Below are 104,324 nucleotides of genomic sequence, written 5' to 3'. Positions count from 1 at the left end.
ACGATGGGCGTGCTGACCGTCGCGACTGAAAGCCCGCTCGTCGGCTCGCCCATCGGCGCCATCGACGCGGCCATCGTCGCGGTGCGAGACGCCGAGGGACTGGTGCCTCTCCCGTCCCGCGACCGGGTTGTGGCCCCGGGCGATACGTTGTATGTCATCGCGACGCCGAGCAGGCTCCGCCGGCTGGACGCCGGCATTGGGCGAGCCGACAGCGACTAATCCCGTCAGCGCTACTTTCTCGTATGACCGACGATCCCGTCGACCCGAGCGAGATCGGCGAGCGCGACGCCCCGCCTGTTGAGGAGGCGCCGTACAAGATAATCTTCGAGGCGAACAAGTGCATCGCGGCCGGCAAGTGCGCCGAGGTGTCGGATAACTGGGAGATGGATATTAGAACCGGTATCGCTGAGCCGCAGGCCTACTTTTTCGACGAGGCCGACCTCGCCCACAATGTCCGGGCTGCGGAGGTGTGTCCCGCCAAGAAAGATCGGGGTGTTATTCATGTTGTCGACCGGCGGACGAACGAGGAGATCGCCCCTGATCCGGAGGGAGACGGCACACTGTCGGTCGACTGGGAGACGTAGCCTCTGGTCGGTGTGTACTCGTCCGACCGTAACGGCTTTTCTCCGGGGCGTCTGACTCCTGTCTGTGCGGGGATGGCCGAGTCTGGCCAAAGGCGGCGGACTTAAGATCCGCTCTCGTAGGAGTTCGTGGGTTCGAATCCCTCTCCCCGCACTCTCCGCTATCGGCGCCCGAGCCGCTTTTCCCCGCCCATCTCCTCTCCATTCGTGATGACAATTCCCGACAGCGCCGAGCGGGCTTTCGGCACACACGAGGCCTTTGAGCGCGATGAGGAGGGTGACGGCTACCTGCTGACAACCACTGTCTTCGAGACACGGGTGATTGCCGCCGAAACGGACGGGTGGGCGAACCGCTATACGCTGACAGTCCGGACACCGATGCTATCGACGGCAGTCGACGGCGAGGTCGGGCCGGACTTAGAGTCGGGGTGGTTCGATACCCTCCGCCGCCGTCTCGAAGACGCTCCGGGCGCGGTCCGCGAAGACGTCGAACTCTCGGCGTTCGAGCTGCGACAGGAGGGCCCCGACGCTGTGGCGGAGTTCAGCTTCGAATGGGGGAACGCTGACCGGGCGCCCCACATCGCCAAAGCGTTCGCCGAGTACGCCGAAGGCACCTACGTTGAGGGGATTATTCCCGGGTTCGACTACGGGGAGCCTGTCGACAGTCTCCTTTCGACGGCAAGTCAAGGTGATGAGCGCTCCGGGACCCCGCTGTAGTGTGGCGGTCTAATCCATCGCGATATACGTGTGTGTGTCCTCGACCCCCTCTAGAGTTCGGACCTTCGAGGCGGCGATGTCGCGGACATCGTCCGGTCCCTCGACGGCCACTTTTGCGATGAAGTCGACATCGCCAGCGACGATATCGACGTCGACGACCCCCTCGATGCCGGCGATTGCCTCTCGGAGCCGGTCAGCGTCGCCGGTGTGGGCCTTCACCGTGACGTAGGCGGTGACAGTCACGTGGCTCCCCCCGCGACAGCTGCCGGCTCGTCGCCGCCGACGATAATCTGCCGCACCTCTGAGAGATGCTCATAGTCCGCGAGCACGACCACCCGGTCGCCGGCTGCGAGCGAGTAGTCCTCGTCGGGGAGGCCGAAGGAGCCGTCCGCCTTCCCGAAGGCGAGCACTTGTGAGTCAGCCGGCAGTTCCAGTTCATCAAGGCTATAACCGCGCATCGGCGACGACTCCGTCACTGTCAACTCCGTAATCTGGAGATTCTGTGCGATGTCAGCGATAGCGCGAATCGACCCACCCAGCAGCGCATTCTTGGCAACGACAGCGCCCAGCCGCTCGGGATAGACAACCTCGTCAATGTCGCTGGCGTACTGCCGGACAGTATCTTCGTGGTACTCACGGGTGACCCGGAGGACGGTTCGGCAGCCGTGACCCTTTCCGATTGTACACGCGAGGATATTCGTCTCGAAGTCGCCAGTGAGTGCACCGACCGCATCGGCGCCCTCGACACCCGCCGCCACGAGTGTCGCCTTCTCGGCGCCGTCGCCCTCAATGACGTCGAACCCCTCGGAACGGAGTCGGTCGGCTTTCGTTGCGTCCGACTCGACGACGGTGACCTCGTGGCCCTCCTCGCGGAGCACACGTGCAGTCCGCAGCCCGACGCGGCCCGCACCCACGATAACAAATCGCATGCAGGTCCGTAAGACGAGGGGGAACAAATCAGTTACCCCCACAGGGGAAGGCTTTTTTCTCGACCCGGCGAACCGGCGTGTATGGTGAGAGCATATGTCATGATTGACGCAGGCGCCGGCGACGCGGCCGCGCTGCTGGACGGGGTACTCGCCGTCGATCGCGTCGAGGAGGCCCATGTCGTCGCCGGCGACTACGACATTATCGCCGAGGTGACTGCCGAAGAGGTGGGCGATGTAATGTCGACTGTTGCGACCACCATCCGCAACATCGAGGGAGTCACCGATACTCGCACCTACGTTTGTCTGGCGTAGCTACCGGTCGACGCCATCGATATCGTGTCGCTTGACGTGGTCGTGCAGCCACGCCCGCTGTTCCCGGGCGCGCGGCGTCGGCTCCGCGAACGTGTGCTCGAACACGGTGTTAGGGCCAGGATCAGGCGTCGACTCCGCGCGCTCGACAGCCGCCTCAAGTTCGCTGTCGGCCTCCGCCCGCAGCTCCGACCGCGCTGCGCCGTCTATTACCTTCTCGCGGACAAGGAACTCTTCGAATCGATCGAGCGGATCTCGGGTCCGCCAGTCAGGAAAGGAGGCCCGCTCCTCGTAGGCCTCTGGATCGTCGGCGGTCGTGTGCGGCCCTAGCCGGTAAGTGAGCGCCTCCACGAGGACAGGCTCGCCTGCCCGAACAGACGCGAGCGCCTCTTCAATTACTTCGTAGACTGCGAGCGGGTCCATCCCGTCGACTTGGACACCGTCGAACCCGTACGCGTCGGCCTTGACCGCGATGGAATCGGCGGCGGTCTGTCGCTCGCGGGGCAGCGAGATGGCCCAGCCGTTATTCTCACACAGGAACAGACAGGGAGCCTCGAAGACGCCGGCGAAGTTGCACGCTTCGTGGAAGTCTCCTTCGGAGGTAGCGCCGTCGCCAAAGTAAGCGACCGCCGCGCGGTCGCCGGACTCGCGGTCCAGCGCCATCGCTGCGCCTACTGCATGGGGGAGTTGGGTGGCGATTGGCACTGCTTGCGGGAAGTTCTCGACGTCGTGTCCGGAGACGTACTCGTGGTGGCCCCGCCGGAACCGTAGTATGTCTGCGGGGGGAACACCTCGGGTCAACTGCATCGCATTCGATCGATAGGTGGGAAAGAGTACGTCATCGTCGGCCATCACGGCGGCGGCGGCCACCTGCGTCGCTTCGCCGCCACGGAACGGCGGATACCCGGACATCCAGCCGCGTCGCTGGAGTGCGAGCGCCCGATCGTCGAACGCGCGGGCGCGGACCATCGCCGCGAACAGCTCGCGAGCGGTTGCCTCGTCGACAGATGACGCCGCCAGCGACACTTCGCCGATGACCCGGTGCATACGCGGCCGTCGCCCGGCAGGCAAAAGGCGGTTTCGCTCCGTACTACTCGACGACGACGGCCGCCGATCCACAGAAGAGACACGCGTCGCCGTGTCTGATGGCGACCAACTGGCGGCCACAGTCGAGGCAGTGACACAGCCGACGGTCGCCGGCCGCGAGCGCGGCAGCGATTGCGTCGGTCTGTGGCGGCACCGCCCGCACCGGCTGTCGGAGGTTTGGGACCTCGCTATCGTCCACACGTTGGCCTCGGCCGCCCTCATAAAGAGTGCACCGCCCGCGGCGACCGGAAGAGCCACCGTACCCCGTGGCGACCGCCCGGTATGTTCGCCGACCAGTTTGTTTCGCTCGTCGGGCCCGACCCGGTGGTACAGGCGCTCGTGGCCGGGCTCGTCATCGCGGGGCTCAACACATTGGGCGCGCTGGTCGTACTCGTCTGGCGGGCGCCAACCGAACGCGGGCTTGACACCGCGCTCGGCTTCGCGGCCGGCGTCATGCTGTCGGCGTCGTTCACCAGTCTCCTCCTGCCGGGTATCGACATCGCCTCAGCGCCTGACTACCCTGCGCTCGCTGTCGGCGAGTTCGCCCTTGTCGGCATCCTCCCGGTCTTGATCGGTTTCACCCTCGGCGTGGTCGCGCTCGACCTCGCAGATGCTTGGATGCCTGGCGTCCAGCAGGTCATCACCGGCCGCAAACTTGAGGACGAGGACGCTGGTATCTCCGCGGTACTGCTGTTTATCGTCGCTATCACGCTCCACAACATGCCAGAGGGACTCGCGGTTGGCGTCGGGTTCGGAAGTGGCGACGTTGGTGCGGGCCTCGCGCTGATGGTCGCCATCGGTCTCCAGAACGTGCCCGAAGGGCTGGCTGTCTCCGTCGCCGCTGTGAACGCTGGCCTTGGGTCACGATTCTATGCTGGCGTTGCGGGCATCCGCGCTGGCCTCGTTGAGATACCGCTCACCGTCTTCGGAGCAGCCGTCGTCGGAGTCGCTGCGCCTGTTGTGCCGTACGCGATGGGGTTCGCCGCCGGCGGCATGCTGTTCGTCATCTTTCACGAAATTGTCCCACAGACCCACAGCCGCGGACACGAACACGAGGCGACAGTCGGGCTGATGGTTGGATTGGTGGTGATGCTGACGCTCGATGTAGTGTTAGCGGCCTGAACCGGCGGGCGTGGCCGCGACCGGAAGCCGGCCAACCGCCCACCCCCAATGGTCACTGTGACCGAGGACGCCGACCACGCTGACCGTGCCGTGCGACTGCTCGGCTCTGAGCGCCACCGCGAGGTGGCTGACGCGTACACGCTGGCTGCCTATGGTACGTTTGCCGGGTCTGAGCGGTTCGGACGGACTCTGACCGACGACCGGACGAGTGCGGGCGACGGCCTGCGGTACCTTCTGCTCGCGGGAGTGTGTCTCCGGTTAGCCGGCGACCAGGCGGGCGCACGCAATCGTGCGCTCCAGGGAGTGCTCGTCGCCACGGACTACCGGCGCCGCGTGGATGGCATTGACGCCGCCGCCTGCCACGAGTGGGTCGGCCACCTCCGCGCACTCGTCGACGATGAAGAGGCCAGCGACGCCTACGACCGTGCGCTGGCCGGCTACGAGGCGGCTAACCCAGCGGATCCGGCAGGCGCGACGACCCGGCCGCTCTTGCAGGCGGGGACAGATCTGCTGACACAGCTGTCACGGCCAGACGATGCCGCGTGGGATGACATCCACGGCGACGGTTCGTCGGCGTTGACCCGGCGGGTTCGGTTCGCGCGAGCGCGGCTCCCTGAGTACGTTGCGGCCCGCGAGCGGGAAGGACACCTGCACGCGCCCCGCGGCTCAACGGAGTACAGCAACGACGGCTACCGGTGTCCGGAGTGTGGGGCGAGCGATATCAACCACGTTGCAGACACGGTACTGTGCCTACGGTGTGACGCAGCGACCAAGCGGGTCTAAGTGACCGGCCGCATACGCCCGGGTATGCCCACGCCGACGAGCACATACATCGAGAACCGCGACCAGATACAGCCTGGGATGACGAACAACTACGACACGGCCCACGGGGGCATTGTGATGAAGCTCATGGACGAGGTGGGGGCGCTGTCGGCAATGCGGTTCGCTGAGGAGACGTGCGTTACTGCCCGGGTCGACGGGCTTGACTTCACCCGCCCCGTCCCACGCGGCGAGACAGCCGTCGTTGAGGCGTGGGTGTACGATGCTGGCCGCACGAGCGTCCGTGTCAGAGTGACCGTCGACCGCGAGGATCCCCGGACGGGCGCTCGCGAGCAGACCTGCGAGTCGCGGTTTGTCTTCGTTGCGGTTGACGCTGACGGTGACCCCGTTCCGGTCCCAGATGTCGAGGTGGAGACAGACCAGGACCGTGAGCTCCGCGCTGCGGGGTTAGACGCGCCCGCAGAAAACTGAGCTAATCGACTCGCGTGGCGAACGCGAGATCGCCGCTAGTCCCATCGACGCGTGCGCGGACCGTCTGGCCCTCGCTTGCGCCAGTGACGAACACAGTGTACCGACCCCGGTTGGCAACACCGTCGCCCTTCCGGCCCGTTCCCGTTATTTCAAGCTCATAAGTGCCCCCCTCCTCGACGTCGGGCTGACGGCGCGTGGTGTTTGCCGTCCGCTTCTGGATGGGCCGAACTGCGCCACAGGCCGTACACCGGAGCTGTTCGATGCCATCTTCACTGCGAATGCGGGTATCCGGCAGGCCACACTCCGAGCAGGTGACGTACTCAGCGGTGTAGGCATCGATGGCCGATTCAAAATCAGCAAGCGAGAAGCTGCCCGAGTAGCGCCCGCGCCCGTTCTCGTACTCACCGTTCGTACCGAATTCTCGCTGAATGAACCGGTGGAGACTCTCTGGTTTCCGAGAGAGTGCATCAGCGATGCGCTCAAGATTAGTCAGCCGGGTGAACGAACCGTCTGTCTCTCCCTCGGGATCAGGGACGGTCAGCCGGGCGGCGGCATCGGTCGGGCCGTCGGGCATCGCCGACTGTGCCCGGTCGAGAAGTGCGTCGTAGTCCATACGGTGCTGAGGCGACCGGCGCGTAAACCTTCTCCGGCCTGGAGCCGTCAGCCGGCCTCTGCTCGGTCGGCGAGCTCCGACACTGTCTCCGCTGTGCGGATGTCCTCAAGCGTGCAGTACCACGCGCCGCGGACGCCGTTTTTGTCGTTTGCCACCGGCTGGTCGAGCGGAACGAGCTTGCCAAGTTCGAAGACGACCACTACCGACTCCTCGGAGAACGGGTCGATGAGCCGTTCCCAATCCTGCTCATCGAGCGGCCCTGGCTGGCTGCGCGTCTGTTCGATTCGGTCGGTCACGGGCGCGTAGTGAGTCACCGCCGAGACGGGTGCGGTCCGGTAGAAGGCCATATAGTCGAACGCGCGGCGGGTTCGCTCGTACGAGCGCGGTGCGGGATACACCCCGTCGCGACACCGCATGAACGTTTCCGACTGGGTCGCGACAACACAGACGCGAGCTCCGTCTGGGGCGTCGTCAGCGGGGGCGTCCGCAGCGAACCGATCGAGGTCCACATCCTCTGTTCAGGGTGGGGCGTCAATACGTTTCGCGGCCGCGGCAGTCTGGCGCAGCCGCTCCGGAGCGTTGCTTCGAAAGAATTGGAAAAGTTCGTGCCGCCGAAGGCGACAGAGTGTCGGTTTACGCGCGGACGAGGTTCGTCGCGCGCGGGCCCTTGTCGGCCTGCTCGATCTCGAACTCGACCTCAGTCCCCTCTTCGAGGTCCGGGCCGCCGACGTCCTCCATGTGGAAGAACACGTCCTCGTCAGAGTCGTCCGTCTCGATGAAACCGTAACCGCCAGTGTCGTTGAAGAAGTCAACCGTACCGTTTGCCATTGCAAATAGAGAGAGGCCGGAACAACGGATAAGGGTTGGCATTCGTTTGTCAAAGCCGGCTGTAGGTGGACGAATGCCCGGAGAAGGCCGGAAACGCCCGTGTGTCCGGGCTCTGGGCCCCGCCAGCCTTTTCGCCAAGCCGGGGCGATATCCACTAATGGCGACGCACCACGTCCCCAAGGGCGTCAGCCTCGACACCCTCCAAGAGATAATCGCCGGCTGGGCGACCGCAGGCGCTGCCGCAGAGCCGATATACACCACCGCCGTTGCCGACGAGACAGGTATCAGCGACGCAGTCGGTCGCCAGACGCGGTTTCTTGAGGATATCGGTGTCCTCGCTCCCGAAGGTCAGCGGCACCGGCTCACGGACGATGGCGAGTGCCTCGCGAGCGCGCTCGCGGCCGGCAACGAAGAGCGTGCACAGGCGCAGGCCCGTGAACTGTTATCTTCGTGGTCAGTCACGGAGACGGTGCGAGGTGTTGTCCGTGAGAACCCCACCGCCGAGGCACCGCTGGCCGCGATGGTTGCTGCGCTCGCAGGCCAAGACCCCGATGCGGACCGTGTGTGGCACGGCGTCACCACGCTCCTCGAACTGTATGAGTGGGCCGGTCTACTCGCGCGTGACGAAGAGGGTCACTATCGGCTGCCCGAAGCCGCCCGCGAGCGACGGGATATCGGCGCGGAGACCTCTGATTCTCCGACCGTCCCCCGCGATGAGCGTACCGACGGCTACCCCCCAACTGTCGAGGTGGAACTCGACGACGGTACCGCGCTCCGGGTCGACGCCGCGGGCGACGGCGTCGATATCTCGCTGGAGGGCGACGTCGAACTCGCGGACCTCGCGGTGCGCGGTTCCGACCCCGAGCAGCCAGACCGCCCGGCCGACATCCGCCCCGACGGCGGTGTCGACGCTCCGACTGACGATATCGAGGTTCGCGAGGAGGACGAGGCGCTGACCGTCGAAATCGGTGGTGAGCCGGAAATAACCATCTCCGTCGGCGACGGCAACTCGGTGGAGGAGCAGTCCACGGAGGAGGTTGCTATGGACGAATCAGCCGACGAAGCGCCGACCGATGAAGCGGCAGGCGACGAGCCGGAGCCCCCCGAAGCAGCGACCGAGGCGGAATCCACGGTCGAGGAAGAAACTGAAGCCGCCAAGGACATTGAGGAAGCCGGCGAGCCGCCCGAGACGGCCGCCGACGAAGGGACCGAAGCCGCCGAGGAGACGGCTACCGAGGAGACGGCTGCCGAGGAGATGCCGGTAGAAGAGACCGGCGACGAGGTCGATGTCGAGGCCGAATCGGAGCCAGACACGGATGCAGCGCCCGACGAGGAAGTGGCCGCGGACACCGACGAGCAGGCCGCAGGGGACGTTGAGGAGAAATCCCCGGCCTTGGACGAGCCGGGGTCTGAAGAATCCGAGGTGGCAGGAGACGACCAGCCGGCGGCAGGGGTCGCGGCTGCCGGCAACGCTGCGCCGCTCATCGAGGAGCTGTCGGCCGTCGTTGAGGACGCGCTGGTCGACACGGGTGCCTCGGACAAATCGGCGGCAGGCGGCCAAGAACATGCGGTATCGCTCGGCGTGGACATCGATGTCGACCCAGCAGAATTGGAGCGTATCGTCCGGGGCCTCCGGGCGGGGATAGCGAAGCAGGAGGGCGAGTGACTCGGAGCTGTCACGCCGGATGTCGGCCTCGGCACTCACAACTCGCGACTTATCCATAGTACATGGTTTCAGCGGTTTTGCAGGCGGTACGAGGCGAATGCCACGGGGCTTGACCCCGAGGCGGTTCACCAATGTTCGCGCTCTAAATGAGTTCATCCCGGAAATGCTGACGGCAGCCGTTCAGACGGGTCGCGTCACCGACGAGTCGGTTGCCGAGAGCTTAGGCCGTGTGTTCTCTGATCGCGAGCGTCGTAGGCTTTGGTAGCGACTCCTAATGAGAATAAGATCTGGTGGCCAGCCAGGAATCGGCCGGCTCCCGACTGGTTACAATAATATGGGTGACGTCAGTGCTGGACCGCCAAGACAGGTGTATCGCCGCCCTGGATGACTTGCTCTGTGACGCTGCCGAAGACGACTCGCTCGGCACTACCCCGGGCACGGGTACTCATGACCGCAAGGTCTGCCCCAATCTCCGTCGCGTACTCGGTGATGACCCGAGCAGGACTTCCGAACTTGACGGTGACAGTCGCATCGACGCCATCCGGGGCATGTTCCTCGACGAGCTGTTTGGCTGTTACCGTCTGCTCACGCTTCCGGCGACTGAGTTTCTCCTCGTCGCGCCCCGCGGTTCCGAGACCGCTGGAGATTTCAACGACTGAGAGGACGTGTATCGTGGCGTCGTACCGCTCGGCATGGCTAAACGCGTGGGCTGCGGCGTCGGTCGTCGCCTCGCTGCCGTCCGTCGGGAGTAGAATGGTGTCGTACATTGGTATCTTTATAGGTCAGTGAGACTGAATATTCTTCTTCGGTTGCTTCTGTAATCACTACTGTTGGCGGGCGATGAGCACTGCGTCAGCGACCACGTCATGTCCAATTGGGACGAGTTGAAGCATCCCGCCGAGCACGAAGATGTTGGCAGTCACGACCCCCGTCAGTGGTCCCAGGCTCGCAGCCAGCACCCCCAGTGTCACCAGTCCGGTGCCGGCATAGACGAGTCGCTCCTGCTGGCGTATCTGTGGACTCTCCCAGTTATACAGCCCTGTCACGAGGTAGCCCATTCCCATTACCGCCAACCACGGGTGCCAGTATGCGTATGCGAGGAATTCCGAGGGAAGCGTTCCGGTGAGGGCAGCCACGTTGACCATGGTCGCGGCGACGTTGAGTCCACCCCACACTACCCAGACCCGGTTGCGCCGGACGGTCGGCGCGGTGTAGGTCACGCCGACGAAGATGATTCCGCTGGTCAGGACGACCCACGTGAGGACGATTGACGGGATCAGCCCGATTGGGGCCAGGCCGGGGTTCTGGCCGAACACCCAGGATAGTCCCCAACCGAGCACCCCTTCGAGGAAGCCGAACAACAGCAACCCGTCACCCGGGAGCGGCGGGGTCAACAGCCGTCTAAAGTACAGTGATAGCGCGACGCCCGATCGGTGAGCGCGGTCGACAGCGTTGACAACCCTACCGCACATGGTTACCCCGCTTGGGTGACGGCCCGCTGCGGATGTCTTCAGCTCTTCGACGACGAGGCACGTGTTTCATTATCAAATACAGGGGCTAATCAGTCAAAACTCCCTGGATTTCACACCCAAATCATACTATCGACCGCCGCGACGTGCAGGAATCACGACGTCGGAACGACGAGCGGAAGTTGCTACTCGAGTTGGTGGTAGTCCAGTTCGTACCCCTCATCGAGCGCGTCCTGAACGGCCTCGCTGGGGGTTCCGACGGCTTCTGTGTGCGTGGACATGCCACCCACGTCGGCCCGTTCGAAGTAGATGTTCCGCCGCCAGTCGGAATCGATGTCGGGGTAATCGGTCCGATGGTGTGCGCCCCGGGATTCGGTCCGTTGGATGGCACCTCGTAGGACTGCTCTCGCGGCTGTCAACATGAATCCGATGTCGATAGCGAACTCGAAGGAGTCGCTCGTAATCGGGCCGACGTCCATATCCGAGGCCTTCTCCCGCAGCGCATCGAGTTCGTCGAGTCCAGCACGCAGGGAGTCCTCGTCGCGGAGGATTCCCGCGTGTTCCCACATTAGGTCCTGCAGGTCGGTGAACACGCTCATCACTCCGTAGGTGCCGTCACGCCCTGCCAGTGTTGTAAGGTCACGCATCTGCGGCTTCGCGATATCATCGACAATCTGTCCCGGTATGCGACCCGGACCGTCGACTTGCTCGGCGATTCGTTTACCGGTGACGGCACCGAAAGCGACGGTTTCGGCCAGCGAGTTCCCGCCCAGTCGGTTTGCACCGTGGACTCCCGCCATTGTCTCTCCGATGGCAAACAGACTACTGACACTCGTTTCGCCGTACTCGTCAACAGCAACCCCACCCATGCCGTAGTGAGCCGTCGGCGCGACTTCGACCGGCTCGGACGCCATCTCGACTCCGAGGCTGTCGAACCGCTCGTGCATTCGCGGCAGGCGTTCACGGATGAATGACTCGCTTTTGTGGGAGAGATCGAGATAGACACCACCGTTTTCGGTGCCCCGACCTTCGGCGATTTCCTGTGCAATCGCACGGGCAACGATGTCGCGAGCATCGAGTTCCATCTGGTCCGGCGAATACCGCTTCATGAACCGTTCACCCTCTGCATTATAGAGGCGTCCCCCTTCGCCGCGAACTGCCTCGGTGACGAGGCGGCCGCTCCAGGGCTCCCACTCGGGATCGCTCTCATTAACGGCCATCCCTGTCGGGTGGAACTGGACGAACTCCATGTCCATCAGTTCGGCGCCAGCGTTGTAAGCCAGCGCTGGACCGTCGCCATTGTTCTCGTCCTCCCTGGAAGTATGGCGGTTGTAGACTGCCGCGTACCCACCGGTCGCGAGGACAACCGTCCCCGCATTAAATACCAGGTAGTCGCCAGTGTCCATATCGAATCCAACGGCGCCGTATGCTCGATCGCCGTCCGAGAGCACGGACGTGATCATCACGTTCTCGCGGTAGGGAACCGACAACTCCTGTGCTCGGTCGATGAGCGCGTTCAGCATCGACTCACCGGTGTGGTCACCGGCAAACGCGGTCCGCCGGAACGACTGGGCGCCAAAGAAGCGCTGGTCGATGCTGCCATCTTCGGTTCGGGAGAAGTCCATCTCCCACTCGTCGAGTTCGCGGAGCCGGTCGGGCATCTGCTTCGTGACTGTCTCGACCTTGCCAGGGTCGTTGAGGAAGTGGCCCTCGTTGAGCGTGTCGGCAGCGTGGACTGCCCACGAGTCTTCCGGGTCGTGGGTCCCGAGTGCGCCGTTGATACCACCACGGGCCCAAGTCGTGTGAGCGTCCCCGTGGCTCCGTTTACCGAGCACCAGCACGTCGTTGATGCCGCGTTCGGCGAGTTCGATTGCAGTGCGAGCGCCTGCGGCGCCGGCCCCAATCACGAGGACCGATACGTCAACGGTGTCGTACCCAGGGTCGCCGGAACTGCCGGTCTCGGTTGTCTCTGGAGCGTTCACGTTAACAAAAAAGGGGCGAGGACGGTTAGGGGTTGCGCGTGCGCGTGCGCGCGGGGCATTTACGGCTCTTGACTGTTTGCAGAGGTCCCTCTCAGGATTGTTGCGGACGAGATTGGATTCGACATAGCCGAGAGCGACGTTCGCTACACACAGATACCGCTCAGAGTGGACTCTACCCAAGATGGATTGGCGACTGTCTGCTTTTTGACGTCAGCGACGATGATATTCGTTTACCTTTACTTGAGGCCATATAAATAGAAAGCCGGCCTCGGCACTCATAGGGCTCGTCACGGCCGGGTGTCCACGCCGGCTTGGCCCGTTGACTCGTCATCGGCCGACCGGGGGTATGCTCGCGAGCGGATTGTCGTTTCCGGTGAGTGAGGCGTGGTAACACGACAGTTATGTGCGGTCGGTTGCTGAATCCGGGTATGAGCGAGCCATCCGTCTCGGACGCGATGACGACGCCCGTCCTGACGCTGGACGCGGAGACGCCGGTACCAGAGGCGGCAGCCGCGATGGTCGACCGCGGTATCGAGTCGGTCCTCGTCATCGATGAGTCGTGCCGCCCGCAAGGGATCTTCACCTCGACGGACGCCCTCCGGGTAGTCGCGGACGACCCCGAAGAGGCAGCCGTCGCCGACTACATGACTGAAGATGTCGTGACAGTCTCTTCCTCAGAGCCACTGACAGCTGTCGCGCCGTTGATGATCGAGAAGCAGCTCGGCCACCTCCCGGTTACGGGCCCTGACGGACAGGTGACCGGAATCCTCACCCGAACGGACCTCACTGCTCACCATCCCGGCGTGGATGCCGAGCCGCCGGCGCCCCACTCGGACTGAGTGAATGGCTGACCGCACGCTCCTCGAGCGGGCGCCCGGCGACCGAATCGGCCTGCTAGCTCCCGATGGAACACTTGCGGACGGCTACGAGCCCTCGCTCTCGGACGACCGGCTCGTCTCGCTATATGCGGATATGAAACTTGGACGGCACTTTGACGAGCGGATGGTGAGCCTCCAGCGGCAGGGCCGGCTGGGAACGTACGCACCGATGGCTGGTCAAGAGGGGTCAGGATTTGGCTCGATGTACGCGCTTGAAACGGACGACTGGGTGAGCTACCAGTATCGCGAACACGCCGTTCCCATCGTCCGCGGATTTCCCGCGGAGTATCTCCACTACTGGGCGGGCCACGAGTCGGGCCACGAGCCGCTGGCCGACGAGCGCATCTTCCCACTCAATATCTGTATCGGCGACCACCTCCCGCACGCGACGGGGCTGGGAATGGCGGCGACCCTTCGCGACGACGCGGATGTTGTCGTCTGTCATCTCGGGGATGGGGCCACCTCGGAGGGGGACTTCCACGAGGCGTGCAACTTCGCCGGTGTGTACGACACCCCCACGGTGTTCGTCTGTCACAACAATGGATGGGCAATCTCTGTCCCCCGCGAAGAGCAGACCCGCTCGGAGACGCTCGCCCAGAAAGCAACCGCTTACGGGTTTGAGGGCGTCCAAGTCGACGGGATGGACCCGCTCGCCGTCTACGAGACGATGCGGGCCGCCCGCGAGAAGGCGCTTGCTCCGCGTGAGAGCGAGGCCGCACCCACGCTCATCGAGACGGTCGAGTACCGCTATGGTGCCCACACCACAGCGGATGACCCGTCCGAGTATCGCGACGAGACAGACGTCGAGCAGTGGCGTCGGGTCGATCCAATCGACCGACTGGAGAGGTTCCTGCGTAAACGAGGGCTGCTCGATGACGACCGCGTGGCAGATATCGAGGCGGACAACGAGTCACGAGTCGCCGCGGCTGTTGACCAGCTTTCCGAGGCGACCGCCGATCCGGATGACATGTTCGCGGACGCATTCGCAGAGCTGCCCCAGCGGCTGGCCGACCAGCGCGAGTATCTGCGCGACCTCCGGGCACGCCACGGCGACGAGACGCTCACCAGAGAGGAGTGACGCCACTCGAGGGTCGGTTGGGTGTGTCCCACCGAAGCTTCTTCAGACGGCCGGCATACGAGGAGCCGTGAACTGGCTCGCGGGCCCGGAGGGTGCCGATGACGGCTGACCCGGATGCTGACGGGACTTGGCTCGGGTTCGAGGTGGAGTTGTTGCGCCACGACCCCATCGAGTGGGTCCTGTTGACAGGTGACCGCGTGCTGGTCGCGGCGCTTGGGCTACTCCTGCTGTCAGGGGTGCTCGCGGCTATCATCATCCTCGGGGGTGTGCCGTTTCGCAAGGAGACGCCCGTTCTGTTCCTGCTGTTCGCGCTCATCGCGGCGAACTTCACCCTCATCGCCATCGTCACCTCGCTGAGTCAACTCGTGTTGGGTCGGCGGCTGGAGTCGCCAGGAGAAATTCGTCGAAAGATAGATGAAACCATCGACTACCGCGAAGAGGTGGGTGCGGCCGTCGGCCGAAGCGTGGTTCCAGTCCGCCCCGACGCGTTCCTGCTTGCGCTCTACCGCGACGTCGACCGGTTGTTGGAAACGCTCGAGACACAACAGTCGGAGGGGCGGACCCGGCTGGCCCGTGAGGAACTCGCTGAATTGACGGTTAATCTGCGGAGCCACTGTTCGTACGTCACCGACGTGCTGCGGCGGCCGGCCAGCGGAGTAAAACACGCACTGTTTGTCTCGCTTGACGCCGACTTCGAGACCGCCGTCTACCGGGCCTGGCACCTCCAGTGGGAACATGCCGACGAATTCGCGGAGGGGGCCGCCGAGCCGCTAGCCCGGCTGGCCGAGACGCTTCAGCACATTGAGGTCGCTGGTCGGCTGTTCAAGACTGTGTTCATCGAGTCGGAGATAGCAGAGCTATCGCGTTTCCTCTTATATGTCGGTATCCCGGTCCAGCTCGCGGCCGTTGGGCTGACGCTCGCCTACACTGCCCCCGGGGCGGGCCCGCCGCTCGCGCCCAGCACCCTCAGAGTCGTCGTACCCATGGTCATTGTGGCTGGCTTCGCGCCGTTTGTCCTGCTGAGCTCCTACGTCGTTCGGCTCACTGTGGTTGCGGGCCGCACCGCCGACAGCTTCCCCTTCAGTTCACAGCTGTCGACTGGTGTTGCCCTTCGCGACGGCTCCGGCCCAGATCACTGAGTCCTACTCAGCAAGCCGCTCGCGGACGGCCGCGACCAGTAGCGGCAGATGGACGGTGGCATCGCCGACGACAGTGGCGTTGCGCGCGTCTGGCTCCAGCTTCCCCCACGAGCGGGCCTCGTCAAGCGTCGCTCCCGAGAGCCCTCCGGTATGGTCTGGGTCGGTCGTAATCTGGACCGCGTAGTCGTAAGCGTTCGGCGTAACGAGCATTGTCTGGAGGGTGAAATTCTTGGGGACTCCGCCGCCGATGAGCAGGCAGCCAGCCCTGTCGGCGTCGTACGCGAGGTCGGTCAGCGGTGTCATGTCCGAGAGTGCGTCAAGCGCGAAGTCGGAGGTCTGTGCGTACATCCACGCCTGCAGGCCGAGCACTGAATCCGCGACGGCCGGACAGTAGATGGGGACGTCTGATTCGTAAGCGGCGGCCGCTAGCCCCGGTCGTTCCTCGACATCTTCGCGGCCGTTGACGGCGGCATTTGCACGCCCAAGCTCTCGCGTGAGGTCGGCGATACCAACGGTTCCTTGCGCCTCGAGTGGCGGAAACACCTCCTCTCGGAGGTGTGTCTCGAAACGGCTGAAGTGCTCCTGGGGGAGATAGACGTTGTAGACACGATCGACTTCTTCCTCCCGGAGTCGCTCGTCGTGTTCGCGGGCACTGCGGTCGGGTGACTCTGCCGACCCATGGTGGTGTTTTCCGCCGATAGCCTCAATGGCGTCATGGGTGAGGTTCGCGCCCGTCGTGACGAGCGCGTCGACGTAGCCATCGCGGACGAGGTCTGCGACAATCCGGCGCATTCCGGTCGGCACCATCGCCCCCGCCAGCGAGACGAAGACGGTACACGCCTCGTCGGCCAGCATCTCTGCATAGATGTCCGCTGCCTCGTGGACGGCGGCGGCGCCGATGCCGGCTTCGCCGTACTCCTCCACGAGTTCACCGACGCTCATCCCGCCTCTGACGTGGGCGTGGCCCAATGGGTCATGGCTGAATTCCTCACGGTCGGGCATCGCCCGCTCGTCGCTACCGTCGTCGGTCATTGCGGTCGCTTGGCGGGTCGCGGCTTTCAAGGTCGTGGTCTGGCGGCCGAAGGACACCCTTTTGCCTTCCTCGCTCGTCGGTCCGGAAGCCATGGACGAACGGACACGCGAGTACCTCCGGGGCCGGTTCGGCGACTACTACCGCCGGAGCGGCATCAAGGGGCCGCCTGGCGCTAGCGAGCGCGAGTGGGGTCACATTCCCTTCACGCCTGGTGAGGGGACGACGATGGTCCGTCACCAGTCGTGGCTCGATATCGCTGGCGGTGGCTCGCTGGCAGACTTTCTTGCGCGCGAGCAGCCGCGACACGTCTACTTTTCTGCGGGTCGGTACACCCATCCTGGTGCCGACCGCATGAGCGAGAAGGGGTGGCAGAGCGCCGACCTTGTCTTCGACTTGGACGCCGATCATCTCCCAGATATCGACCCGGCGGAGACCTCGTATGCCGACATGCTCCAGGCGTGTAAGGGAGCGCTGTTCGATCTATTGGACTTTCTGGAGAATGACTTCGGCTTCGCCGACGAGGACGCGACTATCGTCTTTTCAGGTGGGCGCGGCTACCACGTCCATGTCCGGGCCGACGGCATCCAAGACCTCGGCCGCGACCAGCGGGCCGAGATTGCCGAGTATGTCCGCGGTCCCGATGTCGAGTTCGAGGATGTCGTCCGGACGGAGTCGGTCGAGGGAATCGGGCTGAAGAACCCGGCCCCGAAACGCACTCTTCCTACCGATGGGGGCTGGGGCGCCCGTATCCACCGACACCTGATGGCGCTCGTCGACGAAGTGCGCGAATTGCCTGAGGCAGAGGCGGTTGCCCGTCTTCAAGAGTTTTCGGGCGTCGGCGAGGGGAAGGCTACAGCGGTGCGGCAAGCCGCCCTCGACAGTTACGATGAACTCGCCGCGGGTAACATAGACGTCCACCCGGCGTTGGTTTCGCTCGCGAAGGTGCTCTTCGAGCGTACTCTCGCGGCAGACGGCGCCCCGATCGACGAGCCGGTGACGACGGACATCAACCGGCTCATCCGGCTGCCCGAGAGCCTCCACGGTGGAACTGGGCTGGTCGTCACGCCAATCGACCGGGCTGCTCTCGACGAATTCGAACCGCTCGTCGACGCTGTCCCAGAGCACTTCCGCAACCATGAGGTGGCTGTCGAGGTGACTGATTCCGGGCCGGTTGAGTTCGGCGGCGAAGCGTTTACTATCCAGGAGGGAGAGTGTCGGCTCGAAGAAGCCCTCGGCGTGTTCCTTATGACACGCGGCCGGGCAGAGAAGGTGACCGAGTGATGGACCTCGACGAACTACAGAGCATCCAGAGCCGGGAACGACAGGCTTCGAGCCTGCAGAACCTCCGAGCGACATTCTATCAGGATGCCGGCGAGTTCATCCAAGAGCTGGTCCGCGAACGCGATTGCGCGGCCGAGCGCGCTGACGACCCGTTCTCCTCTGACGAGGTCCGGCGGCTCTCCGACGACATCGAGACGGCGAAGTCGACTGTCGAGGCCATCTACGAGCGGCGCGTCGGGAAGGTAGTCAAGACCGCCTCTATCGCCGCGGCAGGGATGCCCGCCGACGACGCCGGTCTCACGGAGGAAGAACAGGAACTATTCGAGACACTCGTGGACCGCATCGAGCGCAACCGTGAGCGCGTCCTCGATGGCGTTATCGAGAACGGCGGCTCCGGCATCTCCTGCTCGCGGGACCCTCAAGAGACGTCGGCCGGGTCAGCGTCGGCCGACTCGGCAGCGGTAGAGACGACTGTCGACGCCGAACCGGGTGCGGCAGCCGAACTCGGCTTGGACACTGACGCCGAATCAGAACTGGCGCCGAAGTCGGTGCCAGAGACGGACGCGACGGGAGACGAAACCGAGCTGGTGGACCATGCGGACGAATCTGACGTGGCCGCCGCATCCAGTGGTGAAGAGCCATCTGACAACGGGCCAGCAGTCGAACGCACTACTGTCCGCATCACCAGCGACATTGGGGAGGTATTTGGCGTCGACGAGCGCTCATATGACCTCTCCGCAGAGGATGTGGTGACGCTGCCGGCGGAGAACGCGGGACCGCTGGTAGAGCGGGACGCCGCTGAGCGGCTGGATTAGAGGCCTCTCTGTTTGGGTTCCGCTTGAATCCAGTAGTGTCGAACGAGGCAGGCGGCCCTCAGTGGCCCTGCCGGCCGCTCGAGTTAGACCTCTGGATACTACCTCTGACTCACTCGAAGCGCTTCCGGATGCTCTCTGCGTGGGCCTCCAATCCCTCGGCCTCGGCGAGCGCCGTCACCGTCTCGGCGATATCGTTGAGCCTCTCCCGGTCGAGCCGTTGAACAGTTTGTGAGACGAGGAAGTGGTCGACCGAGAGGCCACCAGTTGTCTTCGCAAGGCCACCGGTAGGAAGGACGTGATTGGGGCCGGCGGCGTAATCGCCGGCGGCCACCGGCGAGTAGGGCCCGAGAAAGACGCTACCGCCTGCCTCTACACGGTCAAGCAGTGTCTCGTCATCTTCGGCCTGTATCGAGAGGTGCTCAGCCGCGTATTCGCCGGCGAACAAGGCGGCCTCCGACATCGATCGCGCGGTAAACACGCCGGAGGCGTCGTTATCGAGCGCCGACTCAATGACCTCGCGTCGTTCGCGCGCGGCCGCCTGTCGTTCGCAGGCGTCGGCGACGGCCTCTGCAAGGGCCGTGTCTGGCGTTACTGCGACCACGGCGGCATTAGGGTCGTGCTCGGCCTGCGCGACGAGGTCGGCGGCCACCACTTCCGGGTCGGCCGTTTCGTCGGCAAGCACGAGTATCTCGGAGGGGCCAGCGAGAAAGTCTATCTCACAGTCCGGCCGGACTTCGGCCTTGGCGGCGGTGACGAACCTGTTGCCTGGGCCAACGATTTTCTGGACGCGGTCGACTGTCTCTGTCCCGTAGGCAAGTGCGGCGACGGCCTGTGCGCCACCGGCCTGGTACACTGCGTCGGCACCTGCGACGTGGATGGCCGCCAGCGTCGCGTCGTTCAATTGCTCGGCTGGCGGCGTCGCAACGGCGACGTGGTCGACCCCTGCTACCGTCGCGGGGATTACGGTCATCAGCGCCGACGAAGGATAGGCGGCGGTGCCACCAGGAACGTATGCGCCGACCCGCTCGAGCGGCCGGTATCGGCGACCGAGCTCCCTGCCGTCGAATTCTCGACGCCAGTCGTCTGGCAACTGCGCCTCGTGAAACACGCGGATGTTCTCCGCGGCCCGTTCGATGTGTGCTAACAGTTCGTCATCGAGTCGCTTGGCGGCTCGCTCGGCCTCGTCGGTCACGTCGACATTGCCGACTGAGACATCGTCGAACTTCTCGGCGTACTCGCGGAGTGCGACATCACCTGCCTCGCGCACGTGGTCGATGATTTCACGTGCCGCATCGCGGGCGGCGGCGACACCGGCATCCCGGTCGAACAGCGCCGCCCGCTCGTCGGGCGACAGGTCTGCGACGGCTCGGACGTTCATACCGCGGTTCCGGGCCGCCGGCGAAAAACCGTTTCCATGCGAGCGGGTGTAAAGAACTAACCCGGCGGCCACGGTAGCTCAGGTAGGATGCTCAGCGCCGTGATGGAGGACTACATCAAGGCGATTCATGCTATCGAGGAGGACACCGGCGAGCGTGTGTCCACCTCGGAGATCGCCGAGTACCTCGATGTCACCTCTCCGACGGTGTCGAGCATGGTGAAGAAGCTGGGCGAACGCGGGCTAGTCGACCGCGAGGAGTACAAGGGCGTACGGCTCACCGAGGAGGGAGAGCTCGTCGCGCTGGAAATACTGCGACATCACCGGTTGTTGGAGGCATTCCTCACGGAGGCGCTCGACTACGACTGGGCGGATGTCCACGAGGAGGCGGACCGGCTGGAACATCACGTCTCTGAAGAATTCACTGACCGAGTCGCGGAGGCACTGGGCAACCCGAACGCTGACCCACACGGCGACCCGATTCCGACGAGCGAACTTGAGCTGCCGGAAGCCGAAGAGACGGTAACACTGGCGGCCGCCGACGAGGGCGACCGAGTGGTCGTCCGGCGCATCCGCCACCAAGGGGACGAGGAACTGCGCTACCTCGCGGATGCCGGCGTCGCGCCCGACGAGCCGCTGGAGGTGCTCGATGTTGCGCCGTTCGGGATGGTAACCGTCGCAACCGCGGCAGGCAAGCAGTCTCTGCCGGAGGATATCGCACGGCGCATTGAGGCAGTGCCGGCCGATGAGGTTGATGCGAGCGATGCAGGCGCCGGCGCGGCCTGACGTTCCAGTGCTGCCGCTGGTCGCTGTAGTGTCGCCCCGAACACTAACGACCGGCATCATCCCATGGCGGCTGACCGTGTCTGCCGGCTAACCCTCGTGCGGGGCGGGCTCGCAAGGCGGAGCCAAGCCTGTTGCACACCCGGGTTCGCCGCCGGTCATCGCGCGCTAGTGCGGTCTCGGGCGGGGACTGAAGGTGTGCACTCGAACTGAGATAGCGCCGCAGTTACCAGTTTCGCCGCGGCTGTCTAAACAGCGTACTCGCTCTCGCGTATCTGTGCATAGCGGCGTCCTCGGAGACTGAACTTCGCACGCTTGTACGCGTATAACAGACGGATACCGTCGACGCCACGGGTGACTAGGTCACGGTTGCGGTAGAAGCCGCCATCCGGCATGATGGCATCAACGGTGTCGAATACGCGGTCCCAGTCGGCTGGCCCGTAATCGCGGACGATGTCGGCCATCGCGACGTTACGGCGGAATTCCTCGGCAAGCGCGCGGTGCCATTCGGCGTTGTACGCCCGCAGGTTCCCCTGTGCAGCTAACCGGCCGGCCAGTTTTCCCGTCCGGACTGCGACGTGGTCACCTCCCTCATGGAAGGCGCTCGTCGCGCCCATCGCGCCGCCGGCGACGGCGACGTTGGCAGCAGTTGGCGACTCGATAGGCCGAGTCGAGGAAATAGGGTATGTCTCGGTCCCCTCGTGTTTCCCGCGGTCGCGCTGGAGCGGGAAGTCATCAAGATCGTAGTCGGGATAGGCGGTCTCGAGTAGCCGCTCGATGTACTCGCCGCCTTGGGGTACCTGCTCGTCATCCGGGCGGAGCAGCTGGTAACCGTCACGGTCTTCGACGTCCGCCAGATCGAGGTCGATGGGCATCGTGAGCCCGACGCGCGCGACAGTCCCATCGTTCGGGAATACCCACGGGTAGGCTGTGTGACCGGGCATATACCCCCACCAGAACTTGAGCCGGTCCGGCTCCAGCAGTTCCTCCGGTATCGACCGATACTCTTGGTAGGCGATGTGGTTAGCTCGCGGCGCGGCCAGCCGGTCGAACTCGCCGTTCGGGAGCAGTGGCTCCAGTACCCGGCCGGTGACTGTCCGCTGTGGTCCATCCGCGAGAACGAGATACGGGGCCGACAGCTCCGTCCCGTCGCTGAGAACGGCCGTGTGCTCGGGCTGGCCCGTCAGCGTCGTCTCTACCGTCCGGACACCAGTGCCGACGCGGTATTCAGCCCCGGCCTGCTCGGCCCGTTCGCGGAGCCAGTCGTCGAACCGAGCGCGGTGCATCGTAAATCCGAAGTTCGGGTAGGAGGCGTCCATCCCCGTTGAGTCGAGCGAGACCGCGCTGTTCGGGCCGATGAAGTCCGCTCCCGACAGTTCCCGGTGTTTGACGCGGTCAGGAATCGGCTCGCCGAGATCCATCAGATCGACCCAGTAGTCAAGAATACCGGCTGCGTCAGTCGAGTCCGGGCCAAGCCCCCCGCGGTCGGTCCGTGGCACCCCCTTCTCGATGACGACCACATCCGCACCCTCTGCCGCGGCCGCGTGGCCCGCCGCGGCGCCCGCCGGCCCCCCGCCGACCACGACGACGTCATACTCCATACCCGAACGGGAGTGCCGCGCGGCTTAAATCGCTTGACATGGGCGACGTGCGAGCAGCCAGTCATCTGCGCATAGTGCACGCAGAGTAGCATCAACGGCGAGCGACGACCGACGCGACCGCTATGGGTGCCTCGGTCCCAACGAGCCGCACAATTATGACGCCCGGGAGCGAGCCACCGGCTATGACAGACAGTGTCCGCACGGAACGGGACGGCAGCGTCGGTCGGGTCGTTCTCGACCGCCCCGAGGCCAACAACGCGATGGACCACGAGGCGGCCGCGGAGCTGCGGGACGCAGCCGCCAATCTAGCCAGCGACGACGATGTCCGATGTCTCGTCTATACCGGTGTTGGCGACCTGTTCAATACCGGCGCGGACCTGACGACGCTCGCGGGTGATGAACGCGACGAGTCACGGCTCCGGTCGCTCGCGGGTACTCTCCACGAGTTCGTTGGGACACTGGCGCGGGCGCCGAAGCCAGTCGTCTGCGGTGTCAACGGCGTCGCCGCGGGCGGCGGCATCGGTCCGGCACTCGCCGGCGACATCGTTATCGCGGCGGAATCTGCTCGCTTCCAGTTTGCGTACCCGGCTATCGGGCTTTCGGCCGACGGCGGCTCCTCGTATTTTCTGCCGCGGCTGGTCGGGCTCCGCGAAGCACAGCGCATTGCAATGCGTGACGAGCCGGTCAGTGCTGCCGAGGCCGTGGACCTCGGCTTGGTGACGGAAAGTGTCGCAGACGAGGCGTTCGACGAGCGGCTCACGGCCGAGGCGGAGCGGTTGGCCGCCGGCCCGACGGCGGCGTACGCGGAGACGCGCGCGCTCCTTCGAACATCGTTCGACCACGGGCTCGGCGAGCAGTTGGCCCGCGAGGCCGATCGCATCGCCAGACTGACCGACACGGACGACTACGCGGCCGGCCACGCGGCGTTCCTTGCGGGCGAAGAGCCGGAATTCACCGGCCGGTAGGGGCTACCGTTATGTCGGACGCGGGTAACCCCCGGCCATGAAGCTGCTCGTCCGCCGGCAGGGCGTCCACGGCTACGACGCCAGCGAGTACGCCGAGGTGCTGCGCGACCGACTTCCCAACCACGAGGTGGTCCACGCGCCGACCCGCGAGACGGAGGAACGCGAGGTGGGCGACGCCGACGTGCTCACGGGCTTCGACGTTGACCGTGAGTTACTCGCGGCCGGCGAGCGCCTGCGGCTGTTCGCCTGCGCGTTCGCCGGCACCGATCATCTCCCACTGTCTGCCTTTGAGGAGCGGGGAATCGGCGTTACGAACGCCGCGGGCGTCCACGCGCCCAACGTCAGCGAGTACGTCCTCGGCGCGCTCCTCGGGCACGCCAGACAGTTCCGCGAGGGGTACCGTCGACAGGAGCGGTGCGAATGGCGCCCGTGGACGGTGAGAGAACTTGCGGGCTCGACGGCGACGGTCGTTGGTCTCGGCCATATCGGGCGGGCGGTCACGGAGCGGCTTGCGGCCTTCGACGTGGAGACGGTTGGAATCCGCGCCTCCCCACAGAAGGGCGGCCCCGCCGACGAGGTGATCGGCCCTGACCAGCTCCACGACGCGCTTTCCCGTTCGACGGCAGTCATACTGGCGTGTCCGCTCACCGACGAGACGCGTGGGCTTGTCGGCCAGCCCGAGTTCACGACGATGCCAGCCGACGCCATCCTCATTAATGTCGCCCGGGGACCAGTCGTCGACACCGAGGCGCTGGTGGCTGCGCTCCGGGCCGACCGAATCGGTGGGGCTACGCTTGACGTGACCGATCCCGAGCCGCTCCCGCCGGACCACCCGCTCTGGACGTTCGAGAATGTGCAGGTGACACCGCACAACGCCGGCAACACTCCGGTCTACTACAAGCGGTTGGCAGATATCGTCGCAGAGAATATTAAGCGAGTCGACGAGTCGGGATGGGACACCACCCTGCGGAACGTCGTCCTCTCGCCGGCTTGAGGGTCACTCCTCAGGCGGCTCTGGGGGACCAGGACGGCCGAGCAAGCGGCGCTCGATGGGACGGCCGCCAAAGTACAGCAGGTAGCCGTATACGACCAGGGTAAGCCCGAACATCGCAGAGAGTGTGTAGGCGCCGGCGAGAGCATACTGGACCGCCAGTAACACGGCGGCGACCAGGATGAGTCGGGTCAGAGCGTAGCCAGGGAGGTCCACAATTTTCACTTGGGTGGTCGCGCCTAAAACGCCGTTGCCCAACAGTCTTGACCGGAGATGCTTGCAATTACGATAACTATTATATAATATCCTGATAAATCAATCTCTACTCCTTCGGGGGATGATACCACACATGCCAGACGAGAGTGATGGCACGGCCGAGCCAGACGGAGGCGTCATCACAGAAGATGATGACGTCTACACGACGGCAGAGGTCGGCGAGAAGTACCGCGATACGGTGTACCGCGAGACGGACTACGACTCACTGGAGGACGCACCACAGACGGCGGAGTACCCCTCAGCCGGCAAAAAGGAGGGGTACAAGCTGTTCGAGATGCCGAAGGTGCCGAAGGTGAGCCACATCGTCGGGCCGAGCGCTATCATGCTCGGGGCGTCGCTGGGAAGCGGCGAGACGATGTTCTGGCCGACGCTGGTCGCCGAGTACGGCTGGTTCCTCTACTGGGCGTTCTGGGTTGGCGTCATCACACAATTCTTCATCAACACGGAACTGCAGCGGTGGACGATGGCAACCGGGGAGAGTATTTTCCGCGCGTACGACCGCATCCACCGGTTCTGGCCGTACTTTTTCCTCGTCGCCGGGTTGTTCCATCTGGGCTGGCCTGGGTGGGCCTCCGGCGCGAGCGAGGTGTTCGCCTCGTGGACGGGGATCGTCCCACGGGGCGAGTGGTGGATAATCGCCGTCGTCTCGATGGCGCTCATCTGGCTCTCGTATCAGGCGGGTCCTGTCGTCTACAACATTATCGAGAAGGCTCAGATTGGCCTGATGATACTCGCGGTCGGCTTCGCCGTCCTGCTGGCGTTCGTAGTCGGGTCGGCCGGCCAGCTGGCGAACGTGCCGGCCGGCGCCGTCAGCTTCGGCGCGCTTCCGCCACAGAGCGAACTCGACATCGCCACGTTCCTCGGCGGGCTGGCGTACGCCGGGGCGGGCGGCTACATCAACCTCTCGCAGGGCGTCTGGTCCCGCGAGAAAGGGTACGGGATGGGTACCTACCAGGGCCGCGTAAAGAACCCCCTCCGAGGCGCCGAGCCCGAGGAGGTGCAGGGCGGTTTCGCGTTCGAGCCCACCGAGATCAACCTGAAGCGGTGGCGTGGCTGGTGGAAGGTGACCCAGCAGGAGCACTTCCTCACGTTCGTCGTGGGGCTGCTTGTCGTCGCCACCATCGCGATGACTATCTCCGTCGAGTACGCCGCCGGCAACGTCGGTGAGGGTGCCATCGACATGTGGATCGGCATCATCATCCCACAGCTCAACGGGCTGTCAGCGACGCTGCTGTATGCGGTCATCTTCATCGCGCTGTTCTCGACGCAGTACGCCATTGTCGAGTCGTTTGTCCGCAACAGCGTCGACATCGTCTACCAGGTGTACGGCCGCTCGCACGGCGTCGACGAGTCGCGGCTGTTCCTGGGCGTGCTGACGCTGTTCACGCTGTGGGGCATCGGCATCATCCTGCTGTCGAACGCGGTCGCGGCTATCAGCCAGCCGTGGATCCTGCTAGTCATCGGCGCGGCCATCGCGGGTGTGATGATGTGGCCGTACAACGCGCTGACCATCATCCTGAACACGACGAAACTGCCGGAGCACGCCCAGCCTGGCTGGGCCCGCGTGGTCGCGATGTGGTGGGCCACCGGCTTCTTCGGCTTCTTCAGCGTGCTGCTCATCGGCGGGCAGCTGTCGGGCCCGGTCGCCGATGCGGCGGCTAACTTCGGGCTCGGCGGCCTCTTTGAGTCCTTCGCCGTCCAGATGACCGTCGTCGGGAGCCAGCCCGGCGGCTACCTGCTGTGGGTGGCTGCACTCGCCGTGCAGGTGTACACGATGTACAGGTCGGCCCGCGCGAAGCTTGACGCGAGCGGCACTGTCGACGGGGCGGACGAGGCGTCCGGCCTACTGGCCTGACGCCGACCGTTTTTATCAGCTCCCGTCGAGATGCGCGTATGAACCTCGTTCGGACGCTCGCCGTCAACCGGTATGCGGTGTACGTCGGCGGGCTCGCGGTCATCATCGCACCGGCCGTGCTCGCGAGTGCTGGCGTCCCGGTGCCGCGACCCGTCCGGCTGGCCGTCGTCGCCGTCGCGCTGTCGGTGATGACGGTGACGTACCTCGGCGAGCGACGGCTGCGGCGGGAACCGACCGGCCCTGCCGAGACGATGGCCGACCGACCCACGCTCGGGACGCGGCTCGCCGTCGCCGGCGCGCTAGCCGGGCTGGCCGCGGGCGGCTATCTCGCGCTCCGCGGGCGACTCTGGGTCGGAGTGCTGTTCGTGCTCGGCGCCGGCCTGTTCGGCCGCATCGCGGTCGGGCGCGCCCTCGGGGGTGAGACACGGTGAGCGAGTCCGTCGACCCCGAGGAGCTGCCGAGCTCCGATATCGAGGTGGAACTCAGGGTTGGTTTCGGGATGACCGGCTCGTTCCCGCTCCGGCTGGCAGACCTGTTCTTTACGAACAATGGGCTCCACGTCGCGGAGTACAGCTACCTCACCCCCATCTTCGGGCTGGGGGCGCGCAAGCACCGCCGCGAGGCGGCGGCGATGGAACGGGTGTACGAGGTCCACGGTGTCGACGAGGTGCTACTGCAGGCCGACACTGTCGTCTGGCACGCCTACAACGACCTCGACCGGGTGACGCTCCACGACGGCGGCCGGCTCGGCCGCCCCCGTGTCGGCGTCTATCCCGCGACGGGCGCGAGCCACGCCTATCGGCTCCACGACGTTGAGGACGTCGACGCACTGGCCGACGAGCTACGGCCCCTCCTCAACCGCCACGGCGTTACCTTCGACCACTCGGGCGGGCTCGGCTACCGGCCCCGCGAGAGTCTTGCCCGCTTCTTCGGCTGAGCCGGCCGCGACCGTGTGGACCACATGGCCCGCCAGCCCACAGGCGAGACCGACGACGTACAGCCCGACGAGCAGCATGGATAGCAGGGGCCTGAGCAAACCGGCCGCGCGGCGCCGGCGAGCCAGCCGGGCGCAGACGTCGACGAGGCCGGCGACCACGCGAGTTGTCCGTGAGTCGGGGGCGGCCACCAGCGTGCACGCCACCGGCGGACTCACCCGCTCGTAAATCCCGACAAGGGCGCGACCGGTCCGGGTCGGAGCAAGCACGTCCTCACGGAAGCCCCGGAGCGCCGACAGCGCCCGCTCGTCGCCGGCGGCGGTCGTGATGAAGCAGGTGGAATGGTGCTGGTTCAGGTCGACCCGGCGGAGGTCTGTTTTCTCGAACCGCTCCGTCTCCTCGGGCGGAAACTCGGGGTCCGGCGAGCAGACGTACGCGTCCGCGCCGTGTTTCACGAACACGTCGCCCCGCTCGATGCGCTCGCCGTCGACGGTGTGGAGGGTAAGGTGTTTCTCGCGGCCGTCGCCCACCATCGCGTCGAATCGCTCGTTGTCCGGCTCGCTGTCCTCGGACACACCGACGGCTTCCGCGTCGACTGGCATGAGTGTTGTTGTCCAACAACGCGCTTATAGTGTCGCGCACACATTCGGGCGCATGGCTGTCGAGGACCGGTTCTACGAACCGGACGGACTGGAGACGTCGGCCGAGTCGATCGGGTCGGAGCGCCCGGACGTCTCGGCGTACCGCAGGCTGGCTGCGGACCTGCGCGAGCGCGTCGACGGCGAGGTACAGTTCGACGAGTATGCCCAAGTGCTGTACGCCACCGACGGGAGTATCTACCAGGCGAAGCCTGCTGGCGTCGTCTCTCCGCGTCACCGGGACGACGTCGTCGCGGCCGTCGAAGTGGCCGCAGAGCACGGCGTCCCTGTAATGGCCCGCGGCACCGGCTCGTCGCTGGCCGGCCAGGCCGTTGGGCCGGGCTGTGTCGTAATCGACGTCTCCCGGCACATGGACGACATCCTCGAAGTGGACCCTGAGGGCCAGCGCGCGACGGTCCAGCCGGGGGTCGTTCAGGACCACCTCGACGCGCGGCTGGCCGAACACGGGCTGAAGTTCGCGCCCGACCCCGCCTCCTCGAACCGGGCGACGGTCGGCGGCGGTATCGGCAACAATTCGACGGGCGCCCACTCTGTCCGCTATGGCATCACCGACGCGTACACGGAAGAACTCGAGGTGGTGCTGTCTGACGGCTCGCTGGTCCACACCCGCGAGGTGGTACTCGACTCCGCAGAGTACAATAATATCGTGGAGAAGGACGACCTCGAGGCGCACGTCTACGAAACGGTCCGCGGGCTGGTTGAAGACCACGAGGAAGAAATCGAGACGCGGTACCCAAAGCTGAAGCGGTCGGTCTCCGGCTACAACCTCCACAAGGTCGTCTACGAGAATGACGACGGCGAACGGGTGATTAACCTCTCGAAGCTGTTCGTCGGCGCCGAGAGCACGCTTGGCGTTGTCGTGGAGGCGACCCTCTCGCTCGTCTCCGTCCCCGAAGAGACGGCGCTCGCGCTCTACTGCTTCGACGACCTGGTGGCGACGATGCAGGCGGTGCCCGAGGCGCTGGAGTTCGACGTTAGCGCCGTCGAACTGATGGACGATGAGGTGTTCCGGCTCGCCGCCGAGTCCGACGGCTACGCCGAGTACGTCGACGTGATTCCCGAGGGGACGACGGCCGCCCTGATGCTGGAGTTCGACTCCGAACTTGTCGACGACTTCGAGGCGGCCATCGGGGAGACGAACGACCACTTCGTAACTGATGGGGATGCCTTCGACGTCGTGGAGGCGTACACCGACGAGGCGCAGGCGGATATTTGGAAGCTTCGGAAGGCCGCCATCCCACTGTTGATGTCGCTGGACGGCGACCCGAAACCGTATCCGTTCATCGAGGACGCGACGGTGCCGCCCGCGGAACTCGCCGAGTACGTCACCAAGTTTGAGGACGTTCTCGAGGCACATGGCACCTCGGCGGCGTACTTCGCGCACGCTGGCTCCGGCACGCTCCACATCCGGCCCATCCTCAACCTGAAGGAGACGGATGGTATCGAGGCGATGCACTCCATCACCGAGGACGTCACCGACCTCGTCTTGGAACACCACGGCGCCTTCTCCGGCGAGCACGGCGACGGGATGGCCCGCACGGAGTTCAACCCGAAGATGTACGGCGACCAGCTGTGGACGGCGTTCAAGGAGCTGAAGACAGCCTTCGACCCCGACTGGCTGTTCCACCCCGGCAACGTCGTCTACCGCGACGGCCCCGAGGACGTCGGCCCCGACTCCGAGCGGGGCGTCGGCGCGGACATGCGCGAGAACCTCCGGTACGGTGCCGACTATCAGTCCGTCGAGCCACAGACGGAACTCGACTTCGAAGACGAGGGAAGCTTCTCGGAGCTCGTCGAGTTGTGTAACGGCTGTGGCACCTGCCGACAGACGGACTCGGACGTGATGTGTCCCACCTACCGGGCCTCCGGCGAGGAGATACAGGCGACCCGCGGGCGGGCGAACATGCTCCGGGCGGCCATCTCCGGCGAACTCGATGACGGCGAGATACACAGTGACCGATTCCAGGAAGAGGTACTCGACCTCTGTGTCGGCTGTAAGGGCTGCAAGAGCGACTGTCCGACCGGCGTCGACCTCGCGAAGCTGAAGGCAGAGGTGAAACACCAGCACCACCAGGAAGAGGGCGCGGGGCTCCGCGAGCGGCTGTTCGCTAACATCGACGCTGCCTCTCGACTGGGGAGCGCGCTCGCGCCGCTGTCGAACGCGGCCGCGAAACTGCCGGGCGCCCGAACGGTGATGGAGAAGACGCTCGGTATCGCCGCCGATCGCGAACTGCCGACGTTCCGCCGCGAGACGCTGACCGACTGGTTCCACGACCGGGGCGGTCCCGCCGTCTCTGAGGCGGAGGCCGACGACACTGTTGTTCTGTTCCCGGACACCTATACCAACTACAGCTACCCGGCGCCGGGTAAGGCGGCTGTCCGGGTGCTGGAGGCTGCGAACGTCCGCGTTGAACTCGCCGAGGAAGCGGTCGCAAGCGGCCGGGCGGCCTTTTCAATGGGCTTTCTCGATGAGGCGCGCGAGCGCGCAGCAGAGAACGTCGCAGTGCTGGAGCCGCACGTCGCCAACGGGAAATCCATCGTGTTTGTGGAGCCGTCCGACGCCGTAATGTTCCAAGATGAGTATCGCGATCTACTCGAAGGACCGGCCGCCGAGGCGGTCAGCAGCGCCGCGTTTGGCGTTATGGAGTACGCCGACATCCGCCGGCTTGACGAGACCATCGAGTGGGCAAACCCCGACGAGTCCGTCGCCTACCACGGCCACTGTAATCAGAAGGCGACAAACAAAGACCACCACGCGGTGGGGGTGCTCCGGCGGGCCGGCTACGCCGTCGACCCGCTCGACTCCTCCTGCTGTGGGATGGCCGGTTCGTTCGGCTACGAGGCGGAACACTACGAGCTGTCACAGGCCATTGGCAACATCCTATTCGAGCAGGTAGAACAGAGCGACGCACCGACGGTGACCGCGCCCGGCGCGTCCTGTCGCTCGCAACTCGGCGACCGGAAGGGGCACGACCAGCCGCCCCACCCAGTTGAGAAGCTGGCGGCGGCGCTCGCTTAGTCGAGCGGCTCAATCAACTCGACGACGTGGCCGTCGGGATCCTTAATGAAGGCGGTACGGGCACCGGCGGCAGGCTGGTCGCTTGGCGCCTCCACAACGCCGTGATGATCGACCTGCTCGAACGTCTCGTCGACGCTGTCGACCCCGATTGCGATGTGGTCCCACGCGGTGCCGGCCTCGAACTCGGTCTCGCCGGCTGTATCAGCCAGCTGAATCTCGACGCCGTCGTCGTCGGCGACGTAGCGGTGACGAGTGTCGCCGGCCTCGAAGCCCCACGACTCTTCGAAGCCGAACTGTTCGTAGAAGGCGATTGATGTCTCCGCGTCCGCGACGTTCAGGCAGGTGTGGAGGATGTTTACCACGGTCGGTCCCTCCGTGTTTCTACGTTCATCATTGGCACGACTACACCGGGACAGAGGACGCCAAAGAGCGTGACGGTTCTCTCATTCTCCTGTACCGATTTCTGACTCCAGTCGCCGGACTCGCTCGTCGATTTCCATCAGATACTCTCGGATATCCTCAACTGAGTGCCGAAGGTCAGAGATTGCCTCCTTTTGGGCTTTGATTTCGGCGCTCTGCTCAGTGAGTACCTGTCGCAGCATCTCGTTTGCCTCCTTAGTAACATCCTCGACCTGCGAGAGCCGCTTATCGATGTCGTCGAGAGAAACCGTCTCGTCGCCGTCTGTCATCCGTGCGACTACCAGCACTAGTACGGAAATATACGTTTTCGTCGGTGTCGCCGTGGCCGCCCCTGAAAACAACTGTCCGACGGAAGCGTCAGGTGTGGGGTCCGCCGCCGCCGAAATTAGAGATGTCGTCCGCCGTCGAGAACAGCGGACAGTCGTGGTTCTCCGGGAGACGGTGATCGGCACAGAACTGCTGGTCGCAGTGGTCACACTCGAACGGCTGCTTGAGGTCGGCTCCACAGTCGTTGCACCGGCGCACAGTGTGAGGTGTGATACCCCGGCACGTATAGAAGTTGCGAGCGTTCAAGCGTCCGTCACGTCCAAGAGCCGGGACCGCAAACGGCGAGTATGCCGACGGACTGGCGGGCAGTGGTATCTGGTGCGGGCGCAGCGGTGGTTTACCTCGCTGTCCTCGCGCTGTTTCCCGGACTGGAGGGGGTGCGTGTTGCGGGTGTCCCGCTCGTACTCGGGACGGGGTTGGTCGCCGGCGCCGCCGCGGGGATGGCCGCCGACGATGGACCAGCCGCCGGTGCGTGGCACGGCCTGCTATCGGGGTCACTTGGTGGTGCTATCTTCGCGGTCACGTTGGTGTACGTCTTCGCTGCCAATGAGCCGTATGGGGTCTTCCACGGACTGAACCACGTCCTTGCACTGTCGGCGGCCGATTTCACCGTCGTTGCAACCCACGGCCGCGCCGTTGTCGCGGGAGTGGCTGGGCTGGGTTGGGTGCTTATTGCGGTGCTCGGGGTATACGCCGGGTATGTCGCCCCACAGCGGCAAGGTGGGGCGCTTGTTGAAGAGTGAACTCCAGCCAGGCTATACCCAGCCTTCCTCAAGCAGCAGTTCGCCGTTGAGCACGGACGCGCCCGCGGCGCCGCGGATGGTGTTGTGTGCGAGGCAGTTGTACTGGACACCGTCGTCCGTCTCGCGGAAGCCGCCGGCGGAGACGGCCATCCCGTTGCCGAGGTTGCGGTCCAGCCGCGGCTGGGGTCGCTCTGGCTCCTCGAAGGTGTGGACGAGCGGCTCCGGCGAGGAGGGCAGCGGCGCGGAAGGATAGTCGGCCATCGCCTCGGCAGCTGCCTCTGGTGAGAGTGACTCGCGGGTGTCCGCCCAGACGTTCTCGAGGTGGCCATCGATGGTGGGGATGCGGTTGCAGGAGGCGGCGACATCCATCTCATGAAGGTGAACTTCGGCGCCGTCGAACGAGCCCAGCAGCTTCCGGGATTCGCGTTCCATCTTCTGCTCCTCGCCGCCGATGTGCGGGATAGCATTGTCTATAATCTCCATCGAGGTTACCCCGGAGTAACCGGCCCCCGACACCGCCTGCAGGGTGGCGACCCGCACCGACTCAAGGCCCCACTCGTCGAGCGCTGCGAGCGTCGGCACCATCGTTATCGTCGAGCAGTTAGGGTTCTTCAGAAGCGCGCCGTCCCAGCCCCGTTCGTCCTGCTGGACCTCAAGCACATTCACGTGGTCAGGGTTCACTTCCGGGATGATGAGCGGCACATCGGGGTCCATCCGCGCGTTCGAGGAGTTCGAGGAGACAACGTAGCCGGCTGCCGCAAGCTCAGGTTCCACCTCTGCCCCGACATCGGATGGGAGCGATGAGAACAACAAGTCGACATCATTAGGAATCGCGTCGGGGGCGGTCTCGACCACCTCGATGTCGGTGACGGACTCGGGAATAGGTGAGTCCGCGCGCCACTTGGCGGCGTCTCTGTACGACCGGCCTGCAGAGGCCGGCGAGGCGGTGAGTGTCACGATGTCGAACTCGGGATGTGGCTCGAGTAGCTGGATAAGTCGCTGTCCGACTGCTCCCGTAGCGCCAAGAATACCGATACGTACCATTGTCCGGCCTCGGGCGGGCGGCGGCAAAACGGTGTCGCCGGTGGTAGGCGTTGCCTGGGAGACTCAGTCGTCGCCTGGTGGCGTCTCTGCCTCCGTTTCGGTCTCGGCGGCGTCCGGCTCGCCCGCCGCGGTGGTAGGCTCTTCCCGCACGTCGGCGCCGCGCCAAGTGCCCCGCTTGAACCACATCACGGCGATGAGTGCGCCGGCGATGTTGGAGACGACGAACCCCCACCAGATACCGGGCGGCCCCATCGGCATCACCAGCCGCGGTAAGGTGACCGTCAGGCTGGCCAGCCGGACGGGCCCGCCAACGCCGAATGCAAGCAGGGCGGCGACAGGCAACCGGATGAACCCAAGGAAGGTGATGGCGATAGCCGCCGAGACCATCGTTTTGCCGGCACCTCGGAAAGCGCCAGTGTAGCCGCGCATAAAGCCGATGCAGCCAAACGTGAGTGCGACGTACCGGAGAAACTGCGCGCCGGTGGCGACCACGTCGGGGTCGTTGCTGAACACGCCAACGATGGGCGAGGGGAACAGAAAGATTCCAACGCCGACGGCGCCGAGGACGACGAACATGACGCGGGCGGCGAAGTCAGCCGCAGCTTCCGCGCGATCCGGCTGGCCGGCGCCGATGTTCTGCCCGGCCATCGTCTCGACCCCTCGCGCCACGGCGATAGCCGGCAGGAAGATGACTGAAAAGACACGGATTCCGATGCCGAAGCCGGCGACGACGCTCGTGGAGAAGGCACCGACAACGACGAGCAGGAGATTCACCGACAGTGACCGGCCAGTCCCCTCGATGGACGCGGGCAGCCCAATCCGGAGCATTTTCCGTGCGTAGGTGAGGTCTGGCGCCATGTCGCGAAGCCGAATCTGAACGCCCCGGACCCCGGAGAACATGATAGCCATCCCAACGGCGGTGGCGACGCCTCGCGAGAAGACGGTCGCGTAGGCGGCCCCCTCGATGCCCAGCTCCGGGAAGGTAACCGTCCCGACGACCGGAGCGTTCGCTACGAGTGTCCACCCATTGATGAGAAACGGGTCGAGCGCGACGTTGAGCACCACGGTACCAAGCATGACGAGCATTGGCGTCACGGTGTCGCCGTAGCCACGCATCAGCGACAGGAAAATGAAGAAGCCGAACATCGCGGGCAACCCCAGCGAGATGACCCGCATGTAGGCGGTCGCGGCGGCAAGTACAGCGGGGGCTGCGCCGAAGACAGCAAGCAGGTCGTCCACCAGCAGGTATCCGGCCGCGCCGAGTACGACCGACACAAGTACGGCGAAAGCGACGGTCTGTGAGGCGGCGTATTCGGCCCGGCGCGGCTCCTCAGCGCCGGTGTGCTGGGCAACGAGGACGCTCCCGGTTACGGAGACGCCGAAGCCGATAGAGATGATAAGAAACACCATCGGAAACGCAAACGAGATGGCTGCCAGCGCCGTCGTGGAGTACTGGCCGAGCCAGAACGTGTCCGCGAGGTTGTAGGCTGTCTGGAGTAGGTTAGTGATAACAATGGGCAGCGAGAGATAAAACAGCGGCCAGCCGATGTCACCGCTCGTCAGTTCTAAGTCCTCTTTCCCTTTGAACATCAGACGGGCACCTCCGGCTCGTTACCGCGGCCGAGCACATCGTCGAGGTACGCCTCAACAAGCCGACGGCCTGCTGCGGGCGATTCGTCGAGCGTCACCTCGCGGACGTGGGCACCGTCGATAGCGGTGACGACAAACCGCGCCACCGCATCAGGATCGACGGCGCGGAAGTGACCCGCTTCGATGCCATCACGGACAGCGGAGGCGACCGTTTCGCGGAGCCGCTCATCAAGGGCAGCCAGCCGATCGCGATACGGCTCTGTGTACGGCGCCTGTGCTTTCAATTCCAGCAGCGCCACGGCGAACGCGCGACTGTCGTCGTCGGCCTCCGCGGGCGCGAATACCGCGTCGACGAAGCTATCGAGGCGGACACGCGGGTCGGCCGACTCGCAGGCCAGCCGTGACTCGAAGCGATCGAGCAGGTAATCGAGAAATGCCCGAAGCAGTTCTTCCTTCGTATCGTAGTGGTAGTGGAGCGCAGCCTTTGATTTCCCCCACTCGTCGGCGATGCGCTGGGTGGTCAGTTCGGCATAACCGTGACGACACAACGCCCGATATGTCGCCGCCATCACTGCCTCGCGCGTGTCGTCGTCCATCGGTCGGTGTGCGTACTTACTGACCAGTCAGTCAAGTGGGTTTCGCGTCAATGTGGCTACGGGGTGGGAAACCAGAGGAGCCTCAGGCCGCAGGACCGCCGCGCTGCTTGTGGGTGATATAGCCGGCGATGCGGTTGCGGACACCCTTCGACTGAACGTTGGTCAGCTCGGTGACGACCTCCTTGTTGTGCTCGAAGTCGGTGGTGAACGCCTCCTCGTACCGCTCCAGCAGCGCCTTCCCGAGCTTCTTGATGTAGGCGGGCTTGATGGCCATTACCGGATATGAGTCGGCGGCTGCCTAAAAAGCGTTCGACTCGGTCTCAGTCGCGCCAGTCAATGAGGTCCTCGAAACGCGCCCAGGCAGCCTGCTCGCGGGTGCCACCGGCCGACGACACGACATCCTCAAAGAAGCGGATGCGTTCACGGAGCCGACCGTCGTCGAATCCGTCGACGCCGAGTCGCGAGGCTGCCACCGTCGCCTCGATAACGGCTGCATGGCCTCGTGAGACAGTCGGGACGACCCGCTCGTCGACTGTCGCCGATTCGACGCGAAGCCGCCAGTCGGTCCAGTCTGTGCCCGCCTCGGTTCCTGAGGCGGTTTCGCTTGCAGCTACTTTCGCCCAGGCGGCTGCCGAGTCCAGTACCGGCGTCGCTTCTTCCCGGACGGCACATGCGGCGTCCACAAAGTCGACTGGATCGGGGGTGAATTGGACGTAGCCGCCGCCCCGTTCGCGGAAATTGCGCCATGTGCGGGTGCGGCCCCAGGTTCGCGCGGTCACTGGCTCGGCAAGCGGCTCATCGGGATCGACGCCACCCTCTGGGGCGTGGAGCCCAAGGGCAGCCACGTTCCAGCGCCCGTTCGGGCCTCGCGTAGTGACGACAGATTCGGTCACACCGTCCCAGCGGGCCGGCCAGGCGCTCACATCGACACCCCCTGTTCGAGCGCGACGTACAGCGCCGCGGAGGTGATGTCGGCCGTTGTGCCCGGATTGATACCGCGGTCGACAAACGCCTCGGCCAGCTGCTCGGGATCTTCCTCGCCGTTGAGGCATGCCTGCGCCCGTTCGCTTGCCTCCCGGGCGGCCGCATCGCCGACCGTCGTCCGCACGAACCCGTCCGGCCGCTCAGCGAGCAGTCGGAGAAATGCTTGCGCCCCTCGGTCGGCGACCGGTCCGTCGTCAGCCCGAATGCGCGCAGCCTCGCGGAACGTCCGCGGGAATCCCGCCGTCCACTCGTCAGCGTTGCCGTCGTCCTCTGTGCGCGCGAGCACGTCCCACAGGCTCAGGTCGCGGGCCTCGACGGTAGCCACCGCGTCAGCACCCCGACGCACGTCGAGATCGGCCATCCCTTCGGGCGGATCTGCGACGGCCACGTCGACGTGTTCGAACGCACGGTAAAATGCCGCGGCGTCGGCGACGGTCGTCGCCTCACAGACCTCTTTTACCCCCTCTCTCGAGAGGTCGCCGACGGCCGCCGCTCGCACCAGCGGTACCAAGAGGAGGAGACACCCGAACTGCGTGTTGTCACCTGCCCGTCGACTCATCCCCGCCACTGCCGTCTCGAAGGCCGAACCAATCGGCCCCTCCGTCGCCGCCGCGAGTCCTTCGCGAGCGCCAACTGCCCCGGCGAGGAACTGCTCGAAGTGGAGGTCCGGGTGGTCACGGTGTCGGTCGACGTTGCCGGGCTTGGGTGTGCCGGCCACCTCTAGCAGGAGCGCGAATTCTGCCGTGGCCGCGTGCTCGTCGAGACGGCTCACGCGTCCACCTCGTGGAGGTCGCTAAGTGCCTCGCTCACTCGCTCGAGCACGCGTGGGTCGTCCGATGGCCGGCCGACGCTAATAGCGTCGGCGCCGTATCTGAGGTACTCGCGGACAGTCGCACGGTCGCGGACACCATTGTTGGCGACGAGAAATGCATCCGTAGCTGCTCGTATCTCGCCGATGACGGCCTCCGAATCCATCGCGTCTACGTGGAGCAGGTCGGCACCCGCCCGTTCCAGCCGCGGCGCCAGCGCCGGCAGATCGACGCCCGCCACCTCAGTCCGTAACTTCACGCTCACAGTCGCGCCTACGTTGGCTGCTGCGCGGACGTACTCACAGAGGCGGTCGCCGTCTCGGAGCAGCCGCTCGCCCGCGCCTGTCTCGCACATCTCCGCCTGCCGACAGTGCGCATTCACCTCAAGGATGGCGTCGTGACTTGCGGCGACGGCCGCCGTCTTCGACAGTGGCCCGACGCTCGTCGTCCGGACGTTGATTGCTGGTCGGAGTGGTGTCTCCGCCAGCGCCGAGAACTGTTCGTCGACGAACGCGACCGGATTCTCAGGGAGGAACTCCTCGCGATCACGCTCGCACAGCCGGCGGGCAGCCGCGCGTGTCGGTTTGTCGAGCGAAATACCGCCGAGGAATGCACAGCCAGCCCACGGTGCACCGGCTCGCGCCCATGTTGCGTCGGCCGTGCCCGACAGTGATGCCAGAGCCAGCCGTGGCTCAAACATCAGGCCACCTCCCCAAGTGCTCGCTCTACCGCCGCTGCAACTCGGCGGCTATCAGCGGGCGTGTCGAGCGTCGTGTCTGTGCGCACGGTCGGTCGGTCGAGCGTCGTTGGGTCATCGCGGTCGAGCACAAATGCATCCGCGAACTCGTAGGTCGCAGCGACGCCGGCCGTCGATGGCTTTCGGCCGGTCGCGGCCATCAGCTTTCCTGCAGGGCCCGAGAAGACGCGGTCACCAATGAACGGCGACACGGCAACCACTGGTGTTGCCGCCAACGCCTCCCGTATCCCGTCGACGGCAAGCATCGGCCCCAGCGATGTGACTGGGTTCGATGGGCCGATGACGACCGGTGCCGACAGCGCGTTCAATACGGCGTCCGTCGGTGTGGCCCGGTCGCTCCCGCGGAACTCCACTCGCTCGACTGGCGGTTCTCCGCCGTGGGCGACCCACCATGCCTGGAAGTGCTGTGGGCCATCGGGCGTGTGAATAATAGTGGCGACGGGGTCGTCGCTCATCGGATAGATAGGTCGGTCGACGCCGAGCGCCCGCCGGAGCGTCGCCGTTGCCTCCGTCAGCGTCGCCCCTTCGTCAAGCAGGCCGGTGCGGGTGAGATGGACTGCCCGGTCGCGGTCGCCGATGTGCATGAATTCGGCCACTCCAGAGAAGCGTCGCCAGCGTGCAATGTCGCGGCCGGCCGTCTGTGCGTCCGCGGGGAGGTATCGTGGCCCCGCGGGCAGATCGGCCGCCGTGGCGAACTCCTGCAACTGGGCGTGCGTCTCAGCTGTATCACCGTCGATACCCCACCACGTCTCTGTGTCGAGTTCGCCCGCATCGGCGAATAACTGTGTGTCGAGGTCCGGACAGACGAGGTGGCCGGCAATCTCGATATCGTCGCCCGTGTTCGCCACGACGGGCGTATCCGCCGGCGGGAACACCGGTGCTGCTCCATCGAGAAGCTTCGGCGTTCCCGTTCCGCCGGCGAGGAACGTGACCATACTGGGGGTACGGGGGCGGCGGCTTGTGGCTTTCGTCGCTGAACCCAAGGGCAAAGCCGTCCCTCACCGAAGTCCGCGCGTGAACGCTATCAAGGACTCCGTCCACGACTGGATACCCCTCGATCCAGTCGCGGGGGATTTAATCGATACCCCAGCCGTCCAGCGACTCCGTCACGTCAAGCAGCTCTCTACCGTCCAGCTTGTCTACCCGAGTGCCAACCACACGCGGTTCGAGCACTCACTGGGGGTCTACCACCTCGCGGACCGCGCGCTCGAGTCGCTCGGGGTCGACGAACCGCAGGCCCAGACTGTCAGAGCTGCCGCCCTCCTTCACGACATCGGCCACGGCCCTTACGGCCACCAGACGGAGGAGATTATCCGCCGAGAGACGGGCCGCGATCACGACGAGATTGGTGAGCTACTGATCGAGACAGAGCTCGCCGGCGTGCTTGAAGCTCACGACATTGCCCCCGACCAAGTGGCTGCCCTGGTCCGCGGCGAGGGGGAGTTGGGCCAGCTCGTCTCGGGGGAGTTAGACGTCGACCGGATGGACTATCTAGTGCGTGACGCCCACCACACTGGCGTCCCGTACGGCACCATCGACCACGGCCGACTGGTACACGACCTGCGGTTCGTTGACGGGCAACTGGTGCTCACCGAGGGGAACGTCCAGACAGCGGAGTCGCTGCTGCTTGCGCGGGCACTGATGGACGGTATCGTCTACCGCCACCACGTCTCGCGCATCGCAGGAAAGATGCTGGAGCGGGCCGCGGAGCGGCTGCTTGCGGCAGACATCTCCGTTGACCAGTTCCGCCGAATGGCCGACCACGATCTGCTGGTTGCGCTCTGCGAGCGGGTGTCCGACCTCGGCGAGCGCATCGAGCGGCGCGACCTCTACAAGCGGGCAACGTGGGCTGGTCTTGAGACCGTGCCCGACGCTCTCACAGAGCTATCGCGGGCCGATGAGCGGCAGGCGGCCCGCGAGATAGCCGACCGCGCAGGCGTTCCCCGTGAACACGTCCTTGTCGATGTCCCTGACCGGCCGCGGCTGAAGGAGGCGCGGACGCGGGTGGTCGTTGGCGGCGTCGTTCAGCGGCTGGAAGAAGCCTCGAAGCTGGTCGGTGCCCTTCGGGACACGCGGCGCGCGGGCTGGCGGCTGGGCGTTTACGCGCCGGCCGACAAGACGGCAGCTGTCGGCCGCGCTGCTGAGGAAATTCTCGGGCTTGCGTAGTCGGGGACGACGGTTTTTGTATCGTGACGTCGAATCCACCGGTAATGACCACGGCACCCGGGTGGTGGGCGTGAGCGCCATCAAGGATTCCGTCCACGACCACATCACTGTCGAGGGCGTTGCCGAGCCGCTACTTGATACGCCGCCAGTCCAGCGGCTCCGCCGCATCTCGCAGTTGGGCACCGCCGCACTCGTCTACCCGAGCGCGAACCACACGCGATTCGAGCACTCGCTGGGCGTGTATCACCTCGCCGACGAGGCTCTCGGCCACCTCGGCATCGAGGGCCGGCAGGCAGAGCGGGTACGCGCCGCAGCGCTGCTTCACGACGTGGGCCACACCCCTTTCTCGCACAATACAGAGCGCGTGCTGGAGCGGCACGACGGCCGCTCACACGACGATGTCCACGACCTGCTGCGCGGCGGCGAAGTCGAGCGCGTGCTCGTTGCTCACGACCTTGACCCCGATCGGGTTGCCGACCTCGTGGCCGGCGAGGGGCAATTAGGCCAGCTCGTTTCGGGGGAGTTAGACGTCGACCGGATGGACTATCTGGTGCGTGACGCCCACCATACTGGCGTCCCGTACGGTACTATCGATCACGGCCGTCTTCTCCGCGAGCTTCGATTCGTCGACGGGGAGCTTGTGCTCGCCGAGGGGAACGTTCAGACAGCGGAGTCGCTGCTGCTCGCACGGGCGCTGATGACGCCGACCGTGTACTCCCACCATGTGGCCCGCATCTCGAAGGCGATGCTCCGGCGGGCGGCGGAGGCGCTCGTCGGCGAGCACGTCTCGGCCGACGAGTTCCGCCGCTGGGACGACCACGATCTGCTGGTGGCGCTGCGCACGCATGAGACGACGGCCGGCTACGCCCGCCGGCTGGATGACCGTGATCTGTTCAAGCGGGCAGTGTGGGCCGAACACGCTGACGTGCCGGAGTCACTGACGGCAGCAGACCACGCGACGGTCCGCGAGCACGAGCGGGCTATCGCCGACCGCGCGGGCGTCGCCGAGAGTGAAGTCATCCTTGACGTGCCCCCGGAGCCGTCGATGGCCGAGTCGAGCACACGCGTCGTCGTCAACGGCGAGGTGCGTCGACTCGATTCCCAGTCCACGCTCGTGGGCGCGCTCCGGACTGCCAACCGCGAGCAGTGGCGGCTGGGCGTTTACGCGCCGGCCGACGAGACAGCAGCTGTCGGCCGCGCCGCCGAGGACGTCCTCGGACTCGATGTCGACGCGCTGGTCGTTGATGTCCGGAAAGGTATACACCAGACGCTCGACGAGTACGGCGCATGAGAGAGCGTACGCTTGAGGGCCTGGTATTCTGCGGGGCCGACTTCGAACCGGCCGAAGGCCGGGTCCTCGTCGCGGACGGCGAGATACGCGCCGTCGAGCCCACCAGCGTCGAGAGCGACGACTGGATACTGCCGGCGTTTGTCAACGCCCACACGCATATCGGGGATTCTATCGCCAAGGAGGCTGGCCGGGGGCTCTCGCTTGACGAACTGGTCGCGCCCCCGGACGGCCTGAAGCACCGGCTGCTCCGGGAGACTCCCCGCGAAGAGATGGTCGCAGCGATGCGCAACTCCATCGCATACATGCGTGAGTCAGGTACTGCGGCATTCCTTGAGTTCCGTGAGGGGGGCGTTGAGGGCGTTGAGCGTCTCCGCGAGGCCGCCGCTGACAGTCCAGTTGAGCCGGTCGTGCTTGGCCGTGAAACGGTGGATGCACTCGAACTCGCGGACGGTTTTGGCGCTAGCGGTGCCCGAGACGGCGAATTCGGCACCGAGCGGGCCGCGGCTCGCAAGGCCGACAAACTGTTTGGCGTCCACGCTGGTGAGCGGGATGCTGCCGACGTCGACGGCGCACTTGACTTGGATCCAGACTTCCTTGTCCATATGGTTCACACCCGCCCCCATCACCTCGACCGGGTCGCCGACAGTGGGGTGCCTATCGTCTGCTGTCCACGATCGAACCTCGTCACGGATGTCGGCCTCCCGGACTTCGAGACGTTGGCCGAGACGACGACGCTCGCCTTGGGGACTGACAACGTGATGTTGAATTCGCCGAGTATGTTTCGCGAGATGGCGGTGACGGCGAAACACTCCGGCCTGGACGCGGCTGCAGTGCTCCGGATGGCGACCCGCAACGGCGCCGTCATTGCTGGCCGCGACTACGGCCTTATCGAGAAGGGGCGGCCGGCGAAACTCCAAGTACTCGATGGCGGGAGCACCAATCTCGCCGGCGCGCGCGATCCCGTCAGAGCCGTTGTCAGGCGGGCTGGCACCGCGGACGTCCGCGAGACGCTGCTATGAGCCGACGGGCAACCATTATCCGGCGGCACGTGTGATGTGTTATCATGTACGACCGGATACTCGTCCCGACGGACGGGGCACCGGGAATCGAGCGGGTAATTTCGCACGCTGGCGAGCTGGCAACAGTGCACGGCGCAGTTGTCGAGTTCGTCTACGTCGTTGACTCAGGTACGGTCGCCAGTCTGCCGGTTGAGTCCTCTTGGGAGGGAGTCGCCGAGATGCTTCGTGAGGAGGGAGAGTCGTCGCTCGCGAGCGCGGCCGAGACTGTCACCGATGCCCACCCATCGCTGGAGGTGGAGCGGACGATGCTGGAGGGGACCCCCGCGGGTGAAGTCGTCCGGTACGCTGACCGGTCGGAGGCGGACCTTATCTGCATGGGGACTCACGGCCGTGGGGGGCTTAACCGGCTGTTGCTGGGCAGTGTCGCCGAGCGTGTCGTTCGCGCAAGCGAGGTGCCCGTATTGACCGTCCGCGTGAGCGAGTGACGACTACCGCGGTCTCAGATGCTCACAGTCGCCGGCTGCGACCCGGACCGGCCCTTCTGTCGTCTCCACGATGAGCGCGCCAGGAAACTCCACGTCCGTCGCCGTCCCTTCGACGACACCGCGGGGCGTCTCGACACGCACTTCCCGGCCGAGCGTAAGTGCCCGCCTGCGCCACGCCGGGAGGACGGACTCGAGGTCGCTCGTCAGCTCAAGGAACCGGTCGAGCACCCCTGCGAGGAACGCACGTCGGGAGACCGGTCCGCCCTCGCCGGCGAGGCTTGTTGCACCTGCCGGGAGTTTTGCTGGGTCAACATTGGCGTTAACCCCGATTCCGGCGATGAGCCACGACACCCGGTCTGCCTCTCCTTCCATCTCGGTCAACACGCCGGCGAGTTTCGCGCCGTCTGTCGGCGGGTCGCGCTCGCCAGTCGGCCCCGCCGCGATATCATCTGCGGTTGGCTGGGGAACAAGCACGTCATTGGGCCACTTGATGCCGGCATCGACGCCTGCTTCCGCGGCTGTCTCGGCGACGGCGATGGCCGCTGCGAGCGTGAACGCCGGCGACTCTGCGGGCGGCACATCCGGCCGGGTAACGAGCGAGGCGTAGATACCGCCCACTGGCGAGACCCACTCGCGGTCGAGTCGGCCCCGGCCGCCGGTCTGTCGCTCGGCGACGACGGCAAGGCCATCGGCGCCGTCGGCCGCCCGCTCACGAGCTGTCGCGTTCGTCGATGCTAACTCGTCGTGGAACTCTACCTCAACATTGGCCGCGAGTTCGTGTTCGATTGCGGCAGCGCCGTATTCCGGAACGGTTCGGAGTTCGTAGCCGTCAGCGGTATCCGTTATCTCGAAGCCGGCCTCTCGAAGCCGCTGGACGTGGTTCCAGATGGCTGCCCGGGAGATATCGAGCTGTGCCGCTAGCTCTGGTCCGGTCGCGGGCCCCGACTCCAGTGTCTCGAGCACGCGACGGCGCGTCTCCTGCATACCTCGGCTCTGCGCCGGTGATTCTTGAGTTCAGGGGTCCTCTGCCGGGCGGACGAACATCCACCCAAAGCCGCCCAGCACGAGCCCGGCCGCGACGCCGGCAGCGAACCCTGCCCGCGGCTCGCCGACAACGATGCCCGCGAGCGTGGCGGTAGTCAATCCGGCCGCGAAGAAGGCACCTGCCCGCACAGGGCCTGCTGCAAGGAAATTCACAGCTTACCTGCGGCCGGTGACCCGACCAGTGAGTGGTTCAATCGATAGAGCCAGAGGAATCGAGCCGCGAACGTCTCGGTCAGTGGTCGCCGCTTTTCGATTGCCACGCGTAGTCGCGCCGCTTGGCGGACTTACCGAACCCGCAGGCGGAACAGACCTTCTTCCGAGAGTGATAGGACTTCTCGCCGCAGCGTCGACACTTGACGTGCGTCGTCTTGTTCTTCTTCCCCTGCGACGGGGTGCCGGCTCCGGTCATGGTTGAATCGAAACGACGTTGTCGCCGCGGATAATCGTTGTGTTCTCGCCCTCAAGCACGAGGTTCATGTGCTGGTCGTAGCCGTCCAGCGTCCCGGCAACGGTGTCTCCTCCTTTCAGGGTCACCGTTACGTCCTCACCGAGTGTCGCCTCAAGCACGTCGAGCGGTCGGTCGGCCATGTCACTGCTCCCAGCCCGCCCGACTTAAACACACCGAGACGGCGCTTACACTTCGACGCTAAACGGGGCGAAGGATGCTGCACGGGCCGCGAACCGGCCCATCAGCTCCCCAACCTCGTCTAAATCCTCCGTGTCGATTACCTCGACTGGCGTGTGCATGTAGCGGTTGGGGATGGCGAGATTCAACGACGCAACGCCTGCACGGGAGGTGTAGAAGCTCTCGGCATCCGTGCCGGTATCGGAGCCAGCGGCCGACAACTGGACATCGACGCCAGCGTCGTCGGCGACCGTCCGGACTGCCTTGACGACGACAGGGTGGTTGGCGGAACCGCGGCCGACAACCGGTCCCTCTCCGAGTTCGATACCCGACCCTTTGTCACCAGGCGACTCGGGGGTATCTGTCGCGTGGGTGACGTCCGCGGCGATAGCCACGTCTGGGTCGAGGTCGTAGCCAACCATCTTCGCGCCGTTGCGGCCGACCTCCTCCTGAACGGTGGAGACGGCGTAGACCGTAGCGTCGGCGTCCCGCTCGACCGCACGCCGGAATCCCTCGGCGGCCGTCCAGACGCCCGTCCGGTTGTCCATCCCCCGGGCGGCGACGAGCGATCCCTCGAGATCCTGCACCGACGTGTCGAAGGTGATCGGATCGCCCACCTCGACGTGCTCACGGGCCTCCGTCTCGTCCACGGCGCCGATATCGACGTGCATCTCGGCAATGTCGCTCTGTGTATCGTCGTCGTGATCGCGCAGGTGGATAGCCGTCTGGCCGACGACGCCCGGTACCGGGCCGTCGCTGCCGTGGACGGTGACATACTGACCGCGGGTGACGGTGCGGTCGGCGCCGCCGACCCGCGTCAGCTTCAGGAAGCCGTCGTCGGTGACATCTCGGACCATCAGTCCAATCTCATCTCCATGCCCCGCGAGGACGACCGAACAGTCGACTGCCGGGTCGCCCTCATGGACGGCAACGGCGTTGCCGTACGCGTCGGTGCGAACCTCGTCTGCGTACTCCTCAAGGTAGTCGACGAACACCCGCTGGCCGGCCGTCTCGAAGCCGCTCGGGGTGGCCGTCGCGAGCAACTCGTCCAAGAAGGCTCTGTGTCGCTCCTCCATACCCGCGTGTCAGGCGCTCAGACCATAACAGACCCGGTTCCGTGCACCACGGCTAAGGGCTCACACGGTGAGGTATCCGTATGGACGTCACGCTGCTCGAACTCAACGTGGACGGAATCCAGCTATCGACAGGCGGTGACGGCGGCGTCGCCTTGACCGACGACGAGGCCGAGTCCTCCCCAGAGTCGGAGGGCCGACCGTGGCTCGCGGCGCTTATCGGCCTGCTCTTTCTCGCCGTGCTGGCGGAGCTGGCGAGACGCCGGCTCGGCGGCAAGTCGGCCTAATCTGCTCACAGCAGGAACACTACCCCTAGTCCGAGCGCGTAGACGCCAAGCTGGACGGCCGCGGTCCGGCCGGGCGACAGGTCGCCCGGTAGCGCGTCCAGCGCCAACGGCGTCGGGTGGACAAACGCCAGTAGCAGATAGAGTCCGGGAACGAGCGTCCCGAACGCCCCGAGCCCAAGGAACAGCAGCGACAGTTCCAGCCCGGCCGCAGTGAAGTACAACTGCCCGGCGGTATCCTCGCCCTCAAGAACAGCACCGGTGACGGCGAATCCGACAACGGCTGCAAGCACCCACACGTGCCAGAACGCGTACTGGACGAGGTCGGCCGGAAGGAGGCCAGCAGCTGCGGCGGCCGTGTAGCCGAACGCGGCGGCGTTCAGCCCGACCCATGTCGCCACGACCCGGTTGTACCAGACCCACCGGGGACAGAGCCCGACAGCAATTCCGGCGATGAGTGCGAAGACAGCCAACCAGCCGCCGACGGCCGTCACGATGGGATCGAAAGGTGCGACACTAGACGAGCGCAAGAGCAGCGCGGTACCGCCCCAGCCGATTGTCAGGAGCGCGGCCCCGAACCCAAGCAGGCCGCGCCGGCCCAGCTGACGGCTGGCCGACGCCGAGCGGTCGACCTCGACAGAGGACATAGACACTGTTGGGGCGACATCCCGTTAAACCTGTTCCGCGGCCGCACGGGGCCCGCAACGCCGGCTACAGGTCGGCGACGCGCTCGCGCAGGTAGTCGAGTTCGTCCTCATTGACACCGTGGCCCATTCCCTCGTAGATGCGCTCTTCGACATCGGCCCCCAGCGACTCGAAGATGTCGCGGGTTTCGTGGACCCGCTCGACAGGGATGTGCGGGTCGACGTCTGAACAGCCGAGAAAGACAGGCGTCCCGTCAAGATTCTCCTTGTACTCGCCGAGCGTCTCGCCGATGAGTCCGCCGGACAGTGCGGCGACGCCGCCGTACCGCCCGGGATGTGTGGCGGCGTATTCGGTCGTGAGACACGCACCCTGTGAGAAACCAACGAGGAGGACTCGTTCCCGCGAGACGCCCGCGTCGACGATCCCTTCCACGAGCCGGTCGATAGCCGCGAGTCCGTCTGTGCGGCCGGGCTCGTTGCGCTCGACGGGCGCGAGGAAAGAGTTGGGGTACCAGGTATTGTTTGTCGCCTGCGGCGCGGCGTAGGCCACGTCCTCCCGTGGAAACTCTTGATGTATCGCGAGGATGGATCGGGCCGTTGCCCCCCGGCCGTGGGTCAAGACGACGGCGGCGTTCGCCTCCTCAGGTGCGGCACCCGCCCGCGCGGGGTCGTTCTCGTGGGTCATCGCGAGACCTCCGCGGCCGGCGCGGTCAGGTCGGGCAACGCCGCCTCGATGCGCTCGCGATCCTCCTCTAGCCATGGCGGCAACTGGAGCGACTCGCCAAGTTCGTCAACGGACTCATCGGTGGTGAACCCCGGCCCTTCTGTCGCGAACTCGAAGAGGACGCCATTCTCCTCACGGAAGTATATTGATCGGAAGTACTGGCGGTCCTTCTGAGGGGTGACGCGGAAGCCCCGCTCGGCAAGCGCCTCCCGCCACGCAGACTGCGTCTCGTCGTCTGGGACACGGAAGGCGACATGGTGGACGGTTCCGACGCCGGGGCGGCCTTGTCGGTCGATCGTATGCAGGTCGACGACGGTCGCGGCGTCGCCGCCGGCAACCAGTCGGGTGAACTCGCCCTCGGTCGCGGTCGTCTCGTAACCCATGAACTCAAGGAGGTCCCTCGTCGGGGTGGGATTGCTCACTGCGAGCGTGACGCCGTGAAACCCGTGAATCGCGTGCCCTGCGGGGACATCGCTCCCGGTCCACGGCTCAATTGGTGTCTCCGCGGTCGTCGCGACCAGTTCGTAGCGGAGGCCATCCGGGTCACGGAAGGCGAGTATCTCGTCGTCGAATCGCTCGCCGACCGGATCGCGGTCGACGTCGTGAGCGTCGAGCCGTTCAGCCCAGTAGTCGAGGCTATCGGCGGGGACGTGGAACGCTGTGGTCTCCACCTGACCTGCACCGACCTGTCCGGGGCGGCCGCTCTCAAACGGGAAGAACGTGAGCGCGGTGCCCGGTTCGCCTGTCTCGTTGCCGTAGTAGAGATGGTACGTGGTGACGTCGTCGAAGTTGACCGTCTGCTTGACGAGCCGCAGACCAAGCACCTCGGTGAAGAAGTGGACATTCCGCTCTGGATCGCCCGCGGCGCTCGTCACATGGTGCAGCCCGTCAACTGGCACTGTCGTCATGTTACCTAGTAGTGCTCCGAAACTACTTATACGCTCCCGGACCTACATGATAGCAGGTTACACTGCTGTTACCCCTGGGTAATTTCATAGTGCTATGGAGTGACACGCAGGTATGGCGCAAGCCTCCCCCCGTGAGGAGTACGCCAAGACCCGTGAACGCCTCGATAGACACCGCGAGAACGGCAATATCTCCTCCCGCGAGCACGAGGCAATCGTGGAGTTTCTCGACGCCCACGACGAGGAGAATCTGACGGTGGCCCTCGACCCCGACCGCGAGCATCTCTCGACCAATTCTCTTGAGACGTATTGCACTCGGCTATACATCATCGCCAAGCGAACGGAGTTTGACTTGATGGACGCCACCGCTGATGATGTCAACGAGTTCTTCACGCAGATGTTGGCCGACGACGTGTGGGCGCAGAACACCGCTCGGATGCGTCAATCCAACCTGCGGATGTTCTACGAGTATCACGACATACTCGACCCAGAGGACATCTCGCTTGCCCCACCGTCCGACTCACCAGTGACCGAGGACGATGTGTTCACCAGTGACGAAATTCAGCGAATGCGAGATGCGTGCCCGAACCCCCGCGACCGATGCCTGCTTGAACTGCTCATCTTCACAGGCCAGCGAGTGCGGGCGATTCAAACGCTCCGAATCAAAGATGTCGATGTCGAGGGTGGGCTATTCCGTCTGAATCCGACCGTCGAGGGACTCAAAGGAGCGGATGGGAAGCGGTCGCTTCTCGGAGCACGCGCCTTTGTCGAGGATTGGCTTGAGTACCATCCAGCGAGTGACGACCCAGATGCGTACCTCATCTGTCCGATTCACACGAAGCACAAGGAGAACGAGGCAGGTTCGATGCTCAACGGTGGACAAATTCGTGCCCGACTTCGGAAGATTGGCGAGGCTGCCGACATCGAGAAAGACGTAAATCCGCACGCCTTCCGCCACACCTTTGTGACAATCGCCAAGCGGCAGTACGGATTAGACAATGATGACATTAAGTGGATAATCGGACACAACGCTGCCTCGCGGGTCATGGAGACGACCTACCAACATCTCACCGATGAGGACCGTATTCAATCGGTCGAAGAACAAGCGGGCTATCGAGAAGCCGAGGACGCCGTCGAGGGACTCGACGAGTGTCCCAACTGCCGGCGTGGGAACATCCCAAGCGGTGCAAACGTGTGTCCGTACTGTGGCGAGACACTCACCATCGCAGGTGAGGAGACGAAGCAGACTGTCCGTGGGGATGTCGCAGACTCACGGGAGATGGCCAAGGGACGCGGCGAGGACGAGGATCAAGAGGCAATCGAGAAACTCGAACGACTCCTATCCGAGAATCCAGAACTTCTCAACGAGTTAAGCGAGTAGTTCGGGAGTTAGGCGGCGACCGTCTCTGTGTCGCCACGTTCCCGTCTCGACTCGCGTTGTTCGAGGACCTCGCGGGCAATCCTTCGGGAGTTATACACCGACTGTGTGCCCTCTCACGCCCGTTAGACGGCACGCACGCCGTGCGGGGAACCCACAAGTGCGGGCATGACAGCGAGGGTTTGCGGTATCCCCACACAAGCGGGTATCACGACGCAACCACTATACCGTCTGACCGCATATTGTGGGATGAGATGCCCGAACTAACGCATATGGTGGCCCAGAATCGAATATCATCTATGTCCAACAAAAATCTTACAGGCAACAGCAATGTCATCTGACAGATATAGCGAGGAGGCGTGCGTGGTGATAGATTCGCTCGAACAGATTGGCTCACAGTGGCGACTCATCGTGTTGCACGACCTGCAGGATGGCGAGAAGCGGTTCAACGAGCTGAAGCGATCGACAGACGCCTCATCGCGCACGCTCTCACGTGTGCTCGATGACCTCGGCGAGATGGGGTTTGTCGACCGCCGATTGGAGGAGGACGCGCCCGTCGCCACTTACTACTCGCTCACGGAGAAAGGCAGGTCGCTCAACCCCGTCTTCGACGCCATCGAGGAGTGGGCCGCAGACTGGCTCGACCCTGAGGAGGAGACGCTGCTGGCCGACTGACTCATAGTTCGAGTATCTCTCGGGCCTCCGCGGGGGTAGCCACGGGCCGCTCTAGTGTCTCGGCCAGCTTGGCCGCCCGCTCGACCAGCTGTGCGTTGCTCGTCGCAAGTTCCCCTCGCCGGTAGTAGACGTTGTCTTCGAGGCCAACGCGGACGTGTCCCCCGAAGATGAGTCCCATCGCCGTAAAGGGAAGCTGGTGGGGGCCAAAGCCGACCGTGTTGAACAGCGTCTCCTCGGGTAGGTCGCGCACCGACGCAAGGAAGTTGCCAGGCGTTGGCCGGGTGAGTGTGCCATTCCCGAAGATGAGGGTCCCGTAGTATGGTGGCTCAAGCGGCCCCTCCTCGATGAGTCGGCGTGCCTCCGTGATGTGCCCGGAATTGAACAGTTCCATCTCCGGCTTGATGCCCCGCTCTGCCATCTCAGTAGCGAGCGAGTCGATTAGCCCACGAGTGTTCTCGCTCGTGAGCCGGTCGTAGCGGTTGAGCGGCCCCATGTCGAGACTCGCCATATCGGGCGCGGGGTCAGTGCGCAGTGGCTCGTGGCGGCTGTCGTCGGGAGCGCCGGTGCCGCCCGTGGAGTGTTGAACAACGAGATCCGTTCGCTCGCGGACAGACCTCGTCAGCGCCTGAAACCGCTCGCGGGAGAATGCTCGCTCGCCATGCTCGTCGCGGGCGTGGAGGTGGACGACGCTTGCGCCCGCCGCTTCGCAAGCCTCGGCGGCCGCGGCGATCTCCTCGGGGGCTTCCGGTATCGCCGGGTTCGCCTCCTTGCCGTGGACGCCGCCGGTCAGCGCCGCTGTGATGATGACGGGCTCGCCCGCGAGGTACGTCTCGTAACTCATCCCTCGTGGTCGCGGTATATCTCGCAGTGGTCGGCGTGCGAGGGCTCGTACCGGTCGTTGCAGATGTCCGCCCGCATCGGCTGAACGAACGACTCCGTCACGGTACAGAAGGCTCGCTCGGTCTCGAACGAGCGACCATCACCCTCCGTCCGATAGTCGAGGTGTGGACAGGTCACATCGGGACCTGGGTCGGCCACCAGCTTAGTCGTTGGCCGGCGGGGAGAAGGCCTATGCAAACTCCTCTCTTACCGACGCTATGACCTTGTACCGCGCGGTTCGAGCGGTTGCCGACACGTCCGGAGACGGCCCTATCGACTGGGGGGCGGCCGCCGAGGTGGCAAAGGCATCCGTCCCGCCGGGTGACCTCGAACTGTCCGACGCCGAGCGGGCCGGGTACGCCGCCGACGTGCGCGATGCCCGCGACCGAGTGCGCGAGGTTGCCGGCCTCGACTTCGACTTGCCCGGAACCGTCGAGATTCAGCACCGCCACCACTGGATTGACGCGAACGTCGACACGTTCCGGCGGGTGATGGACCCCGTCGCCGGCCGGCTCGACGCGCCCGTCCCCGGCTTCGCCCGCTCGCTCAACACAGGGACGATGGGCGCGACACTCGCCTTCCTTGGGCGCAACGTACTCGGCCAGTACGACCCGCTGCTGCTCGCTGACGGCGGCGACCACGCACTCTACTTCGTCCACCCCAACATCCGTCGGGTCGCCGACCTGCTCGACGTGGCCGAGCCACGGTTCCGTCGCTGGATTGCCTTCCACGAGGTGGCCCACGCCGCAGAGTTCGGCGCCGCGCCGTGGCTCTCCGAACGGCTCGAGACGCTGCTACAAGAAGGGGTCGCCGGCCTCGCCGAGGGCCGATTCGACCGTGGAGCGTTGCGCGAGGTGAACGTCGCCATGACTGCGGTCGAAGGGTACGCGGAACTCGTGATGGACCGTGCGTTCGACGACGAGTACGACGACCTGCGTCGGAAGCTCGACGACCGTCGCGGCGGCCGCGGCCCAGTTGGGCGGCTGGTGCGCCGGCTGCTCGGCTTTGGCATGAAGCGTGACCAGTACGAGCGTGGCAAGGCGTTCTTCGACGCTGTTGCCGACGAGCGCGGCCTCCAAGGTGCGGGCGCCGTTTGGGCTGCCCCCGAGAACCTCCCATCGGACACGGAACTCGACGACCCCGCGAAGTGGCTGGCACGCGTATCCTAAGGCTGCCAGTCAAGCGCGGCCGACAGCGAGGACTGCGGCGGTGAGCAGGCTCGCCCGCGACAGGCGTACACTGTCGGCCCCTCACGCGCCGTCCGCGCGGCCCAGATGGGCGGCGCCTCCGGTAACCCGAGCGTGTCGAGCCACGGCATCAGCCCTTCGTCGGTCGGGGGTCGTACGGACAGCAGCCGCAGCGGGAGGTACCGCTCGGCGAGCGTCGCCCGATAGTCTTCCGGAAGGCTGTCAGCGGCCACCGTCAGCTCTCGGCGGCCGACGGCGAGCGCGTCGGCCGCGAGCACGAAGGCCCCGTGCTCGATTGGACTCTCCTCGAGCGTGCTCGCGTGCGTCTCAGTTACCCGTTCGGCCACCTCCGCGAACCGGTCGTCAGTTCTAAAGTGCGACAGCGCGTCCAGCGTCTCGACGGCGACGCCCGTGCTTGAGGGGGTTGAGGAATCACTCAGCTCCTGTGGCCGCGCGACCAGCGACTCACCATCTGTTGGCGTGAAGTACAGCGTGCCGCGGTCGTCGTAGAACCGCTCGACGAGCGTCTCTCCAAGCGAGAGAGCGAACGCGAGGTGGTTGACCTCACCGGTCGCCTCGTAGGTGTTGAGCGCGCCCCGGGCAAGGAACGCGTAGTCCTCGAGGTAGCCGTCGCCCTTCACGTCGCCGTCCTTCCAGCGGCGCGCGAGCTGGTCGCCGTCCCAGAGCCGCTCGCGGACGAACCCGAGCGCGTCGGCGGCCGTCTCGGCGTACCGCTCATCGAGTGCTAGCGCCGCCTCCGCGAACGCAGAGATCATCAGCCCGTTCCAGCCCGCGAGCACCTTCTCGTCTCGGGGCGGTTGTGGCCGGTCGGCGCGGGCAGCGCGGGCCTGCGCGGTTGCCCGCTCGAGCCCACGCTCAACGGCCGACTCAGGCAATCCGAACTCATCGGCCAGTTCGGCGACGGAGCGACGTTCAGTGAGCACGTTCCACGACTCGGCCGGCTCGTCGAGCGCCTGTTCGGGCTCAAAGTTACCCGCCGCGTCGACACCGTAGCGGGCGCGGAACAGCTCCGCGTCCGCGGGATCTTCGATTGCGGCGGTCGCCTGTTCGGGGGTCCAGACGTAGAAGGCCCCCTCGACGCGCTGGTCACCGTGTACCGAGCGGGCGTCCAGCGTCGAGAAGAATCCGCCCGCCTCGTGACGCAACTCCCGGTTGACGAACCCCAGCGTTTCCTCGACCACTTCGGCGTAGCGGTCGACGCCGAACAACTGATGGCCCGCGAGGAACGTCCGCACGAGCCCTGCCTGGTCGTACAACATCTTCTCAAAGTGGGGGACGACCCACTCGCGATCCGTACAGTAGCGGTGGAAGCCACCCCCGAGATGGTCGTAGAGTCCGCCAGCGGCCATCGCGTCAAGCGTCTCGCGAGCTACCTCGGCGTACGTCTCCGTGTTGGTCCGGTCGGCCGCGCGCAACAGTAGGTCGACTCGCGGTGGATTTGGGAATTTCTGGCCACGACCGAAGCCGCCATGCTCTCGGTCGGCTCGGCGGACGGCTGCGCTCGCGGCACTTTCGAGGAACGCGGCATCAGGTCGGTCGCTCGCCTCCGGCACCTCCTCCAGCTCTCCCTTAGCTGCGGCCGTCCACTGCTCGGCCCGCTCTTCCATTTCGGCGCGCTCGTCGGGGTCGGCCCACGCGTCGGCGATACGATTGACCAACTGCTGGAAGCCCGGACGATTGTGCTTGGAGTCTTTTGGAAAATATGTGCCGACGAAGAAAGGCTTCCCTTCGGGTGTACAGAAGACAGTGAGCGGCCAGCCGGCTTGGCCACGGACGAGCTGACAGACAGTGATGTACAGCGAATCGAGGTCGGGTCGTTCTTCGCGATCGACTTTGATTGGGACGAAGGACTCGTTGAGCTGCGCGGCTACATCGGGATCCTCGAAGCTCTCCTCAGCCATCACGTGACACCAGTGACACGACGAGTAACCGACCGACAGAAAAATTGGCCGGTCCTCGCGTTCGGCTGCTGCGAGTGCGGTGTCGTCCCACGGCTGCCAATTAACTGGGTTGTCGGCGTGCTGGCGGAGGTACGGTGATGCCTCCGCGTTGAGGCGGTTGCGCGAGAGGGGCGCGTCGGCGGTGTCGGTCATGTGCCGGCTTGTGGGCCCGTCCGTAAACCAGCGGCGCTCGCGTGTGCGCACTGCACTGTGGCGATAGAAAGGCTTGTTAGCCAGTCACTGTCACCCGCCGGTATGGCACCGACACGACGGCTCGACGCCTACTGGTTCCACGAGCGGCAGTGGGACGAGTATGCCGACCTGCGCGACGCGTTCGAGTGGGAATGGCCGGATCGGTTCAACATGGCTGCGTACGTCTGTGACCGATGGGCCGACAACCGGCCAGAGCGCCCGGCGCTCCGCGTCGAAGGCCGGCGCAGCGAGACGCTGACGTTCGCCGATCTTGACGCTGCGGCGAGCCGACTCGCGGGCCACCTCCGGGCCTCAGGCGTCGAGCGGGGCGACCGGGTCGGCGTGAACGCCCCCCAATGTGCCGAGACGGCGATTTCCCACATCGCCTGCTGGAAAATCGGGGCTGTCTCTGTACCGCTATCGACGCTGTTCGGTCCTGAAGCAGTCGAGTACCGGCTCTCGGACGCCGGCGCAGTCGCCGCCATCGTCCACGATGACGCGCTTGCGCAGTTCCGCGAGGCAACTGCTGAGATGGACCTCCAAACGGTTGCGCTCGTGGGCGAGGCCGACCCCGAGCGAGACGTTGAGGTGGCCTTCGAGACGGCACTTACAGGCAACGAGCCTGACTTCCCCGCCGTCGACACCGCTGCCGAAGAAGATGCACTGCTCATCTACACCTCTGGGACGACAGGAAATCCGAAGGGAGTGCGCCACGCCCACCGAATGCTGCTGGGCGTACTCCCGCTGTTTCTCACCTCTTTCTGTAATCTCGATCTGCGAGATGGCGATACGTTCTGGACACCCTCGGAATGGGCGTGGGTTGCCTCACTGTTTGATGTGGTGATGCCCGCGCTGTTCTACGGCCAGTCGGTCGTCGCCCGAGAGTCGGCAGGATCCTTCGACCCAGCGGCCGCGTTCGGGACGCTGGAGAGACATGGCGTGACGGAGTTCTTCGCGCCACCGACTGCGCTCCGGATGATGATGACTGTCGACGCCGACCCGGTCGGAAGCGTCCGGACCGTCGCTTCTGGTGGCGAGTCGCTGGGTGCGAGCATCCGCGAGTGGGCTGACGATGTTTTCGAGGGGGCGGCCGTCCACGAGGCGTATGGGCAGACGGAGGCGAACATGGTAGCCGGGGACTGCACTGCTCTCGCTGAATCCCGTGACGGCTACATCGGCTTGCCCGGGCCTGGCCACGAAATCGCGATTCTTGACCCCGAGACCGCTGAGCCGACCGTCTCGGCCGGTGAGTCCGGCGAGATTGCCGTCCGTTATGAGGGGAACCCGGTCTGCTTCCGCGAGTACTGGGATGAACCCGAGCAAACAGCCGCGAAGGTGGTCAATGGCTGGCTGTTGACGGAGGACCTCGGCCGAATGGATGAAGATGGTTACCTCGCCTTCGAGGCTCGCAAGGACGACGTTATTATTTCGGCCGGCTATCGTATTGGTCCCGTTGAGATAGAGGAGTCACTGGCGGGCCACGAGGCAGTGACCGACGCGGCGGTCGTCGGCGTCCCTGATGACGAGCGGGGCGAGGTACCAAAGGCGTTCGTGGTTCTCGCGGACGGCTGGGCGCCGACCGACGAGACCCGTCAGATCCTCCGCGAGCACGTCCGTGACCGGCTCGCCAAGTACGAGTATCCTCGCGATATCGAGTTTCGTGACACGTTGCCTAAGACCGCGACAGGAAAGCTCCGGCGAGCATCGCTGAAGACCGAGTCGGGCAGATAGCTGGCTGCCGGAATCTGCAACCTTTACGCGGGCGCCTGCCGGTAGCCCGCGTATGCACGATGACGAACGCGTGCTGCTCGTCGGCGGCGGCGGTCGTGAACACGCCATCGCCCGCGCGGTAGCCCGCTCGGACGCGACGCTGTTTGCCTGTGCGTCGAACCGTAACCCGGGTATCGCGGCGCTAGCGGCCGATGTCGAGCTGCTCGAGGAGACAAGCCCCGAGGCTGTCGCCGCCTACGCCGAGTCGATCGGCGCGACGGCCGCCGTCGTCGGGCCGGAGACTCCCCTCGAAGCAGGCGTGAGCGACGCGCTCGATGCAGTGGGCATCTACGCGTTCGCGCCTGGGGCCGCCGAGGCTCGCATTGAGACGGACAAGCAGTTCCAGCGTGACTTCCTCGACGAGCACGGCATCGCGGGCAACCCAGACTACGCGACGTTTGACGACACCGAGGCGGCCTGCGCGTACATCGATGAGTACGACGGCGATCTTGCCGTGAAGCCTGCTGGCCTCACAGGCGGAAAAGGGGTGCGTGTCATCGGCGACCAGGTGACTCCGGCAGAGGCCAAGCAATATCTCCGCGACTCCGAGTACGACCGTGTCGTCCTTGAGGAGCGGCTTGTCGGCGAGGAGTTCACCGTGCAGGCGTTCGTCGCTGACGGTGACCTGCGCGTTACGCCGGCCGTCCAAGATCACAAACGCGCCTACGAGGGCGATGAGGGGCCCAACACCGGTGGGATGGGGAGCTACTCGGCGGCCACCCCAGATCTTCCCTTCATGGAGCGAGCCGAGTACGATGCCGCTGTCGACATCATGCAGTCGGTCGTCGCGGCGCTCCCTGACTACAAGGGTGTGCTCTATGGTCAGTTCATGCTCACGGCCGAGGGACCGAAAATTGTCGAATTTAACGCCCGATTCGGCGACCCAGAGGCGATGAACACTCTCCCCGTGCTGGAGACCTCGTTTATAGATGTCGTGACCGCCGCCCGCGACGGCAAACCACTGCCAGAGTTGTCGTTCGCGTCGCAGGCGACGGTCTGCAAGTACGCGGTCCCCGACGGCTACCCAACTAACCCGGAGGCTGGTGCAAGGGTGCAGGTCGACGAAACCGTCATTAACCGCGTTAACGAGGCACATGGCAGCTCGGCGGACGTCAATCTGTTCTACGCCAGTGTCGACGCCCGCGAGGACGGTATCTACACGACCACCTCCCGCTCGTTTGCTGTCGTTGGCCGCGCGGGAACCATCGCCGAGGCGGAGGCAATCGTCGACGAGACACTGGCCGAAGCTGGCACAGAGGGCCTCCGCGTCCGCCACGACATCGGAAAATCGGACTTGGTCCAGCGCCGTATCGACCACATGCGGCGTCTACGTGGGCAGGCGGAGTAGACCCCGGCCGTACACCCGGTGGTGTCCGCCGTCGACGCGCGCTGCTTTTGTCCGTCGACCCGCTACTGCCGGTAGTGACCGACGCCGACGACGCTGACGATGCGCCTGACATCCCTGCTCTCGGGCTTGACGACTTCTACGACGCCTTGGAATCGGTCGGTCGGCCGCTGCTTACCGCCACCGAACTTGCACGGGTGCTCAGTTGCACGCAGGCCGAGGCACTGGCAGCCCTTGAGCAGCTGCCAGACGACCAGGTTGCCGCCGTGGATACGGCGACCGACCCGCGGGTGTGGTTTCCTCGCGACTACAAAGCGACCGCCGACCGCGAGCGGGTCGTCGTCTTTCCCGGCGCGCGCCGAATCGTCGTTGACGGCGCCTCGCAGTTCACTCGCGCACAGCTCTCGCAGTTTGCTCATCTTGAGGACGCCAACCGCGATGGTGGCTATGTCTACGAGGTGCGCGAGGAAGATGTCTGGAGTGCCCCCTACGACGACTTCGCGGCACTCGAACGGACGATGCGGCAGGCGCTTGACGGACGTTATGAAGATCTTGAGGGGTGGGTGCGCGACCAGTGGGAGCGCGCTCGGAAGTTTCGACTCACTACCCACGAAGACGGATACACAGTGCTGGAGGCAAAATCAGCCGATCTCATGGGCAACGTTGCCGAGCGGGAACTTGAGGCGGGCCAGATTCGCGCACTCGTCTCCGATACAGAGGCGTGGATTGCCGAGGAGTCTGTCGCGGCCGTCAAGCGGACACTCTATGAGGCGGGTTACCCTGTCCTCGATACGCGCCATCTCGACACCGGCGAGCCGTTGCCGGTCGAACTCCGGGTCGATCTCCGTGAATACCAGCAGGAATGGGTCAACCGGTTCGTCGAGAAGCGCTCCGGCATCCTCGTCGGGCCGCCGGGGTCAGGTAAGACCGTCGCCGCGATGGGGGTGATGAGTGCCATCGAGGGGGAGACACTCGTGCTCGTTCCCGGTCGGGAACTCGCTGCCCAGTGGCGTGAGACGATTCTTGAGCACACATCGCTGACTCCACAGCAGGTTGGCGAGTACCACGGCGGCACCAAGCAGATACGCCCTGTCACCGTCGCCACCTACCAGACGGCGGGAATGGACCGCCACCGCCATCTGTTCGACGACCGCAAGTGGGGGCTTATTGTCTACGACGAGGTCCATCATATCCCCTCGCCAGTCTACCGACGGAGCGCGGATTTACAGGCGAAACATCGGCTCGGGCTGTCGGCGACACCCGTCCGCGAAACAGATGACCAACACGAAATCTATACGCTCATCGGCCCGCCTATCGGGACGAACTGGTCGGCACTGTTCGACGCCGGCTACGTCGCCGAACCGGAGGTTGAGATTCGGTTTGTTCCTTGGGGCGACGACGAGGCCGCGCGCGCCTACGACGCCGCCGTCGGCCACGAGAAGCGACAGGCGGCCGCCGAGAATCCCGCCAAGGTGCGCGAAATCGAAGCCATCCGGCGAGCACATCCTGGCGCAAAGACGCTTGTCTTCGTGGAATACATCGACCAGGGGGAGGCAATCGCGGAAGCGCTGTCGGTACCGTTTGTCTCTGGGGAGATGCCCCACGCTCGTCGCCGAAAGCTGTTCGACGAGTTCCGCAACGGCCCCCGCGACGTCCTCGTCGTCTCGCGGGTGGGTGACGAGGGTATCGACCTGCCGGGAGCCGAGATAGCAATTGCTGCCTCTGGGCTGGGTGGGAGTCGCCGGCAGGGTGCCCAGCGAGCCGGCCGGACGATGCGGCCCGTCGGGAAGGCGCGGATGTACGTGCTCGCGACCCGTGGTACACGCGAAGAAGAGTTCGCCCGCTCGCGTACCCGCCACCTCCAAGGGAAGGGTATCCGCGTACGGGAACGGCCCGCAGAGAGCGTCGAGACCAGCGAATAAGTCAACGGGCCGCGCGACGGGGAGACGGAGGTAGCTTCAAATCGCCCCGGCCGCTATGTGGTCCGTGAGCGACTCGGGGACGCGGTTCGACCGGCTGGAGCGCCACGAAACGCCGGGGCCACGCAATTCGCTGTGGTCATGGACCGACCAGAAGTCGCCGCTTCGGGTCATCTATAATTACCTGTTTGTGCTACTGGCACGGTTGGCGCCGTCGTTACGCGTGAAGAACTGGGCGCTCCGCCGGTTGGGCGTTTCCGTCGGCGATGGCGTCGCATGGGGGCTGGAAGCGACGCCGGACGTGTTTTGGCCCGAGCGAATCGAGCTTCGAGAGGGATGCATCGTTGGCTACGACGCCGTTATCCTGTGTCACGAGTTCCTGCAAGACGAGTACCGGCTCGGCGACGTCGTCGTCGGTGAACGGGCGATGGTGGGCGCGAAGGCCGTCATCCTCCCAGGAGTCCGAATCGGTGCCGGCGCGCAGGTAGCTGCGGGGTCACTTGTCACCGATGATGTCCCACCTGAGACGACGGTTGCGGGCGTTCCTGCCGAGATTCGCGAGCCGCGCGAGTGACTCAGCCCCGCACGACCACGACACCCGACCGAAACACGCGGTGGTTGGGGACGACGAACTCCTCGCCGTCCGACTCGATGCGGGTGACGAACGTGTCCACTTCCTGAACGATGCCGCGGCGGCCGTCCACTTCCACCTCGTCACCGATGACGTACGGCTCCGTCAACAGCAGGTAGATGCCGGCGGCGGCGGCCGCCAGCAGGTCTTTCATGGCCAGCCCGCCCAGTAAGACGACGCCGAACGCGTAGGCGGCGAGCAGAATCAACAGCGGGAGCGTCGCCACCCCCAGCTGTGACAGCGCGATGAGGGTAGCGACATAGAAGACGCTATACTTCACCAGCCGCGGCAGCAGGCCAGCCTCGGGCACCTTCACGCCGCGGAGTCGCTCGCCGACGTACAGTTCCAGTTTGTCGCCCGTGATGATGCCGACGATGAATACGAACGCGGCGACGAACACCTGCCGGAGGAAGCCGGTCAACTGGAGTGTCAGCAGATCCTGAGGGACTGGACCGACGAGCCGCAGCGACGCCAGCCCGCCAACAGCCAGGACGAATAGCCCACAGAGGTTCGCCAGTAATCCTACGGTTGAGGTGCCGAATCGACGGGCGGTCCGCTCGAAGGGCGTCCCATCGACGGCCTCGGGGACGTCGAGTCCGTAGAGCAGCCCGCGGACGTACCGGCGCGCGAGGAGTCCAGCGACAACGGCCAATAGGAGGACAACCAGCCCCGCGAACAGGTCGACCCGGTCGGTGAACAGTCGCACGAGCGCGTCCAGTAGGTCGGCCGTCGAGAATTGGAGCATCTCAGTACGCCTCCGGGTCCAATTCGAGAATGAGGTCGCCGCCCTGGAACGCACGCACCAGCCCGTCAGACTCCGAGAGCACGATACAGACGGCGTTCGTCTCGCGGGTGATACCCGCTGCGGCCATGTGGCGCGCACCGAGCCCCTTCGGGATGTCTGTGCCTTCTGCGGAGGGCTCGAGATATCGGTATGCGCTTACAATTTTTCCGGAGTCAGAGACAACGAAGGCACCGTCCAGCCGCGAGAACTCCTTGAGCATCACATTCACGATGGGGTCACCGACGTGGACGTGGCTCTTCTCGAAGGGATTGTACGACAGCGGCCGCGACCTGTTCATCACCTTGCCGGCGTCGCCGACGACGAACAGCGCACCCACTTGATTCCCCTTCTGGCCCTTCTTGCCGAGTTCGATGGCCACCTCGAACACGTCTCGAATTACGCTGGGATCAGCCCGTGACTCGACGAACAATCCGTAAACGCCCGATCGGCTGAACGAGTCAGCATCCACCCGAGTGACCGTATCGATTCCTCCCTCGAAGACATTGGTGGCACACGCCACCTCTTGCTCCTCGGTGATGTGGCCGTTTTCGAGAGCGCCCTCCAGCCCAAACCGGACACGCTCGCGTACTTCCGCAAACTCCAAGGGAAGTTCGACGAACAGGTCGGCCTCGACCGTGTTTTCGCGTGCGACCACCACGACCGGCACGTCGGCATCGGCAAACGAGTCGTAGTAGGTGCCGCTCGGCGAGAAGAGACACACCGCGTCGACGCCGTCGACGATGCCGCCGAGCAGTTCGCGCAGGTCGGTCATTGGACGTACCTCGCCGGGCCCCGGAAAAAGGGTTGCGGGCGGGTAGATGGCATCCGAAGGCCCTTGAGGTCGCCCTGCGAGAGACGGGTATGTACGAGGGCGTCCATGCTCATCCTGACGGCGACGCCACCGTTGCACGGCACGCGCTGATGGCCGCCGAATATGGGTATAACGGAGTCGTGGTACGCAACCACGGCGGTCGACAGGCCGACTACGACGCCGAACTCGTCGCGGATGCTCATGGGGTTGACGTTGTCCAGGGCATCGAACTCCGCACGGACGACCGCTCGCAACTCGCGGAACTAGTGAAGCGGTACCGCGGGGAGCGGACAGTTGTCTGCGTCCACGGCGGCGACATTTCGGTGAATCGGTTCGCCTGCGAAGAGCCGCGAGTCGACGTGCTTGCACACCCGATGGCTGGCGACGGCGATGTGAACCACGTTCTCGCGAAGGCAGCCGCGCGCAATGGGGTCAGGTTGGAGTTTGACATAGGGCCTGTCCTCCGGGCGACGGGCGGCGACCGGGTGCAGGCGCTGCGAAGTCTCCAGAAACTGCGGGACATCCTCGACCACTACGAGACACCATACGTTGTCAGCGGCAATCCAACCTCTCACCTCGCGCTGAGAGCTCCCCGTGAACTCGCGGCGGTCGGCGAGCAGGTGGGACTTGGCGCCGAGTGGGTTCGCGAAGGACTCCGCGAGTGGGGCCGGCTGACGGAGCGCAACCGCGAGCGCGCGGCCGAGTCGTTCATACAGCCGGGGGTTCGACTCCCAGACGATGAAACGGACGGTTGAGGAGCACGCCGAACGGTTTGACGAGTACGCGAGCGATTACGACGAGACGCAGGACAGTGAGGAATACCGCGCCTGTGCAGGGTTAGTCGTCGAGCACGCCCGTGCCCGGATTGGGGACGGCGACGTGGTGCTCGACTTGGGGTGTGGCACCGGCGCCATTGGTCTCGCGCTGGCGGACGTAGCCGCGCGGGTCGTTGGCCGGGACGTGAGCGAAGGGATGATGAATCAAGCGCGGGCGAAGGCCGAGGAACAGGGCATCGACAATGCGGAGTTCGCCTATGGTGAGTTCCGCGACCCCGACTACGACGGGCCGGTCGACGTCGTCGTGTCCAACTTTGCGATGCATCATCTCTCGGATGCGGAAAAGCGAGAGGCAATAGAGACGATTGCAGCGCTGAACCCACGAGCGTTCGTGCTCGGGGATGTGATGTTCTTTGGGGAACCCGACCCTGAAAAACCGTTCTACGCACCGGAGGTGGACGATCCAGCCACAGTCGGCGTGCTTGCGGACGCGCTGACGGACGCGGGCTTCACGCTCGCGGCTGTCGAGATGGTCGCAGACCAAGCCGGCGTGCTCGTGGCCGAACGGGCCGACTGACCCGTAACCCTATCCGTCTCTCGGCGTATCCGCGGATATGGACGACGAACTCACCCATACGGACGAGGAAGGCGCCGCCGAGATGGTCGATGTTGGAGCGAAGCCAGACAGTCATCGTCGTGCGGTCGCGAGCGGTACTATTCATCTGACCGAGTCCACCACTGCAGCGGTGCGCGCTAACGACGTAAAAAAAGGAGATGTGCTCGCGGTCGCGCGGGTCGGCGCGATACAGGCAGTAAAACACACGTGGGAGACAGTGCCGATGTGTCACCAGATACCCGTCTCAAATGTCGAGACAACCTTCGATGTCGGCCACGACCGTATCGATTTAATGGTGGCCGTCGAGACGACCGGGAAGACGGGCTGCGAGATGGAGGCGCTCCAGGGAGTAACAACTGGGTTAAATGTCGTCTGGGATATGGTGAAGGCGGCCGAAAAAGACGAGAACGGCGACTACCCTGACACGCGTATCACCGATGTTGAGGTGGAGCGGAAAGAGAAGCAACGCGTTGAATGAGTTACCCCCCTGCGGGGGCAGCGAGATCAGCCGCCTTGGCGCGGGACCGCTCGACGATTGACGGACGCGCCTCAAACTCGATGATAACCTGCTCCCCATAGTGTACGTCGTCGACGGCAGCGTGATCGTGAACCCACGAGACGAGGCTCATCGCATCATCACACATCGGAACGACCAGCCGTTCACGCTCGAAGTCGGGAAGTTCGTCGTCAACACGTGCCCGGAGCGTGTCAAGATTTAACCCCTCCTCACCGGAGACGGCAACTGGGTTGGGAGCCAGCGCAGACAGCGCCTCCCGCTTGCGCTCCAATTCCGCCTCTGACACCTCATCTATCTTGTTGAGAACAGTGACAATCGGCGCCTCGTTGCGCTCGTACAGTGTGTCGTGACTGGTGACGAGTTTCTCGCGTATCTCCTCGATTGGCTCGGAGACATCCACCACTAACAAGACGAGATCGGCTCGATAGACCTCTGAGAGGGTTGATTTGAACGACTCAACGAGCCAGTGGGGCAAATCAGAGATGAAACCGACGGTGTCAGTGACGAGCACGTCCCGCTTCCCCATCTCTGCTCGCCGGGTTGTCGTCCCGAGGGTGGTGAATAGCCGGTCTTCGCTCTCGGCCGTCCGGTCTAAGTCCGGGTGACGGCCGTCATTCTCGTCGACGGCGAGATCTGCGGCGAGCCGACGCAGCAGCGTTGACTTTCCCGCATTCGTGTAACCGGCCAGCGCCACGAGATCGAACCCCGACTCGCGGCGTTGCTCGCGGCGGTGCTGTTCGGTCGTCTCGATGGCTTCGAGTTCGTCGCTGATGCGGGCAATCTGTGCCTTGATGTCCTGTTCGCGCGACTCGTCGTACTCCCCAAGCCCCATGAAGCCGGGCCGCTCGTCGCGCTTCGCAAGAGACGTTTTCGCCTCGGCTCGCGGGAGTTCATACCGGAGCTCGGCCAGTTCAACCTGGAGTTGGGCCTTTTTAGTCTGAGCGCGCTGGCCGAAGATTTTGAGGATAAGTCGGAACCGGTCGAGCACCTCGACCCCTTCTGGGAGTGTGTTGCCGATATTGTACGTCTGGTAGGGGCCGAGCCGGTTATCGAAGACGACTGTCCTCGCGTCCTTTTCTCGGACGAGCGCGGCGAGTTCGGCGACTTTTCCCTCTCCGAGACAGTAGGCGGGGTCCTCCTTGCGGTGCTGGGTCACCTCTCCCACGACGCGGTAGCCGGCGGCGCCGGCGAGATCGCGTATCTCTGCTGTGTCGGGATTGGGGACGTCGCCCCGCTTCGCGACGACGACGGGTCCGTTGTCGGCGTTCCCTGTCACTCAGCGTAGTTTGGACACACGAACACATAAGCGTGCGCCCGATTCGAGCCCACGCCACAAGAGCCATATTCCCCGACGGCCCGCCTATTGGCATGGTACTCGACATTAACATCCAGCAACTTGGACTGGAGTTCGGCTCCGGAGCCGTCATCGGGGGGATCATCGGCTTCGCGGCCAAGAAGGTGGCCAAACTGGTGGCCATCATTGTCGGGCTGGAGTTGGCCCTGTTCAAATTCCTCGAGTCGAGAGGCATCCTCACCGTTGACTGGGAGCGGCTCACCGCCGGGTTCGTGAAGGCGAGCCGCGAGGCGGCCGCGGGGGCCCCGCCCTCGTGGCTCCAGACCATCCTCTCGACACTGTCTGTGTCTGCTGGCTTCACTGGCGGCTTCATGCTCGGCTTCAAGCGGGGGTAGTCAACGCGTGTCCAGTTCGTCTTTTTCCTTGATGACACGTGTCTCGGCCTCGCCGGAAGACACCTCGTTGGCGAGGTCGTAGAAGTCGTCCTGCATCCCAGCCGGGAAGGTGACGACGCCGACCCACGAGCCGTCGGACTGCCACTCCTCCCGCTCAAGCTCGCCGAATTCGCGTATTTTTGCCTGTCCGGAACCAGCGTAGTCAGCCGGTAACTGGACAGCGACGGTCATCTCCTCGAATCGGATGGGAATGACGGGTCGGAGCGCATCAAGCGCTTCGTCGACCTGTGGCTCGACCCGCTCCATCGGATCGACAGTGAAGCCCGCTTCTTCCAGTGCCCGCTCGATACGCTCGGGTGGGTGTGGCGTGTCGTTCTGCTGCGGGTTGATGGCATTGCGGGCGATGATGTTGACGAGTCGGCGCCGTTTGCGCTCCTGCATCTCGCGGCGTTGGTCGGCGGTAATCTGAATCTCTCCCCGTTTGATGACTTCTGGAATAATGTCGAGTGGGTCGGTCGTGCCAAACACCTCCTCAAGCGCGCTCTCCGGCGGTCGGTCACCTGAGGCGGCGTCTTCGAAGACATCCTCCGCGGCGATGACGTCCTCAATGTCACCCTCGAATTCTCCTCGTGAGATGGCGAGCGCGGCGTCCGGGTCAACGAGCACCTCGAACCGCTCGCCGTGTGACTCGAGTCGCGCCGTGACGGCCTCGTCCAGCGAAATCATACCCGCCGCTACGTGGGTGGGTCCCTAAAAGCCACCCGCGTCGTCACTCTTCGCTGTCCGCGAGTAGGCCGTACTCCGACAGGTGGCCGGCAATCTCTTCGTCCGAGAGGCCGACGTACGACTCCGTTTCCGCATCCACCGTGGCGACACCAACTCCCTCGGGGTCGAGTTCGCCGTCGTTGACCGACGCGAGCGCTGACAGCGCGAGTTCGATTCCCTCCTCAAGGGTTGCCTCGGGGTCGTAGTGCTCCTCGAGATAGTCGTCAATTTCGCCACGGTCGGCGCCCACAGCCAGCGCCTGCCACTCGTAGGGCGTTCCGGAGGGGTCCGTCTCGAAGAGCCGCGGCTCCCCGTCCTCGATACCGCCAACGATGAGCGCGACGCCGAACGGCCGGGCGCCGCCGACCTGCGTGTACTGCTGGATGTGGTCGGTTATTTCCTTGGTGAGCGCCTCAACGCCGACGGGTTCGCCGTAGCGGAGACGATTTACCTGTGCCTGCCGGCGAGCGAAGTCGATAAGCTGTCGCGCGTCGGCGACGTGTCCCGCGCTCGCGATGCCGACGTGGTCGTCGGCTTTATGTAGCTTCTCGACAGAGGCCGGCTCCATCAATGGTGAGCGCGACCGCTTGTCAACGACGAGGACGACGCCGTCTGCCGTTCGTACACCGATACTTGCGGAGCCGCGCTTGACGGCCTCTCGCGCGTACTCGACCTGATAGAGGCGGCCGTCCGGGGAGAAGATAGTGATCCCGCGGTCGTACGCCTGCTGTTGGGATTGTCCCTGCATGGTCTACTCGCAGTCGAGGTCGGTCGCCCCGAGGTAGCCGCCACCGACCCGCGCGTCGACGCGAGCGGACCGGACGACGGCGCGCCGCTCGGAACCTGCGAGGGCGACGTGTCTCTCTTCTACGGATATCTCCGCGTCTCGTATATACTTTTCTTCACAGGCCCGTACGGTGCCCGAAACGCCGCGGATTCGAACCCCGACCGGGTGGCCATTCACCCGGTCGAGACAGGCGAGCACAGCTCGTCCTCGGTCGACGGCCGGCCGGCGAACCCGGACCACAGCGTGTCCTGTCCCGTCCTCGAACGCGAACCCATAGACAGTAAGGCCGATATCGGCGCTGCCGGCATCTCCGATAAGCGCGCGTGCGGCCCGCCATAGCGCCCCTTGGAAGTCCCCACGCCGCAGGTCGGCGTCAGGCCATGACTCGAGCTCGACTGCGAGGTACCGCCACCGCTGGCGCAGGTGCTTCGGGAGGTGTTTCATCCGTCCCGGCGGGCCAGCCCCGCAAGATGTGGTGCCTCCTCGATGATTATCTCCTCGGTGCCGAGCCGCGCGGCGTTCTCCGATCCTGGTAGACAGAAGACGGGCGTCACGTCGACGATACCGGCGGCTGCCCGGGTCCCGACCACCTTCGTTCCAATCTCCTCGTAGGAGAGGTCGCGGAACAGCTCGCCGAAGCCCGGAAGTTCCTTATCGAAGAGTGGTCGGACTGCTTCAACGGTGACGTCGTCGGGGGTCACGCCTGTCCCGCCAGTCGTCACGACGACATCCGTCTCGTCAGCGAGTCGTGACACGGTTGATTGGACGACCTCGCGGTCGTCGCCCACGAGGTCGCGTGTAGCGACGGTGTGACCGGCTGCCTCGAAGCCGGCCGTGACGGCGTCGCCGGCCGGATCCTCGGCGAGGCTGCGCGAGGAGGAGATGGTGAGCACGCCCGCGTCGAGCGCACGCAGGTCGTGGCTATGGTGGTCGTGGCCGTGGTCGCCGTGCGAGTGGTTATCCGCCGTGTGACCGTCGTCGCCCATATTGGGTGGGCGGCCGCGAGGGAGAAAAGCCCACCCATCAATCGTGCTCGCGCCCACGGACGAGCACAAGGCCGACAGCAGAGACGACGAGGCCAGCAACCAGCGGCACGAGCACACGCTCACGGTCCCACGGTGTACACGACCCCGAGGCTGTCGCGACGGCGACGAGGTACGTCTCGTTCTCGTAGCTTACGACCGCCTCACGAATGGCGTCGCGGTCAGTCAGCGCCTGCCCGCCAGCTGACCGGACGCTGCGAAATACTCGCTGCTCCTCGGCGGTGAGCTCCTCGAAGTCCACGCGGTCATAGCCGTCTGGCGAGCCGTCCAGCTCTGCAGTGGGAACGACGCTGACGACGCCCGCGGCCGCACAGCGGCGCTCCTCAAGATGGGTAGCCGCGCCCGACCCCGCAACGAGCAGGCCGACTAACAGGACTGTGAGTCCGAGGTAGGTCCACCGCGTGACGGCTCGGGACACGTGGACTGCTCGTGGGCCACTGGCAAGCCGGTTTCGTTCCCCGGGCCACCGTGTCACGTGGTGGGTATAGGACCATCCACCGAGAACGTGCGGGCGGTGAGCACGGATGCCGACGTTTGTCACGCTCATCGATATCAGACCAGACCACCAAGCAGAGGCGATTCAGAACGTCAGGGAGCGGTACGAAGAGGCCGTCGCGCTCGTTGAGAGCCAGGGCGGCGAGGTGAAGGGAACCTACTATGGTGACATCGCCGGTTACGATGCACTCGTCGTTAGCGAGTTTCCCGACCGCGCGTCGCTCGAGCGGGCGAACGCGCTGTACAGTATGGACCCGTCGGTGGAGACAGAGGTCACTCAGGTCCACACCCAAGCTGCGTACGCCGACATCGTTGATGAGGCGCTGTCCGAGCATGAGGGGTGACCTACCCGGCGTGTGGATGCGCCAGCCCTGCTCATGGGCGACCGGCACGACTTAGTGGCCACACTCCAGATTTTCGCGCATGCAAGGAGTGTTCTACGAGGAGCACGGCGACACGGATGTCCTCCAGTACGGCGAGTTGCCGGACCCGGAGGTGGGCCGCGATGAGGTGCTGGTCGACGTGAAAGCGGGTGCGCTTAACCACTTAGACGTGTGGACACGCAAGGGGATGCCCTCGCCCGGCGAATTCCCCCACATCCCCGGGTCAGACGCCGCTGGCGTTGCCGTTGAGGTAGGGCCGGATGTGACCCGCTTCGAGGAGGGCGACCACGTCGCCGTCGCTGCGGGTTCGTGGTGTGGCGACTGCGAGCACTGCCGAGCGGGCGAACACTCCCAGTGTGTCCAGTACACGATCACGGGCGAGCACTCGACGGGCGTCCACTCCGAGTACACCGCCCTTCCGGAGGACAACCTCGTCGCGGTGCCGGACCACGTCGACTGGGAGACGGCCGCGGCAGCGCCACTTGTGTTCCAGACCGCCTGGCGGATGCTACACTCACGGGCTGACATTGAGGCCGGCGAAAGCGTGCTCGTGCTTGGCGCATCAGGCGGAGTCGGTCATGCCGCTGTCCAGATTGCCGACCACGCCGGCTGTGAAGTGTATGCTACGGGCTCGACGGAAACAAAACTCGAAGCCGCAAAGGCGCTCGGGGCCGACCACGTCGTCAACTACGAAGAAGAGTCGTTCGCCGAATTCGTTGAGGATCACACTGACGGACGGGGCATTGATGTCGTCGTTGACCACGTCGGCGGCGCGACCTGGGAGTCGTCACTAGAGTCACTCGCAAAGGGCGGGCGGCTCGTCACCTGTGGCGCAACCGGTGGGCCCAAGGTCGAGGTAAACATCGCCGACCTGTTCTGGAACCAGTACGACATCCTCGGCTCGACGATGGGCGCGAACCACGATATCGACGCGGTACTCGAGTTGGTCTGGGAGGGTACCTTCGAGCCACAGATTCGCAATGTCCTGCCGATGAGCGAGGCCGCTCGTGCCCATGAGATGCTCGAGGAGCGAGAGGGGTTCGGCAAAGTGGTCGTCGTCCCAGACAGCGAACTGTAATGACCAGCCGGGGGGAGACAGGTGGCGACGCGACCGATGACGCGGGCGTAGACGCTCACGGGGCGAAACCTCGCGGAGCAGACCGCGAGTTCGGCTGGCGGGGCTGGCTACTTGTCGCGTGGCTGTTTATCTCTCTGCTTGTCGTCCCATCGGTACTCTTCTACCTGCCGCGGGCGGGCGCGTTTACCGCGTCGCTTGGGCTCGGCTACCGGGATGCCTTCCTCGTCCTACCGTTGTTGCCGGCGCTGGGGCTCGGCCTGCTCGCGGTGTGGGCGACCACTCGGCCCTGAGCCGGCCCCTACCGATCACGGCCCATCAGAATCGTCACGGTCCACGAGCAGACAGTTTCTGTATCCGCGGGATCCTCCGACTCGCCGGCACGAAGCACTTCCACGTCCCGGACGACGATGCCGCGATCGGGGTTCGACTCGGAGACGCGCGTTGAAACCACCTCATGGCGAGCGAACAGCCGGTCGTCTGGATAGACTGGCGCATGCCAGCGTAGATCGTCAACGCCGAGCCCGCCGAGATTCGCCGACTCGTTGAGGAAGTTTTTGACGAGTAGTCGGGTCGCTACGCCAACGGTATGGTAGCCGCTGGCGAAGACGCCGTCGTAGCCACGCTCGCGGGCCGCTTCGTCATTGAGGTGCATCGGCTGGGGGTCAAACCGCTCGGCGAACTCAATCATCGCCGCTCGCTTCATTTGATGAGGGCCGTACGTCGCACTCTCGCCCGATTCTAAGTCATCGAAGTACGTCGTCACGCTCCGGAAGTCAGCGTCGTCGAACAAAAGCCCCCGGCCGCGGCGAACGGATGGAGATTAATACGAGGACGCGCAAGCGCCGGACATGTACGATTCGCTTCTCGCGGTGAACCGGCGGCTTTCGGAACGACAGAAAGTGCTCGGCGGCGCTGTCGGTATCCTCGCAGGAACCGTCCTTATCGGATTCATGACGTTCGGGAATGTCCCGTCAATTGCGATGCAGGTGGTGCTCGGCGTCGTTGGCGTCCTGTTTGCCGTCGTAGGGACGCTCCTACTCGGCACCTCCGAGCAGCGCGAGCAGACCGTCTGAGTCGGCTACCAGTCGATGACTTCGCGGTCGCGCCAGAACTTCCCCGATTCGCCGCCGGGCCGGAACCGGCAGAGCCACGTCGGCGTCTCTGCCCCCTTTTTGACCGAGCGGTCCGCCTCCTCGCCGCCCATATCTGTTCTGACCCACCCCGGACAGACGGAGTTGGCGATGAGCCCATGGTCGTTGTACTCCCCGTGGAGGTACGCCGTTAACCCGTTGAGCCCGGCCTTCGATATGCGGTAGGCCGGCGAGCCATCACCCATATCGCTCACCTGACCCATCCCCGAGGAGACGTTCACGACGCGACCGGCCTCCTGCTGAAGCAGGAGCGGCACGAGATGCTTACACAGCAGCATCGGTCCACGGAGGTTCGTCGCCAGCGTCCGGTTGATGCGATCGGTCGGCTCCGCGACGATATCGTCGCCGAACTCGCCGATGCCAGCATTGTTGACCAGCACATCTAGTCGGCCAACCTCGCCGAAGACTCCATCTGCAATAGCCTCAATATCGCCCTCCTGAGTGACGTCAAGCAACACCTTCTCGCAGCCGTCGGGCACGTCGTCGTCCACCGAGCGGGCGCTTGCGTAGACGGTCGCCCCCAATTCGTTCAGATTCTGTGCTATCTGTGCACCGATTCCGCGGGTGGCGCCCGTCACGAGCGCAACCTGTCCGGCGAGGTCGTCATACAACTCCATACTTTACCGAGGACCGCAGCCCGCAAGGGTATGGCGGTCTTAGTGGTCGTGGCCAGTCATTTCGCCGAACGTCTGACCGAACCGCTCCTCAAAGAGGTCCATCAGCGCCGTCTCCAGTGCCTCTAGCTCTGCGGAGGGCTCGCCTTGGCCGTGGGCTACGGCAGCATGCACCTGCTGGGCGGCGTTTATCATTGCGAGGTCGCCGACGACTTCCGCGGCGTTCTCGTCACCCTCCGCGAACATGTCTACGAGCGCAGCGGGGAGCGTGAGTTCGTCGTCGCCGTCTGGACCGTCAATATCGAGCGCGATGGTCTGAGAATCAACCATATTTACCTGAGGGAGCGGCCACTTTTCATCCTGTGGGTTGCCGACGCCAGATGCGGACGACCGCTTCAGCTCGCGTCAGTCGTCTGCTGCCGCCTCCGTCTCCGGCTCTCTGCTCGCGAGCGGAGCCTCGTCCTCGAGGTACTGATCCGCGTCGATGGCGGCCTTCGCACCCATCCCACCGGCAGTGACTGCCTGCTGATAGTGGAAGTCGACGACGTCGCCGGCGCCGAAGATGCCGTCCACGTCCGTCCGGGTCTGGCCGCCGCCACGACCCCCCTGCGTGCGGATGTAACCCTCTTCATCCGTCTCAACGCCGGTCCCCTCAAGATACTCCGTATTGGGGGTGTGGCCGATGGCGTAGAAGACGGCGCCGACGTCGAAGTCATACGTCCGGGTGTCGGGATCCTCAAGCTTCTCCGAGGGGTACCCCTCGGGGTGTTCCGCAAGGGTGACGTGATCGACGCCCTCTTCGGGAGAGCCGTGAATCTCGAGAAGTTCCGTGTTGCGGTGGATCTCGATATCGCCCTCGTCGACTTTCTCTTGCACGCGGTCAATCCAGTAGTCCTCGGCGCGGAACCCTTCGCGGCGGTGAGCGATGTGGACCGTTGAGGCGAACTTGGTGAGGAAGGTTGCTTCCTCCATAGCGGCGTCTCCACCGCCGACGACCAGCATCTCTTCGTCCCTGAAAAAGGCGCCATCGCAGGTCGCACACGTCGACAGCCCGTAGCCCATCAGTTCGTCCTCGCCGGGCACACCGAGCGTGCGCGCGCTGGCACCGGAGGCGGCGATGAATGCGTCGCAAGTGTAGACAGTACCGTCCCGGAGCTCAACGCGGAACGGCCGCTTGGTGTCGTCTACATCAACGACGACACCGTGGTCAATCTCGGCGCCGAACTGTTCGGCCTGTGTTTTCATATTGTCGACCAGCTCTGGCCCGGAGATGCCCTCGGGGAAGCCGGGATAGTTGGCGACATCTGTCGTGAGTGTAAGCTGGCCGCCTGGCTCGACCCCCTCGAGAACAAGCGGGTCATTGTTCGACCGGGCGGCATAGATGGCGGCGCTCAGCCCCGCAATACCCGTACCGGCCACAATGAGCCGACGGTGGTCGGTGTCTGCTGTCATGCGAGCAGATAGCCCACCGGCCCGTAATTAGCTTGCGCCCGCTGGCCGCGCAGACACACGACCCTCAGCGGAAGGGTCAACGCGACGGGGTGTGAACGACCCGTATGACCGCTGACCTACCGGAGAAGACGGATCGCTACGAGGACCTACTCACAGAGGCGCTCGCAGCCGCGTCGGTCGCAGCTCCTCAAGGGTCGCCGCTTCACGAAGCGGCCGAAGACTGTCTCGAGATGGCTGATTCATATCTGACCGACGGCCGCCACTTCCGGGCAGACGGCGATCTCGTCAATGCACTCGCGGCATTCTCATATGGTCACGCGTGGCTCGATGCGGGCGCCCGCGTGGGCCTGTTAGAGGTACCGACCGACGGGCATCTGTTCACGGTGTGAGCATCTCGTCGGGAAATGTTCACGGTGTGAGCGTAACATCGGGGCACGGCGACCAGCGTAGCGAGCGACCCCTGCGCTGGTTTACGCTGGTAACTTGGTTATACGTTTAGACGAACAGTACCCCATAAGTTTAATACGGTAGGATTAACATGACCTCATGACTATGCCAGACATAGACATTGATGATGTCATTCCGGAGGAAGTTGACGACGAGTGGTCGCTGAGCCGGCGACAGGCGATGGCGCTCGGCGGCGCAGCGGGCCTCGCTGGACTGGCTGGCTGTTCCGGCGGTGGCGGCGGTTCCGAGGGTGGCTCCGAGGGTGGCGACTCCGGCAGCAACACTGACACGGGGACGAGCGGCGGTGGCGGTGACTCCGGCGGTGGCGAAGTCCACGTCCTAACGGACTATAACAACGAGGCTTGGCAAAAGAAGTGGGAGAACAAGCTGGTTCCCGCGTTTGAGGAGCAGTCCGATTACACTGTCCGGATGGAATACTCCGGCTTCTCGGGAGACCAAGAGAGCCGACTCGCGAACCTCGTCCAGTCAGGTGATCCGCCCGGGTTCAATACCTCAACGTTTGAGCAGGTGGGTGATCTGTTCCTCTCAGACCAGCTCGCGGAGGTCGGTGATGTCGTCGCCGATGCCGAGGAGGTAGCTGGCGAGCTGACGACGAAACCGTACCACGAGGGAGATAAGTACTGGCAGGTGACACACGGGGGCTACGCCAGCGTACTTCACTACCGTCAAGACGTTTACGACGAGCTCGGGCTTGAGGTGCCCACGACCTTCCAAGAGTTGCTGGAGAACGCTCGCATCATTGACGAGTCGGACCTCGATATCCGCGGGTACGGGCTGGCGGGCTCTAAGACGGGAAAGGCCCACGACGAGTTCCAAGTATTCCTATCAAATATGGGGGCTTCTGAGCTGCGGTTCGAGGACCCCGAGGCGAAAGAGAATGTTGAGGTGTGGTTCCCTGAGGAGGAAATCACGACCCTGCTGGAGTACTTCAAGGAGCTGTCGCAGTACTCTCCGGACCCGACGAACGTCGGGTGGGGCGCGTCGCTGCGCAACTGGGCTGGCGGTCAGTTCGCCCAGCAGTACAATCTTAACATGTGGCCCGCGGGCGTCGCGGCTGCGGTGGGCGCGAATAAAATCGCGAAGAATACGGAGGTCGCCCCGCTCCCGCTGTGGGAGGAGGGCGGCATTACAAAAGAGGACTCGTACCTATCGAATCCGACGCCGGACGGTCACAACGTGTTCGCTGAGGCGGACAACACACAGGGGGCGAAGGAGTTCCTCCGATTCCTCTACGGGTCAGAGACGAACCGCACGGCACGGATGTACGAGACCGAGCCAACGCGGTTCCTGCCAGCATACGGTGACGTCGTTGATTCTGACGCCTTCCAGAACTACGGACTCTGGGAGAAATTCCCCGGCATCCTCGAGGGGCTTCAGCGAGTCAACAACGAGATCGTCCCCGAGTACTACGGCAATGTTGAGGGATCAGGTGTGCTCTCGAACAGCAAGATCGGCGTCTACTACTACCGGTTCTTCTTCCAAGCGGAGATGATCAACCAGGTGGTGACGGAGACGTCGACACCGCAGGAGGCCTACGAGTTCGGGCTCCAGCGCGCAAACGAGGTCGTCAAGGAAGCTCGCAGCCGGATTCAATGACGCGCCGGCTACGTGCCGCGGGAGGGAACGATGGCCGGTGAGACCATTGAACGGGAACCGGATGCGACTCCCCGGTTCTCGCTTGAGCGGCTGCCGGTCGATACGGAGACACTGCTGGGTATCGGGACGATCCTCCCAGTCATCGTCCTGTATCTCATCATCTCCATCATCCCGGTACTGTTCGCCATTTATGCATCGTTCCACCAGATCCCGCTCCTGAACCCCGAGTGGACGTGGATCGGACTGGACAACTACGGCGAGGTGCTCTCGGGGCTGCCGGCGCTGGTTGAGGCCCTCTCGACGGAGGGGCTGTCGACGCTGGCGCAGGGCGGCTTCTGGCGCTCGCTCGTCCGTGGTGTCCTGTTCATGGTCGGGAGCACGCTGCTCCAGCTGGTGGTCGGGCTATGGATGGCACTGACTCTGAACCGTATCGCTCGCTTCCAGAAGGTGGCGACGGCAGTCGTGTTCACTGCATACCTCGTTCCAACTATCGTCATCTCGCTGCTGGCCGTCTTCATGTTTGACACCTTCTACGGGGTGTTCCACGAGATGGGGTCACAGTGGCTCAACCTCTGGGGCGACAGTACGTTCGCACTCGGTCAGAAGGGGCTAGCAATGCCTATCGTCATCCTTGTCGGGAGCTGGAAGTTCTCGGTGTTCATTACCATTTTCACGCTGGCGCAGCTGCGGGCAATCCCGGAGCGGTTCTACGAGGCTGCTCGCGTCTGCGGAGCAAACAAGTGGGAAATGTTCCGTGACGTGACGCTGCCGCGCATCCAGGGGGTCATTCTGGTTGCGGTGCTGTTGCGGTCTATCTTCATGTTCAACAAGTTCGACCTCATCTGGATACTGACACAGGGCGGCCCCGGCTACGCGACGACGACGCTGCCCGTGCTGGCGTACCGCGAGGCGTTCGAGGCGAGCAACTACGGCGCCGCCAACGCGATGGCGGTCGTGATGTTCGTCTTCCTCGCGTTCGGCGCCATCGGCTACTTCAAAGCGTTCAACCCGAGCGACGAGGTGGAGACATGAGCACCGACACCGACCACGACGCCGTCCGTGGCGTCTTTGGACTCGACTTCCGGACTGCCGACAAGATCTACCAGGGAGCGCTGCTGGCGAGTGCAGTGATGTTCTTCGTCATCATTATGTTCCCCATCTACTGGATGTTCCAGAGCTCGCTAAAGACCCGTGAGGCGCGCCGCGCGGTGACGTGGCTCCCCTCCGGGGAGACGTTCACCCTCCAGTACTACGAGGCGCTCATCGGCGGCGACGTGGCGCTGTATCTGTTCAACAGCGCCGTCGTCACGCTCGGCACAATCGTCTGTGTCATCGTCGTGTCGCTCGTCGCGGGCTACGGGCTCGCGCGGCTGAACTTCGGCTACAAGGAGGACTTCGCCCGCTTCCTCCTGTTCGGCTACATGTTCAGCCCCATCGTGCTCGGCTTGCCGCTGTATCTCATCTGGAAGCAGATCGGCCTGCTCAACACCCGCGTCGGGCTCATCATCGCGCTGACTGCCATCTCGATGCCGTTCTCGGTGTGGCTGATGTGGAAGTATATCCAAACCATTCCCGAGGCCATGGAGGAGTCCGCGTGGGTTGCCGGCGCCTCGCGGTGGCGGGCGTTCCGGGATGTCATCGTTCCGCAGACCCAGCCGGCCATCATCGCGGCAGCACTGTTCGCCTTCGCGCTGGCGTGGAACGATTTCACCTTCGCGAAGATATTGCTACCGCGCAATGAGGCAACGACGTTCGCGCCGGGAATCTTCCGGCTTATCAGCCAGGGGTACGGCGCCCCGTGGGGCGATGTTCTCGCGGCGTCGATGCTGACGACGGTACCACCCCTGCTGTTCGCGTACTTCCTGCAGAGTTATCTGCTGAAAGGATTCCAGATTCGTTCACTATGACAGTCACTCTCGACAACGTACGGCGTGTGTTTGGCGACGGCAGCGACAAAGTCGTCGCCGTCGACGGTATCGACCTGACAATCGACGACGGCGAGTTCGTCACGCTCGTCGGTCCCTCGGGCTGTGGAAAGACCACCACGCTTCGGTGTGTTTCCGGACTCGACACCCCGACGGACGGCACCATCACTTTCAACGACCGCGACGTGACAGACCTTCCGCCCCAGCAGCGGGACATCGCGCTGCTATTCCAGGACATCGCGCTGTACCCACACATGAGCGTGCGCGATAACATGGCCTACGGGCTGAAGATAGCCGGTGAGCCGAAGTCCCAGCGCTACGAGAAGGTCCAAGACGCCGCCGAACTGCTCCAGATCACCGACCAGCTCGATAAAAGTCCCGCGAGCCTCTCCGGCGGTCAACAACAGCGGGTGGCACTGGGCCGGTCACTCGTGCGTGACCCGACAGTGTTCCTGTTCGACGAGCCGATGAGCGATCTTGACGCGAAGCTGAAGCGCGAACTGCGCCCTATTGTCGAGCAGGTTACCGACCAGATTGGCTGTCCGGTGCTCTACGTCACCCACGATCAAGAGGAGGCGATGACACTGTCGGACCGCGTGGCCGTGATGAACGACGGCGAGCTTGAGCAGGTCGGCAAGCCGAAAGAGGTGTACGACAACCCGGTTAGTGAGTTCGTCGCCTCGTTCATTGGCCAGCCGACGACCCAGTTCTTCGACGGGGAAGTCGTCGAGCGCGACGGCAGCCTTCGGGTCGCGGTGGGCGACCACGAGTACAGTGTCGAACGGGCAGGCAACGTGCTTCGGTCGTACGCCGGCCAACCTGTGCGGGTCGGCATCCGCCCACAGTATATGAGCGTCGAAGAGGACCCTGAGGCGGGTATCCCAGCGACGCACATGCTCGACGAACCGCTTGGCGACGAGACCCACAGCATCTTCGAGACCCCATTCGGCGAGGTGACTGTCGTCACCCATGCCGACTTCGAGGGTAAGAAGGGCGAGTATGGGCTCGTCATCGATCCTGAACGGGTCATGCTGTTCGACCCAGAGACGGGCGATCGGGTCGGCCGGTCGACGGCCGTCCGCGAGAAGGCCGCCGGCGCGTAGTCAGCCGGCCCGGACAACTACTGTTCCCGCAAGCTGGTCGCCGAGCCGTTTGCCGCGCCCTGAGACGAGCGCGGCGATAACACCGACGACAAGTGGTGGAATCCCTAGGTAGTCGAAGTACCGACAGAGATTCCGCACAGCGCTGGCAAGCCCGGTGCACGGCTCGCCGGCGTCCGTCGCAGTGACGAGCCCGCGCCATACTTTCCCTGGTGTGCGAGCGTAGCGCCATTCGAAGACGAACGAGTATGTGACGACGAGCGGCGCTAGCGCTGCCAGTGTCGCCGGGACGAACAGCGGGGACTCCCCGACGATGCCGCCTGAGAGCGCGTCCAACACGTACAGGGCCGGTGCCTCAAGCACGAACAGACAGACGAACAGGTCGAAACCGGCCGCGAGCAGCCGGTCGCCGAGCACCCGGAGGTCTCCGGCCGTCTCGAGAGCTGGTTGAGGCGGCTGGCTCGTCGGGTACAGCGATAGCAACCGGCTCGCCCACGCGCCTTTCTCCATGCCGCGGCCGAAGCGGGCGGTCATCTTGAGGCTGTTCCCAAAGGTTTTTTCGCCACGTGGTGACTGACACCCATGGCCGGAAGTACCACGGATGAGGGTCCCTCGCTTGACGCGAACACCGTCGTGCGTGCGGTTGAATTGCGCTGGAAACACGCTATCGTCGCGTTCCTACTCGGGGCAACCACCTATGCGCTGTACGGCGTGGCTGGCAAGTGGACGCTTGACGCGGCCGTGTTTGGTATGGCGACGTTGGCGCTGATCCTGTACAGCGCGGTCTCCTTCCGCGGCGACATTCGCTGAGCAACCCAGAAACGTTTAGATTCTTTCGTCAATCTTTGACGGGTTACCGGAATATTGCGATTCCCGTGTGAGAGCGTCTCGTGCGGGCATTCGAGCAGGTTTGAGGGGCGCACACTGGCGACAGTTTTAAATACTTATCGCACTTACAGATAGTTAGCAAGCGCGGTGCCGGCCCTCCTGGTATTCCCCTGCCCGGTAGCCCGTTGCCACCCTTTCAATCATGAGTGAATCAGAGATACGCACCCACCGACGATCCGAGACGGATGCCGAAACCACGAGCCGCGAGCGTGCCGCTAACGAGACGCAGGTAGACGCAGAGTCAGAGTCCGAGTTTACCTGTCCGGAATGTGGCGGCGACCTCCGATCGGACGCTGAGCACGGCGAGACGGTCTGTGAAGACTGCGGACTCGTTGTCGAGTCTGATGAAATCGACCGTGGGCCGGAGTGGCGCGCGTTCGACTCTGCCGAGCGCGATCAAAAATCCCGCGTCGGCGCCCCGACGACGAACATGATGCACGACAAGGGGCTGTCGACGAATATCGGCTGGCAGGACAAAGACGCCTACGGCAAGTCTCTGTCCAACCGCCAGCGGCAGAAGATGCAGCGGCTGCGGACGTGGAACGAGCGGTTCCGCACCCGTGACTCCAAGGAGCGCAATCTCAAGCAGGCCCTCGGCGAGATCGACCGGATGGCCTCCGCGCTCGGCCTCCCAGACAACGTGAGGGAGACTGCCAGCGTCATCTACCGGCGGGCGCTCAGCGAGAACCTCCTGCCGGGTCGCTCCATCGAGGGGGTCTCCACGGCCGCCGTGTACGCGGCTGCCCGGCAGGCGGGTGTTCCCCGCTCGCTCGATGAGGTCCACAGCGTCTCCCGAATCGACAAGATGGAACTCACCCGGACGTACCGCTACGTCGTCCGTGAACTTGGCCTAGAGGTCGCACCCGCTGACCCCGAAAGCTACATTCCCCGGTTCGCCTCTGACCTCGACCTCTCTGACGAGGCCGAGATTCGGGCCCGGAAACTCATCGAGGCCGCCCGCGAGGCCGGCCAACTCTCCGGAAAGTCGCCGGTCGGGCTCGCGGCGGCCGCGGTGTACGCGGCAGCACTCCTGACGAACGAGAAGGTAACCCAGTCAGAGGTCGGCGAGGTAGCCGACATCTCGGAGGTCACCATCCGCAATCGCTACAAGGAACTACTCGAGGCAGAAGGCGTCGTCACCGCCTAACTCACTCGGTAGCTCTGCCACCAAAGGTTTTCACGCTCCCGGCCGACGCCCGGGTATGGTCGAAACGTACGTGAGATTGCTGTGTCCGGAGTGTGGCAAACACTGGGAGAAATCGCCTAACGACCTCCCTGAGCCGGCTCGAACTTTCCATTGCACGAACTGTCATGCTAGCCGCCGGCTCTCTGAGTTCGCCCGCACCGAGCACGACCTCGAGACGATGCAGACTTTCTAACTCAGGCGCCCGCTGGCGTCCGCTCGCCACAGGCCTCACACTGCCGGTAGGTCGTTCCGTCCGTCTCGTCGAGATTCGTATCTGGGAGTCCGCACTCCGGACAGAGCACGTAGTCGTCGGCGTACGACTCAAGAGCGTCTCGGACACGGCGTTGCTTGAATGATCCGGTGAGTCGGAGTCGGCCTGACTCGTCGATGCTGGCAGCAGTGCCCAGCTCAGATTGCAGATACTTCATGACACGGTCCTCACCACGACCGAGGCGGTCGATTGTCTCCTGGAAGTTCTCAAACAGCGTGAAGTTGCCGTCAGCCCTGAGTTCGGGGTCGGGCAGCGAGAAGCGACCCGCGCTCCCGCTCGCGTCTGCCCGCGACATCGCGCGGTCGAGATGGTCGTCGTAGCTCATATCGGACGGTCGGACCGGCGGATTCAAAAGCCGTTCGGCAGGCTGTGGCCTCGTGAACGTCTCACGCGGTCTCTCGGCCCGTCACGGCCGATTTGGGGCCTGCATGTTAACGTTACTCAGGATAATAATATAACCCTCCAAGCGTAAGCCGAGACTGACTATGAAAAAGCAGGAGCTAATCCACCTTCACGGGCTTCTCGCGGAGGTACGAACACACTACGAGGACTCGAACGGAATCGAAATTGACCACGACGACTACGCTTCTCTCGGCGTCCAGCCCACCTCCATTCACCGCTCGAAGACCGACCACAAGGCGGCTGTCTTCGCGCTTGCAGAGGGGCTCACCGATGCGATGGCGACGGATTCGACCGAACAGGAACCCGTCTCTGCCGCCGCGGACTGATCTGCGGTAGCGCTTCTCGTCGCGGACCGAAACCCCGAAGCGGCGGCTCCACCTCTCGCGTATATGCACGAGGGGGCTATCCCGCTCGCGGACCTGTCCGGCGGCTTCGACATGCAGTCCACCGTTGAGTCCGGCCAGACGTATCTGTGGGACCGGGTCGACGGCCGGATGTTCGAGGACGAACACGCTTGGGGTGGCGACGCTTGGTACCACACAACCCTGCCGGGGTCGTTCACCCCCGGCGGCGGGCCAGCCGTTATTCGGGCCCGACAGATTGACGAGCGCATCGAGTGGGTCGCCTCGACGCCGCACGCTCCCGCACTCCTTACCCACCTGCTTCGGCTCGACGACGACTTGTCGGCGGTGATAGCAGGGTGTCCAGACCTGCCGCTACTCAAGCGAGCCTTCGACGCATATCGTGGGATGCGGCTGGTCCGTGACCCCGCGTTCGCCTGTCTCATCTCGTTCATCTGCTCAGCACAGATGCGCGTTGAGCGGATTCACGGGATGTGCCGACGGCTTGCCCGCGAGTATGGCCGCGCGGTCGAGTTCGACGGAGACACTTACCACACGTTCCCCACCCCCAATCGGCTGGCGGCCGCCACCGAGGCGGATCTCCGTGACCTCTCGTTAGGCTACCGGGCGCCGTACGTCCAGCGGACGGCCGAACTCGTTGCCGATGGGACAGCCCACCCCGATGAGGCCAGACGGCTCCCCTACGAGGAGGCCCGTGAGTACCTCACGCAGTTCGTCGGCGTCGGCGAGAAGGTAGCCGACTGCGTGCTCCTCTTCTCGCTGGGGTTTCTCGAGGCTGTCCCGCTGGACACGTGGATACGCACCGCTATCGCTGACTACTTTCCCGACTGTGACCAAGACGGCTACGCTGAGACTTCCCGTGCCATCCGCCAGCGGTTCGGCAGCACATACGCGGGGTACGCACAGACCTACGTGTTCTTCTACCTTCGCACCGGCGGCGAGTAGCGAGAGTTCTTTTCCACTCCGCTCCAGAGTCCGTACATGAGCACCGACGCGACCGACCGGGTCCGCGCGCACATGTTCATCTCTGGACACGTCCAAGGCGTCTACTACCGCGCGACGACCCGCGACAAAGCTCGCGAGCGAGGCGTTGACGGCTGGGTCCGCAACTTGGATGACGGCCGCGTCGAGGCCGTCTTCGAGGGGCCACGCGAAGCAGTCGACGCGATGGTCAAGTGGTGTCACGAGGGGAGCCCACAGGCTCGCGTCGATGACGTGGCGGTCGACTACACCGATCCTGAGGGCGAGGACGGCTTCCGGGTCCGCCGCTAGCGGTAGCGGGCGACCGGCTCCATCGCGGCCGCTCGTAGCCCATCAGTGTCGGCGAGCTCGGCGTAGTGACGCCGGACCAGCCGCGCAAGCAGCCGGTCGCGGACCCGCTCGACGGACGGGGCCGCAAGCGCGGCAGTCGTCTCCGCGACCCGCTCCGGGGTGACATACTGGTCGACGAACGCCTCTGGCGAGCAGCCCTCGGCGGTCGATACTGGCTCTCCGACTGGACCGAAGAAGACCGTCTCTGGGCCGTCCTTCTGGCGAATACGCGTGCCGGCCGCGGGGCCGTCGTACCACGCCGATGCCGGCGTGTCGTGGTGTTCGAAGTCGAAGTCGCGGGCCGGGAGCTCCCGCTCGAAGACATTCAACGGCACGAGCCCGAGTCGCTCGAAGGCGGCGTGGGCCACATCGACCGGTAGCAGCGAGCCATCTGGGCGGCATATCGCGGTTCCGAGGAACGCCGGCAGCCGCGCCCAGTCATATGTGACTCCTTCCTCGCGGGTCGCCACCCCATAAAAGGTGTAATCGCTGGGTTCCTCAACCTCCGCGGTGAACGACTTGCCCGCGAACTCTGCGCGGACGGCCTCGACGGCCGCGGCGACGGCCAGCGGCTCCTCACCTGGGGCGAAGGCATCCGTCTCGTCGCCAAAATTGAAGCCACCGTCATAACGGAACCGGAGTCGGCCCCCCAGTACGTGCTCCCGGAGCCACAGGTGACCGGAATCGAAGTCGGCATCTCGGCGCAAGGGTGGGAACGACTCCACCCACGTTCGGAGCATCGCTAACAATAAAAACCCCGCACGGGCTTTTTATCGTCGGCTGCGAACGCTCGCATATGATACAGAGCGACGAGATGGCGGTCGTCGACGCCAACAGCGAGGCGCTCGGCGTGCCGCGCAAGCAGCTCATGGAGTCGTCGGGCAATGCTGTGGCCCGCGCGGTCCGCGACCGGACGGCACCAGGCGAGTCCGTTGCGTTTGTCTGCGGGCGCGGCAACAATGGTGGCGACGCGATGGTGGCCGCGCGGTTTCTCTCTGACCGCAAGGTGACGGTTCACCTACTCGGCCGACCGGCGACTATCAGTACGGATATTGCCCGCGAGAACTGGGCGGCGCTTGAGGCGGCCGAGCTTGACGCGCGGGTCGTCCGCGACTCGGCAGAGTTCGCGATCGATTCGCCCGCGCTGGTTGTCGATGCGATGCTCGGAACGGGCGTGACTGGCCGACTCCGGGAACCAGAGGCGACGATTGCCCGACGGCTCAACGAGGCGGCGGTGCCTGTCCTCTCTGTCGATGTCCCAAGCGGCATCGATGCCGACACCGGCGAGGCAGCCGGCCCCGCCGTAGAGGCGGACGCCGTCGTCACCTTCCACGATATGAAACCCGGGCTTGAGGCGCTCGACGTCACAGTGACCGTCGCAGACATCGGCATCCCCGATGCCGCAGAGCGGCTCGTCGAGCGGGGCGACCTCCTCCGGCTCTCCCGACGCCCTGAGAGCCACAAGGGGGACCATGGGGAGGTGCTCGTCGTCGGCGGCGGTCCCTACACGGGGGCGCCGGCGCTGGCTGCGCAGGCCGCGCTCCGAGCGGGGGCAGACCTTGTTCGCGTCGCCTGCCCCGAGCAGATTGCGCGCGATGTACAGGGATACGCCGAAGAACTCATCGTCCGCGGCTTCACGGGCGACCGGCTACGACCCACCGTCGTCGACTCGCTGCTTGACCGTGCGGCCACGCACGACGCGGTTGTCCTCGGGCCTGGACTCGGGAATATCGATGAAACGCTTGCTGCTGTCCAGTCTTTCCTCACGGAATACGACGGGACCGCCGTGGTCGACGCCGATGCGCTCCAAGTAGTTCCAACTGTTGAGACGGACGCGACGCTCGTATGCACGCCCCATCAGGGAGAACTCCGGGCCATGGGCGGTGAGACGGCCGAAGACCCCCGTGAGCGGGCGAAGCTCGTTGAGTCGTTCGCCACGGAACTGGGCCACACGCTACTTGTCAAGGGGGCACAGGATGTTGTCTCTGACGGGGAGGTGACCCGTCGTAACCGAACTGGCAACCCGGGGATGACCGTCGGCGGCACGGGCGATGTGCTCGCGGGGGTCGTCGCTGCGCTCGTCTGCCGGCTCCCCACGCACGCAGCCGCAGCCGTTGGCGCATACGCGACCGGCCGAGCCGGCGACCGGGTGGTCGAGCGACAAGGCCACGGCCTGCTAGCTGGTGACCTCTTGGCTGAACTGTCGCCTGCTCTTCGCTACGATTAGAGTTCAACCTTTGTCGTTGGGTCCGCGAGTTCCCAGAGCCGCTCGGGGAGGAATGCGTCGAGGTGGTCAACAACCCGACGCTCACTGACATTCAGCCCGTCGCAGTGTTCTTCGGCCTCTTCCCGGACGGAAACACGAATATCTTCGTCATCGAGTGACACCTCGAGCGGGAAGACAGAACAGCGCGCCGGCTTCCAGTCGTGTTCGGCATGGAGCGCGCAGAGTCCGTCGTCATCGAGGAAGTAGCAGGCCGCGCCGTCGTCGTCGACGTGGGCCGTTCGGTCCTTTTGCTCGCGGCGCACGAAGTCGCGCCCGCGAAACTCGGTGGTTGAGGCGTTCAGATCTGCCCGTTCGGCTAACCCGCGGAAATCTGGCTCGTACAACAGGACGCCGTGGTGACAACACCACGTGCAGTCGTCGACACACTCAAAAGTCAACTCAGGATCGAAGTCGACGACAACTTCTTTTCCGGGATATACCTCAACGCGCACGGCATCTCTCCGAGACGGACGGTCAAACGTCTTTGCCTAATTGTACTCGCGCCAGCGGTATCCACACTCGGTGCACTTAAAAAAACGCGTCGGCGGCTCGTCAGCGCTGCCAGTTTGCTTGATTGTGTACCACGCCGTTGTGTTGCCGCAGTCGTCACACCGGACGTCGTCGTCCGTTGGCTTTCCCTCGAAGTTAGCGTCCTCGCTGGTCTCGATGACATCACCCTCGTCTTGAGTTGTTGTCGAGACGTATGCTTCCGATAGCGCGTCATCTTTCGGGACGCTGTGGCCGCAGTCGGCACAGACCATCTGTTCGCCGTCTGCGTGCATCATCGAGCCACATTCGTCGCAAAACTGCATATCAGATATGGGTGCCGCGGGCGGAAAATCCTCCCGCTCCCCGTGGTCACTCGTCGAGACTCGTCGACTCGACGAAGCCGCGCTCGGCCACTACCGGGCAGTCGGTAACGAGCAGATGGTCGGTGTTGACCAATTCGTGTATCGCTGTCCCTTCGTGGGTACACGCGACGGTCGGGGGCTCCGAAAAATAGTCACACCGCTCGCAGTACTGGCTTTTTGGGACGACGACACCCTCCGTGTCGGCGGGCCGTTCGGGCGTGGCATCCAGCCCTACCGACGGCGTCTCCACGCCGTCTGCCTCCCCAGAGAGGAGTTCATCCACATCTGCATCGGCCAACTGTTCCACTTCGAGGTCCATCTCGGTAAATAACTCGTCGTCCGAGACCGGGGCGGCGTCGCCGAACTCGTCGAGTTCGGCGAAGGGGTCTTCATCACCAGCGTTTTCCTCGTCGTCTCCCAGTTCAGCGAACGGGTCCGTCTCGTCGTTGCTCACGTCATTCCTCCCCGAGCAGCTTCGGTGTCGAGAACAGACCGCTTTCGCCAGTGAGGTCTCCGAAGTCCATATCACAGTAGGGACACGCTGACTCAGTGAGCATCCCGATGTCGACGGACTCTCCACAGGCGTCACAGTCGGCACTCCGGAAGCCTCGCCGGGCAGCAGTACGTTTTAGCTCGGCCAGCCGGTCGTCGTCGCCGCCTCCAACGGCCCGCTTGAGCTGAACGACGGCGCTGGCGACTTGCCGGAGCCGCCCCTCAAGCGTCTCGAGACGGTCGTCGTGTCCCTCAATGTCTGCCTCAAGATCGGCCAGTCCCGCTTCGATTGCACTTACGCTCTCATCGAGTTCTGCGACAGCGTCCTCGACCCCGTCAATGCGGTCGAACTCGACGTGGTTGTGGTCAGCCGGTGCCTTGGCGTCTGCCTCCTGTTTCACTTGGATGACCCGGCTCCGGACGTCGTCTATTTTCTCGTCGAGTTCCTCGTCGAGCGCGTCGACGCGGGCTGCTATGTCGTCGACATCTGTGTAGTCGGCGTCTGCCTCCGTTAGCGCCAGCCGGGTCGCTTCGAGCAGCCGGCCGAGCAGCTGCTCGCGATTCATCCCATGTTCTGAGGCCTGATTGTCCAACCACGCTTCGAGATCAGGCGGGAGATGAACAGAGAGTGGTTCGCCCTCGGACTCAGCGGCCATTAGAAGGTCTACGACCGCGCGGCAAATAAGCTTGGTCCCCGGACAGCAGAGTTCAGCGTATCTTCCGGACGTCGCTGATGTCGAAGCCGGCATCACCAATCTCAGTTTCGAACTGGACGATGTCCTCGGCCTCGATGCGCGACAGGACACCACGGAATTGCCGGACGACGAGTGTCCGTGCACGTGCGGATCCCCCAGACTCCCACTCGAACATAAATGTGCCGTCGCAGGCGTCGATGAGTTGGCCGTGTTCCTCGTCCGATAGTGTCTCGTGATTGAGTAGGACGAGTACCAGTCCCCCCCATTCGTAGGCGGCCCGCGACATGCCCTTCAGGAGAGTGGGGATATCAGACCAGGCCAGTTCGTCGCCGGCGGCACTAATCAAATCGGTCAGTGAATCGATGACAACGAGGTTGTCTGTGGCGTGCTCCGTGAGGACATCTCCGAGTGCCTCCGTGACGCTTGAGCGGTCGGTCCCCTGCCCTAAGTCGGAGATGGTGGCCGTCTTCGCGGAGTACCAATCCCGGGGCACCGGCGAGAGCCGAAAGTACTCTGGTGAGAGGTCGTGGAACGTGACACCCTCGGAGGCTGCCTCGACAATCTCGTCGTTTAGAACGTGTTCTATCTCCCGGCGGAGCCGCGACTCCTCGGCCGTGAAAGAGATGAAGTGGATTTCGGGCGGAACTGAGGCCCCCTCGACGACATCCCCATAGTAGAGGTCGAACTCTTCAGGGTCGGCCCGCGAAAGCGCGTTCATCATCGTCGCAGTGTACATGAACGCCCGGGCACCGGCCCCCGCCTCGCCTGAAAGCATCACCAAACTCCCCGCCGGCGCGCCACCGTCGATAGTGGTGTCCAGCCGGCGGACGCCGAACGGGATGCGGTTCATACAGGTATGTACGTCGGGCCGAACTTAAGCGGGCCGCCGGCTCAGACCGTCCGTGCACCGTCGTTCGCGAACGAAACCACCCGGACATCGCCCTCGACACCCGTCTCCGCGAGCGCAGTCCCGGCGGCAGCACGCGCCGCATCCGCCCGGTCGGCGTCGGTCAGCGCGTAGACAACCGGCCCCCACGACGACTGACCAACCCCGTCGACTGCGGGGTTGCCAGTGAGGGCGTCTACGAGCGCGCCGGCTGGCGGCCGGTAGACGCCCCCCTGCGCGTCTGCGTACCACGAGCCGTTGAGTCGGTCGAATTCGGCGGCTGCGCGGCCGAATGCACCTAAATCGCCTGTGACCATCGCCGGTAGTAGCCGCCGGGTCAACAGCCCGGCTAACTCGTCGGCTATTCCCGGATCGGCCGTCTCGACGGCCGCCCGCATGGAGGCGTCTTCGCGGTCGCCTGACCGACCCGAAGCGGCGTTTGGCACCAATAGTACCGCCCGCCAGGCATCGGGCACATCGTGGCGCGCGACCACCGGCGGGACGGTCCACTCGCCGTCGGCCGGCCGATCAGTCGTGAACTGGCCCGTCGGATGGCCGGCATCAACGAGGAAGCCGCCCGACTCGAAAGCACCAACACCGACACCCGACCGGCCGCCACGTCCGAGCGCCGGTGCTCGCTCGCGAACTTGCGGTTCGTGGTCGTATGCAGCCGCAACGGCCGCGAGCGTCGCCAGCGCCAGCTGTGTTCCCGAACCGAGTCCGACGTGTCGAGGTAGCGACGACTCGATGGTCACAGCCGCGCCGGGGACATCTAATAGGTCACATGCCCGGGCTGCATACTCTGTCGCGAGTTCATCTGTACACTCGACTCGGTCGGCGGCGTCGGCGACCACGGTTACTCGCGGCTCCTCGAGCGCGAGGCCGACGCCACCGTACAGGCGTGCGTGTGCGAGCGAGAGATTAAGAAAGCCGACGTGGAGGCGTGCACCGGCCGAGACGCGTGTCATGTCGACACTCTGGGCGGGAGGCGGTTTGCGCGTTTCGCCCGCGTCAGCCGCCGCCCGGTAGCGGACACAGCGACGCCGTCAGCACGGCCGTCTCGTCGCCGTCGTTGCGCGCGCCGTGAGCCCTCCCGCGCTCGTGCAGCACTACGCCCGGCGCTGTTACCCTTGCTTCCTCGTCGTCCTGCAGGACGGTCACGGTCCCCTCGGTGACGTGGAACACGTTCGTCGCGTCGGGGTGGTCGTGCGGTTCCATCTCCGCGCCTGGGCCGAGCGCGAAGGCCTTCACCAGCACATCGTCGGTGACGACGACCTCCGCGGTTTCGAGTTCACCGGCGTCGGGGTTGAGGTCGGGATACCGGTCCATACCTGCCCCTTGATGGCCGGCGGCAAGTCGTTTGCCATCGGCTGACGAACTCCCCACAGGATTTTTGAGACGTGCGTAGATATTCGACGCGTGTTTCCGGAGACGTTGCTGACCGACCGGCTCCGTTTCGAACGACTCGCTCGCGAGTACGTCCCGCTCCCTGAGTACTACACGCTAGTAAGTGCCGACAAAAACTTGACCGCCGACGAGGAGTTTCGCTACATCCCGCGAGAACCGGTCAAGACGCTCGGCGGCGCCGCGGAGCGACTCGATGAGTTCGAGCGCCAGTGGGCAGACCGCGAGCGGGCCGAGTATGCCCTCCGGACCCGCGAGGGCGAGGACACCTGCGCGCTGGCGGGCACTGCCGGACTGATCTTCGAGTGGGACCGAGAGCTAGCAAACCTCGCAATTCGGCTCCGAAAGCGGTTCTGGGGACGCGGCTACTCCGGTGAACGGGCCGATGCCCTCTTGCGCCTCGCCTTTGAGCATCTCGGACTGGACTGTGTCGCCGTGCCGGTCCACGCGGGCAACGAGCGGTCGCGCCGCGCCGTCAAGCGGTACGTTGAGCGGTGGGGTGGCCGCCACGAAGGGCTGCTTCGCAACGACGGCACCCGCGGGGACAGGCCCGTCGATCGTCATCGGTTCACGATTACGCGCGAGGAGTACGAAGCGGCGAAGTGACTCCGGTCCAACCTCAAAGCGTGAGCGAGACGGTACTGATTCCGGGCGGCCGGGACGTCCGCGCGAGCCTCGATTCGCCTGGTGCCGATGCCTGCGTTGTCGCTTGCCCGCCTCACCCCCAGTTGGGCGGCAAGCGGAGCGACCGCCGACTGCGTGGGGTCGCTGACGTGCTTTCGGGAACAGCCCCCGACGGTGATGCCACGCGACCAGCTGTGGCGACGCTCCGATTCGATTACGCCTCGTGGGACGAAGGGACGGGAGAGGTGGCCGACGCTCGGAGTGCACTCTCGTGGGCGCACGACCGGTACGAGCCTGTTGGCCTGTTCGGCTACTCGTTCGGGGGTGGTATCGCCTTGCTAGCAGCCGCCCGCGAGAGCCGTGTCGACCGGGCGCCCGTCGCTGTCGCGGCCCTCGCTCCCAGCGCACGACCGGGCAGACTCGCCGCTGCAGCCGCGATTGGCGACATTGAGTGTCCGGGCTATGTGCTGTACGGCGAGCGAGACACCACCGCTGAGTGGGAACCGGTGGTTGAGCGCGCCCGCGAGGCCGGCTGGCGCGTTGAGTCGATGGCGGTCGACCACCACTTCGTCCGACAGACCGACACGGTCGGCCGGCGGTGTGGCGCGTTCCTGCGAACGGTAATGGGCTACTGATTCCCGAACAACCGCTCGCGGAGGGTGCGGTCGCGCGCCCGCTCGGTCAACAGTACTGAGCAGTCGATATCGTTGACTACCTCCATCGCTAACGAGCCGCGGACGAGCCGCGAAAGTAGTCCTCGCTCGGTGGCGCCAATAGTCACGAGGGTAGCGTCTTCGGCGGCGGCAGCGATAGCTGTCTCGACATCACCTGTCTCAACCTGCAGGCGAGCGTCCTCCAAGCCGTTGGCCTCTGCCCACCCCGATAGGAACGTCTCGCCGGCCTCAACGCTGTCGGCGACATGCAGCAATGTCACTGTCGAACCGTACTGCTCGCGAAGGATCCCTGCGACGGCTGCCGCCAGTTCCGAGTCTGGGCCGCCGGCAGTCGGCACTAGCACCTGCTCGGGCTCAAAGCCGCGATCCTTCAACACGAGGAAGTCACATGGAACTTGCTCGGCGAGGTCGTCGTAAGCCGACTCCACGCGTCCAGGCGAGCCGTGGCTGTCTGGTCCCCACCCCATCACGACGGTGTCGGCCTCGTGCGTCCGGGCGGCGTCGAATACCTCTTCGAAGCCACGGTGTGAGACAATGGTGTGGGTCTCGACCGGAACGCCCAGCGACTCGGCGTCAACCCGGCCCGCCTCCAGCAGACGGTCGGTGTAATCGTCAAACTGTTCGACGTGCTCGCTGGCGTACTCAAGCGTGGTCTGGTCTGGGACGGTGACGATGTGGACTAAGTCCAGCGTCCCCCCTTCGTGTTTAGCAACAGTAGCCCCCAACTCAACTAACTCCTCTTCCGTCTCGGGGTTGGCGAGCGGTACCATCACCCGGTAATCGCCGCCGTCCGGTTGGACCGACGCCGCCGCCGACACCGCTGCGTCGGGCAGTTCGTCGGCCCGTGAGAGAATATGCTCACCGAGAATCCCTTGTTTGTCGGTCCGCGAGCGAGCGTAGCCAAGATACCAGACGACTGCTGCGGCGGTGATGCCAAACGAGAGGAGCCGTGCCTTCGGTTCGACGTACGCCAGCAGCGCGAATGAGAGGCCTGTCCCAAGAATCGGGACGAGTGGGTACAGTGGGACGGTGAAATCCGGCTGGTACTCCTCGGGATTGACGTATCGCATTGCGACCAGCGCCACATTGAGTAGACCGTAAATGATGAGATGCAGCCCCGAGGCAGCTCCCGACAGCAGCGCGATATCGCCGAGCAGAATAAACAGAAGGATGAGGCCACCTGTGATGCCGATAGCGCGGTACGGTGTCCCGAAGCGCGGGTGTATCTCGTTGAGCTCCGGCGTAACGATGTTGTCACGCCCCATGGCGAAGTTGATGCGCGAGGAAGCAAGAATCGACGCGTTCGCGCTTGAGGCCGTCGCGAGTAGGCCGCCGAACAGCAATGCACCGCCCATCAGCGAGCCTTGAACGAACTGGCCCACCTCAACGACGGCGATAGGCTGTGTCTCGCCAGGGGCGACATCAGTCACGAGGTCAGCAATGAACCCCTGTGGGACGGCTGCGCTCATGACGACGAGCACGAGCGCGTAGATGACCGTCACGAGCACGACGCTCCCGATGACTGCCCGCGGGAGGTTCTTTCCGGGTTCTTTAATCTCCTCCGCGACGCTCGTTATCTGGACAAAGCCGAGATAGGAGACGAAAATAAAGCCGGTCGTCCCCAGTGTCTCGCCGACACTGCTGGCTGCCGGCAGGTTCGCCGGCTTCGCTTGGAGCGTCCCTAGTAGCGTGAACACTGCAAGGATGGCCACAAGGAGAATCACAATGACGTTCTGGAGTCCGCCGGTCTCTTTCGCTCCGACGTAGTTCACCGAGACGAACAGCACACCGGCGGCGAGTGCGGCTACCGTCACCACGTTGAGCCCGACGGGGCCAATCCCGACGGTGCCGCTGACGCCGAAAATGCGAGACACGTAGCGACCGAAGCCGACCATATAGAAGGCACTCGCAAAGGCGAGGCCGAGCCAGTTCGCCCATCCGGCGATTGAGCCGAACAGCGGCCCAAGCGCATGGTTAACATAGTAGTAAGCCCCACCCGACCGCGGCATTGCCGTTCCGAGTTCACTGGCCGACAGCGCCGTAAACATCGCGATTACACCGCCGAGGACAAATGCAACCGCCGCGAGGGAGCCGGCTCGGAGAATGGCATCGCCAGGCAATACAAAGATGCCAGCGCCAATCATCGTCCCGACGCCGATGGTCAGTGCCGCGAGCGGGCCGAGGTCCTTGGCCAATTCTTCGTCGCTCACTTAGACCCCTCCTCTGGAACAACGATGATCGGCCGGTCGGCGTCGTCAATCAGGTCTCGCGTTATGTTCCCAGTCAGGACGCGTGCGAACCAGCCGCCGCCTCGTGGCGTGAAAGCAATGGCGTCAGCCCCGGCGTCGGCGGCCGCGCTCACGAGTCCGTCGGCGACGTTGGTGTCGTAGACGACGGCCGTCTCTACCGTGCCGTCGTACAGTTGGCGGAACCGGTCAAATGCAGCTTCTGCAGCTGCTTCACGCTGTTCGACCCCCGCCTTGTCGGGGGCGCCGCCGGCCTTCTCGACGACGTGGACCACAGTTACTTGATCGGTGGTGAGGTGAGCCGCAAGCGCCAACGCCGTCCGCTCAGCGTCCTCAGCGGCAGCGACGGGCACGATCAGGTGGTCGAAGCGGCCCTTACCCATCGGCACCACCGGGCGCTGACCGGTCGCCCGTCTGGCGGAGTTGGTGGTGCGATTCGTTCATACCGGTGGCTTGCGGCCCCAGCGCATAAGCGTTGACACCATCAACGCTGGGCGTCACCGTTTTGACCCTGTAGGTGGAGTACCGAGTATGAGCACGGCCGAAACTGCACCGCCGGTCGACATCACCCGGTCTGCCGCCGAGCAGGCGCTTGACCTGCTGCGAGGCGAGGACATGGATACCGATGAAGCCGGTCTGCGGCTGTTCGTCCAGCAGGGCGGTTGTGCGGGGCTGTCCTACGGGATGCGCTTCGACACCAAACCGGAGGAAGACGACACTATCGTAGAGGGCCACGGGCTCCGCGTATTCGTTGATCCAGCGAGCTTGGAGTACATCGGTGGCGCAACCCTCGACTTCGAGGGCGGCCTACAGGGGAAAGGATTCTCGGTCGAGAACCCCAACGCTGAGAGCGAGTGTGGTTGCGGCGAGAGTTTCCGGACCTAACCCACTACTCTAGTTCGAACGCTACCTCGACTTCCGCTTGGTACTCGCGGCCTTCCACCGAGGCCACCTCGACGCCGAACTCCTCAACCTCGACCCATTTCACGTTGTCCAGCGTCTCATCTGCACGGTCTAGTGCGTCGTCGACAGCGTGGTCAAAGCTCTCGGGGCTCTGGCCAATCAGCGTTATCTTCTTGAATACCATATGAGCGCGTTCGGTCGGCCGGCTGGTAAAGCTACTCCCGGCTGTCCGGCTCGCCGCCCGCTGTCTCGCCGGCCGTCCCACCAGTCGGCTTCCGCTCGCCGTCGTCAGGACGGTCAAGCCGGTCGGCGAGCGCGCCAACCACGTCCGACAGGTGGGCAGTACCCCATACTGCGACAACGACGGCACCCACCGAGTCGAACACCAAATCCAGCAGCGTGTCGCCCAATCCGTACTGGGTGAGGACTGAGCCCGTGCCCGCGAGCGCGGCTGCCTCGCCGATGGTGAACTCAATGACCTCCCAGAAGACGCCAAACGCGAGCGTCACCAGCAGGATGAACACGAACATGAACCGGGAAGGAAGCCGAACACGGTCGTTGTGGACGTCAACGGCTCGCGCCACCGAGTAGCCAGCGGCAGCGACGACACTAGCCGAGAGCGCGTGCGTCATGTGGTCCCACCACCATGTATTCCGGTAAAAGCTCCCCTCCATTCCTGGAAGCCCGATAGTGCCGAACGCGTGGAGGAACACCGCCGCGGTCATCCATAGCGTGAGTCCAGCGTCCATCGGGATGCCATAGTCCCGCTCCAGTACGCCCGGCAGCCGCGTGACCAGGATACCGACCGCACTGTTGACAACCACGCCAGTGCTCCCATTCCACAGGCCGATAAGGAAAATACCGACCAACCCGAGTTCCATCCCGCGGACAAGCTGCCGCTGGCGCGGCTGGCTGATACCGAGCCGCGCGCGAAGCTTCACGTCTACACCTCCTGCTCAATGGCCGCAAGCAACTCATCATCGCGGCCGAGCCGTCGGAAGTATCCCTCAAACAGCGCCCCTGCGCCGATACCCGCAATGAATGAGGCGACGAATTCAATCATAAGTTGGTGCTCCGCGGCGGCCAGCGCCGCCTCCGAGGCGGCCGTCCCGCCGGGCGGTAGGAGAAGAGTCGTCCCGAGTAGGATGTCTGAGGCATAGCGGACGACGGCCCATAGTCCGGCTGCGGCCATCGTCGCGATGATGACGAACGCGACGGCGAACCGGTAGCTCATCTCGACCGGCGTGAGCAGATGGAGTTCGACAGCGACAACAAGCGCGACAGCCGCCACCGCAATGTACGTAATCACGTCGCTCTGTAGCGGTGCGAACTCAACGAGTACACGCGCCACAAGCGGCAGCGCCGCCACAAACAGCACCTCCCACGGGAGCATCGCCAGCGGGTTGCGATAGACGACCGGCAGCACGAGCGCGAGCGCGGCGACGACGACCGCGAATCCAGCCCACAATGGGTCAACCGTCACCGCGTTTGCACCCGCGACGACGAGCAAGAACGCAATCAGCAGCCACGCGGCGGCCGCGTTCGTCCGCGCATCCTGCAGGACGGTACCGAGTCCGGTCTCACTCATACCAGTTCGTCGGGACGGCTTGACATTAGCTCCCGGGCTCATCCTGCGACGAGGTAGGCGGCGGTGTAAGCGACGGCCGCCAGCGTGACGGCCGTGAGCCCAGTCACCGCGAGCGTCGTCGCCTGTCGGCGAAGGTCGACCAGCGACGACGCCTCCACTGCGGGCACCGGAGCGGCCGCGGCGAAGCCGATGCCCAACAGCGGGAAAACGAAGTGGTAGGAGACGTCCAGCGTGGGTGCAGGTGCGACGGCTGCGAAGCCGGCGAAGCCGATCCCGAGTGCGGCCCGTAGCTGGAGCCGCCGCCCCACGGCCGTGGCCCACCCCGATCGCGCGAACGCGCCGGTCGCCCACAGGTAGATGATAAGTGCAATCCAGAATGTCGACAACTCGAGGAATAGAGGCGCAAGCAGGTTCAGCGTCGGGTCGACTGACACCGTCGGGCGGGCCGCAACGAGAGTGATATCGAAGGGATAGAGAAACGCGGGCGGCTCGCCAGTGAGTAGGTCACCGGGAGGGTGCGACAGCAGGCCGAGTGCGGCCGTCGTGGCCACACCCGCCGGCCCGATGCCGACCAGCCTGCCGACCGTCGCCAGCGCAGCGACCGTGAGTACGAACAGCGCGGTAACGGCCCCGCCGAGTGCCCCTGAGACAACAGCCGCAACGATAGCCAGCCCACACAGAAGCAACCCGCCAGCGAGCTGCGCTCGCCGTTCTGCTGCGGCGAGCCCACCCGCGGCCAGCGCAGCGACGCTACCGACGACAAACGAGTGGGTAACGACCCGGTGAACGCGGGCACTGGCCGCCCAGAAGCCTCCTGCAGCCTCCAGCAGGCTGTCGCTGCCGACGAGACCGACAAGCGCGTACGCGACGTCGACGTCCGGCGCGAGCCCGAAGGCGCCGGCCAGTAGTCCTAATGTCAGCGCCCGCTCGCGTGCCACCCCGCGTGCGTGAGCGAGGCCAGCCGCCAGCGCGAACGCAAGCAGACCGTGGCCGACGAACATACCCGCCGTTGCGCGCCGTCGGGCATAACTCGTCCGGCGGACATGCTAACACCCCGCTCAGCTGGATTTCTTTGATTCTCCTGGCTCTGCCGACTCATCCGGCGCACTCTTTTGGGTCCACTTCTTTTCGATCTCCGCGTTACCCCGCACGACGGTGTCGCCGTCCACATCAAAACGGGTCTTCCGGAGTTCGATGGCCTTCACCCGGCCGACGGCGCCACCGATATCGACGGTGTCTCCGGGATTGAAATCGGGGTCACGGAGTAAGTAGACACCTGCGACGGCATCGGCGAGCATCCCCGAGACGGCATAGGAAACGCCCAGTGCGACGAACCCAGTTGCAGTGCCGAGTGACGCTGCGATGCCGTCGAGCCCTACCACCGAAAGGAATGACAGTACAACGCCGAAGGCGAGAAAGACGAACACCACCGTCGAGATGAACTGGCGGTACACAGGCGACTCGCCCGCGAACGTTCGGTCGAGGCCGTATCGAACCGCTGTCATGACGAGCTTTACCACTAAGCCAGCGACGATGAGGAAGGTGACGCCTGCGATGATGCGTGGCAGCGCGGCGACGAAGCTTGCGACGAACTCCCTGAGCGCGAATTCCACGATGGCAGTGAGGTCGCCGGATAGCGGCACCGGCGTCGACTGGGCGAACATACCGTCGGGTAACGGCCCGGGGTCGAAAAGCTACCCCTCGCCAGGGGCCGCGAGCGTCCCCGCGTCGGGGTGGAGCACATCGTAGCCGTCGTCGTTGACGGCGACGACTGCCCAGTCGTAGGGGAACTCGCCTGCGCGAAGCCGGTCGCGGACCGCGCGTGCTCGTTCTCGCTCCACGACAAAACAGCGGAGGCGGCCAACATCAGGCGCCTCTGATGGCGACTGTGTCGTCACGTGAACGGTGCGCCACTTCCGAGTGGCACGCAGTTCCTCACCGTGTTCTTCCACCTCGTAGCCGAGGTCACGGAATATCGATGCGGCCCGCGCCGCGAGCCGAGTCGTGGCTGCTGCCATTCATTTGGAGGTTGTCGTGGACCATGTTAACTGTTGGCACTGGTCACTCGTGTGCTGCGTCCCTCTCGTCAGGACGTTTAAAGTTCTCGCAGTCATTACATTGGAGGCGGCCCATCGAGCCCATCGCGTTCGAGAGTGAGTCGCAGTTGTCACAGATGTAGCCCCAGCGGCGCTCGCGGTCCTCGTCAAGGAAGACGGCATAGAAGGGCGCCAGCGAGCCCCGCTCGGCCTCATCGTGGGCGACATAGAGCCGTCGGCCGTCCGGGGCTTCCCGTGGCTCGAGCCCGCCTGTATCGTGCATGGGAACCGTTCCGTGCTTGTCCAGATTAACCCTTCGGCGCAAGCCGAAGCCGTTTTTCACGCTCCCCGCCTCCCCGTGGTATGACCCTCCGTCTCCTCCATTACTCGGACGTCGAAAACGCCTATGACGCCCCCGACCGTATCGGACGGCTGGCCGGCACCGTCCGAGCGCGCCGGGACGCCGATACGCTCGTGTTCGGCACCGGCGACAACACATCTCCCGGCGTGCTCCCGCTCGTAACCCGTGGCGAACAGGCGCTCGACTTTTTTGCGGCTGTCGAACCGGACGCAGACACGTTCGGTAACCACGACTTCGACTACGGGCCAGACCGCGCGCTCGAACTGGTCGATCGCGCCCCACAGCCGTGGTTGTGTGCAAACGTCCGCCGTGACGGCGCTCCGTTCGGCCGAGACCACGATGTCCATCCGTGGCGCGTCTTCGAAGCCGGTGGCGCCCGCGTAGGCGTCTTCGGTGTCGTCACCCCTAAGACGGCGAGCATCAACCCCGCGACGGGTGATGTCTCTTTCAGCGATCCAATCGTCGCCGCCGAAGCAGCTGTCGAGGCTCTCCGCGAGCAGGATGTCGACTACATTGTCTGTCTATCTCATCTCGGCCGGGGCGACGAGCAGTTAGCCACGGCTGTCGATGTAGACGTCGTGCTCGGTGGCCATAACCACGCGGAGACCGTCGAGCGGCTTGGGGACACCTTGCTCACTCGCCCTGGCGCAAACGGTGAGATTCTGTTCGAGATCGACCTACCGGCCCGCGAAGTGACTCGCCACATCGTTGTCGAGGGCCCACTTAACGAGTCCATCCGGGACGCCATGGCAGATCGGATGGCTGCGGCAGGCGTGGACGATCGCGTGGCGACCGTCGAAGAGCCTATCGAGCGGACAGAGGCGGCCTGTTTCGGCGGCGAGTCGCGGGTGGGCAACTTTGTCGCTGACGCGTACCGATGGTACGCCGACGCGGATGTCGGTCTCCAGAACGCCGGGGGTATTCGGTCTGGACCGCCGCTCACCGACGAGGTGACCGTCGGCGATCTAATCTCTCTCGTCCCATTTGAAGAGCCGCTGGCCGTCGCAGAGGTGTCCGGCGCGACCCTCCGGCGCGCGTTCGCCCAAGGCGAGGGGTCGCGGCTCGGTTTCGGCGAGCCGGACTGGTGGCATGCGCATGTCTCCGGCGCAACACTCGTCTACGACCGGGCAGCCGGCGACCTCCGTGAGGCGACGGTGGGCGGCGAGCCGATTCGCCCGGACCGGACCTACCGGGTAGCACTGTCGGACTATCTGCTTCACTCCGATGACGAATTTCCCGCTCTTGACGAACATCACCGTGTCGACCGGCTTGAGGTGCAGTACCGCGTGCTTGAGGCGTACGCCCGTGAGTTGAGCATCGACCCACAGGTGGAGGGGCGAATAAAATGGGTTTAGCTGAATTGAGCCGAACGGAAAGACACTCCCCGTCGGACGTATACCGGCCCGTATGACGCTGGTGGTCGTCCCCGTTCGATACCCGCTCTCGGAGCACTCGCAGCGCACGCTCCGTGAAGCCATCGAGCTCGCGGAGCAGCACGACGCCGACCTGTCGGTGCTCCACGTGAATCTCTACCAGACGGACGACCGCGTAAGCCGCGCGGGGCTCAAACGCGCGGTCGAGCGGGTGTTTGGCCGGCTGGACCGGGCCCGCTACGTCGTCCGGTCGGGCTTTCTTGTCGAGGAAACCATCCTTGAGGAAGTGGTTGCCGAGGAGGCCGACTACGTCGTCATCGGTCGCAAGCAAGCCGGTCGGTGGCGCCGGATGATTCGCTCGCTCGTCGATGACCCCGATATCGACGCATTCCTGCGGGAGGAACTCGATGCAAAGGTCGTCACCGTTGACTAAGTGTCCTCGCGGCGACGCTTGGTCGCCCGTTCGTCCGGGCGCGGCTCATCGGGACCGCGGTGGCGGGCGTTCACTTGGAGTTCGCCGCTGGTGTCGTCAAAGACAAGATGTGAGTGGGGGTACGCAAACTCCACGTCGGCGTTGACGAGCGCCTCTCCGACGTTCGTCTGCACCCGCGAGCGGAGCGTCAACAGTTTGTACGGCTCCTCGGCCCAGTAGCGGAGTCGGAGGTTCACACCGTGGTCGGCATATGCGTCGATGTAGCAGGTAGGTGCGGCAGGGTAGCGGGCACCGCCGATGCGAATGTCTGGCCCGCCCTCAATGACCCGGTCGACCTGTCGGGCCGCCCGCTCAATGAGCCGGCGCGCCTCCTCAATGTCAGACTCGTAGGTGACCAGCAGGTCTAAAGAGAGCCGAGTACGGGAATCTTCTGCTGAAAAGTTGACCACGTCGCGGTCGCGCATTGCTCCGTTCGGCACAACCAGAAAGGTGTTGTCCAGCGTGAACACCTTGGTGTACCGGAGAGTAATGTCCTCAACGAAGCCGTAGGTGTTCTGCTCAGGCAGATGTATCATATCGCCGATTTCGTAGGGCTGCTCGGTTAGAATGAACACGCCGTTGATGAGACTTCCCACAAGCGGCGCGAGCACGATACCGAGCACGGCGGAGAACACTGATAACGAGATGGTCAGGTCGCCCAATCGGATACCGAGCACCCCCAGTCCGATGAACGCCCCCAGCAGGATGACGAGCGTCTGGATGGTCCGCAGTACGGTCTGGGTAACGCTCTGACGGCGAAACCGACGGGCCACACGCCGACCCAACACGCGCCGGGTCAACTTCGAGAGGTAGTAGGCGACAAGTAGGACGACAACGGCGACCACCCCACGAAACAGCGTTGGAGGAACGAAGGACAGGAACTCCGGCAGCGCGAGTCCAGTCCCGCCGCCGGCCGGGGTTCCGTCCTGTAGCGTCATACCTGTGGGAGACCCCCGTTCCGAAAAAGGGTTTCTCCCCACCGGCCGCCAGGAGGTCTATGGGTTCGGGTCTCGTGGAGCCTACATGACTTCGACCCCGTCATTTGAGCTTCGCGCCGAGACGCCTAATGCCGACACTCTTGTCTGTGGCATCGCTGAGTACGGGCTTGCAGGCCTGACGGCCGCGGACTACCTCGTCGACAAGCTTGAGTTCGCGCCGGCGGGCCACGTCGCCGCGAGCGGTGTCGCTACCCTTTGCCCCGTTTGAGGGGGGAACGCCCCGCCGACACACCCGGCTGTTCGCTGGTGACGGCGGGCCGGCCGCCCTCTTGGGAGAACTGCCCGTGCCGCCGGCCGGCGCCGAGTCGTTCGGCCAGGCGGTCGTCGGGTGGGCCGACGAAGCTGACCTCGAGGAGGTGGTGTTCCTCTCCGGAGTGCCTGTCGCGCACGGCCCAGACGATCATCGGGCATTCTACATCGCCTCCGAAGGGTACCAGACGAGACACGATCTTTCAGAGGTGGCCCCGATGCTGGGTGGGTTCCTCGACGGCGTCACCGGCGCGGTGACGGCCGCGGGGATGGACCACGATGTCGACACGTGCGTGTTCACGACGCCTGTCCACGCACAGTCCCCCGATGCCGAGGCGGCGCTTCGGCTGCTCGACGGGTTTGCAGCCGTCCACAACATCGCGGTCGACACAGATCCGCTTCGGGCGTTTGCCGACGAACTGGCCCGTCACTACGCGGAACTCGCCGAGCGGGTGAACCGAGAGGAGCCTGCTGCTGACGACCGGATGTACATGTGAGCCGTGGGGTGTGTTGACGCGACTGCGGTCAGGCCTTTATTCGTGTAGCACCAACACTGTGTATGAGCGAGCGACCACGCGCGGACCCCCCGGAAGACGACACGCAGGAGTCGGAGAAAATGGCCCTGTTCTGTCAGGAGTGTGGCCACGAGAGTCCGATGACCGGTGACTGGCTTGTCCGCGAAGGGACGGACGGTTACCATGTTGTTTGTCCGGACTGCGGTACCGTCGTTGTCGCTCAGCCAGTGTTCGGCGCGCTGGCGTAATTACTGCCGGCGGGTCGTCTCGTCGGTGACGACCTCGTCTACGAGGTGAATCGGTGTTGCGTCGTACGCGGGGTTATGAATCTCGAATCCCTCTGCCGGCTCTCGCATCACTTCCGTCGGTGAGCGATGTTCGTTCTCGAAGCTGAACCCTCCTGACTCGATGATTTTCGACGACGACCCGACGACCGATACTGGGACCGCCAGTTGTGCAGCTGTCGCTGCGATAGGGAACGTCCCCACGCGGTTGTAGTAAGTGTCCTCAACGATGCAGGTCATCCCCAAGACGACCCGGTCGCAGTCGTCGAGCACCTCGCCGGCGGCAGCGTCCACCAACAGGTGTGGCTCCACACGGTCGATACCCGCAAGCGTACGGGCTGCCTTTCGGCCAAGGTACCGCGGGCGTGCCTCTGTTACGTAGACGTCGAGGTGGGTACCATCACGAGCAGCCAACTCGATAGCTTCCAGCAATGTAGAGGAGTAGTCGTGTGTGAGCACCGTCTCGCCATCCTCGAACGTCTCGGCAGCCCGCTCGGCAGCCTGCTGTTTCCCTGTCTGGACTGTCTCGACCACGCGGTCAATGACCTCGTCTGTCCGCTTTTTCGCTTCCGACACGTCTGGAGCGTCTGCAGCCTCGACCGTCTCGACGATTTCTCGCTGAGTTGTGTGCAGCGACGCGTGTGAGGGGTTCGCACGCCGTAGCGCGTTGGAGTTCCGTTCTAGGTCTCGCACATACTCCGCGACGGTCGGGTACTCGCGGTCGAACAGTTCGCGGAGTGCCTCGGCCGCCTTCACCGCGACGACCGAGGAGGAGTGAGTCCCCATCCGCTCAATTTCCGCGACCGTCTCGTCTATCATGTCGGAACCGAGGCCGGGCGCGGGCAAAGTCCTTCTGGGTAGCCGACCCGGCTGCTCAAGCCCACCGAGTGCGTATAGTCGGTATGGTCACCGTCAGCTACCACTGTCCACGCTGCGAGGCGGTCGCACGGCTTGAGCGGGACCCCTACCTCGCGGATCGGTGTGTCACGCCCGACCCGCTGAACGGCTGGGAATATGTCCCTGCCTATGAACTCGACGGCGAGACGGACCCACAGGAACGGGCCGACGGCGTCGAACTCGTCTGTGGCGCCGCCGAGACGGACGGGGAAGGATGCGGCGAGCCGTACTACCTCTCGTTTGTCGCTTTCGATGAGGGGAATCGCAGAGAGCCGCCGGGCCGCTCTGTCGACGCCAACTTCGAGTTTCTGCGCCAGTAGTCCCCGTCACACACTCCCGTGAAACCGCCTCACGCGACGCCCATAATCCAGAACGTACTTACCTCGGTGCTCAAACCCCCAGTATGGCTAGTTGTCTCAACTGTGAGTCCTACGTCTCAGAGCAGTATGTGAAGGTGTTTGCCCCCGACGAACTCGACAGTGTGCGGGTCTGCCCCCACTGCGAGGACAAGATGCGTGACGGCAACGGTGTGCGAGAGGCGCGCGCACCACGTCAGCAGTAGCCTCGCGTTCGCGCGGAACTCTCGACTTGGAGCCGTGCCGTCTCACCCCTTGATATTGCAAATAGGGAACGTCCGGGCTACCTTATCGCCGATTCCAAGTGCATCCGACACCCGGACCACTTCGTCGACGTCTTTGTAGACGCCCGGCGCCTCCTCGGCGATGGTTGCTCCCGAGGAGGCCTTCACGTACACTTTCTGACCCCGCAGGTCTGCCTGGACATCGCCGCCCCAGAACTCATCTTTCGCCTGTGTCCGGCTCATCAACCGACCGGCGCCGTGGGCTGTTGACCCGAACGTCTCGGAGAGCGACCGTTTGCCACCCGACAGCACGTACGACCCCGCGCCCATCGAACCGGGGATGATGACTGGCTGGCCCGTCGACCGATAGGCCGAGGGGACTTCTGGGCGGCCGGCCGGGAACGCTCGCGTTGCCCCCTTTCGGTGGACAAACAGCTCCCGCTCGCCGGCGCTTGTCTCGTGCTTCTCGCGTTTGGCGATGTTGTGCGCGACATCGTATAGCAACTCCATCTCCATCGACTCCCACGACCGGTCGAACACGTCGGCGAATACCTGTCGGGTCTGGTGGGTGATGAGTTGACGGTTTACCCACGCGAAGTTGATACAGGCACACATCGCAGCGTAGTACTGCTTCGCGAGCCGCGAGCCGGCGGGCGCCGCCGCGAGTTCCCGGTCTGGCAGCTTTGCGAGCAGGTCTTCATGCTCCCGCTCGATATCCCGCAGATAGTCGTTGCACGTCTGGTGGCCTAACCCACGG

Annotated in this window: 133 protein-coding genes and 1 tRNA gene (2 of these 134 only partly in view); 63 read left to right on the top strand and 71 right to left on the bottom strand. The window is 64.6% G+C overall.

What is annotated here, in order from left to right:
- The 4 genes from ABEJ63_RS05450 to ABEJ63_RS05435 all read left to right on the top strand — a co-directional run.
- Nucleotides 1-219, top strand: partial view of a TrkA C-terminal domain-containing protein gene (locus ABEJ63_RS05450; protein ID WP_375795341.1) — the end only. It extends 951 nt beyond the left edge of the window; only the last 219 of its 1,170 coding nucleotides appear in the window; the start codon falls outside the window, past its left edge; its stop codon occupies nt 217-219.
- A 23-nt stretch (nt 220-242) separates the two neighbouring features.
- Entirely contained in the window at nt 243-584 is a 342-nt protein-coding gene (locus tag ABEJ63_RS05445) for a ferredoxin (RefSeq protein ID WP_375795340.1), read from the top strand.
- A gap of 66 nt (nt 585-650) precedes the next feature.
- Nucleotides 651-735 (top strand) — tRNA-Leu (locus ABEJ63_RS05440).
- 56 nt (nt 736-791) lie between these two features.
- Complete coding sequence (locus tag ABEJ63_RS05435) at nt 792-1,298, top strand: DUF5813 family protein (protein WP_375795339.1); 507 nt, start codon at nt 792-794, stop codon at nt 1,296-1,298.
- Between the two features lie 9 nt (nt 1,299-1,307).
- Here the strand turns inward: ABEJ63_RS05435 and ABEJ63_RS05430 are convergent, their stop codons facing one another.
- Nucleotides 1,308-1,541: an Lrp/AsnC family transcriptional regulator gene (locus ABEJ63_RS05430; RefSeq protein WP_375795338.1), complete on the bottom strand. Its 234-nt coding sequence runs from the start codon at nt 1,539-1,541 to the stop codon at nt 1,308-1,310.
- Nucleotides 1,538-2,227: a potassium channel family protein gene (locus ABEJ63_RS05425; RefSeq protein WP_375795337.1), complete on the bottom strand. Its 690-nt coding sequence runs from the start codon at nt 2,225-2,227 to the stop codon at nt 1,538-1,540. The genes ABEJ63_RS05430 and ABEJ63_RS05425 overlap by 4 nt, the downstream gene beginning before the upstream one ends.
- An 81-nt stretch (nt 2,228-2,308) precedes the next feature.
- On the opposite strand from ABEJ63_RS05425, the gene ABEJ63_RS05420 reads away from it, so the two are divergent.
- The gene (locus ABEJ63_RS05420) at nt 2,309-2,539 is read left to right on the top strand and encodes an Lrp/AsnC ligand binding domain-containing protein (RefSeq protein WP_375795336.1); all 231 of its coding nucleotides are present in this window, start codon (nt 2,309-2,311) and stop codon (nt 2,537-2,539) included.
- Here ABEJ63_RS05420 and ABEJ63_RS05415 read toward each other — a convergent pair whose 3' ends face one another.
- Together ABEJ63_RS05415 and ABEJ63_RS05410 are read right to left on the bottom strand one after the other, a co-directional pair.
- Nucleotides 2,540-3,583, bottom strand: a complete 1,044-nt coding sequence (locus tag ABEJ63_RS05415; protein WP_375795335.1) for a thiamine pyrophosphate-dependent enzyme — start codon at nt 3,581-3,583, stop codon at nt 2,540-2,542.
- A 43-nt stretch (nt 3,584-3,626) separates the two neighbouring features.
- The gene (locus ABEJ63_RS05410; protein ID WP_375795334.1) at nt 3,627-3,821 is read right to left on the bottom strand and encodes a hypothetical protein; all 195 of its coding nucleotides are present in this window, start codon (nt 3,819-3,821) and stop codon (nt 3,627-3,629) included.
- Between the two features lie 83 nt (nt 3,822-3,904).
- Here ABEJ63_RS05410 and ABEJ63_RS05405 point away from each other — a divergent pair, with 83 nt between their 5' ends.
- Genes ABEJ63_RS05405 through ABEJ63_RS05395 form a run of 3 tightly spaced genes read left to right on the top strand, consistent with a single transcriptional unit; the run spans nt 3,905 to nt 5,995 of the window.
- Entirely contained in the window at nt 3,905-4,744 is an 840-nt protein-coding gene (locus ABEJ63_RS05405) for a ZIP family metal transporter (protein ID WP_375795333.1), read from the top strand.
- Nucleotides 4,745-4,792: 48 nt separating this feature from the next.
- On the top strand, nt 4,793-5,527 hold the full coding sequence (locus tag ABEJ63_RS05400) for a hypothetical protein (RefSeq protein ID WP_375795332.1): 735 nt from the start codon (nt 4,793-4,795) through the stop codon (nt 5,525-5,527).
- 24 nt (nt 5,528-5,551) lie between these two features.
- Nucleotides 5,552-5,995 (top strand): acyl-CoA thioesterase, encoded by a 444-nt coding sequence (locus ABEJ63_RS05395; RefSeq protein ID WP_375795331.1) that lies wholly within the window; start codon nt 5,552-5,554, stop codon nt 5,993-5,995.
- A gap of 1 nt (nt 5,996) precedes the next feature.
- Here the strand turns inward: ABEJ63_RS05395 and ABEJ63_RS05390 are convergent, their stop codons facing one another.
- From ABEJ63_RS05390 to ABEJ63_RS05380, 3 genes are all read right to left on the bottom strand, one after another.
- Nucleotides 5,997-6,608, bottom strand: a complete 612-nt coding sequence (locus ABEJ63_RS05390) for a translation initiation factor IF-2 subunit beta (RefSeq protein WP_375795330.1) — start codon at nt 6,606-6,608, stop codon at nt 5,997-5,999.
- Between the two features lie 47 nt (nt 6,609-6,655).
- A complete protein-coding gene (locus tag ABEJ63_RS05385) occupies nt 6,656-7,117 on the bottom strand; it encodes a hypothetical protein (protein ID WP_375795329.1) in 462 nt (153 codons plus the stop codon).
- A 124-nt stretch (nt 7,118-7,241) separates the two neighbouring features.
- Nucleotides 7,242-7,436, bottom strand: coding sequence for a cold-shock protein (locus ABEJ63_RS05380; protein WP_375795328.1), 195 nt, complete (start codon nt 7,434-7,436; stop codon nt 7,242-7,244).
- A 157-nt stretch (nt 7,437-7,593) separates the two neighbouring features.
- On the opposite strand from ABEJ63_RS05380, the gene ABEJ63_RS05375 reads away from it, so the two are divergent.
- Entirely contained in the window at nt 7,594-9,102 is a 1,509-nt protein-coding gene (locus tag ABEJ63_RS05375) for a hypothetical protein (protein WP_375795327.1), read from the top strand.
- A 344-nt stretch (nt 9,103-9,446) separates the two neighbouring features.
- On the opposite strand, the gene ABEJ63_RS05370 is transcribed toward ABEJ63_RS05375, so the two are convergent.
- The 3 genes from ABEJ63_RS05370 to ABEJ63_RS05360 all read right to left on the bottom strand — a co-directional run bounded on the left by ABEJ63_RS05370 (nt 9,447) and on the right by ABEJ63_RS05360 (nt 12,553).
- Nucleotides 9,447-9,869: a universal stress protein gene (locus tag ABEJ63_RS05370; RefSeq protein ID WP_375795326.1), complete on the bottom strand. Its 423-nt coding sequence runs from the start codon at nt 9,867-9,869 to the stop codon at nt 9,447-9,449.
- A gap of 57 nt (nt 9,870-9,926) precedes the next feature.
- A complete protein-coding gene (locus tag ABEJ63_RS05365; protein ID WP_375795325.1) occupies nt 9,927-10,574 on the bottom strand; it encodes a hypothetical protein in 648 nt (215 codons plus the stop codon).
- 182 nt (nt 10,575-10,756) lie between these two features.
- Complete coding sequence (locus tag ABEJ63_RS05360) at nt 10,757-12,553, bottom strand: L-aspartate oxidase (protein ID WP_375795324.1); 1,797 nt, start codon at nt 12,551-12,553, stop codon at nt 10,757-10,759.
- Between the two features lie 428 nt (nt 12,554-12,981).
- Between ABEJ63_RS05360 and ABEJ63_RS05355 the strand changes: the two genes are divergently transcribed.
- The 3 genes from ABEJ63_RS05355 to ABEJ63_RS05345 all read left to right on the top strand — a co-directional run bounded on the left by ABEJ63_RS05355 (nt 12,982) and on the right by ABEJ63_RS05345 (nt 15,648).
- The gene (locus ABEJ63_RS05355; RefSeq protein WP_375795323.1) at nt 12,982-13,392 is read left to right on the top strand and encodes a CBS domain-containing protein; all 411 of its coding nucleotides are present in this window, start codon (nt 12,982-12,984) and stop codon (nt 13,390-13,392) included.
- Between the two features lie 4 nt (nt 13,393-13,396).
- Entirely contained in the window at nt 13,397-14,509 is a 1,113-nt protein-coding gene (locus tag ABEJ63_RS05350; protein ID WP_375795322.1) for a thiamine pyrophosphate-dependent dehydrogenase E1 component subunit alpha, read from the top strand.
- A gap of 98 nt (nt 14,510-14,607) precedes the next feature.
- Entirely contained in the window at nt 14,608-15,648 is a 1,041-nt protein-coding gene (locus ABEJ63_RS05345; RefSeq protein ID WP_375795321.1) for a hypothetical protein, read from the top strand.
- A 3-nt stretch (nt 15,649-15,651) separates the two neighbouring features.
- Here the strand turns inward: ABEJ63_RS05345 and ABEJ63_RS05340 are convergent, their stop codons facing one another.
- A complete protein-coding gene (locus ABEJ63_RS05340) occupies nt 15,652-16,680 on the bottom strand; it encodes a deoxyhypusine synthase (protein WP_375795320.1) in 1,029 nt (342 codons plus the stop codon).
- Nucleotides 16,681-16,771: 91 nt separating this feature from the next.
- Between ABEJ63_RS05340 and priS the strand changes: the two genes are divergently transcribed.
- A complete protein-coding gene (gene priS / locus ABEJ63_RS05335; protein ID WP_375795319.1) occupies nt 16,772-17,962 on the top strand; it encodes a DNA primase small subunit PriS in 1,191 nt (396 codons plus the stop codon).
- The gene (locus ABEJ63_RS05330; RefSeq protein ID WP_375795318.1) at nt 17,962-18,777 is read left to right on the top strand and encodes a hypothetical protein; all 816 of its coding nucleotides are present in this window, start codon (nt 17,962-17,964) and stop codon (nt 18,775-18,777) included. Before priS ends, ABEJ63_RS05330 begins: the two co-directional genes overlap by 1 nt.
- A gap of 109 nt (nt 18,778-18,886) precedes the next feature.
- Here ABEJ63_RS05330 and hisD read toward each other — a convergent pair whose 3' ends face one another.
- A complete protein-coding gene (gene hisD, locus ABEJ63_RS05325; RefSeq protein ID WP_375795317.1) occupies nt 18,887-20,155 on the bottom strand; it encodes a histidinol dehydrogenase in 1,269 nt (422 codons plus the stop codon).
- A gap of 87 nt (nt 20,156-20,242) precedes the next feature.
- Here hisD and ABEJ63_RS05320 point away from each other — a divergent pair, with 87 nt between their 5' ends.
- Nucleotides 20,243-20,938 (top strand): metal-dependent transcriptional regulator, encoded by a 696-nt coding sequence (locus tag ABEJ63_RS05320; RefSeq protein WP_375795316.1) that lies wholly within the window; start codon nt 20,243-20,245, stop codon nt 20,936-20,938.
- 245 nt (nt 20,939-21,183) lie between these two features.
- Here the strand turns inward: ABEJ63_RS05320 and ABEJ63_RS05315 are convergent, their stop codons facing one another.
- Nucleotides 21,184-22,536 (bottom strand): NAD(P)/FAD-dependent oxidoreductase, encoded by a 1,353-nt coding sequence (locus ABEJ63_RS05315; RefSeq protein WP_375795315.1) that lies wholly within the window; start codon nt 22,534-22,536, stop codon nt 21,184-21,186.
- Nucleotides 22,537-22,718: 182 nt separating this feature from the next.
- On the opposite strand from ABEJ63_RS05315, the gene ABEJ63_RS05310 reads away from it, so the two are divergent.
- Both ABEJ63_RS05310 and ABEJ63_RS05305 read left to right on the top strand, forming a co-directional pair.
- On the top strand, nt 22,719-23,501 hold the full coding sequence (locus ABEJ63_RS05310) for an enoyl-CoA hydratase/isomerase family protein (RefSeq protein WP_375795314.1): 783 nt from the start codon (nt 22,719-22,721) through the stop codon (nt 23,499-23,501).
- A gap of 37 nt (nt 23,502-23,538) precedes the next feature.
- The gene (locus ABEJ63_RS05305) at nt 23,539-24,495 is read left to right on the top strand and encodes a D-2-hydroxyacid dehydrogenase (protein ID WP_375795313.1); all 957 of its coding nucleotides are present in this window, start codon (nt 23,539-23,541) and stop codon (nt 24,493-24,495) included.
- A gap of 3 nt (nt 24,496-24,498) precedes the next feature.
- On the opposite strand, the gene ABEJ63_RS05300 is transcribed toward ABEJ63_RS05305, so the two are convergent.
- Complete coding sequence (locus ABEJ63_RS05300) at nt 24,499-24,708, bottom strand: hypothetical protein (protein ID WP_375795312.1); 210 nt, start codon at nt 24,706-24,708, stop codon at nt 24,499-24,501.
- A 133-nt stretch (nt 24,709-24,841) separates the two neighbouring features.
- Here ABEJ63_RS05300 and ABEJ63_RS05295 point away from each other — a divergent pair, with 133 nt between their 5' ends.
- The 3 genes from ABEJ63_RS05295 to ABEJ63_RS05285 are packed head-to-tail and all read left to right on the top strand — an operon-like array spanning nt 24,842 to nt 27,560.
- Nucleotides 24,842-26,623, top strand: a complete 1,782-nt coding sequence (locus ABEJ63_RS05295) for an Nramp family divalent metal transporter (RefSeq protein ID WP_375795311.1) — start codon at nt 24,842-24,844, stop codon at nt 26,621-26,623.
- Nucleotides 26,624-26,661: 38 nt separating this feature from the next.
- Nucleotides 26,662-27,054 carry a hypothetical protein gene (locus tag ABEJ63_RS05290; RefSeq protein ID WP_375795310.1) on the top strand — a complete coding sequence of 131 codons (393 nt, stop codon included), beginning with the start codon at nt 26,662-26,664 and terminating at the stop codon, nt 27,052-27,054.
- Nucleotides 27,051-27,560, top strand: a complete 510-nt coding sequence (locus ABEJ63_RS05285; RefSeq protein ID WP_375795309.1) for a hypothetical protein — start codon at nt 27,051-27,053, stop codon at nt 27,558-27,560. The genes ABEJ63_RS05290 and ABEJ63_RS05285 overlap by 4 nt, the downstream gene beginning before the upstream one ends.
- Here ABEJ63_RS05285 and ABEJ63_RS05280 read toward each other — a convergent pair.
- Nucleotides 27,465-28,133 (bottom strand): CFI-box-CTERM domain-containing protein, encoded by a 669-nt coding sequence (locus ABEJ63_RS05280; protein WP_375795308.1) that lies wholly within the window; start codon nt 28,131-28,133, stop codon nt 27,465-27,467. The two genes, ABEJ63_RS05285 and ABEJ63_RS05280, sit on opposite strands and share 96 nt — an antisense overlap.
- 79 nt (nt 28,134-28,212) lie before the next feature.
- On the opposite strand from ABEJ63_RS05280, the gene ABEJ63_RS05275 reads away from it, so the two are divergent.
- Nucleotides 28,213-31,236 (top strand): FAD-binding and (Fe-S)-binding domain-containing protein, encoded by a 3,024-nt coding sequence (locus tag ABEJ63_RS05275; protein WP_375795307.1) that lies wholly within the window; start codon nt 28,213-28,215, stop codon nt 31,234-31,236.
- On the opposite strand, the gene ABEJ63_RS05270 is transcribed toward ABEJ63_RS05275, so the two are convergent.
- The 3 genes from ABEJ63_RS05270 to ABEJ63_RS05260 all read right to left on the bottom strand — a co-directional run bounded on the left by ABEJ63_RS05270 (nt 31,233) and on the right by ABEJ63_RS05260 (nt 32,181).
- Nucleotides 31,233-31,598 carry a VOC family protein gene (locus ABEJ63_RS05270; protein WP_375795306.1) on the bottom strand — a complete coding sequence of 122 codons (366 nt, stop codon included), beginning with the start codon at nt 31,596-31,598 and terminating at the stop codon, nt 31,233-31,235. The genes ABEJ63_RS05275 and ABEJ63_RS05270 overlap by 4 nt on opposite strands.
- Nucleotides 31,599-31,679: 81 nt before the next feature.
- The gene (locus tag ABEJ63_RS05265) at nt 31,680-31,925 is read right to left on the bottom strand and encodes a hypothetical protein (RefSeq protein WP_375795305.1); all 246 of its coding nucleotides are present in this window, start codon (nt 31,923-31,925) and stop codon (nt 31,680-31,682) included.
- An 88-nt stretch (nt 31,926-32,013) separates the two neighbouring features.
- Complete coding sequence (locus tag ABEJ63_RS05260) at nt 32,014-32,181, bottom strand: AN1-type zinc finger domain-containing protein (protein ID WP_375795304.1); 168 nt, start codon at nt 32,179-32,181, stop codon at nt 32,014-32,016.
- Between the two features lie 89 nt (nt 32,182-32,270).
- Between ABEJ63_RS05260 and ABEJ63_RS05255 the strand changes: the two genes are divergently transcribed.
- Nucleotides 32,271-32,726 (top strand): hypothetical protein, encoded by a 456-nt coding sequence (locus tag ABEJ63_RS05255; protein WP_375795303.1) that lies wholly within the window; start codon nt 32,271-32,273, stop codon nt 32,724-32,726.
- A gap of 12 nt (nt 32,727-32,738) precedes the next feature.
- On the opposite strand, the gene asd is transcribed toward ABEJ63_RS05255, so the two are convergent.
- From asd to cofD, 8 genes are all read right to left on the bottom strand, one after another.
- Nucleotides 32,739-33,770 (bottom strand): aspartate-semialdehyde dehydrogenase, encoded by a 1,032-nt coding sequence (asd, locus tag ABEJ63_RS05250; RefSeq protein WP_375795302.1) that lies wholly within the window; start codon nt 33,768-33,770, stop codon nt 32,739-32,741.
- A 63-nt stretch (nt 33,771-33,833) separates the two neighbouring features.
- Nucleotides 33,834-35,360, bottom strand: a complete 1,527-nt coding sequence (locus ABEJ63_RS05245) for an MATE family efflux transporter (RefSeq protein ID WP_375795301.1) — start codon at nt 35,358-35,360, stop codon at nt 33,834-33,836.
- A complete protein-coding gene (locus ABEJ63_RS05240) occupies nt 35,360-35,956 on the bottom strand; it encodes a TetR/AcrR family transcriptional regulator (protein ID WP_375795300.1) in 597 nt (198 codons plus the stop codon). The genes ABEJ63_RS05245 and ABEJ63_RS05240 overlap by 1 nt, the downstream gene beginning before the upstream one ends.
- Nucleotides 35,957-36,038: 82 nt before the next feature.
- Nucleotides 36,039-36,230, bottom strand: coding sequence for a 30S ribosomal protein S17e (locus ABEJ63_RS05235; RefSeq protein WP_375795299.1), 192 nt, complete (start codon nt 36,228-36,230; stop codon nt 36,039-36,041).
- Nucleotides 36,231-36,276: 46 nt separating this feature from the next.
- Complete coding sequence (locus ABEJ63_RS05230; RefSeq protein WP_375795298.1) at nt 36,277-36,879, bottom strand: DUF447 domain-containing protein; 603 nt, start codon at nt 36,877-36,879, stop codon at nt 36,277-36,279.
- Nucleotides 36,876-37,712, bottom strand: a complete 837-nt coding sequence (locus ABEJ63_RS05225) for a triphosphoribosyl-dephospho-CoA synthase (RefSeq protein WP_375795297.1) — start codon at nt 37,710-37,712, stop codon at nt 36,876-36,878. Before ABEJ63_RS05225 ends, ABEJ63_RS05230 begins: the two co-directional genes overlap by 4 nt.
- Nucleotides 37,709-38,449, bottom strand: coding sequence for a tRNA-dihydrouridine synthase (locus ABEJ63_RS05220; RefSeq protein ID WP_375795296.1), 741 nt, complete (start codon nt 38,447-38,449; stop codon nt 37,709-37,711). The genes ABEJ63_RS05225 and ABEJ63_RS05220 overlap by 4 nt, the downstream gene beginning before the upstream one ends.
- Entirely contained in the window at nt 38,449-39,441 is a 993-nt protein-coding gene (gene cofD, locus ABEJ63_RS05215; protein WP_375795295.1) for a 2-phospho-L-lactate transferase, read from the bottom strand. The genes ABEJ63_RS05220 and cofD overlap by 1 nt, the downstream gene beginning before the upstream one ends.
- A 79-nt stretch (nt 39,442-39,520) precedes the next feature.
- Between cofD and ABEJ63_RS05210 the strand changes: the two genes are divergently transcribed.
- The 4 genes from ABEJ63_RS05210 (at nt 39,521) to ABEJ63_RS05195 (ending at nt 43,467) form a co-directional block, all read left to right on the top strand.
- Nucleotides 39,521-40,672, top strand: coding sequence for an HD domain-containing protein (locus ABEJ63_RS05210; RefSeq protein WP_375795294.1), 1,152 nt, complete (start codon nt 39,521-39,523; stop codon nt 40,670-40,672).
- A 70-nt stretch (nt 40,673-40,742) separates the two neighbouring features.
- Complete coding sequence (locus tag ABEJ63_RS05205) at nt 40,743-41,963, top strand: HD domain-containing protein (protein ID WP_375795293.1); 1,221 nt, start codon at nt 40,743-40,745, stop codon at nt 41,961-41,963.
- The gene (locus tag ABEJ63_RS05200) at nt 41,960-42,982 is read left to right on the top strand and encodes an amidohydrolase family protein (RefSeq protein WP_375795292.1); all 1,023 of its coding nucleotides are present in this window, start codon (nt 41,960-41,962) and stop codon (nt 42,980-42,982) included. Before ABEJ63_RS05205 ends, ABEJ63_RS05200 begins: the two co-directional genes overlap by 4 nt.
- A gap of 44 nt (nt 42,983-43,026) precedes the next feature.
- On the top strand, nt 43,027-43,467 hold the full coding sequence (locus tag ABEJ63_RS05195; RefSeq protein WP_375795291.1) for a universal stress protein: 441 nt from the start codon (nt 43,027-43,029) through the stop codon (nt 43,465-43,467).
- A 3-nt stretch (nt 43,468-43,470) separates the two neighbouring features.
- Here ABEJ63_RS05195 and ABEJ63_RS05190 read toward each other — a convergent pair whose 3' ends face one another.
- The 5 genes from ABEJ63_RS05190 to ABEJ63_RS05170 all read right to left on the bottom strand — a co-directional run bounded on the left by ABEJ63_RS05190 (nt 43,471) and on the right by ABEJ63_RS05170 (nt 46,212).
- Nucleotides 43,471-44,451: a biotin--[acetyl-CoA-carboxylase] ligase gene (locus ABEJ63_RS05190; protein ID WP_375795290.1), complete on the bottom strand. Its 981-nt coding sequence runs from the start codon at nt 44,449-44,451 to the stop codon at nt 43,471-43,473.
- A gap of 30 nt (nt 44,452-44,481) precedes the next feature.
- Nucleotides 44,482-44,664: a hypothetical protein gene (locus tag ABEJ63_RS05185; RefSeq protein ID WP_375795289.1), complete on the bottom strand. Its 183-nt coding sequence runs from the start codon at nt 44,662-44,664 to the stop codon at nt 44,482-44,484.
- A 79-nt stretch (nt 44,665-44,743) separates the two neighbouring features.
- On the bottom strand, nt 44,744-44,920 hold the full coding sequence (locus ABEJ63_RS05180) for a 50S ribosomal protein L37e (protein WP_375795288.1): 177 nt from the start codon (nt 44,918-44,920) through the stop codon (nt 44,744-44,746).
- Complete coding sequence (locus ABEJ63_RS05175) at nt 44,917-45,099, bottom strand: LSM domain-containing protein (RefSeq protein WP_375795287.1); 183 nt, start codon at nt 45,097-45,099, stop codon at nt 44,917-44,919. The genes ABEJ63_RS05180 and ABEJ63_RS05175 overlap by 4 nt, the downstream gene beginning before the upstream one ends.
- Nucleotides 45,100-45,144: 45 nt before the next feature.
- Complete coding sequence (locus ABEJ63_RS05170; RefSeq protein ID WP_375795286.1) at nt 45,145-46,212, bottom strand: M20/M25/M40 family metallo-hydrolase; 1,068 nt, start codon at nt 46,210-46,212, stop codon at nt 45,145-45,147.
- Between the two features lie 80 nt (nt 46,213-46,292).
- On the opposite strand from ABEJ63_RS05170, the gene ABEJ63_RS05165 reads away from it, so the two are divergent.
- Nucleotides 46,293-46,496, top strand: coding sequence for a hypothetical protein (locus tag ABEJ63_RS05165; protein ID WP_375795285.1), 204 nt, complete (start codon nt 46,293-46,295; stop codon nt 46,494-46,496).
- A gap of 5 nt (nt 46,497-46,501) precedes the next feature.
- Here the strand turns inward: ABEJ63_RS05165 and ABEJ63_RS05160 are convergent, their stop codons facing one another.
- From ABEJ63_RS05160 to ABEJ63_RS05150, 3 genes are all read right to left on the bottom strand, one after another.
- Complete coding sequence (locus tag ABEJ63_RS05160; RefSeq protein ID WP_375795284.1) at nt 46,502-47,140, bottom strand: hypothetical protein; 639 nt, start codon at nt 47,138-47,140, stop codon at nt 46,502-46,504.
- A gap of 64 nt (nt 47,141-47,204) precedes the next feature.
- Nucleotides 47,205-47,822: an alpha/beta hydrolase gene (locus ABEJ63_RS05155; RefSeq protein WP_375795283.1), complete on the bottom strand. Its 618-nt coding sequence runs from the start codon at nt 47,820-47,822 to the stop codon at nt 47,205-47,207.
- Entirely contained in the window at nt 47,819-48,769 is a 951-nt protein-coding gene (locus tag ABEJ63_RS05150) for a ring-cleaving dioxygenase (protein WP_375795282.1), read from the bottom strand. The genes ABEJ63_RS05155 and ABEJ63_RS05150 overlap by 4 nt, the downstream gene beginning before the upstream one ends.
- A 112-nt stretch (nt 48,770-48,881) precedes the next feature.
- Here ABEJ63_RS05150 and ABEJ63_RS05145 point away from each other — a divergent pair, with 112 nt between their 5' ends.
- The gene (locus ABEJ63_RS05145; RefSeq protein ID WP_375795281.1) at nt 48,882-50,147 is read left to right on the top strand and encodes a tyrosine-type recombinase/integrase; all 1,266 of its coding nucleotides are present in this window, start codon (nt 48,882-48,884) and stop codon (nt 50,145-50,147) included.
- A gap of 327 nt (nt 50,148-50,474) precedes the next feature.
- Nucleotides 50,475-50,819: a winged helix-turn-helix transcriptional regulator gene (locus ABEJ63_RS05140; protein WP_375795280.1), complete on the top strand. Its 345-nt coding sequence runs from the start codon at nt 50,475-50,477 to the stop codon at nt 50,817-50,819.
- Nucleotide 50,820: 1 nt separating this feature from the next.
- On the opposite strand, the gene ABEJ63_RS05135 is transcribed toward ABEJ63_RS05140, so the two are convergent.
- Complete coding sequence (locus ABEJ63_RS05135) at nt 50,821-51,660, bottom strand: 3-keto-5-aminohexanoate cleavage protein (RefSeq protein ID WP_375795279.1); 840 nt, start codon at nt 51,658-51,660, stop codon at nt 50,821-50,823.
- A complete protein-coding gene (locus ABEJ63_RS05130; RefSeq protein ID WP_375795278.1) occupies nt 51,657-51,836 on the bottom strand; it encodes a hypothetical protein in 180 nt (59 codons plus the stop codon). The genes ABEJ63_RS05135 and ABEJ63_RS05130 overlap by 4 nt, the downstream gene beginning before the upstream one ends.
- Before the next feature lie 80 nt (nt 51,837-51,916).
- Between ABEJ63_RS05130 and ABEJ63_RS05125 the strand changes: the two genes are divergently transcribed.
- Complete coding sequence (locus tag ABEJ63_RS05125; protein ID WP_375795277.1) at nt 51,917-52,867, top strand: zinc-dependent metalloprotease; 951 nt, start codon at nt 51,917-51,919, stop codon at nt 52,865-52,867.
- Here ABEJ63_RS05125 and ABEJ63_RS05120 read toward each other — a convergent pair.
- Nucleotides 52,864-54,999, bottom strand: a complete 2,136-nt coding sequence (locus ABEJ63_RS05120) for a thioredoxin domain-containing protein (protein WP_375795276.1) — start codon at nt 54,997-54,999, stop codon at nt 52,864-52,866. The two genes, ABEJ63_RS05125 and ABEJ63_RS05120, sit on opposite strands and share 4 nt — an antisense overlap.
- 102 nt (nt 55,000-55,101) lie before the next feature.
- Here ABEJ63_RS05120 and ABEJ63_RS05115 point away from each other — a divergent pair, with 102 nt between their 5' ends.
- From ABEJ63_RS05115 to ABEJ63_RS05100, 4 genes are all read left to right on the top strand, one after another.
- Nucleotides 55,102-56,769, top strand: coding sequence for an acyl-CoA synthetase (locus ABEJ63_RS05115; protein ID WP_375795275.1), 1,668 nt, complete (start codon nt 55,102-55,104; stop codon nt 56,767-56,769).
- A gap of 52 nt (nt 56,770-56,821) precedes the next feature.
- A complete protein-coding gene (gene purD / locus ABEJ63_RS05110) occupies nt 56,822-58,156 on the top strand; it encodes a phosphoribosylamine--glycine ligase (protein WP_375795274.1) in 1,335 nt (444 codons plus the stop codon).
- Nucleotides 58,157-58,230: 74 nt separating this feature from the next.
- Nucleotides 58,231-60,075, top strand: coding sequence for a DEAD/DEAH box helicase family protein (locus ABEJ63_RS05105; RefSeq protein WP_375795273.1), 1,845 nt, complete (start codon nt 58,231-58,233; stop codon nt 60,073-60,075).
- 64 nt (nt 60,076-60,139) lie between these two features.
- Nucleotides 60,140-60,646, top strand: coding sequence for an acyltransferase (locus ABEJ63_RS05100; RefSeq protein ID WP_375795272.1), 507 nt, complete (start codon nt 60,140-60,142; stop codon nt 60,644-60,646).
- A 1-nt stretch (nt 60,647) separates the two neighbouring features.
- Here ABEJ63_RS05100 and ABEJ63_RS05095 read toward each other — a convergent pair whose 3' ends face one another.
- Together ABEJ63_RS05095 and dacZ are read right to left on the bottom strand one after the other, a co-directional pair.
- Nucleotides 60,648-61,448, bottom strand: a complete 801-nt coding sequence (locus tag ABEJ63_RS05095; protein WP_375795271.1) for a mechanosensitive ion channel domain-containing protein — start codon at nt 61,446-61,448, stop codon at nt 60,648-60,650.
- Between the two features lies 1 nt (nt 61,449).
- Nucleotides 61,450-62,259: a diadenylate cyclase DacZ gene (dacZ, locus tag ABEJ63_RS05090; protein ID WP_375795270.1), complete on the bottom strand. Its 810-nt coding sequence runs from the start codon at nt 62,257-62,259 to the stop codon at nt 61,450-61,452.
- Between the two features lie 89 nt (nt 62,260-62,348).
- On the opposite strand from dacZ, the gene ABEJ63_RS05085 reads away from it, so the two are divergent.
- Genes ABEJ63_RS05085 through moaC form a run of 3 tightly spaced genes read left to right on the top strand, consistent with a single transcriptional unit; the run spans nt 62,349 to nt 64,168 of the window.
- On the top strand, nt 62,349-63,053 hold the full coding sequence (locus tag ABEJ63_RS05085; RefSeq protein ID WP_375795269.1) for an RNase P subunit p30 family protein: 705 nt from the start codon (nt 62,349-62,351) through the stop codon (nt 63,051-63,053).
- Nucleotides 63,037-63,651, top strand: coding sequence for a class I SAM-dependent methyltransferase (locus tag ABEJ63_RS05080; RefSeq protein ID WP_375795268.1), 615 nt, complete (start codon nt 63,037-63,039; stop codon nt 63,649-63,651). Before ABEJ63_RS05085 ends, ABEJ63_RS05080 begins: the two co-directional genes overlap by 17 nt.
- A gap of 37 nt (nt 63,652-63,688) precedes the next feature.
- Nucleotides 63,689-64,168 carry a cyclic pyranopterin monophosphate synthase MoaC gene (moaC, locus tag ABEJ63_RS05075; protein WP_375795267.1) on the top strand — a complete coding sequence of 160 codons (480 nt, stop codon included), beginning with the start codon at nt 63,689-63,691 and terminating at the stop codon, nt 64,166-64,168.
- Between the two features lies 1 nt (nt 64,169).
- On the opposite strand, the gene hflX is transcribed toward moaC, so the two are convergent.
- The gene (gene hflX / locus ABEJ63_RS05070) at nt 64,170-65,483 is read right to left on the bottom strand and encodes a GTPase HflX (protein WP_375795266.1); all 1,314 of its coding nucleotides are present in this window, start codon (nt 65,481-65,483) and stop codon (nt 64,170-64,172) included.
- 92 nt (nt 65,484-65,575) lie between these two features.
- Between hflX and ABEJ63_RS05065 the strand changes: the two genes are divergently transcribed.
- Nucleotides 65,576-65,896, top strand: a complete 321-nt coding sequence (locus ABEJ63_RS05065; RefSeq protein WP_375795265.1) for an FUN14 domain-containing protein — start codon at nt 65,576-65,578, stop codon at nt 65,894-65,896.
- On the opposite strand, the gene ABEJ63_RS05060 is transcribed toward ABEJ63_RS05065, so the two are convergent.
- The 5 genes from ABEJ63_RS05060 to ABEJ63_RS05040 are packed head-to-tail and all read right to left on the bottom strand — an operon-like array spanning nt 65,897 to nt 68,909.
- Nucleotides 65,897-66,622 carry a ribosome assembly factor SBDS gene (locus ABEJ63_RS05060; RefSeq protein WP_375795264.1) on the bottom strand — a complete coding sequence of 242 codons (726 nt, stop codon included), beginning with the start codon at nt 66,620-66,622 and terminating at the stop codon, nt 65,897-65,899.
- A 43-nt stretch (nt 66,623-66,665) separates the two neighbouring features.
- A complete protein-coding gene (gene psmA / locus ABEJ63_RS05055; protein ID WP_375795263.1) occupies nt 66,666-67,409 on the bottom strand; it encodes an archaeal proteasome endopeptidase complex subunit alpha in 744 nt (247 codons plus the stop codon).
- Nucleotides 67,410-67,412: 3 nt separating this feature from the next.
- The gene (locus ABEJ63_RS05050; RefSeq protein WP_375795262.1) at nt 67,413-67,892 is read right to left on the bottom strand and encodes an Rpp14/Pop5 family protein; all 480 of its coding nucleotides are present in this window, start codon (nt 67,890-67,892) and stop codon (nt 67,413-67,415) included.
- Nucleotides 67,889-68,434 carry a molybdenum cofactor biosynthesis protein B gene (locus ABEJ63_RS05045; protein ID WP_375795261.1) on the bottom strand — a complete coding sequence of 182 codons (546 nt, stop codon included), beginning with the start codon at nt 68,432-68,434 and terminating at the stop codon, nt 67,889-67,891. The genes ABEJ63_RS05050 and ABEJ63_RS05045 overlap by 4 nt, the downstream gene beginning before the upstream one ends.
- A 37-nt stretch (nt 68,435-68,471) precedes the next feature.
- A complete protein-coding gene (locus tag ABEJ63_RS05040) occupies nt 68,472-68,909 on the bottom strand; it encodes a hypothetical protein (protein WP_375795260.1) in 438 nt (145 codons plus the stop codon).
- Between the two features lie 106 nt (nt 68,910-69,015).
- On the opposite strand from ABEJ63_RS05040, the gene ABEJ63_RS05035 reads away from it, so the two are divergent.
- The 3 genes from ABEJ63_RS05035 to ABEJ63_RS05025 all read left to right on the top strand — a co-directional run bounded on the left by ABEJ63_RS05035 (nt 69,016) and on the right by ABEJ63_RS05025 (nt 70,737).
- Nucleotides 69,016-69,330 (top strand): GYD domain-containing protein, encoded by a 315-nt coding sequence (locus tag ABEJ63_RS05035; RefSeq protein WP_375795259.1) that lies wholly within the window; start codon nt 69,016-69,018, stop codon nt 69,328-69,330.
- A 79-nt stretch (nt 69,331-69,409) separates the two neighbouring features.
- Nucleotides 69,410-70,447 (top strand): zinc-binding dehydrogenase, encoded by a 1,038-nt coding sequence (locus tag ABEJ63_RS05030; RefSeq protein ID WP_375795258.1) that lies wholly within the window; start codon nt 69,410-69,412, stop codon nt 70,445-70,447.
- Nucleotides 70,447-70,737 (top strand): hypothetical protein, encoded by a 291-nt coding sequence (locus ABEJ63_RS05025; protein WP_375795257.1) that lies wholly within the window; start codon nt 70,447-70,449, stop codon nt 70,735-70,737. The genes ABEJ63_RS05030 and ABEJ63_RS05025 overlap by 1 nt, the downstream gene beginning before the upstream one ends.
- 8 nt (nt 70,738-70,745) lie before the next feature.
- On the opposite strand, the gene ABEJ63_RS05020 is transcribed toward ABEJ63_RS05025, so the two are convergent.
- Complete coding sequence (locus ABEJ63_RS05020) at nt 70,746-71,237, bottom strand: MaoC/PaaZ C-terminal domain-containing protein (RefSeq protein ID WP_375795256.1); 492 nt, start codon at nt 71,235-71,237, stop codon at nt 70,746-70,748.
- Between the two features lie 58 nt (nt 71,238-71,295).
- Between ABEJ63_RS05020 and ABEJ63_RS05015 the strand changes: the two genes are divergently transcribed.
- Entirely contained in the window at nt 71,296-71,520 is a 225-nt protein-coding gene (locus tag ABEJ63_RS05015; protein WP_375795255.1) for a hypothetical protein, read from the top strand.
- Between the two features lie 5 nt (nt 71,521-71,525).
- Here ABEJ63_RS05015 and ABEJ63_RS05010 read toward each other — a convergent pair whose 3' ends face one another.
- The 3 genes from ABEJ63_RS05010 to ABEJ63_RS05000 all read right to left on the bottom strand — a co-directional run bounded on the left by ABEJ63_RS05010 (nt 71,526) and on the right by ABEJ63_RS05000 (nt 73,664).
- Nucleotides 71,526-72,215, bottom strand: coding sequence for an SDR family NAD(P)-dependent oxidoreductase (locus ABEJ63_RS05010; RefSeq protein ID WP_375795254.1), 690 nt, complete (start codon nt 72,213-72,215; stop codon nt 71,526-71,528).
- 39 nt (nt 72,216-72,254) lie between these two features.
- Nucleotides 72,255-72,542, bottom strand: coding sequence for a hypothetical protein (locus tag ABEJ63_RS05005; protein WP_375795253.1), 288 nt, complete (start codon nt 72,540-72,542; stop codon nt 72,255-72,257).
- A gap of 75 nt (nt 72,543-72,617) precedes the next feature.
- Nucleotides 72,618-73,664 (bottom strand): NAD(P)/FAD-dependent oxidoreductase, encoded by a 1,047-nt coding sequence (locus ABEJ63_RS05000; RefSeq protein ID WP_375795252.1) that lies wholly within the window; start codon nt 73,662-73,664, stop codon nt 72,618-72,620.
- Nucleotides 73,665-73,768: 104 nt separating this feature from the next.
- Here ABEJ63_RS05000 and ABEJ63_RS04995 point away from each other — a divergent pair, with 104 nt between their 5' ends.
- From ABEJ63_RS04995 to ABEJ63_RS04975, 5 genes are all read left to right on the top strand, one after another.
- Nucleotides 73,769-74,053, top strand: coding sequence for a DUF357 domain-containing protein (locus ABEJ63_RS04995; RefSeq protein WP_375795251.1), 285 nt, complete (start codon nt 73,769-73,771; stop codon nt 74,051-74,053).
- Between the two features lie 163 nt (nt 74,054-74,216).
- The gene (locus ABEJ63_RS04990; protein ID WP_375795250.1) at nt 74,217-75,728 is read left to right on the top strand and encodes an ABC transporter substrate-binding protein; all 1,512 of its coding nucleotides are present in this window, start codon (nt 74,217-74,219) and stop codon (nt 75,726-75,728) included.
- Between the two features lie 30 nt (nt 75,729-75,758).
- Nucleotides 75,759-76,760, top strand: a complete 1,002-nt coding sequence (locus ABEJ63_RS04985) for a carbohydrate ABC transporter permease (RefSeq protein WP_375795381.1) — start codon at nt 75,759-75,761, stop codon at nt 76,758-76,760.
- Complete coding sequence (locus tag ABEJ63_RS04980) at nt 76,757-77,635, top strand: carbohydrate ABC transporter permease (RefSeq protein WP_375795249.1); 879 nt, start codon at nt 76,757-76,759, stop codon at nt 77,633-77,635. Before ABEJ63_RS04985 ends, ABEJ63_RS04980 begins: the two co-directional genes overlap by 4 nt.
- The gene (locus ABEJ63_RS04975) at nt 77,632-78,756 is read left to right on the top strand and encodes an ABC transporter ATP-binding protein (protein ID WP_375795248.1); all 1,125 of its coding nucleotides are present in this window, start codon (nt 77,632-77,634) and stop codon (nt 78,754-78,756) included. Before ABEJ63_RS04980 ends, ABEJ63_RS04975 begins: the two co-directional genes overlap by 4 nt.
- Here ABEJ63_RS04975 and ABEJ63_RS04970 read toward each other — a convergent pair whose 3' ends face one another.
- Nucleotides 78,757-79,287 (bottom strand): RDD family protein, encoded by a 531-nt coding sequence (locus ABEJ63_RS04970; protein WP_375795247.1) that lies wholly within the window; start codon nt 79,285-79,287, stop codon nt 78,757-78,759.
- Nucleotides 79,288-79,335: 48 nt separating this feature from the next.
- Between ABEJ63_RS04970 and ABEJ63_RS04965 the strand changes: the two genes are divergently transcribed.
- Nucleotides 79,336-79,563 (top strand): hypothetical protein, encoded by a 228-nt coding sequence (locus ABEJ63_RS04965; RefSeq protein ID WP_375795246.1) that lies wholly within the window; start codon nt 79,336-79,338, stop codon nt 79,561-79,563.
- 220 nt (nt 79,564-79,783) lie between these two features.
- Nucleotides 79,784-80,788 carry a transcription initiation factor IIB family protein gene (locus tag ABEJ63_RS04960; RefSeq protein WP_375795245.1) on the top strand — a complete coding sequence of 335 codons (1,005 nt, stop codon included), beginning with the start codon at nt 79,784-79,786 and terminating at the stop codon, nt 80,786-80,788.
- Between the two features lie 233 nt (nt 80,789-81,021).
- On the opposite strand, the gene ABEJ63_RS04955 is transcribed toward ABEJ63_RS04960, so the two are convergent.
- Complete coding sequence (locus ABEJ63_RS04955; RefSeq protein WP_375795244.1) at nt 81,022-81,423, bottom strand: translation initiation factor IF-2 subunit beta; 402 nt, start codon at nt 81,421-81,423, stop codon at nt 81,022-81,024.
- 160 nt (nt 81,424-81,583) lie between these two features.
- On the opposite strand from ABEJ63_RS04955, the gene ABEJ63_RS04950 reads away from it, so the two are divergent.
- The 3 genes from ABEJ63_RS04950 to ABEJ63_RS04940 all read left to right on the top strand — a co-directional run bounded on the left by ABEJ63_RS04950 (nt 81,584) and on the right by ABEJ63_RS04940 (nt 83,134).
- Nucleotides 81,584-81,826 (top strand): UPF0058 family protein, encoded by a 243-nt coding sequence (locus tag ABEJ63_RS04950; protein ID WP_375795243.1) that lies wholly within the window; start codon nt 81,584-81,586, stop codon nt 81,824-81,826.
- Between the two features lie 63 nt (nt 81,827-81,889).
- Complete coding sequence (locus ABEJ63_RS04945) at nt 81,890-82,807, top strand: DNA-3-methyladenine glycosylase family protein (protein ID WP_375795242.1); 918 nt, start codon at nt 81,890-81,892, stop codon at nt 82,805-82,807.
- 36 nt (nt 82,808-82,843) lie between these two features.
- The gene (locus tag ABEJ63_RS04940; RefSeq protein ID WP_375795241.1) at nt 82,844-83,134 is read left to right on the top strand and encodes an acylphosphatase; all 291 of its coding nucleotides are present in this window, start codon (nt 82,844-82,846) and stop codon (nt 83,132-83,134) included.
- Here the strand turns inward: ABEJ63_RS04940 and ABEJ63_RS04935 are convergent.
- On the bottom strand, nt 83,131-83,898 hold the full coding sequence (locus ABEJ63_RS04935; RefSeq protein WP_375795240.1) for a hypothetical protein: 768 nt from the start codon (nt 83,896-83,898) through the stop codon (nt 83,131-83,133). The two genes, ABEJ63_RS04940 and ABEJ63_RS04935, sit on opposite strands and share 4 nt — an antisense overlap.
- Before the next feature lie 71 nt (nt 83,899-83,969).
- Between ABEJ63_RS04935 and ABEJ63_RS04930 the strand changes: the two genes are divergently transcribed.
- A complete protein-coding gene (locus ABEJ63_RS04930) occupies nt 83,970-85,400 on the top strand; it encodes an NAD(P)H-hydrate dehydratase (protein ID WP_375795239.1) in 1,431 nt (476 codons plus the stop codon).
- Here ABEJ63_RS04930 and ABEJ63_RS04925 read toward each other — a convergent pair.
- The 7 genes from ABEJ63_RS04925 to ABEJ63_RS04895 are packed head-to-tail and all read right to left on the bottom strand — an operon-like array spanning nt 85,397 to nt 89,692.
- Complete coding sequence (locus ABEJ63_RS04925; RefSeq protein WP_375795238.1) at nt 85,397-85,891, bottom strand: YkgJ family cysteine cluster protein; 495 nt, start codon at nt 85,889-85,891, stop codon at nt 85,397-85,399. The two genes, ABEJ63_RS04930 and ABEJ63_RS04925, sit on opposite strands and share 4 nt — an antisense overlap.
- Nucleotides 85,892-85,927: 36 nt before the next feature.
- Nucleotides 85,928-86,251 carry a transcription factor S gene (locus tag ABEJ63_RS04920; RefSeq protein ID WP_375795237.1) on the bottom strand — a complete coding sequence of 108 codons (324 nt, stop codon included), beginning with the start codon at nt 86,249-86,251 and terminating at the stop codon, nt 85,928-85,930.
- A 46-nt stretch (nt 86,252-86,297) separates the two neighbouring features.
- Nucleotides 86,298-86,744 carry a hypothetical protein gene (locus ABEJ63_RS04915; RefSeq protein ID WP_375795236.1) on the bottom strand — a complete coding sequence of 149 codons (447 nt, stop codon included), beginning with the start codon at nt 86,742-86,744 and terminating at the stop codon, nt 86,298-86,300.
- Between the two features lies 1 nt (nt 86,745).
- Nucleotides 86,746-87,438: a hypothetical protein gene (locus ABEJ63_RS04910; protein WP_375795235.1), complete on the bottom strand. Its 693-nt coding sequence runs from the start codon at nt 87,436-87,438 to the stop codon at nt 86,746-86,748.
- A gap of 52 nt (nt 87,439-87,490) precedes the next feature.
- On the bottom strand, nt 87,491-88,327 hold the full coding sequence (locus ABEJ63_RS04905) for an RAD55 family ATPase (RefSeq protein WP_375795234.1): 837 nt from the start codon (nt 88,325-88,327) through the stop codon (nt 87,491-87,493).
- A gap of 41 nt (nt 88,328-88,368) precedes the next feature.
- Nucleotides 88,369-89,331 carry a beta-ribofuranosylaminobenzene 5'-phosphate synthase family protein gene (locus ABEJ63_RS04900; protein ID WP_375795233.1) on the bottom strand — a complete coding sequence of 321 codons (963 nt, stop codon included), beginning with the start codon at nt 89,329-89,331 and terminating at the stop codon, nt 88,369-88,371.
- 43 nt (nt 89,332-89,374) lie between these two features.
- Nucleotides 89,375-89,692 carry a cupin domain-containing protein gene (locus ABEJ63_RS04895; protein WP_375795232.1) on the bottom strand — a complete coding sequence of 106 codons (318 nt, stop codon included), beginning with the start codon at nt 89,690-89,692 and terminating at the stop codon, nt 89,375-89,377.
- Nucleotides 89,693-89,782: 90 nt separating this feature from the next.
- Here ABEJ63_RS04895 and ABEJ63_RS04890 point away from each other — a divergent pair, with 90 nt between their 5' ends.
- The gene (locus ABEJ63_RS04890; protein ID WP_375795231.1) at nt 89,783-90,373 is read left to right on the top strand and encodes a GNAT family N-acetyltransferase; all 591 of its coding nucleotides are present in this window, start codon (nt 89,783-89,785) and stop codon (nt 90,371-90,373) included.
- A 20-nt stretch (nt 90,374-90,393) separates the two neighbouring features.
- Nucleotides 90,394-91,026, top strand: coding sequence for a dienelactone hydrolase family protein (locus ABEJ63_RS04885; protein WP_375795230.1), 633 nt, complete (start codon nt 90,394-90,396; stop codon nt 91,024-91,026).
- On the opposite strand, the gene ABEJ63_RS04880 is transcribed toward ABEJ63_RS04885, so the two are convergent.
- Complete coding sequence (locus ABEJ63_RS04880) at nt 91,020-93,275, bottom strand: amino acid permease (RefSeq protein WP_375795229.1); 2,256 nt, start codon at nt 93,273-93,275, stop codon at nt 91,020-91,022. The genes ABEJ63_RS04885 and ABEJ63_RS04880 overlap by 7 nt on opposite strands.
- The gene (locus tag ABEJ63_RS04875; protein WP_375795228.1) at nt 93,272-93,694 is read right to left on the bottom strand and encodes a universal stress protein; all 423 of its coding nucleotides are present in this window, start codon (nt 93,692-93,694) and stop codon (nt 93,272-93,274) included. Before ABEJ63_RS04875 ends, ABEJ63_RS04880 begins: the two co-directional genes overlap by 4 nt.
- A 148-nt stretch (nt 93,695-93,842) precedes the next feature.
- On the opposite strand from ABEJ63_RS04875, the gene ABEJ63_RS04870 reads away from it, so the two are divergent.
- Nucleotides 93,843-94,196 carry a HesB/IscA family protein gene (locus ABEJ63_RS04870; RefSeq protein WP_375795227.1) on the top strand — a complete coding sequence of 118 codons (354 nt, stop codon included), beginning with the start codon at nt 93,843-93,845 and terminating at the stop codon, nt 94,194-94,196.
- Nucleotides 94,197-94,200: 4 nt separating this feature from the next.
- On the opposite strand, the gene ABEJ63_RS04865 is transcribed toward ABEJ63_RS04870, so the two are convergent.
- Genes ABEJ63_RS04865 through ABEJ63_RS04835 form a run of 7 tightly spaced genes read right to left on the bottom strand, consistent with a single transcriptional unit; the run spans nt 94,201 to nt 98,121 of the window.
- Nucleotides 94,201-94,398: a dodecin gene (locus tag ABEJ63_RS04865; RefSeq protein WP_375795226.1), complete on the bottom strand. Its 198-nt coding sequence runs from the start codon at nt 94,396-94,398 to the stop codon at nt 94,201-94,203.
- 31 nt (nt 94,399-94,429) lie between these two features.
- Nucleotides 94,430-95,155: a hypothetical protein gene (locus tag ABEJ63_RS04860; protein WP_375795225.1), complete on the bottom strand. Its 726-nt coding sequence runs from the start codon at nt 95,153-95,155 to the stop codon at nt 94,430-94,432.
- Between the two features lie 2 nt (nt 95,156-95,157).
- Entirely contained in the window at nt 95,158-95,802 is a 645-nt protein-coding gene (locus ABEJ63_RS04855; protein WP_375795224.1) for a hypothetical protein, read from the bottom strand.
- A 38-nt stretch (nt 95,803-95,840) separates the two neighbouring features.
- A complete protein-coding gene (locus ABEJ63_RS04850) occupies nt 95,841-96,803 on the bottom strand; it encodes a metal-dependent hydrolase (RefSeq protein WP_375795223.1) in 963 nt (320 codons plus the stop codon).
- A 57-nt stretch (nt 96,804-96,860) separates the two neighbouring features.
- Entirely contained in the window at nt 96,861-97,466 is a 606-nt protein-coding gene (locus tag ABEJ63_RS04845) for a mechanosensitive ion channel domain-containing protein (protein WP_375795222.1), read from the bottom strand.
- Nucleotides 97,467-97,496: 30 nt separating this feature from the next.
- Nucleotides 97,497-97,820 (bottom strand): hypothetical protein, encoded by a 324-nt coding sequence (locus ABEJ63_RS04840; RefSeq protein WP_375795221.1) that lies wholly within the window; start codon nt 97,818-97,820, stop codon nt 97,497-97,499.
- Between the two features lie 43 nt (nt 97,821-97,863).
- Nucleotides 97,864-98,121 (bottom strand): DUF5816 domain-containing protein, encoded by a 258-nt coding sequence (locus tag ABEJ63_RS04835; RefSeq protein WP_375795220.1) that lies wholly within the window; start codon nt 98,119-98,121, stop codon nt 97,864-97,866.
- An 80-nt stretch (nt 98,122-98,201) separates the two neighbouring features.
- On the opposite strand from ABEJ63_RS04835, the gene ABEJ63_RS04830 reads away from it, so the two are divergent.
- On the top strand, nt 98,202-99,554 hold the full coding sequence (locus tag ABEJ63_RS04830; protein ID WP_375795219.1) for a bifunctional metallophosphatase/5'-nucleotidase: 1,353 nt from the start codon (nt 98,202-98,204) through the stop codon (nt 99,552-99,554).
- Between the two features lie 52 nt (nt 99,555-99,606).
- Nucleotides 99,607-100,005: a universal stress protein gene (locus ABEJ63_RS04825; protein ID WP_375795218.1), complete on the top strand. Its 399-nt coding sequence runs from the start codon at nt 99,607-99,609 to the stop codon at nt 100,003-100,005.
- Here ABEJ63_RS04825 and ABEJ63_RS04820 read toward each other — a convergent pair.
- Complete coding sequence (locus ABEJ63_RS04820) at nt 100,002-100,982, bottom strand: mechanosensitive ion channel family protein (RefSeq protein WP_375795217.1); 981 nt, start codon at nt 100,980-100,982, stop codon at nt 100,002-100,004. The two genes, ABEJ63_RS04825 and ABEJ63_RS04820, sit on opposite strands and share 4 nt — an antisense overlap.
- Before the next feature lie 85 nt (nt 100,983-101,067).
- Between ABEJ63_RS04820 and ABEJ63_RS04815 the strand changes: the two genes are divergently transcribed.
- From ABEJ63_RS04815 to ABEJ63_RS04805, 3 genes are all read left to right on the top strand, one after another.
- Nucleotides 101,068-101,250 (top strand): hypothetical protein, encoded by a 183-nt coding sequence (locus ABEJ63_RS04815; RefSeq protein WP_375795216.1) that lies wholly within the window; start codon nt 101,068-101,070, stop codon nt 101,248-101,250.
- The gene (locus ABEJ63_RS04810; protein WP_375795215.1) at nt 101,225-101,788 is read left to right on the top strand and encodes a proteasome assembly chaperone family protein; all 564 of its coding nucleotides are present in this window, start codon (nt 101,225-101,227) and stop codon (nt 101,786-101,788) included. The genes ABEJ63_RS04815 and ABEJ63_RS04810 overlap by 26 nt, the downstream gene beginning before the upstream one ends.
- Before the next feature lie 62 nt (nt 101,789-101,850).
- The gene (locus tag ABEJ63_RS04805) at nt 101,851-102,054 is read left to right on the top strand and encodes a hypothetical protein (protein WP_375795214.1); all 204 of its coding nucleotides are present in this window, start codon (nt 101,851-101,853) and stop codon (nt 102,052-102,054) included.
- Here the strand turns inward: ABEJ63_RS04805 and ABEJ63_RS04800 are convergent, their stop codons facing one another.
- Nucleotides 102,055-102,909: a translation initiation factor eIF-2B gene (locus tag ABEJ63_RS04800; RefSeq protein WP_375795213.1), complete on the bottom strand. Its 855-nt coding sequence runs from the start codon at nt 102,907-102,909 to the stop codon at nt 102,055-102,057.
- A gap of 83 nt (nt 102,910-102,992) precedes the next feature.
- Here ABEJ63_RS04800 and ABEJ63_RS04795 point away from each other — a divergent pair, with 83 nt between their 5' ends.
- On the top strand, nt 102,993-103,307 hold the full coding sequence (locus tag ABEJ63_RS04795) for a hypothetical protein (protein ID WP_375795212.1): 315 nt from the start codon (nt 102,993-102,995) through the stop codon (nt 103,305-103,307).
- A gap of 83 nt (nt 103,308-103,390) precedes the next feature.
- Nucleotides 103,391-103,549: a hypothetical protein gene (locus ABEJ63_RS04790; RefSeq protein WP_375795211.1), complete on the top strand. Its 159-nt coding sequence runs from the start codon at nt 103,391-103,393 to the stop codon at nt 103,547-103,549.
- Nucleotides 103,550-103,591: 42 nt separating this feature from the next.
- Here the strand turns inward: ABEJ63_RS04790 and ABEJ63_RS04785 are convergent, their stop codons facing one another.
- Nucleotides 103,592-104,324 carry the 3' portion of an RtcB family protein gene (locus tag ABEJ63_RS04785; protein WP_375795380.1) on the bottom strand. 686 nt of this gene lie beyond the right edge of the window, so 733 of the gene's 1,419 nt are visible here — the last part of the coding sequence; the start codon falls outside the window, past its right edge; its stop codon occupies nt 103,592-103,594.

The sequence above is a fragment of the Halosegnis sp. genome (assembly GCF_042216475.1).
In the GTDB taxonomy this organism is placed as follows: Archaea; Halobacteriota; Halobacteria; order Halobacteriales; family Haloarculaceae; genus Halosegnis.
The sequence above is the reverse complement of the archived record's forward strand: the minus strand, read 5'-3'. Positions and strand labels throughout refer to the sequence as shown.

What these genes read in the sequence shown, in the direction of transcription:
- ABEJ63_RS05445 (WP_375795340.1), top strand. Translation starts at nt 243, where the DNA reads ATGACCGACGATCCCGTCGACCCGAGCGAGATCGGCGAGCGCGACGCC.
- ABEJ63_RS05435 (WP_375795339.1), top strand. Translation starts at nt 792, where the DNA reads ATGACAATTCCCGACAGCGCCGAGCGGGCTTTCGGCACACACGAGGCC.
- ABEJ63_RS05425 (WP_375795337.1), bottom strand. Translation starts at nt 2,227, where the DNA reads ATGCGATTTGTTATCGTGGGTGCGGGCCGCGTCGGGCTGCGGACTGCA.
- ABEJ63_RS05420 (WP_375795336.1), top strand. Translation starts at nt 2,309, where the DNA reads ATGGTGAGAGCATATGTCATGATTGACGCAGGCGCCGGCGACGCGGCC.
- ABEJ63_RS05415 (WP_375795335.1), bottom strand. Translation starts at nt 3,583, where the DNA reads ATGCACCGGGTCATCGGCGAAGTGTCGCTGGCGGCGTCATCTGTCGAC.
- ABEJ63_RS05405 (WP_375795333.1), top strand. Translation starts at nt 3,905, where the DNA reads ATGTTCGCCGACCAGTTTGTTTCGCTCGTCGGGCCCGACCCGGTGGTA.
- ABEJ63_RS05400 (WP_375795332.1), top strand. Translation starts at nt 4,793, where the DNA reads ATGGTCACTGTGACCGAGGACGCCGACCACGCTGACCGTGCCGTGCGA.
- ABEJ63_RS05395 (WP_375795331.1), top strand. Translation starts at nt 5,552, where the DNA reads ATGCCCACGCCGACGAGCACATACATCGAGAACCGCGACCAGATACAG.
- ABEJ63_RS05390 (WP_375795330.1), bottom strand. Translation starts at nt 6,608, where the DNA reads ATGGACTACGACGCACTTCTCGACCGGGCACAGTCGGCGATGCCCGAC.
- ABEJ63_RS05380 (WP_375795328.1), bottom strand. Translation starts at nt 7,436, where the DNA reads ATGGCAAACGGTACGGTTGACTTCTTCAACGACACTGGCGGTTACGGT.
- ABEJ63_RS05375 (WP_375795327.1), top strand. Translation starts at nt 7,594, where the DNA reads ATGGCGACGCACCACGTCCCCAAGGGCGTCAGCCTCGACACCCTCCAA.
- ABEJ63_RS05370 (WP_375795326.1), bottom strand. Translation starts at nt 9,869, where the DNA reads ATGTACGACACCATTCTACTCCCGACGGACGGCAGCGAGGCGACGACC.
- ABEJ63_RS05365 (WP_375795325.1), bottom strand. Translation starts at nt 10,574, where the DNA reads ATGTGCGGTAGGGTTGTCAACGCTGTCGACCGCGCTCACCGATCGGGC.
- ABEJ63_RS05355 (WP_375795323.1), top strand. Translation starts at nt 12,982, where the DNA reads ATGAGCGAGCCATCCGTCTCGGACGCGATGACGACGCCCGTCCTGACG.
- ABEJ63_RS05350 (WP_375795322.1), top strand. Translation starts at nt 13,397, where the DNA reads ATGGCTGACCGCACGCTCCTCGAGCGGGCGCCCGGCGACCGAATCGGC.
- ABEJ63_RS05345 (WP_375795321.1), top strand. Translation starts at nt 14,608, where the DNA reads ATGACGGCTGACCCGGATGCTGACGGGACTTGGCTCGGGTTCGAGGTG.
- ABEJ63_RS05340 (WP_375795320.1), bottom strand. Translation starts at nt 16,680, where the DNA reads ATGACCGACGACGGTAGCGACGAGCGGGCGATGCCCGACCGTGAGGAA.
- priS (WP_375795319.1), top strand. Translation starts at nt 16,772, where the DNA reads ATGGACGAACGGACACGCGAGTACCTCCGGGGCCGGTTCGGCGACTAC.
- ABEJ63_RS05330 (WP_375795318.1), top strand. Translation starts at nt 17,962, where the DNA reads ATGGACCTCGACGAACTACAGAGCATCCAGAGCCGGGAACGACAGGCT.
- hisD (WP_375795317.1), bottom strand. Translation starts at nt 20,155, where the DNA reads ATGAACGTCCGAGCCGTCGCAGACCTGTCGCCCGACGAGCGGGCGGCG.
- ABEJ63_RS05320 (WP_375795316.1), top strand. Translation starts at nt 20,243, where the DNA reads ATGCTCAGCGCCGTGATGGAGGACTACATCAAGGCGATTCATGCTATC.
- ABEJ63_RS05315 (WP_375795315.1), bottom strand. Translation starts at nt 22,536, where the DNA reads ATGGAGTATGACGTCGTCGTGGTCGGCGGGGGGCCGGCGGGCGCCGCG.
- ABEJ63_RS05310 (WP_375795314.1), top strand. Translation starts at nt 22,719, where the DNA reads ATGACAGACAGTGTCCGCACGGAACGGGACGGCAGCGTCGGTCGGGTC.
- ABEJ63_RS05305 (WP_375795313.1), top strand. Translation starts at nt 23,539, where the DNA reads ATGAAGCTGCTCGTCCGCCGGCAGGGCGTCCACGGCTACGACGCCAGC.
- ABEJ63_RS05295 (WP_375795311.1), top strand. Translation starts at nt 24,842, where the DNA reads ATGCCAGACGAGAGTGATGGCACGGCCGAGCCAGACGGAGGCGTCATC.
- ABEJ63_RS05290 (WP_375795310.1), top strand. Translation starts at nt 26,662, where the DNA reads ATGAACCTCGTTCGGACGCTCGCCGTCAACCGGTATGCGGTGTACGTC.
- ABEJ63_RS05275 (WP_375795307.1), top strand. Translation starts at nt 28,213, where the DNA reads ATGGCTGTCGAGGACCGGTTCTACGAACCGGACGGACTGGAGACGTCG.
- ABEJ63_RS05265 (WP_375795305.1), bottom strand. Translation starts at nt 31,925, where the DNA reads ATGACAGACGGCGACGAGACGGTTTCTCTCGACGACATCGATAAGCGG.
- ABEJ63_RS05255 (WP_375795303.1), top strand. Translation starts at nt 32,271, where the DNA reads ATGCCGACGGACTGGCGGGCAGTGGTATCTGGTGCGGGCGCAGCGGTG.
- asd (WP_375795302.1), bottom strand. Translation starts at nt 33,770, where the DNA reads ATGGTACGTATCGGTATTCTTGGCGCTACGGGAGCAGTCGGACAGCGA.
- ABEJ63_RS05245 (WP_375795301.1), bottom strand. Translation starts at nt 35,360, where the DNA reads ATGTTCAAAGGGAAAGAGGACTTAGAACTGACGAGCGGTGACATCGGC.
- ABEJ63_RS05240 (WP_375795300.1), bottom strand. Translation starts at nt 35,956, where the DNA reads ATGGACGACGACACGCGCGAGGCAGTGATGGCGGCGACATATCGGGCG.
- ABEJ63_RS05235 (WP_375795299.1), bottom strand. Translation starts at nt 36,230, where the DNA reads ATGGCCATCAAGCCCGCCTACATCAAGAAGCTCGGGAAGGCGCTGCTG.
- ABEJ63_RS05220 (WP_375795296.1), bottom strand. Translation starts at nt 38,449, where the DNA reads ATGTTTGAGCCACGGCTGGCTCTGGCATCACTGTCGGGCACGGCCGAC.
- cofD (WP_375795295.1), bottom strand. Translation starts at nt 39,441, where the DNA reads ATGGTCACGTTCCTCGCCGGCGGAACGGGAACGCCGAAGCTTCTCGAT.
- ABEJ63_RS05200 (WP_375795292.1), top strand. Translation starts at nt 41,960, where the DNA reads ATGAGAGAGCGTACGCTTGAGGGCCTGGTATTCTGCGGGGCCGACTTC.
- ABEJ63_RS05195 (WP_375795291.1), top strand. Translation starts at nt 43,027, where the DNA reads ATGTACGACCGGATACTCGTCCCGACGGACGGGGCACCGGGAATCGAG.
- ABEJ63_RS05190 (WP_375795290.1), bottom strand. Translation starts at nt 44,451, where the DNA reads ATGCAGGAGACGCGCCGTCGCGTGCTCGAGACACTGGAGTCGGGGCCC.
- ABEJ63_RS05180 (WP_375795288.1), bottom strand. Translation starts at nt 44,920, where the DNA reads ATGACCGGAGCCGGCACCCCGTCGCAGGGGAAGAAGAACAAGACGACG.
- ABEJ63_RS05175 (WP_375795287.1), bottom strand. Translation starts at nt 45,099, where the DNA reads ATGGCCGACCGACCGCTCGACGTGCTTGAGGCGACACTCGGTGAGGAC.
- ABEJ63_RS05170 (WP_375795286.1), bottom strand. Translation starts at nt 46,212, where the DNA reads ATGGAGGAGCGACACAGAGCCTTCTTGGACGAGTTGCTCGCGACGGCC.
- ABEJ63_RS05165 (WP_375795285.1), top strand. Translation starts at nt 46,293, where the DNA reads ATGGACGTCACGCTGCTCGAACTCAACGTGGACGGAATCCAGCTATCG.
- ABEJ63_RS05160 (WP_375795284.1), bottom strand. Translation starts at nt 47,140, where the DNA reads ATGTCCTCTGTCGAGGTCGACCGCTCGGCGTCGGCCAGCCGTCAGCTG.
- ABEJ63_RS05155 (WP_375795283.1), bottom strand. Translation starts at nt 47,822, where the DNA reads ATGACCCACGAGAACGACCCCGCGCGGGCGGGTGCCGCACCTGAGGAG.
- ABEJ63_RS05150 (WP_375795282.1), bottom strand. Translation starts at nt 48,769, where the DNA reads ATGACGACAGTGCCAGTTGACGGGCTGCACCATGTGACGAGCGCCGCG.
- ABEJ63_RS05145 (WP_375795281.1), top strand. Translation starts at nt 48,882, where the DNA reads ATGGCGCAAGCCTCCCCCCGTGAGGAGTACGCCAAGACCCGTGAACGC.
- ABEJ63_RS05140 (WP_375795280.1), top strand. Translation starts at nt 50,475, where the DNA reads ATGTCATCTGACAGATATAGCGAGGAGGCGTGCGTGGTGATAGATTCG.
- ABEJ63_RS05135 (WP_375795279.1), bottom strand. Translation starts at nt 51,660, where the DNA reads ATGAGTTACGAGACGTACCTCGCGGGCGAGCCCGTCATCATCACAGCG.
- ABEJ63_RS05125 (WP_375795277.1), top strand. Translation starts at nt 51,917, where the DNA reads ATGACCTTGTACCGCGCGGTTCGAGCGGTTGCCGACACGTCCGGAGAC.
- ABEJ63_RS05120 (WP_375795276.1), bottom strand. Translation starts at nt 54,999, where the DNA reads ATGACCGACACCGCCGACGCGCCCCTCTCGCGCAACCGCCTCAACGCG.
- ABEJ63_RS05115 (WP_375795275.1), top strand. Translation starts at nt 55,102, where the DNA reads ATGGCACCGACACGACGGCTCGACGCCTACTGGTTCCACGAGCGGCAG.
- purD (WP_375795274.1), top strand. Translation starts at nt 56,822, where the DNA reads ATGCACGATGACGAACGCGTGCTGCTCGTCGGCGGCGGCGGTCGTGAA.
- ABEJ63_RS05095 (WP_375795271.1), bottom strand. Translation starts at nt 61,448, where the DNA reads ATGCTCCAATTCTCGACGGCCGACCTACTGGACGCGCTCGTGCGACTG.
- dacZ (WP_375795270.1), bottom strand. Translation starts at nt 62,259, where the DNA reads ATGACCGACCTGCGCGAACTGCTCGGCGGCATCGTCGACGGCGTCGAC.
- ABEJ63_RS05085 (WP_375795269.1), top strand. Translation starts at nt 62,349, where the DNA reads ATGTACGAGGGCGTCCATGCTCATCCTGACGGCGACGCCACCGTTGCA.
- ABEJ63_RS05080 (WP_375795268.1), top strand. Translation starts at nt 63,037, where the DNA reads ATGAAACGGACGGTTGAGGAGCACGCCGAACGGTTTGACGAGTACGCG.
- moaC (WP_375795267.1), top strand. Translation starts at nt 63,689, where the DNA reads ATGGACGACGAACTCACCCATACGGACGAGGAAGGCGCCGCCGAGATG.
- ABEJ63_RS05065 (WP_375795265.1), top strand. Translation starts at nt 65,576, where the DNA reads ATGGTACTCGACATTAACATCCAGCAACTTGGACTGGAGTTCGGCTCC.
- ABEJ63_RS05060 (WP_375795264.1), bottom strand. Translation starts at nt 66,622, where the DNA reads ATGATTTCGCTGGACGAGGCCGTCACGGCGCGACTCGAGTCACACGGC.
- psmA (WP_375795263.1), bottom strand. Translation starts at nt 67,409, where the DNA reads ATGCAGGGACAATCCCAACAGCAGGCGTACGACCGCGGGATCACTATC.
- ABEJ63_RS05050 (WP_375795262.1), bottom strand. Translation starts at nt 67,892, where the DNA reads ATGAAACACCTCCCGAAGCACCTGCGCCAGCGGTGGCGGTACCTCGCA.
- ABEJ63_RS05045 (WP_375795261.1), bottom strand. Translation starts at nt 68,434, where the DNA reads ATGGGCGACGACGGTCACACGGCGGATAACCACTCGCACGGCGACCAC.
- ABEJ63_RS05035 (WP_375795259.1), top strand. Translation starts at nt 69,016, where the DNA reads ATGCCGACGTTTGTCACGCTCATCGATATCAGACCAGACCACCAAGCA.
- ABEJ63_RS05030 (WP_375795258.1), top strand. Translation starts at nt 69,410, where the DNA reads ATGCAAGGAGTGTTCTACGAGGAGCACGGCGACACGGATGTCCTCCAG.
- ABEJ63_RS05025 (WP_375795257.1), top strand. Translation starts at nt 70,447, where the DNA reads ATGACCAGCCGGGGGGAGACAGGTGGCGACGCGACCGATGACGCGGGC.
- ABEJ63_RS05015 (WP_375795255.1), top strand. Translation starts at nt 71,296, where the DNA reads ATGTACGATTCGCTTCTCGCGGTGAACCGGCGGCTTTCGGAACGACAG.
- ABEJ63_RS05010 (WP_375795254.1), bottom strand. Translation starts at nt 72,215, where the DNA reads ATGGAGTTGTATGACGACCTCGCCGGACAGGTTGCGCTCGTGACGGGC.
- ABEJ63_RS05005 (WP_375795253.1), bottom strand. Translation starts at nt 72,542, where the DNA reads ATGGTTGATTCTCAGACCATCGCGCTCGATATTGACGGTCCAGACGGC.
- ABEJ63_RS05000 (WP_375795252.1), bottom strand. Translation starts at nt 73,664, where the DNA reads ATGACAGCAGACACCGACCACCGTCGGCTCATTGTGGCCGGTACGGGT.
- ABEJ63_RS04995 (WP_375795251.1), top strand. Translation starts at nt 73,769, where the DNA reads ATGACCGCTGACCTACCGGAGAAGACGGATCGCTACGAGGACCTACTC.
- ABEJ63_RS04990 (WP_375795250.1), top strand. Translation starts at nt 74,217, where the DNA reads ATGCCAGACATAGACATTGATGATGTCATTCCGGAGGAAGTTGACGAC.
- ABEJ63_RS04985 (WP_375795381.1), top strand. Translation starts at nt 75,759, where the DNA reads ATGGCCGGTGAGACCATTGAACGGGAACCGGATGCGACTCCCCGGTTC.
- ABEJ63_RS04980 (WP_375795249.1), top strand. Translation starts at nt 76,757, where the DNA reads ATGAGCACCGACACCGACCACGACGCCGTCCGTGGCGTCTTTGGACTC.
- ABEJ63_RS04975 (WP_375795248.1), top strand. Translation starts at nt 77,632, where the DNA reads ATGACAGTCACTCTCGACAACGTACGGCGTGTGTTTGGCGACGGCAGC.
- ABEJ63_RS04970 (WP_375795247.1), bottom strand. Translation starts at nt 79,287, where the DNA reads ATGACCGCCCGCTTCGGCCGCGGCATGGAGAAAGGCGCGTGGGCGAGC.
- ABEJ63_RS04965 (WP_375795246.1), top strand. Translation starts at nt 79,336, where the DNA reads ATGGCCGGAAGTACCACGGATGAGGGTCCCTCGCTTGACGCGAACACC.
- ABEJ63_RS04960 (WP_375795245.1), top strand. Translation starts at nt 79,784, where the DNA reads ATGAGTGAATCAGAGATACGCACCCACCGACGATCCGAGACGGATGCC.
- ABEJ63_RS04955 (WP_375795244.1), bottom strand. Translation starts at nt 81,423, where the DNA reads ATGAGCTACGACGACCATCTCGACCGCGCGATGTCGCGGGCAGACGCG.
- ABEJ63_RS04950 (WP_375795243.1), top strand. Translation starts at nt 81,584, where the DNA reads ATGAAAAAGCAGGAGCTAATCCACCTTCACGGGCTTCTCGCGGAGGTA.
- ABEJ63_RS04945 (WP_375795242.1), top strand. Translation starts at nt 81,890, where the DNA reads ATGCACGAGGGGGCTATCCCGCTCGCGGACCTGTCCGGCGGCTTCGAC.
- ABEJ63_RS04940 (WP_375795241.1), top strand. Translation starts at nt 82,844, where the DNA reads ATGAGCACCGACGCGACCGACCGGGTCCGCGCGCACATGTTCATCTCT.
- ABEJ63_RS04930 (WP_375795239.1), top strand. Translation starts at nt 83,970, where the DNA reads ATGATACAGAGCGACGAGATGGCGGTCGTCGACGCCAACAGCGAGGCG.
- ABEJ63_RS04920 (WP_375795237.1), bottom strand. Translation starts at nt 86,251, where the DNA reads ATGCAGTTTTGCGACGAATGTGGCTCGATGATGCACGCAGACGGCGAA.
- ABEJ63_RS04910 (WP_375795235.1), bottom strand. Translation starts at nt 87,438, where the DNA reads ATGGCCGCTGAGTCCGAGGGCGAACCACTCTCTGTTCATCTCCCGCCT.
- ABEJ63_RS04905 (WP_375795234.1), bottom strand. Translation starts at nt 88,327, where the DNA reads ATGAACCGCATCCCGTTCGGCGTCCGCCGGCTGGACACCACTATCGAC.
- ABEJ63_RS04900 (WP_375795233.1), bottom strand. Translation starts at nt 89,331, where the DNA reads ATGACACGCGTCTCGGCCGGTGCACGCCTCCACGTCGGCTTTCTTAAT.
- ABEJ63_RS04895 (WP_375795232.1), bottom strand. Translation starts at nt 89,692, where the DNA reads ATGGACCGGTATCCCGACCTCAACCCCGACGCCGGTGAACTCGAAACC.
- ABEJ63_RS04875 (WP_375795228.1), bottom strand. Translation starts at nt 93,694, where the DNA reads ATGGGTAAGGGCCGCTTCGACCACCTGATCGTGCCCGTCGCTGCCGCT.
- ABEJ63_RS04870 (WP_375795227.1), top strand. Translation starts at nt 93,843, where the DNA reads ATGAGCACGGCCGAAACTGCACCGCCGGTCGACATCACCCGGTCTGCC.
- ABEJ63_RS04865 (WP_375795226.1), bottom strand. Translation starts at nt 94,398, where the DNA reads ATGGTATTCAAGAAGATAACGCTGATTGGCCAGAGCCCCGAGAGCTTT.
- ABEJ63_RS04855 (WP_375795224.1), bottom strand. Translation starts at nt 95,802, where the DNA reads ATGAGTGAGACCGGACTCGGTACCGTCCTGCAGGATGCGCGGACGAAC.
- ABEJ63_RS04850 (WP_375795223.1), bottom strand. Translation starts at nt 96,803, where the DNA reads ATGTTCGTCGGCCACGGTCTGCTTGCGTTCGCGCTGGCGGCTGGCCTC.
- ABEJ63_RS04845 (WP_375795222.1), bottom strand. Translation starts at nt 97,466, where the DNA reads ATGTTCGCCCAGTCGACGCCGGTGCCGCTATCCGGCGACCTCACTGCC.
- ABEJ63_RS04840 (WP_375795221.1), bottom strand. Translation starts at nt 97,820, where the DNA reads ATGGCAGCAGCCACGACTCGGCTCGCGGCGCGGGCCGCATCGATATTC.
- ABEJ63_RS04835 (WP_375795220.1), bottom strand. Translation starts at nt 98,121, where the DNA reads ATGCACGATACAGGCGGGCTCGAGCCACGGGAAGCCCCGGACGGCCGA.
- ABEJ63_RS04830 (WP_375795219.1), top strand. Translation starts at nt 98,202, where the DNA reads ATGACCCTCCGTCTCCTCCATTACTCGGACGTCGAAAACGCCTATGAC.
- ABEJ63_RS04825 (WP_375795218.1), top strand. Translation starts at nt 99,607, where the DNA reads ATGACGCTGGTGGTCGTCCCCGTTCGATACCCGCTCTCGGAGCACTCG.
- ABEJ63_RS04820 (WP_375795217.1), bottom strand. Translation starts at nt 100,982, where the DNA reads ATGACGCTACAGGACGGAACCCCGGCCGGCGGCGGGACTGGACTCGCG.
- ABEJ63_RS04815 (WP_375795216.1), top strand. Translation starts at nt 101,068, where the DNA reads ATGACTTCGACCCCGTCATTTGAGCTTCGCGCCGAGACGCCTAATGCC.
- ABEJ63_RS04805 (WP_375795214.1), top strand. Translation starts at nt 101,851, where the DNA reads ATGAGCGAGCGACCACGCGCGGACCCCCCGGAAGACGACACGCAGGAG.
- ABEJ63_RS04800 (WP_375795213.1), bottom strand. Translation starts at nt 102,909, where the DNA reads ATGATAGACGAGACGGTCGCGGAAATTGAGCGGATGGGGACTCACTCC.
- ABEJ63_RS04795 (WP_375795212.1), top strand. Translation starts at nt 102,993, where the DNA reads ATGGTCACCGTCAGCTACCACTGTCCACGCTGCGAGGCGGTCGCACGG.
- ABEJ63_RS04790 (WP_375795211.1), top strand. Translation starts at nt 103,391, where the DNA reads ATGGCTAGTTGTCTCAACTGTGAGTCCTACGTCTCAGAGCAGTATGTG.